95 protein-coding genes (1 of these 95 running past the window's edge) are annotated in these 115,343 nt (G+C 62.4%); 66 read left to right on the top strand and 29 right to left on the bottom strand.

Features of this window, described 5'->3' with window-relative positions; all coding sequences use genetic code 11:
• Both AC07FD_RS26440 and AC07FD_RS26435 read right to left on the bottom strand, forming a co-directional pair.
• On the bottom strand, nt 1–1,314 hold the 5' portion of the coding sequence (locus AC07FD_RS26440; RefSeq protein ID WP_478352237.1) for an FAD-linked oxidase C-terminal domain-containing protein. 183 nt of this gene lie to the left of the window's left edge; the window shows 1,314 of its 1,497 coding nt (coding positions 1–1,314); the start codon lies at nt 1,312–1,314; its stop codon lies beyond the left edge, outside the window.
• Between the two features lie 138 nt (nt 1,315–1,452).
• On the bottom strand, nt 1,453–2,775 hold the full coding sequence (locus AC07FD_RS26435; protein ID WP_478352236.1) for a DUF3422 family protein: 1,323 nt from the start codon (nt 2,773–2,775) through the stop codon (nt 1,453–1,455).
• Nucleotides 2,776–2,983: 208 nt separating this feature from the next.
• Here AC07FD_RS26435 and AC07FD_RS26430 point away from each other — a divergent pair, with 208 nt between their 5' ends.
• The 3 genes from AC07FD_RS26430 to AC07FD_RS26420 are packed head-to-tail and all read left to right on the top strand — an operon-like array spanning nt 2,984 to nt 5,770.
• Nucleotides 2,984–3,763 carry an FCD domain-containing protein gene (locus tag AC07FD_RS26430; RefSeq protein ID WP_457151378.1) on the top strand — a complete coding sequence of 260 codons (780 nt, stop codon included), beginning with the start codon at nt 2,984–2,986 and terminating at the stop codon, nt 3,761–3,763.
• Nucleotides 3,764–3,806: 43 nt separating this feature from the next.
• Entirely contained in the window at nt 3,807–4,943 is a 1,137-nt protein-coding gene (locus AC07FD_RS26425; protein ID WP_478352235.1) for an alpha-hydroxy acid oxidase, read from the top strand.
• A gap of 35 nt (nt 4,944–4,978) precedes the next feature.
• The gene (locus tag AC07FD_RS26420) at nt 4,979–5,770 is read left to right on the top strand and encodes a metallophosphoesterase (protein ID WP_478352234.1); all 792 of its coding nucleotides are present in this window, start codon (nt 4,979–4,981) and stop codon (nt 5,768–5,770) included.
• A gap of 38 nt (nt 5,771–5,808) precedes the next feature.
• Here AC07FD_RS26420 and AC07FD_RS26415 read toward each other — a convergent pair whose 3' ends face one another.
• Both AC07FD_RS26415 and AC07FD_RS26410 read right to left on the bottom strand, forming a co-directional pair.
• Nucleotides 5,809–5,940 (bottom strand): hypothetical protein, encoded by a 132-nt coding sequence (locus AC07FD_RS26415; protein WP_257784452.1) that lies wholly within the window; start codon nt 5,938–5,940, stop codon nt 5,809–5,811.
• Between the two features lie 293 nt (nt 5,941–6,233).
• A complete protein-coding gene (locus AC07FD_RS26410) occupies nt 6,234–6,932 on the bottom strand; it encodes a type 1 glutamine amidotransferase (RefSeq protein ID WP_478352233.1) in 699 nt (232 codons plus the stop codon).
• A gap of 88 nt (nt 6,933–7,020) precedes the next feature.
• On the opposite strand from AC07FD_RS26410, the gene AC07FD_RS26405 reads away from it, so the two are divergent.
• The 4 genes from AC07FD_RS26405 to AC07FD_RS26390 all read left to right on the top strand — a co-directional run bounded on the left by AC07FD_RS26405 (nt 7,021) and on the right by AC07FD_RS26390 (nt 11,206).
• On the top strand, nt 7,021–7,683 hold the full coding sequence (locus AC07FD_RS26405) for a hypothetical protein (protein WP_478352232.1): 663 nt from the start codon (nt 7,021–7,023) through the stop codon (nt 7,681–7,683).
• A gap of 31 nt (nt 7,684–7,714) precedes the next feature.
• Nucleotides 7,715–8,449 carry a 16S rRNA (uracil(1498)-N(3))-methyltransferase gene (locus AC07FD_RS26400; protein ID WP_478352231.1) on the top strand — a complete coding sequence of 245 codons (735 nt, stop codon included), beginning with the start codon at nt 7,715–7,717 and terminating at the stop codon, nt 8,447–8,449.
• Between the two features lie 245 nt (nt 8,450–8,694).
• On the top strand, nt 8,695–10,068 hold the full coding sequence (locus AC07FD_RS26395; RefSeq protein WP_478352230.1) for a glutamate--cysteine ligase: 1,374 nt from the start codon (nt 8,695–8,697) through the stop codon (nt 10,066–10,068).
• 103 nt (nt 10,069–10,171) lie between these two features.
• The gene (locus AC07FD_RS26390; protein WP_478352229.1) at nt 10,172–11,206 is read left to right on the top strand and encodes a DUF937 domain-containing protein; all 1,035 of its coding nucleotides are present in this window, start codon (nt 10,172–10,174) and stop codon (nt 11,204–11,206) included.
• 164 nt (nt 11,207–11,370) lie between these two features.
• On the opposite strand, the gene AC07FD_RS26385 is transcribed toward AC07FD_RS26390, so the two are convergent.
• The gene (locus AC07FD_RS26385; protein WP_478352228.1) at nt 11,371–11,661 is read right to left on the bottom strand and encodes a DUF1127 domain-containing protein; all 291 of its coding nucleotides are present in this window, start codon (nt 11,659–11,661) and stop codon (nt 11,371–11,373) included.
• A 177-nt stretch (nt 11,662–11,838) separates the two neighbouring features.
• Between AC07FD_RS26385 and AC07FD_RS26380 the strand changes: the two genes are divergently transcribed.
• Nucleotides 11,839–12,795: a LysR substrate-binding domain-containing protein gene (locus AC07FD_RS26380; protein ID WP_477225525.1), complete on the top strand. Its 957-nt coding sequence runs from the start codon at nt 11,839–11,841 to the stop codon at nt 12,793–12,795.
• Nucleotides 12,796–12,819: 24 nt separating this feature from the next.
• Here the strand turns inward: AC07FD_RS26380 and AC07FD_RS26375 are convergent, their stop codons facing one another.
• Nucleotides 12,820–15,030 (bottom strand): bifunctional diguanylate cyclase/phosphodiesterase, encoded by a 2,211-nt coding sequence (locus AC07FD_RS26375; RefSeq protein ID WP_478352227.1) that lies wholly within the window; start codon nt 15,028–15,030, stop codon nt 12,820–12,822.
• A gap of 119 nt (nt 15,031–15,149) precedes the next feature.
• On the opposite strand from AC07FD_RS26375, the gene xseA reads away from it, so the two are divergent.
• Both xseA and AC07FD_RS26365 read left to right on the top strand, forming a co-directional pair.
• Entirely contained in the window at nt 15,150–16,715 is a 1,566-nt protein-coding gene (gene xseA / locus AC07FD_RS26370; protein WP_478352226.1) for an exodeoxyribonuclease VII large subunit, read from the top strand.
• Nucleotides 16,716–16,719: 4 nt separating this feature from the next.
• The gene (locus AC07FD_RS26365; RefSeq protein ID WP_478352225.1) at nt 16,720–17,850 is read left to right on the top strand and encodes a DmpA family aminopeptidase; all 1,131 of its coding nucleotides are present in this window, start codon (nt 16,720–16,722) and stop codon (nt 17,848–17,850) included.
• Between the two features lie 61 nt (nt 17,851–17,911).
• Here the strand turns inward: AC07FD_RS26365 and AC07FD_RS26360 are convergent, their stop codons facing one another.
• Nucleotides 17,912–18,166 carry a hypothetical protein gene (locus tag AC07FD_RS26360; protein ID WP_478352224.1) on the bottom strand — a complete coding sequence of 85 codons (255 nt, stop codon included), beginning with the start codon at nt 18,164–18,166 and terminating at the stop codon, nt 17,912–17,914.
• A 466-nt stretch (nt 18,167–18,632) separates the two neighbouring features.
• Nucleotides 18,633–19,013 (bottom strand): lipocalin-like domain-containing protein, encoded by a 381-nt coding sequence (locus AC07FD_RS26355; RefSeq protein WP_478352223.1) that lies wholly within the window; start codon nt 19,011–19,013, stop codon nt 18,633–18,635.
• Between the two features lie 517 nt (nt 19,014–19,530).
• On the opposite strand from AC07FD_RS26355, the gene AC07FD_RS26350 reads away from it, so the two are divergent.
• Nucleotides 19,531–20,184, top strand: coding sequence for a YjbE family putative metal transport protein (locus AC07FD_RS26350; RefSeq protein WP_478352222.1), 654 nt, complete (start codon nt 19,531–19,533; stop codon nt 20,182–20,184).
• A 106-nt stretch (nt 20,185–20,290) separates the two neighbouring features.
• Here the strand turns inward: AC07FD_RS26350 and AC07FD_RS26345 are convergent, their stop codons facing one another.
• The 4 genes from AC07FD_RS26345 to uxuA form a co-directional block, all read right to left on the bottom strand.
• Nucleotides 20,291–21,316: an NADP-dependent oxidoreductase gene (locus AC07FD_RS26345; RefSeq protein WP_478352221.1), complete on the bottom strand. Its 1,026-nt coding sequence runs from the start codon at nt 21,314–21,316 to the stop codon at nt 20,291–20,293.
• 29 nt (nt 21,317–21,345) lie between these two features.
• Nucleotides 21,346–22,668, bottom strand: a complete 1,323-nt coding sequence (locus AC07FD_RS26340; protein ID WP_478352220.1) for an LLM class flavin-dependent oxidoreductase — start codon at nt 22,666–22,668, stop codon at nt 21,346–21,348.
• 399 nt (nt 22,669–23,067) lie between these two features.
• Nucleotides 23,068–24,087, bottom strand: a complete 1,020-nt coding sequence (locus tag AC07FD_RS26335; RefSeq protein WP_478352219.1) for an isopenicillin N synthase family dioxygenase — start codon at nt 24,085–24,087, stop codon at nt 23,068–23,070.
• A gap of 325 nt (nt 24,088–24,412) precedes the next feature.
• Nucleotides 24,413–25,597: a mannonate dehydratase gene (gene uxuA, locus AC07FD_RS26330; RefSeq protein ID WP_478352218.1), complete on the bottom strand. Its 1,185-nt coding sequence runs from the start codon at nt 25,595–25,597 to the stop codon at nt 24,413–24,415.
• Nucleotides 25,598–25,797: 200 nt separating this feature from the next.
• On the opposite strand from uxuA, the gene AC07FD_RS26325 reads away from it, so the two are divergent.
• Complete coding sequence (locus AC07FD_RS26325; RefSeq protein WP_478352217.1) at nt 25,798–26,583, top strand: SDR family NAD(P)-dependent oxidoreductase; 786 nt, start codon at nt 25,798–25,800, stop codon at nt 26,581–26,583.
• A 632-nt stretch (nt 26,584–27,215) separates the two neighbouring features.
• Here the strand turns inward: AC07FD_RS26325 and AC07FD_RS26320 are convergent.
• Nucleotides 27,216–28,478: a DUF763 domain-containing protein gene (locus AC07FD_RS26320; RefSeq protein WP_478352216.1), complete on the bottom strand. Its 1,263-nt coding sequence runs from the start codon at nt 28,476–28,478 to the stop codon at nt 27,216–27,218.
• Nucleotides 28,479–28,747: 269 nt separating this feature from the next.
• Between AC07FD_RS26320 and ku the strand changes: the two genes are divergently transcribed.
• From ku to AC07FD_RS26260, 12 genes are all read left to right on the top strand, one after another.
• Nucleotides 28,748–29,584 (top strand): non-homologous end joining protein Ku, encoded by an 837-nt coding sequence (ku, locus tag AC07FD_RS26315; RefSeq protein WP_478352215.1) that lies wholly within the window; start codon nt 28,748–28,750, stop codon nt 29,582–29,584.
• Between the two features lie 560 nt (nt 29,585–30,144).
• A complete protein-coding gene (locus tag AC07FD_RS26310) occupies nt 30,145–30,561 on the top strand; it encodes a hypothetical protein (RefSeq protein WP_478352214.1) in 417 nt (138 codons plus the stop codon).
• A 570-nt stretch (nt 30,562–31,131) separates the two neighbouring features.
• Nucleotides 31,132–41,340 carry a hypothetical protein gene (locus AC07FD_RS26305; RefSeq protein WP_478352213.1) on the top strand — a complete coding sequence of 3,403 codons (10,209 nt, stop codon included), beginning with the start codon at nt 31,132–31,134 and terminating at the stop codon, nt 41,338–41,340.
• 222 nt (nt 41,341–41,562) lie between these two features.
• Entirely contained in the window at nt 41,563–42,273 is a 711-nt protein-coding gene (locus AC07FD_RS26300; protein WP_478352212.1) for a hypothetical protein, read from the top strand.
• A gap of 72 nt (nt 42,274–42,345) precedes the next feature.
• The gene (locus AC07FD_RS26295; protein ID WP_478352211.1) at nt 42,346–43,041 is read left to right on the top strand and encodes a hypothetical protein; all 696 of its coding nucleotides are present in this window, start codon (nt 42,346–42,348) and stop codon (nt 43,039–43,041) included.
• 55 nt (nt 43,042–43,096) lie between these two features.
• Nucleotides 43,097–43,831: a hypothetical protein gene (locus tag AC07FD_RS26290; protein WP_478352210.1), complete on the top strand. Its 735-nt coding sequence runs from the start codon at nt 43,097–43,099 to the stop codon at nt 43,829–43,831.
• Between the two features lie 226 nt (nt 43,832–44,057).
• Nucleotides 44,058–46,163: a multicopper oxidase family protein gene (locus AC07FD_RS26285; RefSeq protein WP_478352209.1), complete on the top strand. Its 2,106-nt coding sequence runs from the start codon at nt 44,058–44,060 to the stop codon at nt 46,161–46,163.
• Entirely contained in the window at nt 46,150–48,147 is a 1,998-nt protein-coding gene (locus tag AC07FD_RS26280; protein WP_478352208.1) for a tyrosinase family protein, read from the top strand. Before AC07FD_RS26285 ends, AC07FD_RS26280 begins: the two co-directional genes overlap by 14 nt.
• A 42-nt stretch (nt 48,148–48,189) precedes the next feature.
• Complete coding sequence (locus AC07FD_RS26275) at nt 48,190–50,835, top strand: LodA/GoxA family CTQ-dependent oxidase (RefSeq protein ID WP_478352207.1); 2,646 nt, start codon at nt 48,190–48,192, stop codon at nt 50,833–50,835.
• Between the two features lie 2 nt (nt 50,836–50,837).
• Nucleotides 50,838–51,254 carry a hypothetical protein gene (locus tag AC07FD_RS26270; protein WP_478352206.1) on the top strand — a complete coding sequence of 139 codons (417 nt, stop codon included), beginning with the start codon at nt 50,838–50,840 and terminating at the stop codon, nt 51,252–51,254.
• On the top strand, nt 51,235–52,344 hold the full coding sequence (locus AC07FD_RS26265) for an NAD(P)/FAD-dependent oxidoreductase (protein WP_478352205.1): 1,110 nt from the start codon (nt 51,235–51,237) through the stop codon (nt 52,342–52,344). The genes AC07FD_RS26270 and AC07FD_RS26265 overlap by 20 nt, the downstream gene beginning before the upstream one ends.
• A gap of 202 nt (nt 52,345–52,546) precedes the next feature.
• Nucleotides 52,547–53,293, top strand: coding sequence for an SDR family NAD(P)-dependent oxidoreductase (locus tag AC07FD_RS26260; RefSeq protein WP_478352204.1), 747 nt, complete (start codon nt 52,547–52,549; stop codon nt 53,291–53,293).
• Between the two features lie 41 nt (nt 53,294–53,334).
• Here the strand turns inward: AC07FD_RS26260 and AC07FD_RS26255 are convergent, their stop codons facing one another.
• The 6 genes from AC07FD_RS26255 to AC07FD_RS26230 all read right to left on the bottom strand — a co-directional run bounded on the left by AC07FD_RS26255 (nt 53,335) and on the right by AC07FD_RS26230 (nt 58,435).
• Complete coding sequence (locus AC07FD_RS26255; RefSeq protein WP_478352203.1) at nt 53,335–53,592, bottom strand: exopolysaccharide production repressor protein; 258 nt, start codon at nt 53,590–53,592, stop codon at nt 53,335–53,337.
• 385 nt (nt 53,593–53,977) lie between these two features.
• The gene (locus AC07FD_RS26250; protein WP_477290171.1) at nt 53,978–54,517 is read right to left on the bottom strand and encodes a prepilin peptidase; all 540 of its coding nucleotides are present in this window, start codon (nt 54,515–54,517) and stop codon (nt 53,978–53,980) included.
• 1 nt (nt 54,518) lies between these two features.
• Nucleotides 54,519–55,058 carry a tetratricopeptide repeat protein gene (locus AC07FD_RS26245; protein ID WP_478352202.1) on the bottom strand — a complete coding sequence of 180 codons (540 nt, stop codon included), beginning with the start codon at nt 55,056–55,058 and terminating at the stop codon, nt 54,519–54,521.
• Nucleotides 55,059–55,112: 54 nt separating this feature from the next.
• A complete protein-coding gene (locus AC07FD_RS26240; protein WP_478352201.1) occupies nt 55,113–56,003 on the bottom strand; it encodes a type II secretion system F family protein in 891 nt (296 codons plus the stop codon).
• Between the two features lie 78 nt (nt 56,004–56,081).
• Nucleotides 56,082–56,999: a type II secretion system F family protein gene (locus AC07FD_RS26235; protein WP_478352200.1), complete on the bottom strand. Its 918-nt coding sequence runs from the start codon at nt 56,997–56,999 to the stop codon at nt 56,082–56,084.
• A 53-nt stretch (nt 57,000–57,052) separates the two neighbouring features.
• Nucleotides 57,053–58,435 carry a CpaF family protein gene (locus tag AC07FD_RS26230; protein WP_478352199.1) on the bottom strand — a complete coding sequence of 461 codons (1,383 nt, stop codon included), beginning with the start codon at nt 58,433–58,435 and terminating at the stop codon, nt 57,053–57,055.
• 516 nt (nt 58,436–58,951) lie between these two features.
• On the opposite strand from AC07FD_RS26230, the gene AC07FD_RS26225 reads away from it, so the two are divergent.
• From AC07FD_RS26225 to AC07FD_RS26180, 10 genes are all read left to right on the top strand, one after another.
• Nucleotides 58,952–59,164, top strand: a complete 213-nt coding sequence (locus AC07FD_RS26225; RefSeq protein WP_478352198.1) for a Flp family type IVb pilin — start codon at nt 58,952–58,954, stop codon at nt 59,162–59,164.
• Between the two features lie 90 nt (nt 59,165–59,254).
• Entirely contained in the window at nt 59,255–60,292 is a 1,038-nt protein-coding gene (gene cpaB / locus AC07FD_RS26220; RefSeq protein ID WP_478352197.1) for a Flp pilus assembly protein CpaB, read from the top strand.
• A gap of 55 nt (nt 60,293–60,347) precedes the next feature.
• Entirely contained in the window at nt 60,348–61,793 is a 1,446-nt protein-coding gene (locus AC07FD_RS26215) for a type II and III secretion system protein family protein (RefSeq protein WP_478352196.1), read from the top strand.
• Nucleotides 61,794–61,797: 4 nt separating this feature from the next.
• Complete coding sequence (locus AC07FD_RS26210; protein WP_478352195.1) at nt 61,798–62,076, top strand: hypothetical protein; 279 nt, start codon at nt 61,798–61,800, stop codon at nt 62,074–62,076.
• 77 nt (nt 62,077–62,153) lie between these two features.
• Nucleotides 62,154–63,680, top strand: coding sequence for a TadE/TadG family type IV pilus assembly protein (locus AC07FD_RS26205; RefSeq protein ID WP_478352194.1), 1,527 nt, complete (start codon nt 62,154–62,156; stop codon nt 63,678–63,680).
• A 5-nt stretch (nt 63,681–63,685) separates the two neighbouring features.
• Entirely contained in the window at nt 63,686–64,225 is a 540-nt protein-coding gene (locus AC07FD_RS26200) for a TadE/TadG family type IV pilus assembly protein (RefSeq protein WP_478352193.1), read from the top strand.
• Nucleotides 64,226–64,227: 2 nt separating this feature from the next.
• Entirely contained in the window at nt 64,228–64,875 is a 648-nt protein-coding gene (locus AC07FD_RS26195; RefSeq protein ID WP_478352192.1) for a TadE/TadG family type IV pilus assembly protein, read from the top strand.
• Nucleotides 64,872–66,035 (top strand): CpaE/TadZ family protein, encoded by a 1,164-nt coding sequence (locus AC07FD_RS26190; protein WP_478352191.1) that lies wholly within the window; start codon nt 64,872–64,874, stop codon nt 66,033–66,035. Before AC07FD_RS26195 ends, AC07FD_RS26190 begins: the two co-directional genes overlap by 4 nt.
• Nucleotides 66,019–66,609: a L,D-transpeptidase gene (locus tag AC07FD_RS26185; RefSeq protein WP_478352190.1), complete on the top strand. Its 591-nt coding sequence runs from the start codon at nt 66,019–66,021 to the stop codon at nt 66,607–66,609. The genes AC07FD_RS26190 and AC07FD_RS26185 overlap by 17 nt, the downstream gene beginning before the upstream one ends.
• 20 nt (nt 66,610–66,629) lie before the next feature.
• Nucleotides 66,630–67,187: a hypothetical protein gene (locus AC07FD_RS26180; protein ID WP_478352189.1), complete on the top strand. Its 558-nt coding sequence runs from the start codon at nt 66,630–66,632 to the stop codon at nt 67,185–67,187.
• A gap of 157 nt (nt 67,188–67,344) precedes the next feature.
• On the opposite strand, the gene AC07FD_RS26175 is transcribed toward AC07FD_RS26180, so the two are convergent.
• Nucleotides 67,345–67,881, bottom strand: a complete 537-nt coding sequence (locus AC07FD_RS26175) for a hypothetical protein (protein WP_478352188.1) — start codon at nt 67,879–67,881, stop codon at nt 67,345–67,347.
• A 190-nt stretch (nt 67,882–68,071) separates the two neighbouring features.
• Nucleotides 68,072–68,467, bottom strand: a complete 396-nt coding sequence (locus AC07FD_RS26170) for a hypothetical protein (RefSeq protein ID WP_477424134.1) — start codon at nt 68,465–68,467, stop codon at nt 68,072–68,074.
• Nucleotides 68,468–68,876: 409 nt separating this feature from the next.
• On the opposite strand from AC07FD_RS26170, the gene nthA reads away from it, so the two are divergent.
• From nthA to AC07FD_RS26155, 3 genes are read left to right on the top strand one after another with little or no spacing between them, the layout of a single operon-like run.
• Nucleotides 68,877–69,524 carry a nitrile hydratase subunit alpha gene (gene nthA, locus AC07FD_RS26165; RefSeq protein ID WP_478352187.1) on the top strand — a complete coding sequence of 216 codons (648 nt, stop codon included), beginning with the start codon at nt 68,877–68,879 and terminating at the stop codon, nt 69,522–69,524.
• Complete coding sequence (locus AC07FD_RS26160) at nt 69,524–70,162, top strand: SH3-like domain-containing protein (RefSeq protein WP_478352186.1); 639 nt, start codon at nt 69,524–69,526, stop codon at nt 70,160–70,162. The genes nthA and AC07FD_RS26160 overlap by 1 nt, the downstream gene beginning before the upstream one ends.
• Nucleotides 70,149–70,514 (top strand): hypothetical protein, encoded by a 366-nt coding sequence (locus tag AC07FD_RS26155; protein ID WP_478352185.1) that lies wholly within the window; start codon nt 70,149–70,151, stop codon nt 70,512–70,514. The genes AC07FD_RS26160 and AC07FD_RS26155 overlap by 14 nt, the downstream gene beginning before the upstream one ends.
• Nucleotides 70,515–70,575: 61 nt before the next feature.
• Here AC07FD_RS26155 and AC07FD_RS26150 read toward each other — a convergent pair whose 3' ends face one another.
• A complete protein-coding gene (locus AC07FD_RS26150; RefSeq protein ID WP_478352184.1) occupies nt 70,576–71,436 on the bottom strand; it encodes a DUF1194 domain-containing protein in 861 nt (286 codons plus the stop codon).
• 102 nt (nt 71,437–71,538) lie between these two features.
• On the opposite strand from AC07FD_RS26150, the gene AC07FD_RS26145 reads away from it, so the two are divergent.
• A complete protein-coding gene (locus AC07FD_RS26145) occupies nt 71,539–76,428 on the top strand; it encodes an nSTAND1 domain-containing NTPase (RefSeq protein WP_478352183.1) in 4,890 nt (1,629 codons plus the stop codon).
• Between the two features lie 306 nt (nt 76,429–76,734).
• Nucleotides 76,735–78,387, top strand: coding sequence for an alpha/beta hydrolase (locus AC07FD_RS26140; protein WP_478352182.1), 1,653 nt, complete (start codon nt 76,735–76,737; stop codon nt 78,385–78,387).
• 73 nt (nt 78,388–78,460) lie between these two features.
• Here the strand turns inward: AC07FD_RS26140 and AC07FD_RS26135 are convergent, their stop codons facing one another.
• Both AC07FD_RS26135 and AC07FD_RS26130 read right to left on the bottom strand, forming a co-directional pair.
• Nucleotides 78,461–78,766 carry a hypothetical protein gene (locus AC07FD_RS26135; protein ID WP_478352181.1) on the bottom strand — a complete coding sequence of 102 codons (306 nt, stop codon included), beginning with the start codon at nt 78,764–78,766 and terminating at the stop codon, nt 78,461–78,463.
• A gap of 105 nt (nt 78,767–78,871) precedes the next feature.
• On the bottom strand, nt 78,872–79,030 hold the full coding sequence (locus tag AC07FD_RS26130) for a hypothetical protein (RefSeq protein ID WP_478352180.1): 159 nt from the start codon (nt 79,028–79,030) through the stop codon (nt 78,872–78,874).
• 213 nt (nt 79,031–79,243) lie between these two features.
• Between AC07FD_RS26130 and AC07FD_RS26125 the strand changes: the two genes are divergently transcribed.
• Nucleotides 79,244–80,449 (top strand): M14 family metallopeptidase, encoded by a 1,206-nt coding sequence (locus tag AC07FD_RS26125; protein WP_478352179.1) that lies wholly within the window; start codon nt 79,244–79,246, stop codon nt 80,447–80,449.
• Nucleotides 80,450–80,539: 90 nt separating this feature from the next.
• Here the strand turns inward: AC07FD_RS26125 and AC07FD_RS26120 are convergent, their stop codons facing one another.
• The 4 genes from AC07FD_RS26120 to AC07FD_RS26105 all read right to left on the bottom strand — a co-directional run bounded on the left by AC07FD_RS26120 (nt 80,540) and on the right by AC07FD_RS26105 (nt 85,492).
• Nucleotides 80,540–80,734, bottom strand: a complete 195-nt coding sequence (locus AC07FD_RS26120; RefSeq protein ID WP_478352178.1) for a hypothetical protein — start codon at nt 80,732–80,734, stop codon at nt 80,540–80,542.
• 716 nt (nt 80,735–81,450) lie between these two features.
• On the bottom strand, nt 81,451–82,509 hold the full coding sequence (locus AC07FD_RS26115) for an alpha-hydroxy acid oxidase (protein WP_478352177.1): 1,059 nt from the start codon (nt 82,507–82,509) through the stop codon (nt 81,451–81,453).
• Nucleotides 82,510–83,502: 993 nt separating this feature from the next.
• Nucleotides 83,503–84,720: an NAD(P)/FAD-dependent oxidoreductase gene (locus AC07FD_RS26110; protein ID WP_478352176.1), complete on the bottom strand. Its 1,218-nt coding sequence runs from the start codon at nt 84,718–84,720 to the stop codon at nt 83,503–83,505.
• Nucleotides 84,721–84,748: 28 nt separating this feature from the next.
• Nucleotides 84,749–85,492: an HpcH/HpaI aldolase family protein gene (locus tag AC07FD_RS26105; protein ID WP_478352175.1), complete on the bottom strand. Its 744-nt coding sequence runs from the start codon at nt 85,490–85,492 to the stop codon at nt 84,749–84,751.
• A 112-nt stretch (nt 85,493–85,604) separates the two neighbouring features.
• Between AC07FD_RS26105 and AC07FD_RS26100 the strand changes: the two genes are divergently transcribed.
• The 20 genes from AC07FD_RS26100 to AC07FD_RS26005 all read left to right on the top strand — a co-directional run bounded on the left by AC07FD_RS26100 (nt 85,605) and on the right by AC07FD_RS26005 (nt 106,707).
• Nucleotides 85,605–86,495, top strand: a complete 891-nt coding sequence (locus tag AC07FD_RS26100) for a 2-hydroxy-3-oxopropionate reductase (RefSeq protein ID WP_478352174.1) — start codon at nt 85,605–85,607, stop codon at nt 86,493–86,495.
• Nucleotides 86,470–87,312: a shikimate dehydrogenase family protein gene (locus tag AC07FD_RS26095; protein ID WP_478352173.1), complete on the top strand. Its 843-nt coding sequence runs from the start codon at nt 86,470–86,472 to the stop codon at nt 87,310–87,312. Before AC07FD_RS26100 ends, AC07FD_RS26095 begins: the two co-directional genes overlap by 26 nt.
• Nucleotides 87,305–88,111, top strand: a complete 807-nt coding sequence (locus tag AC07FD_RS26090; protein WP_478352172.1) for an SDR family NAD(P)-dependent oxidoreductase — start codon at nt 87,305–87,307, stop codon at nt 88,109–88,111. Before AC07FD_RS26095 ends, AC07FD_RS26090 begins: the two co-directional genes overlap by 8 nt.
• A gap of 13 nt (nt 88,112–88,124) precedes the next feature.
• The gene (locus AC07FD_RS26085; protein WP_478352171.1) at nt 88,125–88,469 is read left to right on the top strand and encodes a RidA family protein; all 345 of its coding nucleotides are present in this window, start codon (nt 88,125–88,127) and stop codon (nt 88,467–88,469) included.
• Nucleotides 88,470–88,519: 50 nt separating this feature from the next.
• Entirely contained in the window at nt 88,520–89,308 is a 789-nt protein-coding gene (locus AC07FD_RS26080; protein WP_478352170.1) for a FadR/GntR family transcriptional regulator, read from the top strand.
• A 281-nt stretch (nt 89,309–89,589) separates the two neighbouring features.
• On the top strand, nt 89,590–90,300 hold the full coding sequence (locus AC07FD_RS26075) for an SDR family oxidoreductase (RefSeq protein WP_478352169.1): 711 nt from the start codon (nt 89,590–89,592) through the stop codon (nt 90,298–90,300).
• Nucleotides 90,301–90,309: 9 nt separating this feature from the next.
• Nucleotides 90,310–91,059, top strand: coding sequence for an SDR family NAD(P)-dependent oxidoreductase (locus tag AC07FD_RS26070; RefSeq protein ID WP_478352168.1), 750 nt, complete (start codon nt 90,310–90,312; stop codon nt 91,057–91,059).
• Between the two features lie 83 nt (nt 91,060–91,142).
• The gene (locus tag AC07FD_RS26065; RefSeq protein WP_478352167.1) at nt 91,143–92,090 is read left to right on the top strand and encodes a LysR substrate-binding domain-containing protein; all 948 of its coding nucleotides are present in this window, start codon (nt 91,143–91,145) and stop codon (nt 92,088–92,090) included.
• A gap of 85 nt (nt 92,091–92,175) precedes the next feature.
• Nucleotides 92,176–93,210 carry an amino acid ABC transporter substrate-binding protein gene (locus AC07FD_RS26060; protein WP_478352166.1) on the top strand — a complete coding sequence of 345 codons (1,035 nt, stop codon included), beginning with the start codon at nt 92,176–92,178 and terminating at the stop codon, nt 93,208–93,210.
• A 79-nt stretch (nt 93,211–93,289) separates the two neighbouring features.
• Complete coding sequence (locus tag AC07FD_RS26055; protein ID WP_478352165.1) at nt 93,290–94,453, top strand: ABC transporter permease subunit; 1,164 nt, start codon at nt 93,290–93,292, stop codon at nt 94,451–94,453.
• 3 nt (nt 94,454–94,456) lie between these two features.
• Nucleotides 94,457–95,536, top strand: a complete 1,080-nt coding sequence (locus tag AC07FD_RS26050) for an amino acid ABC transporter permease (RefSeq protein ID WP_478352164.1) — start codon at nt 94,457–94,459, stop codon at nt 95,534–95,536.
• 10 nt (nt 95,537–95,546) lie between these two features.
• Nucleotides 95,547–96,311 carry an amino acid ABC transporter ATP-binding protein gene (locus tag AC07FD_RS26045; protein ID WP_478352163.1) on the top strand — a complete coding sequence of 255 codons (765 nt, stop codon included), beginning with the start codon at nt 95,547–95,549 and terminating at the stop codon, nt 96,309–96,311.
• A 57-nt stretch (nt 96,312–96,368) separates the two neighbouring features.
• A complete protein-coding gene (locus AC07FD_RS26040) occupies nt 96,369–97,775 on the top strand; it encodes an FAD-binding oxidoreductase (RefSeq protein WP_478352162.1) in 1,407 nt (468 codons plus the stop codon).
• A 115-nt stretch (nt 97,776–97,890) separates the two neighbouring features.
• Nucleotides 97,891–99,561, top strand: a complete 1,671-nt coding sequence (locus AC07FD_RS26035) for a thiamine pyrophosphate-binding protein (RefSeq protein WP_478352161.1) — start codon at nt 97,891–97,893, stop codon at nt 99,559–99,561.
• Nucleotides 99,558–101,654 (top strand): hydantoinase/oxoprolinase family protein, encoded by a 2,097-nt coding sequence (locus AC07FD_RS26030; RefSeq protein ID WP_478352160.1) that lies wholly within the window; start codon nt 99,558–99,560, stop codon nt 101,652–101,654. The genes AC07FD_RS26035 and AC07FD_RS26030 overlap by 4 nt, the downstream gene beginning before the upstream one ends.
• Nucleotides 101,651–103,270: a hydantoinase B/oxoprolinase family protein gene (locus tag AC07FD_RS26025; RefSeq protein WP_478352159.1), complete on the top strand. Its 1,620-nt coding sequence runs from the start codon at nt 101,651–101,653 to the stop codon at nt 103,268–103,270. Before AC07FD_RS26030 ends, AC07FD_RS26025 begins: the two co-directional genes overlap by 4 nt.
• On the top strand, nt 103,267–104,469 hold the full coding sequence (locus tag AC07FD_RS26020; protein ID WP_478352158.1) for a pyridoxal phosphate-dependent aminotransferase: 1,203 nt from the start codon (nt 103,267–103,269) through the stop codon (nt 104,467–104,469). The genes AC07FD_RS26025 and AC07FD_RS26020 overlap by 4 nt, the downstream gene beginning before the upstream one ends.
• 3 nt (nt 104,470–104,472) lie before the next feature.
• Nucleotides 104,473–105,285, top strand: coding sequence for an NAD-dependent epimerase/dehydratase family protein (locus AC07FD_RS26015; protein WP_478352157.1), 813 nt, complete (start codon nt 104,473–104,475; stop codon nt 105,283–105,285).
• Between the two features lie 263 nt (nt 105,286–105,548).
• On the top strand, nt 105,549–105,779 hold the full coding sequence (locus tag AC07FD_RS26010; RefSeq protein WP_478352156.1) for a hypothetical protein: 231 nt from the start codon (nt 105,549–105,551) through the stop codon (nt 105,777–105,779).
• Between the two features lie 40 nt (nt 105,780–105,819).
• Nucleotides 105,820–106,707: an HdeD family acid-resistance protein gene (locus tag AC07FD_RS26005; RefSeq protein WP_478352155.1), complete on the top strand. Its 888-nt coding sequence runs from the start codon at nt 105,820–105,822 to the stop codon at nt 106,705–106,707.
• 225 nt (nt 106,708–106,932) lie between these two features.
• Here the strand turns inward: AC07FD_RS26005 and AC07FD_RS26000 are convergent, their stop codons facing one another.
• On the bottom strand, nt 106,933–108,111 hold the full coding sequence (locus tag AC07FD_RS26000) for an ROK family protein (protein WP_478352154.1): 1,179 nt from the start codon (nt 108,109–108,111) through the stop codon (nt 106,933–106,935).
• Between the two features lie 114 nt (nt 108,112–108,225).
• On the opposite strand from AC07FD_RS26000, the gene AC07FD_RS25995 reads away from it, so the two are divergent.
• The 6 genes from AC07FD_RS25995 (at nt 108,226) to AC07FD_RS25970 (ending at nt 115,011) form a co-directional block, all read left to right on the top strand.
• Nucleotides 108,226–109,497 carry an ABC transporter substrate-binding protein gene (locus tag AC07FD_RS25995; protein WP_478352153.1) on the top strand — a complete coding sequence of 424 codons (1,272 nt, stop codon included), beginning with the start codon at nt 108,226–108,228 and terminating at the stop codon, nt 109,495–109,497.
• Nucleotides 109,498–109,579: 82 nt separating this feature from the next.
• Nucleotides 109,580–110,464: a carbohydrate ABC transporter permease gene (locus AC07FD_RS25990; RefSeq protein WP_478352152.1), complete on the top strand. Its 885-nt coding sequence runs from the start codon at nt 109,580–109,582 to the stop codon at nt 110,462–110,464.
• Nucleotides 110,464–111,315, top strand: coding sequence for a carbohydrate ABC transporter permease (locus tag AC07FD_RS25985; protein WP_478352151.1), 852 nt, complete (start codon nt 110,464–110,466; stop codon nt 111,313–111,315). Before AC07FD_RS25990 ends, AC07FD_RS25985 begins: the two co-directional genes overlap by 1 nt.
• 49 nt (nt 111,316–111,364) lie before the next feature.
• Nucleotides 111,365–112,510 (top strand): ABC transporter ATP-binding protein, encoded by a 1,146-nt coding sequence (locus AC07FD_RS25980; RefSeq protein ID WP_478352150.1) that lies wholly within the window; start codon nt 111,365–111,367, stop codon nt 112,508–112,510.
• A gap of 27 nt (nt 112,511–112,537) precedes the next feature.
• A complete protein-coding gene (locus tag AC07FD_RS25975; protein ID WP_478352149.1) occupies nt 112,538–114,685 on the top strand; it encodes a beta-galactosidase in 2,148 nt (715 codons plus the stop codon).
• Nucleotides 114,686–114,711: 26 nt separating this feature from the next.
• A complete protein-coding gene (locus AC07FD_RS25970) occupies nt 114,712–115,011 on the top strand; it encodes a hypothetical protein (RefSeq protein ID WP_478352148.1) in 300 nt (99 codons plus the stop codon).
• The last annotated feature ends 332 nt before the right edge of the window (nt 115,012–115,343 follow it).

The following is a 115,343-nucleotide window of genomic DNA, read 5'->3' as shown; positions in this document are numbered from 1 at the left end:
GTCGCGCTTCTCGACGCCAACGCCGTGTTCGCCGGTGAGCACGCCGCCGACCTTGACGCAGAGCCGCAATATGTCGGCGCCGAAGCTTTCGGCCTTGTCGAGTTCGCCCGGCACATTGGCGTCGTAAAGGACCAGCGGATGAAGATTGCCGTCGCCGGCGTGAAAGACATTGGCGACGCCGAGACCGTATGTCTCCGACAGCTCACGCATGCCGGCGAGCACGCGCGGCAGTTCCTTGCGCGGGATGGTGCCGTCCATGCAGTAATAGTCCGGCGAGATGCGGCCGACCGCCGGAAAGGCCGCCTTGCGGCCGGCCCAGAAGCTCAACCGCTCCTGCTCCGATTGCGAGATGCGGCAGGTGGTCGAACCGTTCTTGTAGGCGATAGCTTCGACAAGGCCGATCAGGTGATCGACCTCGACGCTCGGCCCGTCGAGTTCGACGATCAGCAGCGCCTCGACATCCAGGGGATAGCCGGCATGGACGAAATCTTCCGCGGCATGGATCGCCGGCCGGTCCATCATTTCCATGCCGCCCGGAATGATGCCGGCGCCGATGATGTCGGCGACGCACTGGCCGCCCTGCTCGCTGGTCGGAAAGCCGATCAGCAGGGCGCGTGCGGTCTCCGGCTTTTTCAGGATGCGCACGGTGACTTCGGTGACGACGCCGAGCAGCCCTTCGGAGCCGGTCATGACACCGAGCAGGTCGTAACCTTCCGCATCGAGGTGACTGCCGCCGAGCCGCACCACCTCGCCATTCATCAGCACCATCTCAATGCCGAGCACATTGTTGGCGGTGAGGCCGTATTTCAGGCAGTGCACGCCGCCGGAATTTTCTGCCACATTGCCGCCGATCGAGCAGGCGATCTGGGAGGATGGATCGGGGGCGTAGTAGAAGCCCTCCTGCTCGACGGCGGTGGTGATGCCGAGATTGGTGACGCCCGGCTGGGCGACGACGACGCGGTTGGGGAAATCGATCGCCAGGATGCGGTTGAAACGGCTCATGACCAACAGCACCGCGTCTTCCAGCGGCAATGCGCCGCCAGACAGCGAGGTGCCGGAGCCGCGCGGCACGACGCGAATGTTGCGGTCGTTGCAGTATTTCAGCACGCGGGAAACCTGCGCCACCGTCTGTGGCAGCACGACGACCAGCGGCAGCTGCCGATAGGCGGTCAGGCCATCACTCTCGAAGGCCCGCATGGAATTGGCGGCGTCGACAACGCCCTCGCCCGGGACGATAATGCGCATGTCGGCGACGATCTCGTCGCGCCGGCGCATCGTGGCGTCGTCTGGTTTCGGCATGGCCAGGCCGGACATCTGCAGCCTCGTTTTGCTTGACTGGTCAAAATCTTTTACCAGTGAAGCGCGGTGGTTGCAAATCCCGCTTTGGCGGAAAGTCCAAAGTCACCGCCGGACAGGCTTCCGCAGCGGCAATGTGCCGCTGCGGGTACAGCCCTATTCGCCCGCCGGCTTGCCGGGTTCGGAATGCATCCGGCGCACGCGGCGCACGCCCCACCACACCAGCAGAATGGCGACGGGTACCGAGGCGGCGGTGACGACCTCCGGCGCGAAGGCATGGCCGAAGATCGAGGCGCCCTTGGCGACATAGCCGACGAGGCCGACCACATAATAGGAGACGGCGGCGACAGAGAGGCCTTCGACGGTCTGCTGCAGGCGCAGTTGCAGGCGGGCGCGATTGTTCATCGACGCCAGCAGGTCGCGGTTCTGCTTCTCGACCTCGACATCGACCCAGGTGCGCAGCAGCGTCGTGGCGCGGGTCAGCTTGCGCGACAGATTGGCCTGGCGCTCCTCGACCGAACGGCAGGTGCGCATGGCCGGTGCGACGCGGCGCTGCAGGAACCCACCCCAGGTGTCGTAGCCGGGCACGGCTTCTTCGTCGAGCGCCTCCAGCCGTTCGACGACGATGCCGTCATAGGCGCGGCTGGCGCCGAAACGGTAGAGGCTCGACGCGGCGTCCGCTTCCAACTCGGCGGCAAGCTCGGTCAGGTCGGCCAGCAGCGTCTGGCTGTCGCGGGTTTCGGCGACCTTCATTTCCAGCGTGGTCTGCGCCAGCCTGTCCTCGATGCGGCGCGCGCGGCCGGACAGGGTCAGCGCCAATGGCAGGCCAAGCATGGCCAGCATTCGGTAGGTTTCGATGTCGATTAGCCGTTGCGACAGCGCCCCGGTTCGCGCCGGCGTCAGGCCGCGGTCGAGCACCAGCATTCGGGTCATGCCGTCGCCATCCTGGCGGAAATCGGTGACGATGGCGGCGTTGCCGCGTTCGACCAGCGAATAGCACAGGCTGGTCGGGTCGAAGCCGGCGATCAGCCGCTCACTCGCTTGCGTCCACTTGCGGATTTCGAGCCTGATCCCCGAGATGACGGTTCCCGGCGGGGAAAACCCGTTGCCGAACGGCGAGTCCTCCAGCGCCCTGCCGCTTTCGGAGAGCGGGCCTTCCCACAGATAGGTCGAGAATTCCGTGTGCCGCTCCCAGCGCAGCGAGCCCTTGCCCCACTTCATGGCGTGGTGGCGGGCCTGGCGGTCGGGCGCGGCAATGCCCAGACGCCGCGATAGTTCGGACAGCACCGCATGGTCGACACCGGATCCGCCCTCGGTCATGAAGGCGAGTTGCACCAGGACACGCGGCTTTTCGATCAGCGGATGCGGCCGGGCATGGACCTCGCCAAGCGCACCGGGCCGGCCCTCATGCGCGGGAAAACCCATGACGCTGCCCTTGGCGCGCGGCTGGAACTCGAGATTGGACGGGTCGTCTGACACGGCTTGTCCCCCGGGGTTCTCTAGACCCTCTTACATTGCGTCCCTCTAGGGCCAATGGCCAGATGACGCAAACAGCAAAGTTTAGCTGAAGACGATATGGCGTCAGGCGTCAAAATCGACCCGCTTCGACCAATTGGATAAATAATTTGACCAGTTGGCGACGCAGGCTTTATCCTGCACGACAGCGGTTCACCTTCCAGGCATTCTGTTGAGCGACATTTTTTCCAGGATCGAGCATTCGCGCACCGCCGACGAGGTGGTGCAGCAGATCGAGAGCCTCATCCTGGAAGGCGTGCTGCGCACCGGCGACCGGTTGCCGGGCGAGCGCGAGCTCGCACGCCAGTTCGACGTGTCGCGGCCGATCCTGCGCGATGCTCTCAAGGCGCTCGAAGGGCGCGGCCTTTTGACGACCAAGGCCGGCGGCGGCACGCATGTCGCCGACATCATCGGCCAGCTGTTCACCAAGCCGGTGGCCGACCTGATCTCGATGCATCGCAAAGCGGTGGCCGACTACCTGGAATACCGCCGCGAGATCGAGGGCGTCGCGGCTGAGTATGCGGCGCGACGCGCCACGCCGGAGGATCTGGCGCTGCTCGACCGCATCATGGCGCGCATGGACGAAGCGCACCGGACCGGCGATTTCGACGACGAAGCCGAAATCGATGTCGAATTCCACCACGCGATCTGCGAGTGCGCGCACAACATCCTGCTCTTGCACACGCTGCGCTCCTGCTACCGGCTGTTGTCGGAAGGCGTGTTCCAGAACCGGCTGCTGGTGTTCACCGTGCCCGGCGCGCGCGACGCGCTGCTTGCCCAGCACCGGGCGATCCATGCCGCGGTGAAGGCCGGTGACCCTGCGGCCGCGCGGCAAGCGGCGATGGACCACATGATCTATGTCGAGCGGTCGATGGCCGAGGCCGAGCGCAGCGGCGACTGGCAACGCGTCTCGCGGCTGAGGCTCAGGCAACGTTCTGAAGGGGCCAGATGAAACCACACGCAGACGCTCCCAGGACTGATAAGCGGGGACCCTCATGAGCCAAATCCTCACAATCGCCGATCTCAAGGACCTCGCGCGCCGGCGCGTGCCAAAAATGTTCTTCGAATACGCCGATTCCGGCGCCTGGACTGAAAGCACCTACCGGGCCAACGAGGAGGATTTCGCCAAGATCAAATTCCGCCAGCGCGTGCTGGTCGACATGAGCAACCGCTCGCTGGAATCGACCATGATCGGCGAAAAGGTGACAATGCCGGTGGCGCTGGCGCCGACCGGCCTGACCGGCATGCAGCATGCCGATGGCGAGATGCTGGCGGCGCAGGCGGCCGAGGAGTTCGGCGTGCCGTTTACCCTGTCGACGATGAGCATCTGCTCGATCGAGGACGTCGCCTCGGTGACCAGGAAGCCATTCTGGTTCCAGCTCTATGTGCTGCGCGACAAGGATTTCGTGCTCGACCTGATCGACCGGGCAAAGGCGGCGAAGTGCTCGGCGCTGGTGCTGACGCTCGACCTGCAGATCCTCGGGCAACGCCACAAGGATGTCCGCAACGGACTTTCGGCGCCGCCCAGGATGACCCTGGCCAACGTCGCCGACATCGCCATTCGCCCGCGCTGGTGGATGGGCATGGCCGGCACCAAGCGCCGCACCTTCCGCAACATTGTCGGCCACGCCAAGGGCGTCGGCGACGTCGCCTCGTTGTCCTCGTGGACGACCGAGCAGTTCGATCCGCATCTGTCGTGGAAGGATGTCGCCTGGATCAAGGAACGCTGGGGCGGCAAGCTGATCCTCAAGGGCATTCTCGACAAGGAAGATGCGCTGATGGCGGCCAAGACCGGCGCCGACGCCATCATCGTCTCCAACCATGGTGGGCGGCAACTCGATGGCGCGTCGTCTTCGATCATGGCGCTGGAGGAGATTGCCGACGCGGTCGGCGACACGATCGAAGTGCACATGGATGGCGGCATCCGCTCCGGCCAGGATGTGCTGAAGGCGCTCTGCCTCGGCGCCAAGGGTACCTATATCGGCCGGCCATTTCTTTACGGCCTGGGTGCGCTCGGCAAGGAAGGAGTTACCAAGGCATTGGAAATCATCCGCAAGGAGATGGACATCACGCTGGCGCTGTGCGGAAAGCGTCTGGTCACCGACATGGGCAAGGACCAGCTCCGGCGCTAAGTCCGTGACAGCCTGACCACGGAGACCGCGCAGAGTTGGCAGAACCCGGCATCCATTTTCTCGACGCGCATGGGCCGGAAGGTGTGCGTCTTTATGCGATCGGCGACGTGCATGGCCGGCTCGACCTGCTGGCCGCCATGCATCAGCGGATCGAGGATGAGATCGAGCGGGATGCGCCTGCCGACTGGCGCGTCATCCATCTTGGCGACTATGTCGACCGTGGACCGGACTCCAAAGGCGTCATCGACTTCCTGATCGAGGCGCGAGAGCGCGATCGGCGGCATGTGATGCTGGCCGGCAACCACGACGTCGGCTTTCTCGACTTTCTCAAGAAGCCCGACCCGGAAGGGCTTTTCATCCGTTTCGGCGGCATCCAGACGGCGCTGTCCTACGGCGTGGCGATCAGTGAAGGCACCAGCATGTGGTTCGGCAAAGCCGAGGCCGCCGTGCGCAAAGGACATGAATCCCTGGTCGAGGCGGTGCCGCAAACCCATATCGATTTTTTGCGGTCGCTGCGGCTTTCGCTGACGCTCGGGGATTTCTTCTTCTGCCATGCGGGCATCAGGCCGGGTATCGCGCTGGCAAGGCAAAACCCGCAGGATCTGATGTGGATCCGCGACATCTTCCACAATTATCCGGGCCTGTTCCCGAAGATCGTGGTGCACGGGCACACGCCGGTGCCGGAAGCGGAAGTGATGGCCAACCGCGTCAATGTCGACACGCTTGCCTGGCAATCAGGCATGCTTAGCGCGCTCGTCGTCGACGGCCCGGACAAACGCATCCTGACGATCACGATCAAGGAGGCTGGGACGACGAAGGGAGCTTGAGCGCGGCGCGTCCAGGGACGCGAAAAACGCTCCGGCTTTTAGCGAAGCGAGGCGGTGACGCCGTAGCCGTCGACGGCGTTGTGGTTGTTGGCTGCGTCGGCGGAATAGATGCCGAGGCCGCACAGCACGATGGCGGACAACATGGCAAAGGACAGAAGCGCTGCTTTCACGGACGTCATCTCTTGTTGAGCTTGCTGCATCTGTGCACCAGGCGGTTACCAATGCGTTGAAACGGAGAATTCGCTTCAAAGTTTCGACGATTTCGCGCTTCTAGGCGCGTTCTGTATCGACGGTGTGTCGCGCGGGTCACACCAAAGGTTCACCGCGGTTGCACAGCCGACGCAGAGCGCGCGCCTTCTAGGATGACGGGCGGACACAAGCCAAGGATGAAAGGGGTTTTCCCCAGGCGGTTTCACCGCCGCGTGCCAATTATGTCACGCGGCAGGGCGCCGAGGGAGGACGCTCAGATCGTCGCCACCCAGGCGCGGGCGATGGCCAGGCCGGCAGCGTCGGCATCAGGCCCGTTGCGGGCCATTTCTCCCTCAAGCTTGTCAGCCCAGTCGGGATGGCGCGCGGCGATGGTCGGCGCAAATGACGTGCTCCAGTCCTGCACCATCGGCCGGTCGGCCTCGAAATGGAACTGGAAGCCGTAGACGGCACGGCCGACGCGAAACGCCTGGTTCTCGGCGACATCATTTCCGGCAAGCCGCACGGCGTTTTCAGGCAGCACGAACGTGTCGTCGTGCCACTGGAAGATCGGGAATTCTTCCGGCAACGTGCCCAGCACCGGATCGGCCTTGGCGTCCGGCGTCAGCGACACGCCGTGCCAGCCGAACTCGTTGGCTCCACCGATGCGGTTCTCGCCGCCGAAAGCGCGGGCAACGAGCTGGCTGCCGAGGCAGATGCCGAGCACGGCACGGTCCTTGTCGGCGAAATCGCGGGTCAGTTCGAGCAGAGCCGGGAAATAGGGGTAGTCGTCATCGTCCAGCGCATTCTGGCCACCGCCGAGCACCACCAAGGCATCGTGCCCGCCAGCATCATCCGGCAGGGGATCGCCCTTGTAGGGCAAACGCAGATCAAGGTCGGCGCCCGCTTCCGCCAGAGCCGCGCCTACCTGGCCAAGACCGGTATTGTCGAAGTTCTGGACCACCAGCACCCGCATCGCAAAACCCTGCTGACATGAAAATGATGCGAGGAGCGATATCATGCCGCCAGCATTGCAGCCAAGATGCGTGTTGCGGGAGAAAACTATGCCACTGCAGAACCGGGTCGATCCGTTCGGCGCCATCCACGCCGCGCCCGAGCGCGGGCTGTTCACCGGAAATCGCGGCATCATCCACGATCCCGAGACAAAGACGCTGCTGAAAAGGCGCTGGGCGCTTCCGGCCTGGATCATCTGCGTCTGCCAATTCCGCGACGTCCGGCGCGAGCCGATGGGCCGCAACCGGAAGAGCGACGACCATTTGGGTGGCAAAGCCGGTTGGACGGAGCTGTTCTTCCTCGACGAGGTGACGGCGCTGGCGGCCGGGCATCGCCCCTGCTTCTTTTGCCAGCGCGAACGGGCCAAGGATTTCGTCGGCCGCTTCGGCGAAGCCTTCGGCATTGCCGAGCCACGCGCGCCGCAGGTCGACAAGCGGCTGCACAAGGAGCGGCTGGCGTCCGGTGGCAAGCCACCGATGCTGGCCCTCGAGAACCTTGCCGGTCTTCCCGACGGCGCGATGGTTGCTGATGGCGGCAACGCCTATGCCTTGCGCGGCGGCAAGGCGCTGCGCTGGTCCTTTGCCGGATATGGCCCACCCGCTGATTTCAGCCTCATCGAAGGCAAGGTGCTTGCGCTGCTGACGCCGGCCACGACGCTCGCCGTCCTGCAGCATGGCTTTCGGCCGGTGTGGCATCCGACCGCCGAGGCTTGACGCCGGCGGGCGGCTCGCTCATTCCTCGGCGATGCGCGCCAATTACAAGATGCAACGCCTGTTCGTGTCCGACGATCTCGCGCCAGAGATCGAGTTCGATGCCGGTCAGCAGCAGAGCCACTATCTGCTGCATGTGCTGCGGCTTGGCGAAGGCGCCGAAATCCTGGTGTTCAACGGTCGTGACGGCGAGTGGTCGGCGGCCATCGCGGCGAAGACAAAAAGGGCGGTGCGGCTAAAGGTGCTGGCGCTGCAACGGCCGCAGCCGCCGCTTCCCGATCTCATCTACTGCTTTGCGCCGCTGAAGCAGGGCCGGCTCGACTATCTCGTGCAAAAGGCGGTCGAGATGGGCGCTGGTGTCCTGCAGCCGGTGATCACCCAGCACACGCAAGTGGCAAAACCTTCCATCGATCGCCTGCGCGCCAATGTCGTCGAAGCCGCCGAACAGTGCGGCATCCTGGCGGTGCCGGAGGTGCGCGAAGCGGAAAAGTTCGACCGCCTGCTGACCGGCTGGGACAGAGAGCGGCGGCTGATCTTCTGCGACGAGGACGCCTCGACCAACAATCCGCTGCCGGCTCTGCAGGCGGTCAAGGAAAAGAAGCTCGGGCTGCTGGTCGGGCCGGAGGGCGGCTTCTCCGATGACGAGCGCAAGATGCTGCGCGCCCTGCCCTTCGTCACGGCCATTCCGCTCGGACCGCGTATCCTGCGCGCCGATACGGCGGCGGTGGCAGCACTTTCGGTGATCCAGGCAACCGTCGGAGACTGGTGAGACTTCATTCCTTGCAAGGGACGGAGAGCGCAGTATCGTTCAATTCCTGTTGACCTGTGGCTCAGGATTTTTCGCTTGATCGACTACTGACATTTCGTCCATCTAGCGCCGGCGGTCGTCCGACCGTCCTACAACTCCGCGTGTCCTTTCGGACGCGCAAAGGACGCTGTAACACTTGAAGGGGCACGTGATCCTTTCCGAAAATCGAAAGCCGATTTTCGGGATTATGTGCGGAGGGCTCTATCATGGCGCGCGACACAACCGATTTCCGCCCGATCGAAGGCGTCGATGAACTCGTCGAGCATCTGGCCGAAGGCAACAAGCCGCGCGACAAGTGGCGCATCGGCACCGAGCACGAGAAATTCCCGTTCTATGTCGACGGCAACGCGCCTGTGCCCTATGGCGGCGAGCGCGGCATCCGCGCCATCCTCGAAGGCATGCAGCAGAAACTCGGCTGGGATCCGATCATCGATGACGGCCGCATCATCGGCCTGGTCGAACCCACCGGCCAGGGTGCGATTTCGCTAGAGCCGGGTGGCCAGTTCGAGCTGTCCGGCGCGCCGCTGGAGACGATCCACCAGACCTGCCGCGAGGGCAATGCGCATCTGGCACAGGTGCGCGAGATCGCCGAGCCGATGGGTATTCGCTTTCTCGGCCTTGGCGGCAGCCCGAAATGGTCGCTGGCCGAAACGCCGAAAATGCCGAAGTCGCGCTACGAGATCATGACGCGCTACATGCCAAAGGTCGGCACCAAGGGTCTCGACATGATGTACCGCACCTGCACGATCCAGGTGAACCTCGACTTCGAGAGCGAAGCCGACATGCGCCGCAAGATGCAGGTGTCGCTGAAGCTGCAGCCGCTGTCGACGGCATTGTTCGCCAATTCCCCGTTCACCGAGAGCCGGCCAAACGGATTGCAGAGCTGGCGCGGCGACATCTGGCGCGACACCGACAACCAGCGCTCGGGCCTGCTCGAATTCTGCTTCTCGCCCGATTTCGGTTTCGCCGACTATGTCGAGTGGGCGCTCGACGTGCCGATGTATTTCGTCATACGCGACGGCCACTATCACGACATGACGCACATCACCTTCCGCCAGTTCATGGCCGGCGCCGCGCGCAATGAAGTGCCGGACGGGCTGCCGACGATGGGCGACTGGGCGAACCATTTGTCGACGCTGTTCCCGGACGTGCGGCTGAAGCGTTTCCTCGAGATGCGCGGCGCCGATGGCGGGCCGTGGCGGCGCATCTGCGCGTTGCCGGCTTTCTGGGTCGGATTGCTCTATGACGAGGCAGCGCTCGACGCCGCCGAGGCACTGACCTCGAGCTGGACATATGACGAAGCGCTGGCGATGCGCAACGCGGTGCCGGAACAAGGCATTTCCGCACCCTTCCGCAACACCACGCTGCGCGAGATCGCCCGCGACGTGATGGTCATCTCACGCATGGGCCTGAAGAACCGTGGCCGCAAGAACCGCGACGGCTATGACGAGACCTCGTTCCTCAACACGCTCGATGAAGTGGTCGCACGCGGCACCACCAGCGCCGAGGAGATGCTCTCCGCCTACCACACGCGCTGGGGCGGCTCGATCGAGCCGGTTTTCATGGAATACGCCTACTAACCCAGCGAGGATCGGCGCGGCCGATTGATTGGCAAAAGCCGCTTCAATCGGCCGTCGAAACGAATTAGGCTCTCCACCCTAGGATTTCCCGGAGGAGAAGCCGATGCCTACCTTGTTCGATATGCTGGCGCAGGCCCAGAACGGCAACGGCATGCAGGCCCTTGCCCAACAATACGGGCTTTCGATGCAGCAGACCCAGGCGGCCGTCGCCGCTCTGCTGCCGGCCTTTTCGCAGGGGCTGCAGCGCAACACTGCCGATCCCTATGGGCTCGGCGCCTTCATGACGGCAATGGCAAGCGGCCAGCACGCCAAGTATTTCGAGGACGCGACCCGAGCCTTCTCGCCGCAAGGCGTCGATGAGGGCAACGGCATTTTGGGCCACCTGTTCGGCTCGAAGGACCTGTCGCGGGCCGTGGCCAGCCAGGCAGCGCAAGCCAGCGGCGTCAGCCAGCAGATCCTGCAGCAGATGCTGCCGGCGATCGCCTCGATGGTCATGGGCGGGCTGTTCAAGCAGACGACAAGCCAGTTGACAGGGGGCCAGATGCAGGCCGCCGCTGGTGGTTTTGGTGGTGGCAACAATCCGCTCGGCGAGATCATCGAGCAGATGATGCGGCAAAGCGGCATGCAAGCCCCCGCCCCACAGCCACGCCGGGCACCGCAGCCGCAGAATCCGATGGACAAGCCGCTCGGCAAGGTTTTGCAGGACGTGTTCGGCGGCGGTGCCCCGCAGCCGCAAAGCCAGCCGCAGCCGGCACCCAATCCCTATGGCGACAATCCGCTCGGCAAGGTGCTGCAGGACATGTTCGGCGGTGGGGCGCCGCAGCCGCAGCAATCGCAACCGCAGCAAACCCAGAGCCCCTATGGCGACAACCCACTGGGCAAAATCTTCGAGGAGATGCTGCGGCAAGGCGGCGGTGGCGGCTTCGGCGGGGGCGGACAGCCGGCGCCGCAAGAGCCACAGGCACCACCGCAGCGGCAGACGCCGCAGCCGCAGACCAATCCGAGCGGCCGGCCGAGGAACCCGTTCGACGACCTGTTCGGCAAGATGTTCGAGACCGGCGCCCAGCAACGTGACGAGTACCAGAAGGGCTTGGAAACGATCTTCGACCAGTTCAAGCGGGACATGGATCGGCGGTAGCACCGATCGGCACTTCAAAAGAAAGCCCGGTCCTGGGAGGACCGGGCCAGAGTGCAGGCGGGCCGGCGGGGATCCGGCAGGGAGTGGGGCCTGCATACTCGTCAGTCGCGTCGAACCCTAAAAAGGTTCACGGCAACCGATGTGATAGCAACCAATCCAGGCGATCAGGCCACCTGGCGGGCGAGATCCTCGATCGTTTCGACGCGATCGCTGGCGATTTCGCGCAAGATCTTCGTCGGATCGCGGCCAAACGGTATGTCGATGGCGACATGGAGGTCGGCGCGCGTCAGGCCGATATCGGCGAGTTCGGAATCCGACATCTCGCCAAGGCGATAGAAGGCGCGGCGGTTTTTCCAGGCGCGGTAAACGTTTGAGACGGTGTTTGCCACGCGCGTCGCAACGGCCGGACGCGAGGTGATGCGCGAGGTCTCGGTGGCGAAATCAAACGTGGTCATGTCGGTCTCCTTCAGACTCGAACGGACAAAGCCCTGCCATCGGCGCTGGCGACAGCGACCGTTTCAGCTTCGATTCACATGCCTTCATGTGGACAATCACAATTTGCCATCGACCGATTGATTAATCCAACGAATGTTTCTAATCCTAGGCATCAACACTAGTGATGGATTGGACCGATGAAAGCGCCACTCGATCTCGATCAGTTGCAGACCTTCATCTCGATTGCCGACACCGGCAGCTTTACGCGGGCGGCCGAAGAGGTGCACCGGACACAGTCGGCAGTATCGATGCAGATGCGCCGGCTGGAAGAGCGGATCGGCAAGCCGCTGTTCGAAAAGGACGGGCGTACCAACAGGCTGACCGAGGAGGGCGACAAGCTGCTCTCCTATGCGCGGCGGCTGCTCTATCTCAACCGCGAAACACTGGCCGCCTTCGACGACCGGCGGCTCGAAGGCACGATCCGCATCGGCACGCCGGACGACTATGCCGACCGTTTCCTGCCCGAGATCATGGCGCGCTTCACGCGCTCCAATCCGCGCGTCGAACTGACCGTCATCTGCGAGCCGACGCCAGGGCTGGTCGAGCATATCAAGCGCGGCAATCTCGACCTGGCGCTGGTGACGCACAACGATGTACGCGGCCAGTCGGAGGTGGTGCGGCGCGAGCCGCTGCTGTGGGTCACCTCCGCCAACCATGCGACGCACGAGCAGCAGACGCTGCCGATGGCCTTTGGCCGGCCAAATTGCATCTGGCGGCGCGCCGCCGTCGACGTGCTAGACCAGCAGAACCGCGAGTATCGCATCCTGTTCACCAGCTTCTCGGCGACCGTCATCACCGCCGCCGTACTTTCCGGCCTGGCGATCTCGGTGCTGCCGGAATGCGCGCTCAGGCCCGGCATGCGGGTGCTGGGCGAAGCCGACGGCTTCGGCGCCCTGCCCGACTGCCGCATCGGCATCATGCGCGGCCAGACGTCGCGACCGGAGATCGTCGATGCACTTGCCCGCCACATCTCGGAAAGCCTGGACAATATTTCCGTGCCGATCGGCGAAGAGACCGGGACATTCGACTTCGCCGCCCTCGCCTATGCCAAGATGAAGCGGACGAAGCCGAACCAGATCCTGCCGGGCTGGTAGGCCACATCCTCCCCGACAGGAAGGTCAACCAAGAGCCGAAGCCGACCTCCCCTCAACGGGCGACGGGCCTGCGAGGGCCAGCATCTGGGCCGGTTCCAGCGGCGGCGACAGCAGATAGCCCTGCAACTGATGGCAGCCCATGCCGACGAGCAGAGCCTTTTGTTCCTCGGTCTCGACCCCCTCCGCGGTGACCTCGACGTCGAGAGCGATGGTAAGGTCGACCAACGCCTTGACGATCGCGGTGGAATTTCGATCATTGTCGAGAAGGCGCACGAAGGAACGGTCGATCTTGAGCTTGTCGATGGCATGGCGGCGCAGGTAGTTCAGCGAAGAATAACCGGTGCCGAAATCATCGAGCGCGACCCCGATGCCCGTATGGCGCAAGGCCGCCAGTACCGTCCTGGTGGTGTCGTTGTTTTCCAAAAGCACACTTTCGGTGATCTCGAGTTGCAACCGCGACGGCGCCAGCCCGGTCTCGGCAAGGATCAACGCAACCTCGTCGGCGAACCCGGCGTCGCGCAGCTGCAGCGGCGAGACGTTGACGGCAACCCAGGGCAATTGCGTGCCGACGGCGAACCGGCAGGCCTCGGCCAGCACCCATTTGCCGAGCTCGCCGATCATGCCGCGTTCCTCGGCAATGGCGATGAACTGTTGCGGCGGCAACGCGCCATGGATCTCATGCGCCCAGCGGATCAGCGCTTCGGCGCCGGCGATCGTCCTGCCATCCGCGGCGAAAATCGGCTGATAGGCCAGTTTTATCCCGGTCCCGCCAGCAAGGGCGCTGCGGAGCTCGTTCTCGACCTTGCGCTTGTGCAGCAAGAGGTCGTCCATGTCGCCGGCGAAGATCTGATGGCGACCGCGGCCGTTCTTCTTGGCCTCGTAAAGCGCAATATCGGCCTTGCGCAGCAGATCGTCAGCATCGACTTGCGGACCCGACGCCAAGGCAATGCCGATGCTGGCGCTGACGAAGACCTGATCGTCCATCAGCCTGAACGGCTCCTGCATTTTCCGCAGCAGTCGTTCCGAAACATCCTCGGCCGCCCTGATGTCGCGAACATCGACCAGAATGAGCGCGAACTCGTCGCCGCCGAGCCGCGCCACCGTGTCGATTTCCCGGATTGTCTGCTGCAGCCTGGTTGCCGTCTGGCGCACAAGCTCGTCGCCGGCGGGATGGCCGAGCGTGTCGTTGACATGCTTGAAACGATCGATATCGAGATAAAACAGCGCTATCCTTGCCGTATCGCGCCCGGTCGTCAGCAAGGCCCGCCGCAACCTGTCCTCGAAGAGAGCCCGGTTGGGGAGGCCCGTCAGCGTATCGTGAAAGGCGAGATACTGCGCCTGCGCCTGACTGGTCTGCAGCGCCAGCGATGTCCGCCGCAGGCGCCGCAGGACAAAGATCAATGCACCCGCGGCAAACAGCACGCCGGCGACCAATGCCGGGCCCGCCTTGCGCACCAGCGTCAGACCGGGGCGCTCCTGATCCCAGCCGATGTAGCCGAGAATGACACCGCGTGAATTCATCAGCGGAATGGCGGCGGAGCTGACCGGTTGCGACAACAGCAGCAGGTGCGCGCCATCGAGCAGATATTTTTCGGCGATCTTGCCGATGACAGCGTCGTTGATGAACTCGATCGAGACATGCAGATATTCGCTGCCCGGCGCCTGGGTGACGCGGTCCGAACTCGGCACCAGCGGTGCGATGCTGAGGATCGCGGGCTTGCCCCCAAGCGACACAAGGTCCTCGGCGACCATCTTGGTCGGGCCGCCGGATGCGTTCTGTTGCGGCGGTTGAGCGATCAGCTGGCGCAGCTTTTCGATGGTGGGCCGCAAAGCAGGCTCATCCGCGCCGTAGACGGCCAGCGGCATCACCTTGCCTTCCTGCATGGCGTGGATCGGCCGATTTGCCTCGTCCAGCACATAGACACGGTTGTGACCGTAGTAGGTGTACATCCAGACGCTGATGTTCTCGACCATCCATTGCTGGTTGCCGGCCTTGGCGTTGAGGATGGAATCGTCCCAGACCGAGATACTTTCCTGCTCGCGCTCCACGGTAGCGATCTGATCCTGCAAACCGTTGGCGAAGAATATCTTTTGTCGCTCAAGCGAGGCACGATCGGTCTGCACGGCCGCGTAGAAGCCAAATCCGACGACCATGACCAGCGCAAAAGCGGCAAGCGCCAGCACGGTCAGCGTGACCTGATACGTCAATGGGCTGCGATGTCCGCTTGCGCTCATGCGTCCTTGGCCAGCTTCGTTGGATTCAACTCAATCAAAGCAGGCTTAACATCGCGTTATGACGTGTGGTCCGTCACAGGCGCCTTGACGTGGGCGTTCAACCGTTCCCCAATCGGCCAATGAGCGAGGCAGCATCCGAATCACGCACGAACGCCACCGAATACACGGTGAGCGAGATTTCCGGCGCGCTGAAGCGCACGGTCGAGGACGTGTTCGGCAATGTGCGGGTGCGTGGCGAAATATCCGGCTATCGAGGGCCGCATTCGTCCGGTCATGCCTATTTTGCGCTGAAGGACGACCGCGCGCGGCTCGATGCCGTGGTGTGGAAGGGGACGATGAGCCGGCTGAAATTCCGCCCCGAGGAGGGGATGGAGGTAATCGCCACCGGCAAGCTCACCACCTATCCCGGCAAATCCAACTACCAGATCGTCATCGACAATCTGGAGCCAGCCGGCGCCGGCGCCCTGATGGCGCTGCTGGAAGAGCGAAAGCGCCGGCTGCAGGCCGAGGGCCTGTTCGACCCCGGCCGCAAGCGGTTGCTGCCGTTCATGCCGCGCGTCATCGGCGTCGTCACCTCGCCGACAGGTTCCGTCATCCGCGACATCATTCATCGCATCAAGGACCGGTTTCCATTGCATGTGCTGGTCTGGCCGGTGCGCGTGCAGGGCGAGACGGCGGGCGCGGAAGTGACCGCCGCTGTCAATGGCTTCAACGCGCTGGCCTGGGACGGTGCCATCCAGCGCCCCGATCTGCTGATCGTGGCGCGCGGCGGCGGCAGCCTCGAAGACCTTTGGGGCTTCAACGACGAGGCGCTGGCGCGTGCCGTTGCAGCCTCCGCCATTCCGGTGATCTCGGCTGTCGGCCACGAGACCGACTGGACGCTGATCGACCTCGTCGCGGATCGCCGCGCCCCGACACCGACAGGTGCCGCCGAAATTGCGGTGCCGGTGAAGGCCGACCTCGAAGCGACGCTTGCCAGCCTTGGCGCGCGGCTCAAGGCGGCGGTCTTGCGCAATTTCGAGCGCAAGCGGCAAGCCGCCCGTGCGGCCGCCCGCGCTCTGCCCTCGCCCGATCAATTGCTGGCGCTGCCGCGCCGACGCCTAGACGAGGCGACAAGCCGCCTTGGCCGGGCGCTGTCCGTCAGCGTCGACCGCAAGCGGGCGCGGCTTCAAGGCCAAAGGCTGACGCCGGCCACGCTGTCGCGGCGCATAAATGAAGCCCGCACGCTGACCGGCCGCGACCTCGCCCGCGCGCAAGCGGCATTTTTTGCCATCGTGCGAGAGCGTCGCGCACGATTTTCGCGCACCGCGACGCGGCTTTCGCCGGCCCCGATCGCGCGGCGCCAGAAGCTGCAAGGGGACACGCTGGCAGCACTGGCGCGGCGACAGGATCGGGTGATCTCCGTCCGGCTCGAGCGCCTGCGCGGACAATTGAGCCAGGCCGATCGCCTGTTGACCACGCTTTCGCACAAGGCCGTCCTGGCGCGCGGCTTCGCCCTGGTGAAGGACGCCGATGGGGCAGTGATCAAACATGCGGCCGAAGTGGCGTCGGGAATGGCGCTTTCGCTTGAGTTCGCCGACGGCACCGCCGATGCGATTGCCACCAGCGGCACGGCAAGACCGAAAGCCGTGGCCAAGCCGGCGGCAAAGGCCAAAGAGCCCGGCAATCAGGGATCGCTGTTCTGAGATCATGACCGACAATCCGAACCATCTGGCAACGCCTTCCGGCAAGCCGCGCGCGCGGCGTTTTGGCATCGGTTTCGACGGCACACCCGGTCCGTTCAACGCGATCACCGATGTGCCGGGCGTTGCGGTCGGGTACACGACGCTGATTTCAGGCGATGGCGCGCTCGTCGTCGGCCAGGGACCGGTGCGTACCGGCGTCACCGCGATCCTGCCCCGGCCGCGCGCCGATCTTGCCACGCCGGTCTTTGCCGGCATCTTCAGCCAGAACGGCAATGGCGAACTGACCGGCTCGCACATCGTCGAGGAAACCGGCGCATTCAACTTTCCGATCACCATCACCAACACGCATTCCTGCGGTGTTTCACGCGATGGCACGCTGCGCTGGATGCAAAGCGTACTGCCGGCGGCACTCGACAGCGCCTGGGGCCTGCCGGTGGCGGCGGAGACCTTTGACGGCTTCCTCAACGACATCAACGGCCACCATTTGACATCAGAGCATGTTGCGCAGGCACTTGACGGTGCGGCCAGCGGACCGATCGAGGAAGGCAGCGTCGGCGGCGGCACCGGCATGATCACCTTCGGCTTCAAGGCCGGATCCGGGACCGCATCGCGCATCGTCGAATGGCAAGGCCGTGCCTTCACTGTCGGCGCCTTCGTGCAGTCGAATTTCGGCAAGCGGCACAATTTTACGGTTCGCGGCCTGCGCGCCGGGCCTGAGCTTACTGAGCCGGCGATCCGGCAAGGCACACCGCGTGCCGAAAAGGGCTCGATCATCGCCGTCATCGCCACCAACGCGCCATTCCTGCCGCATCAAATGAAGCGGCTGGCGCGCCGCGTGCCGCTTGGCGTCGCCATGACCGGCGGCTTCGGCTATCACAGTTCAGGCGACATCTTTGTCGCCTTCTCGACCGCCAATGCGAGCGCGGCGCTGGCACCATCCGGCCGCATCGCCAGCGCCGATTTTGTTCCCGACACCGACATCGATCCGTTTTTCGATGCGGTGATCCAGAGCGTGGAGGAATCGATCCTCAACGCCTTGGTCGCCAATGACGACATGAGCGGACGCGACGGCAATTTCGTGCCGGCGTTGCCGAAAGTGTGGCTGAAAGAGAAATTTGGCGGAGGGGATGACTGATACGAAGACGCGGGCCGAATAGCCCGCGTTCAGACGGTTACCCTTGAATTGCTCTAAGCGGCTATTCTGCGCCCTTGCTGGGGGCCTGCTGGTTCTCGTCGGCCTCGGCCGCTTCCTCGAGCCGGGAGGCAATCAGTTCTTGAATGTCGCCGACCTCTTCCTGGATATCCTCCAGAGGGATGCCGACCTCTGCCGCCTTGGCAGCGCATTCCTTGGCCAGAGTCTCGGCCTGCTTGTCGATCCTGGCCTGGGATGACTGGCAGTGGACCTTTTCGCCTATCCATCCCCGCAAGAACTCGATCGCGTGTTCACTCATACTGCTGTTCCCTGGCGGCAAAGCCGGTTGGTAATCATAAACGCCGACACCCCGCAAAGGATGCATGGTCCCATACGAACCGAGTCGTCGCCAACCGGCAAGCCGATCTTGTCCAAGGTCCACAGCGTCAAAGGAAATCGAGGGGTCAAGAGCATTCTGTTTCTGAGGGGTCGGTACCGTTGGCTGGGACCACGCCCAGCTTTGCGCCACTGTTTCTATTTGCTTTTTTCCGGTTTCCGAGCCGATTTCGTCACAATAGATGGCGCAATCCGTAACACATTTACAGTCGCTTCGGCGGCGCTGCCCTGAGGCGCGCGGGTCGAAGCCGCCGGTATATAGTGACATCCTCACGCAATGTCGACTCTGCTCGCCATCAGGTCGACTCTGCTCGCCATCAGGTAGTGTCTCAGTTTGAAATCTTGCGATGCGGTCGATGCCGAGACCTGAGAGGCAGATCGACCCAAGGTCATTTCTCTCGCACATAGGTCACTTCGTGAATAATCTCGCGCCCGTCAAACGGATTTTGGGTGGGGGGCGAGGTGTAAGTCAGCGTCTGTTCGTCGACTTTGCAGAACCGCACCTGTTCCGTGCCACTCCATGCTTCATTCCAGCTCATGTCGACATGATGGACAACGCGATCTGACTCAACCGTATAGCTGCCCGAATAGGCGAACATCGAATCGAACAACGCAATCTTCTCTTCGTCGGATGGCGGCAAACGCTGCGGCCGATTGCGATTGTTCCTAAGGATAAAGAAAATGACGCGCTCAGGTGTATAGATGACGATGCCATGAGGTTCCTGACCCAGGGCTGGCTGCCGCTCCCCGGTCGAAACATCTCTCGTCATCCAAGACGTCATCCGCCAGCTTCCAAGGAGGAGATCGAGGCGAATCGGTGAACGGCTATATCTTCGGCCATTGCCCTCACCTCCGTTATTCCTTGGCAGAGCGCTCGCTATGCCATCCGCGTGGCCCGGCTTCGGCGCAGTTGCGTCCAGCGAGGAGCGCATAAAGGCAATCCACGTCATCCGGGGATGTCTGGACGGCATATGGCATGAAGCCTCCCCCATGCTTTGCGGAAAGCATACAGGAGTTCGGCCCGGATCGCGACCAGCGAGCCTTCAAACCGAGACACCACCCGATCATGCGCATCGACAACGGCGCAGCGAATGCCGCCGCCGCGTCCAAGCCGATAATGTGCTGAAGTTTATGCCGCCATTGACGCTGCCGCAGGACGAGGTGCGGTGGCAACAGGCCACCCCTATCTTGCCGGAAGCGAAGCCCCATATGCATGGTAGGATCCACTCGTCTTGCTGAGTCCTGCCTAGGGCAAGGAAAACTGCGAACGACAGGGAAGCTTACCGGATGTCCCTTGGGATCGATCAGGCGACGATCACAGCCTATCTGGAAGTCATCACCATCAATCTCGTTCTGTCGGGCGACAATGTCGTGGTGATCGGCATGGCGGCCGCGGGCCTGGCAAAGGCGCTGCGGCAGAAGGCGATCATCGCCGGCATCGCCGCAGCGGCTGTCATCCGCATCGTCTTTGCCGTGGTGGCCGTGCAGTTGCTGGCGATCCCGGGCATCATGCTGGTCGGCGGTCTGCTGTTGTTCTGGGTCTGCTGGAACATGTTCGGGGAATTGCGATCCGCCAGCGATGCCGATGACGGGGACGGTGCAGACGCCGATCCGACCGTGGCTTCCCTTGCGGCGACACGACCGGCCAAGGCGCTGCGCACGGCAATCGTGCAGATCGTCGTTGCCGACGTTTCGATGTCGTTGGACAATGTGCTCGCCGTGGCAGGTGCTGCCAGCGACGACATGGATGCGCTTGTCTTTGGCCTCATCTTGTCGGTGGTGCTGATGGCGATCGCCTCGACCCTGGTCGCGGCGCTGCTGGCCAGGCATCGCTGGATCGGCTGGCTCGGCCTTGCGGTCATCGTCTATGTCGCAGGCAGCATGGTGCTGGATGGCGTCGAGCAGTTGAAAGCACTCGACTATTGGACGGTTCTTTCATGAACGCCGAGCTCGATGGGAGCCTCAACAATTAGAGTATCCGTGTGGGCCAAGGAATGAGCGACCATTTCTTGATTCGAAATGCCGGAAATCCTCTTGGGCAGACCCCTCAGCGACTTCCGGCGACCGGCACGATGAGCTTGCCGAAATTCTTGCCCTCGAGAAGGCCAAGGAAGGCTCGCGGCGCGTTCTCTATTCCATCCACGATATCTTCCCGGTACCGAACGCGGCCGGTTGCTATCCAGTCGGCCATGTCGCGGTAGAACGCCGGGCGCTGGTCGACGAATTCACGCTGGATGAACCCCCTGATCGCCAGGCTGCGGTGGAGCACCTGCTGCATCAGCGTCGGCAGCCGATCGATGCCGGACTCCGCGATGACATTGTATTGCGCGATCAACCCGCAGACCGGCACGCGGGCAAAATCGTTCAACAGGGGGAACACCGCATCCCAGACAGGGCCGCCGACATTTTCGAAATAGATGTCGATGCCATCAGGGCAGGCCGCCTGCAACTGCGCGGCAAAATCATCGGCACGGTGATCGACGACCGCATCGAACCCGAGCTCCTGCCGCACGAAAGCGCATTTGTCAGCGCCGCCGGCAATGCCAACGACACGCGCGCCCTTGATGCGCGCGATCTGTCCAACGGCTGACCCGACTGCGCCGCTGGCCGCCGCCACGACGACCGTCTCGCCAGGCTTTGGCTGTCCGATCGTGAGCAGGCCGGCATAGGCGGTGAAGCCCGGCATGCCGAGCACGCCGAGTGCCGTGGTGACGGGCGCCGCCGCGGGTTCGAGCTTGCGCAGCCCGACGCCATCGGACAGTGCAAAGCTCTGCCATCCCGAGTGCGACAGGACGACATCGCCTTCAGCGAAGCCGGCATGGCGGGATCTGACGACACGCGCAACGGTGCCGCCTTCCATCACGCCGTCGATCTCGACCGGCTTGGCATAGGATCTGGCGTCGTTCATCCGCCCGCGCATATAGGGATCAAGCGACAGATAGAGGATCTGCAGCAGGAGTTCGTCCTCGGCCGGCTCGACAATTTCAACTGTCTCTATCCGAAAATCGCCTGGCTTCGGCCGGCCTTGCGGTCTCGCTGCAAGCACGATGCGGGTGTTTGTCTGCGCTGACATTTACGGACGACCTCGCTGTCAAGAACACTCTACTCGAAAAACCGGTTGGGCGGCCGCTTCAGGCCAAGATTCTCGCGCAATGTCGTTCCCTCGTACTGCCGCCTGAAGATCCCCCGTCGCTGCTGTTCGGGCACGACCTTCTCGACAAAGTCGTCGAGCCCGGCGGGCAGATAGGGAAACATGATGTTGAACCCGTCGGAGCCCTCGGTGACCAGCCATTCCTCCATTTCGTCGGCGATTGTCTGAGGCGTACCGACGAAAGCAAGGCCGGAATAGCCACCCAGCCTCTGTGCAAGCTGCCTGACGGTCAGGTTCTCGTTGCGCGCCAGTTCGATGACACGCTCGCGGCCGCTCTTGCTGGCATTGGTTTCGGGGATTTCGGGCAAGGCCGCGTCCGGATCAAAACCGGATGCGTCATGCCCGATCGCGATCGACAGCGAGGCAATGCCGCTCTCGTAGTAGACGAGGCTGTCGAGCTTCGCCCGCTTGGACTGCGCATGCTCGACACTGTCACCGACGACGACAAAGGCGCCGGGCAGGATCTTGATGTCGTCGCGCGAGCGGCCGAGTTTCTCCGCACGGCTTTTGACGTCGGCGAAGAAACGTTGGCCGGCGGCGAGATCGGCATGCGCGGCGAAAATGACTTCCGCCGTTTCTGCCGCCAGTTGCCGCCCAGCCTCCGACGCGCCGGCCTGGACGATGACCGGCCAGCCCTGGATTGGCCGGGCGATGTTGAGCGGCCCGCGCACCGAGAGATGCTCGCCCTTGTGATCGAGCACACGCAATCTGGAAGGATCGAAATAGAGACCGCTTTCAGCGTCGCGGATGAAGGCATCGTCAGCGAAGCTGTCCCACAGGCCGGTCACGACATCATAGAATTCCCGTGCCCGCCGGTAGCGCTCGTCATGCCCGACATGTTCGTCGAGGCCGAAGTTGAGCGCCGCATCGGGGTTGGATGTGGTGACGATGTTCCAGCCGGCGCGGCCGCCGCTGATATGGTCCAGCGAGGCGAAGCGGCGGGCGATGTGGTAGGGCGCGTCGAACGTCGTCGATGCGGTTGCGACCAGCCCGATATGATCGGTGACGGCCGCCAGCGCCGACAGCAGCGTGAACGGCTCGAACGACGTAACCGTGTGGCTGCGCCGCAGCGCCTCGATCGGCATGTTGAGAACGGCCAGATGGTCGGCCATGAAGAAGGCGTCGAACCTCGCAGCCTCCAGGGTCTGGGCGAAGCGCTTCAGATGCGCGAAATTGAAATTGGCGTCGGGATAGGCGCCCGGATAGCGCCAGGCGCCGGTGTGCAGGCTGACGGGGCGCATGAAAGCACCAAGCCGCAATTGTTTCTGTGTCATGAAAATCGTTCCGACCGATCAATATGGTCGAGCGCCATCGCTCGAATCCTGATCTTTAGGATCGGCCGGTCCGCCCAGCCCGGGAAGGTATTCCGTTGCGCCGCGCCGGGTTTTTGCAGCAATTCCGTTTTGCGATCCAGGACCGCAGCACAAAAAATGGCCGGGCTCGAATGCGGCCCGGCCAAAAGAAGGTTCAAACCTTCAGAGGGGAACACCGCTCAGCGGAATGGGAGGAGACCGCCGAACGATTTTACCTTTTTGAGCTTATTTTCGCGACTTGGCGACGAATGACGTTCCAAAGAACACGCAAACCGGCGAAAATCTGTTCGGTATTGAGGTTTGTTTATGCATGTCGTTCTCCCATAACCGGGACCACTTTTGGGCGACATGCATTGGGCTTCACGGGCGCTCCGCTCCGGTCTGGAGAAGATCGGCATAGTGGCGGCGCGCCACGTCGGGATGCGAACGCAGACGGCTTTTCAGGACATTGGTGCCGACATCGCGGAACAACGGGTTGTCCGGGTCGCTTGCCGGTCCGCGTGCCTCGGCCGCCAGTTCCACGGGCAAATTCAGCAGCGGTATCGTCGCATCCAGCCGCGCGCTGAAGAAGAAGGGAACGGAAATCCGATCGACGCCGGCAGGCGGCGTCACGACGCGGTGAACGGTGGCGCGCAGATAGCCATTCGACGCCAGTTCGAGCAGTTCGCCAATGTTCACGACAAGCGTTCCAGGGAGCGGGTCCACATTCACCCAGCTGCCATCATATTCAACCTGCAGCCCCTTGTTGTCGTCCTGCAGCAGCAGCGTCAGGAAGCCGCCATCCTTGTGCGCGCCGACACGCTGGTCGCCATCCGTCGCGTTGCGCCCGGGGTAGCGCACGATCTTCATGCGATGATTGGGCGAGTCCCTGTAGATCGCGTCGAAGGCGTCCTCGGGCTGATCGAGCGACAGCGCGAAGGCTTTCAGCAGCCGGATCGCCACAGCTGTAGCCCTGGTCTGCCATGCCAGCAGCGCCGGCTTGAGATCGGGCAGTGCCGACGGCCATTGGTTCGGTCCTTGCAGCCGTGTCCAAGGCGCAATTCCCGGCCCTTGAGGGATAGGCTGGCGCTCGACGCCGATGTCGAGTTGTTCACGCCAGTCAGCGGCGCCCTTGGTCAGTTCACCGCCGGCGCGCGTGTAGCCGCGAAACTGCGAGGACTTGACCATTTCGATTGCCAGCTTGTCGGTCTCCGGCAAGGCGAAGAACCGGCGCGAGGCATCGAGCACTTCATCGGTCTCCGAGGCCGAAATTCCGTGACCGCTGAGATAGAAGAAGCCGACGTCGCGGGCCGCCGTGCGCAGGTCCAGGAGAAAGGTGCGATGCTCGGACGCTCCTTGTTCGAGACGGCTCAGATCGAGTACCGGCACAATTCTGGGCATGGGCAGGTTCCTTCTTTTCTCCGCCCTTGCCGAGGAGAAGTAGAAGCGACCATCGGCAAGCACTCGAGGCGTGGATCGTGCATCCAAGGTGCCACGCAGGGGCAGCCGATCAAAGCAATGGGCACCCCAATCTCGGCACCAACAGAAGAAAGTGAGCGCTGCATATAGTGGCCCGAGGGCAAAATAATATTCCCAACGGATGTTTCATGCATATTGCGACGAGACATCGATCAGAGACGTTTATGCGGACTTCCGCATGAACTGAAGACCCGGGCAGGTTGGCCGTTGCGCCCGGATCCCTTCTCAGGCCGCCTGCCTGATGACTTCAAGCCAGCCCGAACGTCTCCACGGCGCGCATGATGCCGCGCAGTTCGGCGAGGCCTTTCAGCCGGCCGATCAGCGAGTAGCCGGGATTGATCCTGGTCTTGCCGATATCGTCGGCAAGCAGGTGGCCGTGATCGGGGCGCATGGGGATGCGCCAGTCGGCGCGGCCTTCCCTGCTGCGACGCGCCTCTTCCTGCATCAGAGCGAGGATGACATGCGCCATGTCGGTGCCACCCTCGAGATGCTCGGCTTCATAGAACGAGCCATCCTCCTCGATGGTGATGTTGCGCAGATGGGCGAAATGGATGCGGTCGGCGAATTCCTTGACCATGGCGACGATGTCGTTGTCGGCGCGCGTCCCGTAGGAGCCGGTGCAGAACGTCAAGCCATTGGCCGGGCTGTCGACGGCGTTGAGGATGAAGCGGGCGTCCGCGGCGGTCGAAACGATGCGCGGCAGGCCGTAGAGCGAGAAGGGCGGATCGTCAGGATGGATGCACATGCGCACCCCCTCCTGCTCGGCCACCGGAATGATCTCGCGCAGGAACCAGGCAAGGTTGTCGCGCAATTCCTTCGGACCGATAGCATCGTAGTCCGCCAGGGCCTCGCGAAAACTGTCACGGTCGTAGCTGCGCTCGGTCGCCGGCAGGCCGGCGATCAAATTGCGCTCGATCCTGTCGATCTTCTCGTCGCTCAATTCCTTCAGCCGCGTTTCCGCCTCGGCGATGCGGGCGGCGCTGTAGCTGACCTCGGCATTCCTGCGTTTCAGCACGAACAGGTCGTAGGCCGCGAAATCGATTGCATCGAAACGCAGGGCGTAGCCCGTCGTTGGAAGCCGATAGGCCAGATCTGTGCGGGTCCAGTCGACCACGGGCATGAAATTGTAACAGACCGTTGTGATGCCGGCCTTGGCAAGGGCGCGGATCGTGTCGCGATAGTAGCCTGCGTAGCGCTCGCGCTCCGGCGCACCAATTTTGAAGGAATTGTGGACGGGAATGCTCTCGACGACCGACCAGGTCAGCCCTGCCGCCTCGATGTTCCGCTTGCGCTCCAGAATGCTCTCAAGCGGCCAGGCGCGCCCGTCATAGATGTCGTGCAGGGCCGATACGATACCCGTCGCGCCCGCCTGCCTGACATGATCGAGCGTCACCGGGTCGTTCGGGCCATACCAGCGCCAGCATTGTTCCATTACGGCTTTCCTTCTGCGAGGACGGCAACCTATTGTTGGACCGCAACGAGTGTCAAACTAAAGCGCGTTGCGTTTGAGCGGATTCAGGCGATGCGCTTTAGGTCCTTGTTTTTATGCATGTCGTTGCCCCAAAACCGGGGCCACTTTTGGGCGACATGCATTAAGAGCCACCTTGGACAGCAAATGACGGAGGACCCGCAATGAAGGATTTCGACGGCAAGGTCGCTTTTGTGACGGGTACGACCGGGATTGGCCTCGCCAGTGCCCGACGTCTTGCGGCAGGAGGTGCCGCGATCATCGCCTGTGGCATCGACCGCGCGGCCAACGCGGCGATGCAAGCGCGACTGGAAAGCTCCCGAACAGGCGTGCTGGTCATAGACGCCGACGTCTCTGTGCGGGATCAGGTTCGCGATGCGGTCGCGGCTGGCGTCGAGCGGTTCGGCGGCCTCGATATCATCGTCAATTCGGCGGCGGTCCATCCATACGGAACCGCTACCAGCACCGATTTCGAGACCTGGAACAAGGCAATGTCGGTGAATGTCGGTTCGATCTATCTGACCGCGCATTTCGGCATTCCGGAAATGATCCGGCGGGGCGGCGGCGCCATCGTCAACGTGGCCTCGGTACAGGGTCACGCTTGCCAGCAGAATGTCGCCGCCTATGCGACGACCAAGGGGGCGATCCATACGCTGACGCGCTCGCTGGCGCTCGACTACGCACGCTCCGGCATCCGCGTCAATTCCGTGAGCCCGGGCTCGATCCGCACCCCGATCCTGGAAAAAGCGGCACGCGGCGAAAACGGCACCGATGCCGATGTCGAAGCCGCCTACAAGCGCTTCGGCGAAGCTCATCCCATCGGGCGCATCGGCGAGCCGGAGGAAGTGGCGGAACTCATCGCTTTTCTCTGTTCGGCCAAAGCCGGATTCTGCACCGGCGCGGACTACAAAATCGATGGCGGCCTGACTGCCGGCATCGGCGTGAAATAGACCCATGCGGATCGGTCTTGGCCTTTACCGGGAGTCGGCGACATCTGAAGACCTCCGGCGCGACGTTGAAGTCTTCATCGCACAACTCGCAAGTTTCTTGCCACCGCGAACCTCGACCAACACCGACTTTTAGTTTTTAAACAGATTTAGCTCGGCATCTAGGCGCCTCGACCCACTGCTCTATTTCCTCATTGTCGCATTGATCAACGATGGAGGTTGGCATGGATCGGCGATTATTTCTGACTGGAATGTTAGGATTGGCGGGCGCTGCGGCCGTGGTCGCCGTAGCGCCCCGTTAGGGCGGTGGCTGGCATCCCAAGCACGGGGAACGGCATTCTCGATGAGCTGGACAAGCCGGTAGACGACCTTGTGGAGCCGGGTCCTGATGGCCAGAATGGCGTCGAACCCGTGCAGTACTATCGATGGAGGCGGCGGCGTGGATGGAGGCGGCGGCGTGGATGGCGCGTGGTTTGCCGTCGTTATTGGCGTCGAGGCCGCTGGCGCCGGAGATGTTTCCGCCAATCCTACTGGATCCGCTTCTATTGAAATCCCGTAAAACGCGAAGGCTCCGGCATCTTGCTGGAGCCTTCGCAAAGAATTTCAAAATCGAGGGACAGGGCCTTCGGCTGACTTCATTCCTCGGTGCCGGATCGAACTGCCTGTGCTTGCGGCGGTGGTTCCCATCCGAAAACACTGCGTCCGCCCAGCATGTGCGACTGGTCGAACTCGCCTGCCACGATTTCCTTCAGGCTGGGACCGGTGACATAGCGCTCGACCTGGCGTGACTGGTCGTCCAGCCGTCTCAATGCATCGAGTTCCTCGGTGCGGCTGAGCTTGGCCTTGTGAACGGCCGATTTCAGCACGCCGATCGTCTCGTCATAGACTTTCAGCGGCACCGGGAACGGGTGCCTGTCCTTGCCGCCATGCGCCAGCGAGAACCGGCCGGGATCCGAGAACCGGCATGGCGCGCCGTGCACGACCTCGGCCACCATCGCCAGCGCACGCACGGTGCGGGCACCGACGCCTGGCACCAAGAGCAGCTCCATGAAATCGGCAGGCCCGCGCTCGACGGCGGCAGCGATATTGCCGTGCAGGCGGCGCATGACGACGTCGCTTTCGCGGACGTCATGATGGGCCGGCATGATCAGATGCGGCAGCAGGGGCTGCGCGGGAGCGGGTGGCGAGCCGTGCTCCAGCAAGGCAAACTCTTTCACGATGCGATCGGGACCCAGATCCCGCAGCAGCTCCAGTTGGCCGTGACGCGAAGCATCGGCGCGCCGGTCGGTCAGATTGACGATCTCGCCCTGATTGGCGCCTTCGATCGCGGCATGCGGCTGGTCGACGAAGCTCGTCAGCCCCTCGGACAGCCAGTGGTAGCGACGCGCCACCTTGGTGTCGCCGTTCATGCCTTGTTGCACCACGACCCAGTCGCCATCGTCGGTGACGAAGAAGCCGTGAAGGTAGAGGTCGAAGCCGTCCTGGACAGCGGCGCTATCGACCTTGGCGACCAGCCGACTGGCCTTGGCCAAACCCGCCCCGTCGAAACCGACGCGCTCGCCTATCAATGTCAGTTCGTGCGGGGTCTTGCGCGAATGGGTGCCACGCCCGCCACACACATGGATACCGAGTTCGCCGGAGAGTGGAGACAGGCCGCGTTTCAGGGCGCCGACAACGCTTGTCGTAATGCCGGAAGAATGCCAGTCCATCCCCATCACCGCGCCGAAAGACTGGAACCAAAAGGGGTGAGCCAGGCGGCGCAGCAATTCAGTGCGACCATAGTGATGGATGATCGCCTCGCACATCACCGCGCCAAGGCGCGTCATGCGATCACCGAGCCATTTGGGCACGCGACCACCATGCAGTGGGAGATCAGCACTTCCAGATCGTTGCGCCAATTTCTGCCGCCCGCGTTGCTCTTTGGGTAGAGATAGGTGTTGGGCACCTGTCAGGGAAGCCTGCCGTCGCCCTTGGATTGGCGAACATCAAGCAAAAGAGCGAGACGGCTGCGGCACGTTCGATGATGAGCCTTCCAATTGACGGTCGGACAAACTTGCTGCGCGCGTCGCACCCCGCAGGCTCGTCCGGTTTTGCCGCAGAAACCGGATGCCGGCCAAACCGTAGGAACGATTTGCACGGAAACCCGTTTGCCCTGACTGGAAACAGGATGAGCAAAATGGTCGCCCCGCGTGCTGCCTGGAAGGGTTTTTTGAAGGTTGGTTCGGTGTCCTGCGGCGTGAAGATCGTCGGCGCCACCAGCGAGGCGTCGAAGGTTCATTTCAGGATATTGAACCGCAAGGACGGACTCCCGGTCAAAAGCGTCTACGCCGACGAGGACACTGGAAAGCCGGTCGACGCGGAAGACCAGGTGAAGGGCTTCGAGGTCGAAAAGGATCAGTTCCTCCAGATAGAGCCCGACGACATCAAGGCGCTCAAGCTGACGTCGCAGCATACGCTTGAGGTCGGCGAGTTCGTGTCGATTGACGAGATCGATACGCGCTATCTCGAGAAACCCTACTATCTGATTCCGGCCGACGGTGCCGCTGTGGAGGCTTATGGCGTGATCCGTGATGCCATGAAGAACAAGGGCGTCGCTGCACGATCCTGCGTCGTGCTTTATCAGCGCGGCCGCGAGGTACTGATCCAGCCCTACGGCAAAGGCCTGGTGATGACCGAGCTGCGCAATCACAATGAAATGGTCTCGCAGGAGAGCGTGTTCGATGGCTTGAAGACGCAGAAATATGATCCCGAACTGCTCGAAATCGCCGGCATGCTCATCGACAAGAAGGTGACGACTTTCGATCCTTCGAACTTCGAGGACACCTACGAGGATGCGCTGATTGCCATGATCGACGCGAAACGCAGGGGCAAGCAGCCGCGGAAGCCAGCGCCGAAGCCGAAAGAGAACGTCATCAACCTGGCCGAGGTGCTGAAAAAGAGCCTCAAACAGGAAGGGTTGGGGCCGCCTAAGAAGAGCGCCCCGCTGAAACGCAAGACCGCTTAGCACCTGTCGTCGCTGGCACGCGCCAACACGCTAGAATTGATCGAAGTGGGGAACGGCAGCCACGTGGTAGGCCGGCACGGTTGCAGCCTTCGGGGTGGCGCTGGGCCGTGCCGGCCGGTGCTGGGGCTTCGAGGGACCAGCGACGATCAAGCTACAGGCATATTAGCAATCTCGCAATTAAGCCAAATGGCCTATTCTGCGCGGATATCGCGAAGGATGCGCATGCGGTCAACTCGCCATCGCGTTCGCAAACGATCTCATTCATAGCGGCACTATAGCAATTTTCCCCAAGCCCTGGACACCGCAACGCTGCAAGTTGTGGCGGCAATGTTCCGGCGCCGACATGGGCTTCCATCGCAAAATTCCACAAGTCGGCGCTCTTGCGGCAGGCGGGCGCGACAATGGCCGGCAGGGCTGCTCTAGCAGTTTGGTTCGTTTAGCTGGAAAGGCGTAGGACGATGACGATTTCTCCGTTTCTCACCGCTCTCGGATCCGAAGGTCCCATAGCCGACCGAGCGAAAGACATGGACCTGTACGGATGGCTGATTGGAAGCTGGGAAATGGATACGGTCCACCACCTCGACGACGGCACAATCCAGAAATGGAATGGAGAATGCCATTTTGGCTGGGTGCTCGGAGGCCGCGCGATTCAGGACGTCTGGATCAGGCCCAAGCGGCCTGCGCCGTCCACGATGTATGGCACGACCTTGCGCTTCTTCGATCCTGGGATCGATGGCTGGCACATCCTATGGAACGACCCGCTCAACCAGGATCACTCGCGCCAGGTCGGGCGGGCCGAGGGCAAGGACATCGTCCAGCTCGGCAATGACTCGCGCGGTTTGAAAACCCGGTGGCGCTTCACCGAGATCACTGCCGACAGCTTCCATTGGATCGGCGAGGAAAGAGCTTCCGAGAGCGACCCCTGGCAAATCACCTATGAACATTTTGCGCGCCGGCAAAACCCCGAAGCCAGGTAGCCGTCGAAAGGAAAGGCCGTCGTTTTCCCACAAACGACGGCCCCATGCTTGCCTGCCCACTACCCCCAGACAGCATGAAGCTCCATTAGAACAGGCTAAAGTTTGCCGTCTATAAACTTTGACATAGAGGGGCGGAAAGATTTTGCCGCCCTGATTGGCGGCGATGTTCCCCAGCGAGTTTTTCGGACTAGGACAAATGACTAGCCGCCTCCTGAAGCGCGTCGCGCCGGTCCCGGCATAGCTTTGGCGGCTACGCACGCGACCGCCATCGACATAAGATGATTACACCCGTCATACTAAGTGATTGATTCTGTTGAGGTGCGTATTACTTCGACGCTCGATACCAAAACAGAACCCATTCAGGCCGATGAGTTAGCCGGGTCACCATATAGATAAAATTTATTTCATTTTGAAATCCACCAAAATATAGTCTTTTACAAATCACTTTCTTAGTCTTACAATTATACTTTATGTCTTGGTAATATAAGCGCCGCACCAAGTCCTTCCGCCCAGCTCAAAGCGGCGGCAGGAGATGGCCGGATAGCGCCGTAGAGTGCATGGGAGGTGGGGATGATCGCTTTCAAACGCGATGCGAGCGGTCTTTATCTGGCGGACCCATTAGCCGGCGCACGTGTCGCCTTTCTGTTCCAGGATAAGTCACGCGCCGACCCGACATTCGATCTGACCGCCCAGAGCTGGGTCGACCCCGGTCAGCTTGGTTACATCGCCTTCTTCGTCCCTTCGGCGACACGCGACTGGAACGCTTTCGAGATGGGCATCCGCAAAGCCTTCGCCGACAGTCCAGGAACCCAGATCGGCTGGTTTCCCGAGCCGCTCAGCATCGCGCCGATCCTGGTCTCGGTCACCGGGCAAGGCACCTCGTCGCCGACGGTGGGGGAGTCCTTCTCGCTGGCATTCCGGCAGAGCGTGACGTTCCAGGTTCAGCCCGACCTGTTCACGCTGTCCACGACGGTGCTGTTCGACGACGCCTCCAACAGCCTGCAGATCGCCAACAGCCAGCCGCCGGCGGCGCTGCTGTTGACGGCGACGCCGCCAGCCGGCGCCACGGTGACATTCCAGTCGGCCGCGCCATTCGCGAGCTTGGCGCTCAGCGGACCGCTCGCTGGTACGGCAAGCGTCGCGTTTGAACTGGCGACCACCGACCTCGTCCAGTTCGAGGCCGGCATGATGTATTTCAACCCGCCAACCGGCGGCGGGCTGGTCGGCGCCTTGAACTATCCGGTTTTCCGCGGCGTCGGTGGCTCGGCCACGCCGTTCGGCTTCAACGTCACGCTGGACGTGCTCGGCCCGCTCGACGCGACGCGCAGCTTTTTCCAGTTCACCGACCCGCTGCTCGGCTCGACTTTCGTCACCGCCGACGGCAAGCCCTTCGCCCTCAGCACCGTCAACACCGGCGATATCAGCACGGCGAGCCGTCTCGTCTTCGCCGGCCGTCCGCAACAATCGCCGAGCGAGCAGCGCTATTACTACCTGACGCCGGCTGGACAATTCGGCCTGGCGCTCGATGCCGGCGCCAACCTGGCCGCAGGCGCAAGCTCCGAAACGGCGCAGATGCTGTGCGGCGTTACCGGCACCGAGTTCGTGACTGTCACCATCGGCTCGGCACCAGACAAGCTCGAATTCGTACCGGCGCAGCCGGCCTATCGCATAGCGCCAGCGCAGGATTCGCCGACCAGCCCGGCTTTTCTCGATGCCACCGCGACGACTTCGTGGGCACAGCTCATCGTCCAGGACGGCAGCTATATCTCTCAGCCCGAGCGCGCTCCGCTCTACAATCAGCGCACCAACACGGCCACAATGCTTGCCGGCGCTGAACCCGCCTCCGGCCTCACCGTCTATGTCCTCGACGCTTTCAAGGTCGCCTCATGGAGCGCGAAAACCGCAAGCACGCCAGCCATACCGTTGGTGCCCTATGCGGGGCTCGATTTCTCGACCGACCCGAACCTCAATGCCGCCGCCTATCTCGACATGGAATCGCGGGCGCTCAACCCGAGGCGCGCCAGCGGCTTCATTCCGGCGCCGAAGCAAGGCGCGGCGGTAAACGCTGCCGCCGCCGGACCGACGACGCTGGCGATGACGCCGCAAGGCATGCTGGCCGAACTTGCCGGCGCGCCGCTGGCATGGACCGGGTTGCAGATGGCGACGAGTGCGGCCGGCATCCTGGAATTCGAAGCCATGGGTCCGTCGATCTGCAAGGCCGTGCAGCAGAACCAGATCTTCACGGTGGTCAGCGAAAACCCCTCCAACCCCGACCCGCTTGGCTCCGGGCAGGCCCTGTTCGACTTTTCAGGCGACAAACTGGAGATCGGCGACTGGACGTTCGACCTGTCGCCGGGCAAGCTCGCCGCGCCCGACGGCACGCCGCCGATCTTCATGATGAAATTCTATCCGGGCGAGACGATCGAAGCGTTGGTCGCCGACACCAGGCTGTGGTCGCAGGCCGACATCTTCAACAAAACATTCACCGCCGCCGCCACCCAGGCCTATCTGCAAAAGCTGATCACAGAGGCGAAGGCCGCGGTGTTCCCGAATGGCGGCACGCAGCCCGACACCACCTCGCTATACTGGAATTTCTACCAGACAGTAACCGACCCGACCTTCAACGGCATCCTCGCCGTAAACTGCAACATGCAGCTCGATGAATTGCCGACGGCGGTGCGCGCCGTGCTCGGCGGCATGAAGGATCCAGGCATAGCCGGCTTTCGCGTCCACCATGTCGGCATCGCCATCAACAATACCGACCCGTCGCAGGCCGTGCCGACGCTGGCGCAGAGCGCGACCTTCGCGCTGGTCGACTATGAAAAGGCGGCGAGCAAGTCGGCAGCGGCCTCCGATAGCAATATTGATATCGACATCGACTACGGCTTCGAGGTCGAATATCTGCGCGCCTTGTTCACCAATTCCGAGCTGCGCAGCTTCGCCTGCGAGGTCAATCTCACCATCAACAATCTGTTCAAGACCGGCGTCAATCTCGATGCCAACGCCGGCGATGACGCCAATGTCATCGCCATCATGGGTTCCTACCAGGCACACGGCACCAGCGGCGACGACAAGAGTTCCGGACAGGGCGTCTATTCGTTCGTCGCCCAGGGCGATTTCGTCTTCAACTTCACCGACGAGAACGGCAAGCCCAACAACAAATATCTCAAGCAGATCACGCTGACGAAACTGCAATTCTCGTTCGACGACGAAACCGCGGCGACGCCACCAAAAGCCGGCACCACCCACATCAGCGCCCATTTCGCCATCTGGGGCGACATCGAGTTCAACGAATTCCAGGTGCTCGACCTGTTTGCGTTCGAGAAGTTGGCCTTTTCCAATCTCGGCATCGACGTCGGCTTCGACCTGACGATCCCGGACAAGGGACAGCCGTCGACAAGCACGCCGTCGCTCAGCTTTTCGCCGGGTGACCTGCGGCTCGACCTCGGCGCCACCGAGAAGCGCAGCGGCGCCGACAGCCTGCTCGACCTGATCCCGTTCAAGCTCAAGTCGTTCCTCTATTCGGGCACGGCCGATCAGACGATCGAGAGCCTGAACTACTATTCGCTTGGTTCGCTTCCGGGCCTGGCGGAAAACGGCGTCACGCTGCAGGACAATTTCAACTATGCGCTGATCTTCGATCTCGATCTCGGCTCGATGGGCGGGCTGGTCGGTTCGCTTTCGGCCTTCAAATTCAGCGTCCTCATCGGCTGGCTGAGCCCCGAGGACGGCGGTGGGCTGGCCTTCGGCATCCAGCTTCCGCAAGTCGACGGCAAGCTGGAAATCAAGATCGAGGGCGTGCTGACCATCTCGATCGAACAGTTCAACCTCGAATACGCTACCGATGCCGATCCCAAGATGCTGGTGCTCGGCATGCACAATTGCTTCATCGAGATACTGGGCCAGCGCCTGCCGCCGGACGGGACGATCAGCATCGGCCTGTTCGCGCCGACCGAAGGCGCCGACCAGATTGGCTGGATCGGCGCCTACAATTTGGGCAAGGATGGCGGCGGTGGTGGTGGCGACGATGCGCAAAAGCTGCTGGCGGCGCCTGTGCCCGCCAAGGTGGGCGCTGTCAGCGATGTCTTCGAGCTCGTCTATCTCGGTGTCGGCCAGCGGGTCGGCCCGGACCCGACCAAGCCGCCCGCCAATTTCGATGCTTTCCTGAAGTTCATGCAGGGCGACTTCTGGGACGCCCTCAAGAACAAGAAATTTGCCGATATCTACCATCCCGAAGGCAAGTGGATCATCGTCACCGACTTCACGCTGCTGAAAGTGCTCGAGGTCGGCTTCGTCTTCTACGACGTGACGCCGTTCTACGCACTGCTGCTCAAGCTGACCGGCGGTGCCGGCAAGGGTGCGGAATTCGAGGTCGTCTACACCAAGATCTCCGACACGATCGGCAAATTCGCCGCAGTCTTCAGCCTGCCCGACAGCCTGCGCACCTTCCAGGTTGGCGCGGCCTCGCTGACGCTGCCGACACTGGGCGTCGACGTCTACACGAATGGCGACTGGAAGGTCGACCTCGGCTTCCCCGACGGCGACAACTGGAGCGTCTGCTTCCAGGTGCAGGCGCAGGCCGGGCCTATTCCGGTGACCGGATCGGGCGGCTTCTACATAGCCAGCCTGAGCTCGGCTACCGACCCCGACGTGTTCAAAGGCACCTACCAGAGCATCCTGGCGTTCGGCTTTGCCGCGCGGCTGGGCGTCGGCAAGGACTTCACCGCCGGGCCGCTGAAGGCGGGGGTGAGCGTCACCTTCTTCGGCATCATCCAGGGTGCGGCCGGCTATCTCATCAGCGGTGGCGGAGACCTCGCCAAAAAGCCGGACGCGCTGTCGCTGCAAGGCCAGTTCGGCATCATCGGCGAGCTCTACGGCTTGCTCGACTTCGTCATCATCAAGGCCAGCGTCAACGTCCGCCTCGAGGCCAGCATCGGCATCATCCTGGCGCTGGAACCACCCAGTGTGCCGGGCGGCGGTGGCGGCTCGATCCTGCTCTACATCGAGGCGAGCGTCAGCGTCAGCGTCACGGTGGAGATCAACCTCTTCCTCTTCTCCATTTCCATCAGCTTTAGCTTCAATGCCTCGTTCCGCTTCGAATGGCAGCTTGCCGGTTCGTCGCAACAGGCCCAGATCGAAACGTTCGCGCGACTGAAGCAGCGGCTTCTTGCGGGTGCAGCGGCGAATGTCGGGCTTTGCCCCAACCTGCCGAAGGACCTGCCTATCCTGTTCCTGCCGGAACTGACCGTGGTGTTCCCCGATGCGACCAGCAAGGGCACGCCGTGGGTCGTGACCTCGCTCGGCATACAATATGACGACAACCCGTCGCAGAACCCGACCTATGCCGATTTCAAGCCGTTCGAGGCGGTGACGACGCAGCTCGCCACCTTCGCGCTTATGCACGCGCTCAACCTGCCGGCCTACAACTCCGTGGTGCTGCTCGAATTCGATTCCAGCAGCGGCACGCCCGGGTTGAAGGACATCGACAGCGAGCCGGACGCGCTCACCGGCTGGATCGACTATCCGACCTTGCTTAGCCAGCTCGCAAATTTCTCCGCCACGCTTGCCGCACCGACCGGCAAAGCCAAGGCTTGCGTGTTCCCGATGCCGCCTTTCCTCAACATGGCGACCACCGGGCGCACCGATGGCAATGGCAACGCACAGGATCTGTCCTACCAGTTCCTGGCGCAGAACCTCGTCTCGCAGACCTATCTGCAGACGGTCGACACCTATTTCAACCAGCTGTTCGTCAACCAGACCTCGAACCCGACCTCGGTCAACGACAGCGACGGCACCACGCCGCTGTCACAGGAGATATTCCTCGATTATTTCAAGGGGTTGATCCGTGGCGCGGTGCACGAGCTGCTGGTGACGATGCAGGATGCGGGACTGACCTCGTCGCCGCTCGACAAGCTGTTCATGGCGGCGGTGGCCGCACCGACACCCGGTGCGCAAACACGCTTCCAGGGTCTCGCCGGTCAGATGTCGAGCGCATTGCGTGGCGGCGTGCGCCTGCCTTACACCGCCGGTCTCACCGTGCCGGGCGGGGCGGTGTCGACCAGCACGAACCCGCTGTTCGCGCTTCTGTGGCAGGAGTTTGCCGCCGGCGGCTTCGCCAAGAATAACAGCTACACCATCACGCTGAGCAATCCCGACAAGACGCAGGGCTGGCTTGCCGTCAACGCCTCGTTCTCACTCACCCAAGACGTCCTCAGCCCCTACCTCGCCTTCACCGAAGCGTCGATAACGGCGCCAAGCAGCCCGACACCAATCGCGCTCAGTTCGACCGGGCCGCAATCCTTTGCGCTGGAGAACGCCATCGCCTGGACGCCGCCAAGCGCGACGGCGCTCAGCCTGCGGCCATTCGCGCCCAGCCTGGAGAAATTGCAGGCAAATGAAGGAACGGCAGCGATCCCCGTCCTGGTGAAATCCCGGCAAGCGCAAGGGGCCTATCTGCCGGACGGCACGCCGCTGCCCGCCGGCGACATCACTTTCGCCACCAGCATCACGCTGACGGTCAAGCAGATTCCGGGCGCCACGCAAGGCAGCGTGCTTGCCGATGTCTATGCACTGTCCGGCGCCAGCCAGTCGGACGAGGCCCTGCTCGGCCGGATCCTCGACGATCTCAGGGGCGGTGACCGGCCGGTCGACGCGATCCAGATCCTGTTCCAGACGGCGGCGGGTGCGCCCGGCCTCGTCTCGGCAGTGGTCGATCCAAATGCCGTCTTCGCGCTGCGCACCAACACCACGACGGTGTCGCAACCGCCGCAAGGGCTGATGGCCTTCGCGCTCGGTCTGCCGGCGGGCGTATCCGTCGGCGCCAGCACCGACATCACCGCGGATGGCGGCTACGGCTTCCTGCAGATCATCCAGCAGGCGACGGTCACCAACGCGCAGGGTTACTACCTGCGCTTTGTCGACAAGACCGGCAACGCACTGCCAACGCCGCTGTTCGTCAAGGGCGTCGCGCAGGTGACGATGCTGGTGACCTACAAGGCCGGCAGCGGAACCAACCAGAGCGGCTCGCCGCTCGCCATCCAGCCCTATTACAACGCGGTCGTGCTTGCCGGCACGCAGAGCGGCCTCGTCTACTATGGTGAGACCGCAGACCCGGCCCTCGAGGCACGCTACGTCAAGGTCGCGGCCGGCACCTTCGGTGTCGAGTTGACGCGCTCCGAGAGCGTCATGCAGTTGAAGACGCCCCCCGCCCTGGTCAAGACCGGGCAGCTTGGCGCGGCGAACTCCCATTCGCGCGGCAAAGTCATCGAGGCGCTGCGTACCTCGGGCATCACCGACGACCGCGAATTGCATGAAGCACTGGTTGCGGCGGGTGACGCGAAGGCGTCGCTCAACTCGCTCTACAGTCTCGTCACCTACCAGATACAGGCGACGACAGGCTTCACGCTCAGCAATTTGTCGGCGCCGATCCAGCCGCAAAAGCCCGACCAGTCCGGCACCACCGGCACGTACCGGGTGTTCGCGCCGCTGTACAACGTCGCCACCGCCAATGCCGGCTCCGCCACGCCCGACCGCTACGCCTCGATCAACGACAAGTTCACGCTGGACTTCTTCGTCAACGACGCCTTCGGCAACCAGCTGCCGACCCCGGCCAGCTACAGCGATACCAACCTCTATTTCGATCCGATCGTGCCGGTCGACCAATGGCCGGGGATCCTGCCGACCTATGGCTTCAACGGCTCGACGCCTAACACGATCGAGATCGTCCTGACGCCGAGCCAGGCGGCCTTCAGCGGCATGTCGGCGGACCAGAAGGCGGCAGCTCTGGCCAATTTCCGCACCATCGAGGACCAGATCAGCGGCCCAGGCGTCTCGTTCTATGTCGAGACCAGTCTTGCCCTGCAAGCGGATGGCAGCAGCCTTGTCAATTTCCCGGTTGGTGCAGCAGACACAAGCAAGGTGACCGGCATGGTTGCCGACCTCGTCAACTGGCTGGCCGGGCTCAGCACCAACTTCCCCGGCGCGGTGACCATTTCGATGCCGGTCAGCGGCCCCGGCGCCCTGCCGCCGCTGTTCGAGATCGTCGTGCTGTTCGGCATCACCCGCGATGCCAATTTGATCTCGCCCTATCTGAAGGACCAGTTCGGCACGATCATGGTGCCGTCGGCGCAGAACGTCGCGACCGGATTTGTTCCGGCGACCGGCGGTGCCAGCAACATGTCGCAATTCGCCGCCGCTTTCGTCGGCGCCTTCCCGGCGCAGAAGCTCGCCATCGGCATGAACGGGGCCGATGCGTCGCCACAGCAGAAACTGTCGAGCACGGCCCAGTCCAGCACGGCACTGGCGCGCAAGCGGCTCAAGTCATTGAAGCTTGCCCATGACGGCTCCGGCGGGGCACGCGCCGGCTCGCAATCGCTGTGGGCGGCCGCGGTATCGCTGCTCGACATCTCGATCGGTGCCGCCGGTGCCGGACCGCGCTTCCTGTCGCCCAAGCCGCTCGACAATGTGCTGAACAGCGCCAGTGTTTCGATGCCGCAGCTGTCGTCCAAGCTGCCGGCGCTGCCGGCGCAACAGCTGTTCATCGACACCGACCTCGATCAGCTCAACCGCATCTTCTTCCAGGGGGTCGACGAGGTGCTGTCACCGGCCTCGGCGGCCAAGGCCTTCGAGGTCGCCCCCGACGCCTACGACGCGATGGCGCTCGGCCGCGAGGCGCTGGCGCAGAAATACGCGCAATACGAAGTGGACTGGCTGTTTGGCCCGCAATCGCCGTTCACCGGCACGACCGCAGCACTTGCCATCGCGAAGGATGTGTTCGAGCAGCAGATGCGCGCGGCGCTGATGACGGCCTATTCCGTCGACACCATCGTCCAATACGACGTGACCTGGAACCAGTCGGTCTCGGCTGCCGCCGATGGCAACATCGAGCTCTTCGGCCAGATCGAAGCCATGCTCGCCGGAAACTACAGCTGGAGCGGTCTCAGCCTGTCGGCGACGACAAACAATCCGCACGGCCTGACCGACGGCAGCCGGGTGCTGATGATATTCCAGGCCAGCTCGGGGCAGTTGCCGGCGAATGGCGTCTACGGCGTCACCGTCACCGGGGACACCACCTTCACGATCGCCACCGCCGCCAGCGGTTCGGGCGCCGGCACATTCTCCGCCACGCGCCAGAATGCCGGGCTGTCCACCGCCCATGTCGGCATCAGCAGCACGGGAGCAAGCCCCCTCACCTTCCTCTACGGCGATCCCGACGCGGCCGCTGCCGCAGTGGTGCCGTTCGATCTGCGTTTCGCCATCACCAACCTGCAGTTCTTCCTGGCGCCGGCGGGCGCACCCGACGAAGCGCGTCCATCGATCTGGCTGCAGCTCGTCGATCCCTATCCAAAGGGCGTGCCGCATGTCGGACCTGCCGGCGCGCTGACCAAAATCCCGGTCGTGTACCGTCAGTACCCGACGCCGCCGACGCTGGTCAGCCAGACCTGGTCGGGCTACACGCCAACGTCGGGTTCGGGCAATCCAATCGCCGACGGCGCCGACTGGAGCTATCTCTACACCTATCAGGCGTTCCTCGTCGCGCAGGACCAGATCAACACCGCCGTCACCTACAACACCAACCTCAGCGCGGCGCCGGACAACTCGCCTAACTCCGCCAACCCTGCCCCCAGCGCAGGCCCGCCCTACGACCTGTTCACGGCATTGGCGCGCACCTCGGCCGTCTACGGCGCGATCAGCCCGGTGCTGCGCAACCCGGCCGATCCGGCCTGGGCCGATGCGGTGGCCGCCTTCGCCACCGCCATTGGCGAGGTGACGGCGAACAAGGACTGGAATCCGAGCCTGAACATGGCCCTCGGTCAGGGTCTGGTCAGCGTCACCGACAGCTATGTCGTCACCGACACGCTGCAGCCGGACGGGACGACGCGGCAGATCGAGTTGCAGTGGCCGTCCGCGCAAGGTGAATCGAGCTTCTCCAATGTCGCGCTGACCGTCACCGCGCTCGACCCGTCGACGCTGACGCCGTACCCGAACCAGCATCCGGTCCAGCCGTCACCACCAGACGGCCTGCTGTTCGAGGTCGACAACGCCGCGCCCGGCAATTTCGGCGTGGCGCATACGATCGAGGTCGATGCACTCAACGTGCTGGCGGCCGAGAATGCGCTCGCCTCGGTGCAGATCGAGCGCAACCTGATCACGCTTGAAGCCCCGAACAACACGGCGTGGCAGGTGGCGCCGGAATTCGTCTACATGACGCCGCAGGTCAGGCCGAGCCAGCCGGTCACGCCGTTCATCGACAATGCGGCGCCGATCGATGTGGCGACGCTGCCAGGCCAGGGTTCAGGTGCTGCCTGTCCGACATCGCCGTCAAGCCTTTGCCAGCGCATCTACACGATCATGGCCGACCTTTTGGCCGACCCGGTGCACGAACAATCGCTGCTTGCGGCGCATGCGGCCGCCAACGTGACCAGCGGAACCACAAGGCGGGTCAAGGTCGCCTGCTCCTACCAGTTCCCGTTCCCCGCCGTTGCCGGCGGCGCGTTCGACAGCGCCTCGATCAGTCCGCTTGTGCCGATCGTGCTGGCGCGGTCCTTCGAGATCGACGGGCAACAGCCGGCGGAGCTCGGCGATTTCGCCGCGCTTTTCGCAGCGGCGATCGCCGGCTGGGCCTCCAAAAACAGCATCGTCTTCGGCGCCAACGCAATGCCGGCAGGCGCGAGGCTGGTCTTCGACATCACGCTTTACGCAGCACTCAGCGGCGTCAATACGCCGGTGCTGCGCTTCAGCAACCTGCAACTGAAACTGACGGACATCGACGCGAGCTGACCGCCTCAAGGCGGGCATCCGCGGCGGTGTCGCGCAGACACGATTGGAAGGAGGAGCCGTTTCGAAACCAGACCATCGGGCCCCAAGCCGGCAACAGGTTTTGGAAACATCCGATGTTGAAACAAAACGATCGAGCGACGGCACGCTTCGACTTCAAGTCCGCCGCTCTGGAATTCGCCTGCAAGAACGACAGTCCGAAACCCGCAAACCGCGAGGGAAATTATGGCAACGACCGCAAAATTCGACATTCTCGGTGCAAACGCATCTAACCCAAACTGGGATGGCTCGCCGCTGACGCTGGCCTACCGTGAAAGCGCGGCGATGCCGCAGACGACCAACGGATCGATGATCTTCGCCTATCAGAACACCGCCTCCCTCAACAATGCCGGCAAGCTGGCGCTGACCTCGGGCAGTTCGACACCGTCGTTCCTGACAGCTCCGGCGTTGCTTTCCCAGCCGAACATCCTCGTCAACAACTGGCAGGCCAACAATCTCTCCGTCACCAATGTCAGCGTCGCGACCGCGACGCCGATCTGGATCGAGGCCTTCGGTCCTGGACTGCCCGGCCAGAAGCCGGTCGCGCTGGCCATCAACACCGCGCTGACGCTCAAGCCAGGCGGCATCGCCCAGGGAACGTCGACCCCGAACTGGATGCAGCTGACCCTGGGGACGAACACAGGCCAGTTGATCGTCGTCGCCGTTGTCGGCGGTCCGCAGGATGCGTCAGGCAACAACGCCTACGCCGTCGCGCTGAACTCGCCGTCCGGCAACACCGGTCCGGGCAGCGGCACGGCGGCGCCACAAGGCTATTACGCGACGACGGGCGGCAACAACTACTCCTTCGAATTCAACTGGGGTTCCTCGGTCGTCTACGTGGCGAACATGTCGCCTTCGACGGCTTCCTCGCTGACGGCGGAACTGCTGTCTCTGTGATCGAAGCGCGGGAGCCGGAAGCGCAAGCCGCCGGCTCCCGCGACAACGCCGGTGCAAAGAGGACATCCTGACATGCACGACTTCATCGCAGCGGGCACGGTCAACGCGACCTGGAACGGCATGCCGCAGACACTGGCGGTCCGTGGCAGCGTGACCATGGCTCAGACGCCCAACGGCTCCCTCGTCGTCGGCTACTTCAACCAGTCACAGCAGAACAACGAGGGCAGGCTTACCTTCACCTCTGGCAGCAGCGCGCCAACGAACGTTCGGGTCCCGGCTCTGGCACGGATGATCAGCGTGCTGACGGCGAACTGGCAGGCCAACAACCTGACACTCACCAACACCAGCCTCAATGCCGCGACCCCCATCTTCGTGCAGGCCTTCGGCCCCGGCATCCCCGGCATGCAGCCAGGCCAGCTCGTGAGCGGCACACCTGTCCAGCTGGCGATGCGCCAGGCGGTGCAAGGGATAACGACACCGAACTGGATGCAGCTTGAATTCAGCTCGAGCACCAGCAATCAGCAGGTGGTCGCGGTGGTCGGCGGTCCGCCTGACCAGTCGGGCAACAATGCCTATGTGATTGCGCTCAACGCCCCGAGCGGCGACACCGGACCGCCGACCGGGAACACTCCGCCGGACGGATTTTACGCCACGGCGGCCGGCAACAGATACACGATGTCCTTCAGTTGGGGGGCGGCGGTAGTCTACGTGGTCAATCTCTCGCCGCAGACCGCAACGCCGGTGACGACCCTGCTGCAATCCCTGTAGACCTCCGCACCGGTCCGCCTTTCCGCCATCTTGGCTGCTCTCTGAGACGGAAGCCATGCCACCTTCGGACTTCAACATTCTGGGTCAATCCCTGGCGACGGACAATTGGGATGGCTCTCCGGTGGAGCTTGCCGTGCGCGACAGCGTGGCGATGCCGCAGACCCCCAACGGGTCGATGATCCTGGCTTTCCAGAATGCTTCCGAGATGAACAATGCCGGCAAGCTGGCGCTGACCAGCGGCAGCAGCCGGCCGCAATTCCTGCTGGCGCCGGGGCTGGCCTTGCAGCCCACCATCCTGATCAACAATTGGCAGGCCAACAATCTGAACCTCACCAATGTCAGCGTGAACACCAACACGCCAATCTGGATCGCGGCCTATGGGCCGGGCATGGGCGCGGCGCCAACGCCTTTGCCGACCACCGGCGACGCCGTCCCGGTCGCTGTCGACACCACGCTGAAAGCGGTCACGCTGCCGCAGTACATGCAGCTGGGCTTCCAGGCGAATTCGGCCGGTCTTTGCCTGTTCGCTTTCATCGGCGGCCCGCAGGACACCAAAGGCAACAATGCCTATGCGATCGCGCTGAATTCGCAGTACGGCGATACCGGGCCCGGCCACCCGACACCGGCCCCGGCCGGTTACTACGCGACGGCCGGCGGCAACAGCTACAGCTTCGAGTTCAACTGGGGAACCTCGGTGCTGTTCGTGGCCTATTTTGGCAGCGGCTCCGTCCTGAGCGGCGTCCCCAAGGTGGTGACTGCCGCCCCCACGGTGACATTGCAGACGCTGTGATCCTCGCGGTCATGGTCCGCCGCCGATCGGCACCTAAACTGATTAAAAATAGAGCAATATTGAAATGAACTGACCGTGAGTTGTATAAGCAAGTTCTTATGTGCGAAATCACAGTTTTGTTAGAAGTAAATTTAAGATTTTATGGCTTTGCAAGCTAGACAACTTTCCGGATCGGGCGCACTATGCTTACAGATCGAAGTCTATGGCCAGTATGATGGAGACCCTCATGTCGCTTGGTGGATCGATGGCGCGTGCGCGATTTCTCGCGAGTTTTCTCGCCAGCAGCCTGGGACCGATCGCGGTGCTGCCCGCGGCCGCCGAGATCCTCAATCCACCGGTGCTGCAGGATGACCGCGCTCCGATCGCTAAGCCTGCCCTGACGGAGCTCGCACCTGCTGCGCCACTGCCCGGGAACACGCTGCCGGTGCGTGGCGACCGCCTGCTCAATCTCAAGATCGAGTATATCGACAACCAGATCTACAACCCGTCCACGGGCGGCTACGACAAGGTCCATTTGCGCGGCTACACCGGCAAGGGTGTCGATCCCAAGGCTCCTTATGTCTCGCCGACGATCGAGGCAGTGCCGGGCGACACGGTGCGCGTCACCCTCGACAATCAGTTGCCGGCAGGGCCGCAGCCCGGCGACCCCGGCTGCATGCCCGGCGGCCAGATGCCCGACATCCCCCACTGCTTCAACGGCACCAATCTGCATACTCACGGGCTGTGGGTAAGCCCGTCGGGCAACAGCGACAACGTGCTGCTGTCGATCAACCCGCAAACGCAATTCACCTACGAATACAACATCCCGTCGGACCATCCTTCCGGCACGTTCTGGTATCACACCCATCGCCACGGCTCGACGGCACTGCAGGTGTCGAGCGGCATGGCCGGTGCGCTGATCATCCGCGGAAACCGCTTCCCGACCCCCACAACCCATGGCGACATCGATACGCTGATCCCGACCTCGGCGATCGCCGAGCGGGTGCTGGTGATGCAGCAGATCCAATATGCCTGCCGCGCACCGGCGGCCAAGCCCGGAGAACTCGGCCCGATCAAACAGGACATCAACGGTCACTATTTCTGCGATCCGGGCGATGTCGGCGGCATCGAGGGCTATGACCAGTTCGGGCCGGGCACATGGCCGGCATCGGGGCGCTATACCTCGCTCAATGGCAGGGTGTTCAATCCGAACGACCCCTTGAAGGCAACGCAGGGCCAGATCGAGCGCTGGCGGATGGTCCATGCCGGCGTGCGCGATACGATCAGCCTACAATTTTTCAAGGTGCTTGACGGCAAGCTCAAGCCCGGAGTGAAAACGCTGCTCAATGCCGACACCAACGCGGCGTTCATCAAGGATACGTGCAGCACCACACCCGTGCCCTATACGCTGGTCGCGGCCGACGGGCTGACGATGGCGGCAGCCCAGCCGACCAAGCTTGCAACCTTCCAGCCCGGCTATCGCTTTGACGCGCTGGTCGTCTTTCCAGACGCCGGACGCTATTGCGTGATCGACTCCTCGGCGCCCAAATCGGGCGTGGTCAACGGGCTCGATGTCGGATCGCAACTGCTCGCACTGGTCGACGTCGCGCCGGGAACGCCGGTCGACAATGTGGAAACCTACGTCAACCGCAAGCTGGTTGCCCTGGCCGAGGCCAACATGCCCGCGAATGTCAAAGCGACGGTGGTGGCCGATCTCAAGGCCGGAACGAAATTCACCAGCTTCACGCCGCATCCCGACGTCACCGACGACGAGGTGAAGGGCAACGGCACACAGGAGCTGACCTTCTTCATCGACACGACCGGGCCGAACACCAAGTTCGAAGTCGGCAACACGCTCAACACGGCCGACGTCAAGCCCTACGACCCGACCCGCATCGACCGCTCGCTGCCGCTGGGCAAGGCGCAGGAATGGACGCTGCAGTCACACTTCGTCAGCCATCCGTTCCACATCCACGTCAATCCGTTCCAGATTGTCTCGATCATCGATCCCAACGGCAAGGACGTCAGCGCGCCGGGCGCGATAGACGATGCCGGCGGTCAGCCCTACGATCCGCAATATGCCGGGCTCAAGGGCGTGTGGAAGGATACGCTGTGGATCAAGAGCCTGATCCCACAATCCCTGCCTGCCGGCTTCTCCGGCATCTACACAATCAAGGTCCGCACGCGTTACGAGCGCTACATCGGTGAGTACGTGCTGCACTGCCACATCCTCGATCATGAGGACCAAGGCATGATGCAGAACGTTGCCGTGGTGCTGCCTGATCAGGTGGGCGACATCACCCAGAGCGGCGCGATGCAGATGCAGATGGACGGCCACGATGGCCACAAATAAGGCGCAGCCAATGCCCGCCGCGCCGTTCACCTGGAGCGACGTGGAGGCGATCCTGGCCACGGCCGGCGGCACCGGGGGACCCGGCAGCCTAACGGGACTGACGCTGCCGGAGTTCCTGGCACTGCAGCTGCACGGGATGCCGCTGATCGCGCCGCTCTCGACTTCCTGTTGCGGCACCAGCGATGCCAAGGGGCGCGGCGCGCGCTCGGCGCTGATCCGGGGCTTGCGCGGGCTGCCGCCGTTCGACGGCAAGCAGTTCCCTCGCCTGCCCTGGGGCGGCACGGCGGTCGCCGATGAAGACATAGACCGGATCGAGACGTGGATCGAAGAGGGCTGCCCCGGCGCGTTGATCGGTTCGATTGCACTCGCCAGCGAGGTCAGCGTGGCGACCGAGGCGCGCGTCGAGGTCAAGGGGATTGCCGGCCCGGTCTTCAGCGCGGCGTCCGATCCGGCGGCATGGCGCTACGCCAAGGGCGAGCTGCGGCAGCGCACGGATGTCGATGTGCTGGACGAGGCGCAAAAGGAGCGGCTGCGCTATGCCTTTCGTGAGCTGTACAAGCTCAACAAATGGGTCGGCGACAAACGCAGCTACAACAATCTGGCCTTGATCCACCAGAACCACTGTCAGCATGGCTGGGAACGTTTCCTGCCGTGGCATCGCGTGTATCTTTATGAATTCGAACAGGCTTTGCAGGATTTCTGCCCCGATGTGACCATGCCGTGGTGGGATTTCCCGGCTGAGCGCTACAAACCGGAGGATCCGGCCAACGGCGCAATCCTCCCCGATGCGTTCAAGGGTTTCCTCACGGAGGCCTCGGTGCGCTTCCTGCGCGATCACGGTTTTCCGGCCAAGATCGGCACGCTGGTGGGTCAGCTGTGGGCCAATCCGACGCAGGCCTATGACGCCGTCAGCGGCGCCTGCGGCAAGGACTATGTGGAAGGGGAAAACCGCAAACGGCTGATCGACGCGCTGCTCGAGGCCAATTCGCTATGGTATCCGCTGCGCTATTCCAGCCAGTTCGGCAAAGGCACGATCAACACCGTCATCCACTATCACTATCCGGCACAGGAGGACATCGACGAGATCCTCAGCCTGCGCACCTTCCGCGACTTCGGCGGCGGCAGCCTTTATGTCGACAGCTTCGGCTTCCTGGACCAGAACCCGCACAACACCATGCACATCTGGACCGGAGGCATGAACCCCGCGTTCAAGACCAGCGCGCCGGCCGACCGCAACAGCGCGGTGCGCGTTGCCGGGCGCAAGTTCCACCAGCGCGACGACCTCTACTCCGAGCCGCAGTTCGGCGACATGTTCTCGAACCTGACCGCGTCCTACGATCCGATCTTCTGGCCGGTGCACGCCAATATCGACCGGCTCTGGTGGCGCTGGCAGCAGGACCATCCCGACGGGCTGCCCGCCGATCTCGATTCCGCACTGACGCCATGGAGCTACGCGGTGCGCGATACGCTCGATATGAACCGCTTCGGCTATGAGTATGTGCGTGGCGGATGCCTCATGCCGGTCGGGCTGACCAGTCCGGTCGGACGCTTCGTCTCGGCACCGATTGCGGTGCCCGAAGCGACCAAGAGCTTCCGCTCGGCGGAAGTGCGGCTGCACCGCGTGCCGCAGTTGCCGCGCTCCTGCTTCATCCGCGTGTTTCTCAACACGCCGGATGCCGATGCCAGCACGCCGCTCAACCTGCCGGGCTATGCCGGTTACGCGGCGATCTTCGGTCATGGCGAATGTTTTGGCGGGCCTGGGCATTGCGAGATTCCGCCAGCGGAGAACCGCAAGTTCGATCTGCGCGAGCGGAGCATGAACATGCCGCGCAACCACCGCATCGATGTGACGCGCGCGGCACGCCGGCTGATCGCGGCCGGCGCCACCAGCCTGACAGTAAGCCTGGTCGTGATCGGCGCCTCCTATGAGGAGGACCGCGAGTTGCTGCGGCTCGACGGGGTCTCGCTCAACTTTCTCGATTGAAAACACAAGACACGGCCGGCGCAGCCACCGAGGGGAAATCAAATGGCCGACCCAACAGTCTATCGCATCCACCCGGCCGTCGGCATCGCCCGGCTCGGCGACAGCCCCGAGGGTTTCTGCATCTCGCCGGAAAAGCCCGCGCAGTTGCCGATCGAATGCGACGCCAACGGCAATGCCGCGAAGGGCGATGCGCCGATCAAGCACTTCAAGGACAGCAAGGGCCGCATCAAGCGCCAGGCCGCGCGCTTCCAGATCTTCGTCTATGACGAGGCCAACCCACAGGGCAGCCCGCTGAAGATCGGCGACCATGTCGAAGGCGGCGGCAACCGCGGCAAGCTGGTCGACATCCAGTGGCGCGTTCAGCTCGCCAACAAGAAGGCGGCATGGTTCACCTTCGACGGACTGCGTGGCGAGGCGGGCTATGCCGCCGACGCGCCGCTGCGCAACGCTGGCATCACCGATCCGGTCGAACGGCAGAATCTGATCATCGACGCCGGCCCGCAAGCCGTCGACTGCACCGCGCGGCGCAAGGCGAGCTTCGGGCGGGACACCAACCCGGCCTATGCCGTCACCTTCCCGCCGACCGGGATGGTGCCAAACGACATCGACACGCTGGGCGAAATGATGACCGACGACAGCGGGCGGCTGCTGCTGCTTGGCGGACACGGCAACAGCGGCTCGTTCCTCAGCGGGTTTGGCCATCCGCGCATCGAGACCTACGCCAACAGCGACGGCTGGTTCGACGACATCTCCGACGGGCCGGTGATGGCGCGGCTGGTGATGATGGAGGAGCGCGTCCAGGCGCTGCGCTACATCGATGTCGAATATCCTGCCTGGGTGCTGGTCGGGTATCCGCGCTATGCGCCGGAAGTGCTCGACATGATCACGCTGGAGGACGTGGTCGAGGACATGTCTATCCGGGAATTTGCCTATCGCACCGACATGTACGGCACCGCGGGAACGTTTGACGCGCCGCAGAAGATCGATCCGACCGACACGGCGGCCTTGCTGCACTGGCAGGCAGGACCGGTTGAGTGGAACCCGGCCTATCGCCCCTGGTTCTGGCGCGACATCTGGCCGATCATTTTCCGCGCCGACGAATTCTCCTATTTCACCAACATCCTCCAGCAATCGAACTTCCCGCACAACCAGTCGAGCCGGGGCACGTTCGATCCCTATCGCCTGTGCGTCCCGCCACGCATCGCACCGCGTGCGCTGGCGCAAAAGGAAGGCCGCGCGAAGGACGACCATGTCGGCGGACGGCTGCTCGAGGCAGCTGTGGAACCGAGCCTGATGCTACTCGATGCAACGCAGGCGCCGGGCGCGGCTGCCGATGCCGTGGTTGGCGATGCCGCCGCCACGCTGAGGGCGGCAGCGGCGACTTTCACCGCCGCGGTCTGCCCGCCCGACGATGGCGAGACGCCACGCAGCTATGCCGCGCGCTGGCAAAAAATCTTCGCCGACAACGACACAGTGGCCGAGCCGGCCTATGCCGAGGCGCGCAGCGCCTTCGATGCTGAGATCACCGGCGTGATCGAGCGCATCGCCGTGGCCGCCGCGCCGCCGCGCAAGCGGATGCTGACGCTCGCCCGGGCCTCGTCGCGGCAGGAGCCCGGCGAACCGGATCGGACCACCGATCCGGACGAGCCGATCGAGGCCGCGCTGCGCCGGTTGGCGTTCGAATACCGTTCCGGCCAGTTGCTCGAGCGCGCGCTCGCTGCCGCAGCCAAGGATGCCACGACCGATCCCGGCCGTTCCGCGCGGCAGTATCTGTTCGATCTGCTGCGCAAGCCAGGCGAGGAGAACCTGTTCCGGCTCGACGCCAATCCAGCGACGCGGACCTATCACCTGCCGCTGATGCCGCTGCTTGCCGGCGACAATCCGATCACCAACAAGACGGTGAGCAAGTTCCTGCGGCTGACCGACACGCAACTGTTCCTGCTGCGGCAATGGGCGGTGGGCATCTTCATTGACGAGGTGGATGCAGGCTTCGCCCCCGCGATCGATCCGTGGCAGCCCTACAAGGAGTGGAACGTGCCGGGCGGACGCGGTCTCGACCAGGGTGTGCTGTCGAACGGGCTGGGCGGCGCCTTCTGCCCAGGCGGTGAGGTGACGTGGATCATCCGCAACCCGGCGATCTGGCGCGAGCCCTACCGGATCAAAGCAGACCCTGAATGGTACAGCTTTGCGCTGACCGCGGCGCAGGAGAACGCCAATCGATGGGGCGCGGGCGTCAGCGAGGAAGGCTATGTCGCCTATGCCTCCGACCCGCTGTCGCAAGGCAGCGACCTCGATGTGGGATTGCAGCCCGGCGACCTGACCAAGCTCAGTGGGCTGCCATGGCAGGCCGATTTCAACGAATGCTCCACCCAGACGATCGACGTCACCTACGAGGAATGGAACGTCCTTTATCCCGACAGCGTCGGCAACACGCTGATGGAGCGCGAGCGGCGCGTGTGGGAGACCTTATGGTGGCCGGCGCATCGGCCGATGCAAGCCTATTATCCCGTCGGAAAGGACTTTCAGTTCCGCAACTGGGCGCGGGGCATTCCGCAGACGCTTGCCGGCGATCTCAAGATGGTGACCGAATGGTCGAAGCTCGGCTTCATCGTCCGCAATCCGGCGGGCGGGCTCGATCAGCCCTCGCCCGGTATCAAATACATCTGCGTCGAAGATTCGGGAGAATGACCGTGACCAATCCGTTTGTCGGCAACTGGGCCTATCGCAGCTTCAACAACGACCCCGATCTCAGCAAGGCGGCCAACGACCTTTTGTTCGGCGAAGGCACGCTGGCCATTGCGGAGGTTTCCGTGACCGAACTTTCGGGAACGATCGGCGGGCCGGGATGGTCGCTCGATCTGCGCGGCAGCTTCGGTTACGGTTCGCCGATGCAGGTCCGCTTCCAGGGCAAGGGCGTGGTCGGCGGCGAGCAGTGGATCTACGACTATATCGGCTGGCTTGTGCCGGTTTGGCCCGATAGCACCGACCGGCTGGAAGTGCCCGCGATCGTCGGCTCGGTGGTGCGCACCATCCCGCATTCGGGCGATGGCGGCAGCACGAACCCGGCAGGGGTGGTGGCATCCTTCTATGCCGTGCGAGCAGGCTGACTTCGTCGTCATCGGCGGCGGCCCGGCGGGTGCCGCGGCAGCGCTGACGCTGCGCCGACACGCGCCCGGACGGCGCGTGGTGCTGTTCGAAGCGGGGCGGCACGAGTTGATAAAACCGGGTGAGATGTTGGCGGCGGTAGCACAGGGGCTGCTGCGCCAGCTCGGCGTTTGGACGCCGTTCCTTGCCGCGGCTTTCGTGGAGAACCGCGCGGTCGTTTCGGCATGGGCCGGCGAGGCGCTCGACGAGCGGCACAGCATATTCTCCGCCCACGGCGCCGGCTGGCAACTCGACCGGGCACGGTTCGATCGGCTTCTGGTGCAGGCGGCAGCGGCGGCAGGCGCGCAGGTGCGACTTGGGTGCGAGGTGCGTTCGGCGGTGCGTGAGGGCCAGGGCTGGCGGCTCAAGCTCGCCGATGGGGACATTATCGCCGGCGCCGTGATCTGGGCGACCGGCCGCAGCTGGCGGCTGGCGCGATCTTTCGGCGCGAAGCTTCGGGTGCACGGTCACCTCGCCGCATACACCCGCTTCTTCGACCGCGCGCCGGGCGATGGCCGCATGGTCATCGAGGCGCGCCCCGAGGGCTGGTGGTACAGCGCCGACTTGCCCGGCGGACGCCGGGTGGTGGCGTGCCTGACCGATCCTGACCTGGGCAGCGACCTGCGCGACCCGGAATCCTGGTACCGCGCATTGGCAGCAACACGGCTGATCGCACCGCTCTTGCCTCCTGGCGCGTGTGAAACCGCAACGCTGGTGAAATCGGCGGGAACGGCCACAGTCGATCCAGCCGCGGGTGAGCGCTGGGTGGCGGCGGGCGACAGCCTGTTCGCCGCCGATCCGCTATCGTCGCGCGGGATCATGCATGCGTTGCGCTCAGGTATCCTCGCCGCCTATGCCGCGTCGGACATGGTCGACGGGCGCGACGACCTCGCACGCACGCGCTACGCGATGATCGCCTCGCAGGGCTTTGCCGACTACGCCTCCGCGCTCGGCGTGCATTATGCCGCCGCCGCGCGGTGGGACACAGCCTTCTGGCAGCGGCGTCGGCCTCAACCCGAAGTGCGCGCGGCAGATTTGTATCACAATACGTAGCACATTTACGGAACTGCCCTCGCCTACACCATTGACGTCGGGCTCGGCTGCCTGAAAATGTCGATACTGCCCGCCCGCACAAAACAAGCGTCAGGCCGCCACGTTAGACGAGGGGTTTCAGCAGTGCCCTGTCGGCGATTTCCATGCCGAAACCGGGCGTGCCGTCGTGTGGCTGCATATCGATCGCCAGGGATTGAACGCAATGAACAAAATCGATCTTGAAGGACAGGTCGCCGTCGTTACCGGCGGAGCGCAAGGGCTGGGCCTGGCCTTTGCCAGGCGGATGGTCGCATCCGGCGCAAGGGTGAGCCTGTGGGACATGAACAAGGCAGGGCTGGAGGTGGCCGTTGCCGGCCTCGGGGACGCAGCCAAGGGCGTCCTGGTCGACATCACCGATGCCGAGGCAGTGCTTGCGGCGCACGCCCGCACCGAAAACGAGAGCGGGGCCGTCTCGATCCTGGTCAATTCGGCGGGGATAGCCGGGCCCAATCACACGCTCGAAGAGTATCCGCTCGATGCTTGGCGGCGCGTCATCGATATCAATCTCAACGGAACCTTTCACGTCAACCGCGCTGTCGTGCCTGCCATGAAGGCGCGAAACTACGGCCGCATTGTCAACATCGCCTCGATCGCAGGCAAGGAAGGCAATCCCAACGCTTCGGCCTACTCGGCGTCCAAGGCAGGCGTCATCGGGCTGACCAAGTCACTGGGCAAGGAGCTTGCCGGCTACGACATAGCGGTCAACTGCATCACGCCGGCTGCGGCGCGCACGCCGATCTTCGACCAGTTGAAACAGGAACATATTGACTACATGCTGGCCAAGATCCCGCGCGCGCGGTTCCTGGAAGTCGACGAGGCGGCAAGCATGGTCGCCTGGCTGGTCTCCAAAGAGAACAGCTTCACCACCGCGTCGGTATTCGATCTCTCCGGCGGCCGCGCCACCTACTGATCCCAATCCACGAGAATTCGCGCTCGGCCCTTCGTTTCGCCCTAGAAGGAGATACCGTCGTGTTTGGCGGGAGACGCTCCGTCGGGCTTCTTCTGAACCGCTCGATCGGCATCGGTTGTTTCATCGACGCGACGGAAAATCATGATGAGCACACAGGCGAAATACCCCACCTGCAGCACGACGGCACTGACGACTGTCCACGCGAACGAGACCCAAAACGAGCCCGTGACGCTGTAGATCCAGCCAAAGATGACGGCCAACGCCGCCGTTGCTCCCACCAGAAACTGTGGAAAATACATTCGCCCTCGAAAGATTCCGGGAAGCATCGACCCGGTTGTCTTTCGCCCTATCGCATGATTTCTACCCCGCACGAACAGTTCCAGTTTTTGGACATCAATGCAAGCATGAACTAATATGCCTTTGCGGCGCGCCATGACGGATCTTTGTCTGTCCAAATTGCAAACGAAACCCACACGGCGGAAAGCGTTGCTGCAACGCCCGCGTCGTCACCCCGAGGGGACCGAGCGCCGGCAAACTGGAGAGTCTGGTGAGCGCATATTTGCCGGCGCTCGGTAATCGCAGCACCGGGGGGTCATTGGGGTGTGTGGCGCTGCGACCTCTATACGTTAGCACAAGCTAATATAGAGGTATACGGCCATTTTGCTGGCTATCTAAACTCGAGGTTCAGTTAAGCTGATCGAGGATTCCAGAGTTGGTCGTCATCACCAGACTTTTGTAGATCAGGAACGCTATCGTACAGATCGCGGCCATCGAGATCGGCACTCCGAATGGCACCACGCCCTTGCGGTCCAAATGCTGGATAATGAGCCGAAAAGCGCCCGCAGGCAGCAGTAGCGGGTTTTTCACGATCACCGCGGTGGCGAGGGCGAAAACCAGAAGCAGCACTGAAAACACCGCGAGATCGCCGCCGCTTATCAGGAACGGCACCACAGCCAGCAGCTTGACATCGCCTGCACCGACCTTGCGCAGCGCCCAGAACGGGAACAGCACAACGAACAGCAAAAGCGCGGCAAGGCCGCTCAGCCCCATCTCCCACCACGATCCGGTTTGGAGCGACAGCAGCAGCAGGCCCCCCGCCCCCAGGCAGAGCAGCAACAGCACGTCGCGGTTGGCGATCTTCTGGGTGGTGAAGTCGAGCCAGCCTATTCTGGCCAACAGCGGGATCGCGAGCGCTTTCAGAAGCAGCGATTCGACCAGCAGCATGCTAGCGCTCGATATTCTGCACGCTGGATGACAGCAGCTTCAGATTGTTGGCGACAGTCGGATCTTTGGGCGCCAGTTCGTAAGCCTTGAGGAAATTGCTGCGTGCGTCCTGCAGCTTGCCGCGCAGCAGGTAGGAATAGCCGACATTGTTGTAATATTCCGCCGTCGGGCCAACCAGCTTGAGGGCTCGGGCATAGGCCCGGTCGGCGAGATCGAAGCGGTGGATCCGGTCGCTGCAGGCAGCCAACCCCATCCACGCGTTACCGTCATTGGGCGACAGTTGCGTCGCCTTGAAGAACAAGGCGCCGGCATTGCCGTAGTTTTCCGCGCGGAACTGGTTCTTGGCTTCGGCCACGGCCTGGTCCGAGGCGTGATATTCGACATCGGCGATCGTCTTCAGCCCGTCGAAAGCATCGCCAAAGGACGTTACGTCGCCTTTCGACGGCTCGTTGGTGCGAACGACACCGTCGATGGGGTCTGTCTGGCAACCGGCCAGTACTACCGTCAACAGGCAGGCTGCGACAGCGATAAGCCTCTTCATGCAGTTCCCCTCGAGGGTCCCCCGACTCACATTAGGACCAAAGCATACGCATAACTAAAAGAAAATCCCCCTCATGCGGATAATGATCGGCAACAGGACAATCATCAAGACCACCGGAAAGACGCAGATCCCGAGCGGGATCATCATCTTGACCGGAAGCGCGTTGCCCTTTTCCTCTGCCCTGAGAATTCTCTTGCCGCGCATCTCGTCGCTGTAGACCCGCAGGGCATCCGTCAGGCTGGTGCCGAGTTCTTCCGATTGGCGGAACAATATCGAAAGTGCCCTCGCCTCGTCGAGGCCCAGACGGTCGGCGAGATCCCGGAGGGCCTCACGCAACGGCTTGCCGGCGCGCAACTGCAGAGTCATGATCGAAAGCTGTATCCCCAGCCATTTGTGCGTGCCAGCCAGTTCCTGGCTCACCCGCTCCACGGCGGCCTCCAGGCTCATGCCGGCATCGGCGCAGGTGATCATCATGTCCATGAAGTCGGGAAAACCCCGGCGATAGGTTTCCTTCTTGGCATTCTCGAAACGATCCAGCGCGACACTCGGAATAACCAGACAAGCGAGGCCAAACAGCGCGGAGACCAGGAATACAAGAACCCCCGGAATTTGCGGCGGGACCACTGCAAGCAAGCCGGTATACACTCCCAGAAAGCCGACGGCGACAGCCCCTATTCGGGACAGGGTATAGAAAAGCGGCGCGCTCGCCTGGTAGAATCCGGCGCGAAAGAGCTTGGCTTCGAGAGCGTTGGGCTCGCCTCGCTCTTTCTCGACCGAGCGGAAGTAGGCATCGACCGGTCGTTGCGCTGCTATCTTGGCGAGTTGTTCCTGGCCGACCAACGACCGACGGCTGGCGATCCCTTCAGACAAAAGGTTTTGCGTGACCAGCTTGCGCGTCTGCAAGGCAGGCCGGAAAATCAGCGCGCCGAACAGGAACAGCGCCATCGCCGCCAGGAAGACAGCGATGGAAACCAGAAGGCCCAGATCCTGGGTATTTGAGAACAGGTTTATGGTCCGCTCCTGTCAGAAATCGAAATTGACCATTCGGTACATGATGAAGTCACCGAGCAGCGCCCAGAGTCCGAAGATCAGGAACGCCGGCATCAGCAGGGGACTGTTCCAAATATCCCCATAGTAGCTCGGCGCGATAACCATCAGTAGGGCAAGCATGACCACCGGAAACAGCGAAATGATCCATGCCGACATTCTGCCCTCGGCCGACAGTGCCCGGATCTTCAGGCGCAGTTTCTGTCGCTCGCGCAGCACGGATGAGAGATTGGCCAGGATTTCGGTGAGGTTGCCGCCGGTCTTGGCTTGAATTGACAGCGAAACGGACAGCAGGTGAAGGCCTTCGAACCCAACACGTTGCGAAAGTTTCCGCACGGCATTTTCAAGGCTGAGGCCGAAAGTGATTTCGTCGGAAACAATGCCGAATTCGGTGCCGAGCGGGTCGGGCATTTCGCGGGCCACGAGTGAGATGGCCACGGTAGTCGGGTGCCCGGCCCGCAATGAACGGACGATCATGTCCAATGCGTCAGGAAGCTGGGCAGCGAATTTCACGATACGCTTGTTGCGTGCGCGCCGAAGAACGAGAAGCGGCAGGGCGAATCCCACAAGCAAAAAGGCGAGGAGTCCTGCTACAGACGAAAATCCTAAGACCAATGGAAGGACCAGCGCCAGCACCAATCCCGCCAGCAGGAACATTGCGGCGAAAGCCAGCGGATTGCCGGTGATGCCCGACTGCGTGTAGAGCCGGTTCAAGGCGACCATGCCGAAGATAAAATCGCCTGTGACCGTCAACCCGCGTTCGCGCAGCAGGCCCTGCAAGGTCTGCTCTGCCGGGGCTTCCTCAGCAAGGCGCGCGAGACGCCGGTTGATCGTGCCGGCTCGGGCGCGCCGCGCGGCATAAGCCATGTAAAAGGTTTCGGCGGCAAGGATCACCGACGCAGCGGCGAGTACATAGATGAAGTAAAGCAGCGTCTGACCGGTCGGCATCACAGGGCAACCTGCGGGTTGAAGGCATCCTTGGCAAACTGGTACCCGAGCGTTGCGACTTCCTGGGCAAAGCGGGGGCGCACGCCGGTCGCTCGAAAATCGCCGATGATGATGCCGTCCGCTGTCACGTCACGACGAACGAAATGATAAATTTCCTGAAGCTGGACGACGTTGCCTTCCATGCCCGTCAGTTCCGATATGGAGATGACCCGCCTGCCACCGTCGGAAAGACGCTGCGTTTGCACGATGATGTCGATAGCGGATGCGATCTGCGCGCGGATGGAGTCATGGCTCATCGGCATGCCTGCCATGCCGACCATCTGCTCGAGCCGGGATATCGCGTCGCGCGGCGTGTTGGCATGAATTGTGGTCATCGAGCCTTCATGGCCGGTGTTCATCGCCTGCAGCATGTCGAAGGCTTCCTCGCCGCGCACCTCGCCGACGATGATGCGATCGGGCCGCATGCGCAGCGCGTTCTTCAGCAGTTCGCGCTGGCGAACCTCGCCTTTCCCTTCGACATTGGGAGGACGCGTCTCCAGCCGCCCGACATGGGGCTGCTGCAGTTGCAATTCCGCAGCGTCCTCGATGGTGATCAGGCGTTCTCTCGAGGGGATGTAGCTCGACAGGGCGTTGAGCAAGGTCGTCTTGCCGCTGCCGGTGCCTCCCGAAACCAGGATCGATTTGCGCGCCTGCACGGCAATCCGCAACAGATCGACCATCGGCGGGCGGATCGAATTGAACGCGATCAGACGCTCAAGCGAATAGGGATGCTTGGAGAATTTGCGGATCGACACCAGCGGGCCATCGACCGAGATCGGCCGCACCGCGATGTTGACGCGCGAACCGTCTGCCAGTCGGGCATCGACCATCGGCGCGGATTCGTCGACACGGCGGCCGATGGCGGAGACAATCTTGTTTATGATACGCAGCAGGTGTGCCTCGTCGCGGAACCGTATTGCGGTTTCCTCGATCACGCCACGCCGCTCGATAAAGACCCGATTGTGGGTGTTGATCAGAATGTCAGCGATGGATTCATCCTTGAGCAGCGGCTCGATCGGGCCCAGCCCGAGCATTTCATCGGCGGTGTCGCTTGTCAGTTGATCGAGCTCGCGCGCATTCAGCGGCACGTTTCGGCTGCGCACGAACTCGCGCACGATCGGACGGATCTCATTCAGGATTTCGTCCTTGGACGCTGTTTCGAGGACGGCGAGGTTGAAGCGGTCGATCAAATGGCGGTGAAGCTCGACCTTGAGGGTCAGGAAATCGGTGCCGTCTTCAGCGGCGTCCGTCACCGGAGACGGAACGCCGGGCGTCACGGCTGCGGGCACGCGCTCCAGCTGCGTCCGTGTCTCACTCTGTCCTTTTATGAAGCGGCCCAACATCTCGCCAAGTCCCCCGAAAATTCCCCTGGCTGGAAACTAAGCGTTAACCACGGAAGGCACAAGCGCCGAACCCTCCACCGAATGGACAATACTTAGGACATAGTTAAGGAACAGGAGCTCAAAAAAATCGTTTTTATTTGGCGACACGCCAGGACCCGGCAATCGACCTGTCGCTCACGGAACATGAACGATTGTAATGAGCCAGGCCAGGCCGATGCCCTCTCGTAAGCCCTTATATATAAAGGATTATGCATATCGGCTAATTTAGTGATACCGAATTCGGAGGTATGGCCAAATTGTGAATGAATGGTTAAGGGGGTTGAAATATTAATCGAATCAAGCTCTTGCAAAAACTATCCTGCCCTCCAACCAGGTATTGGAAGGTTAAGGAACTGTTAATCCCATTTGACTCTGCTTTATGGCGGGACAAGGATTGGGATGACGGGGGATGCTTGGGTATGGATTTCATCCTTGGCTCGTCTCGTCGGGTTCAAACCTCCAAAGGGAGAAATTATCATGAAGAAGCTCATGACGATGGCCCGGCAGTTCCGCGACGACGAAAACGGCGCTGCCATGGTCGAATATTCCATCCTGGTCGGCATCATCGCCGGAGCGGCGATTCTCATTATCGTCGGCATCGGACTGTGGGTGAACGGACGTTTCGGCGGCCTCTGCAACTCGATGCAGGCCAGCGGCATCGGCACCTGCGGATCGGGCGTCGGCAGCTAATCAAATGCTTCAGGCCCGGATCCATTCGATCCGGGCCTGATTCAAATCGCGGCGGGCGAATTCCCGCCCTTGGGGTTTGGGGCTTGGGCTATGCGTGGCAACACAATCATCATGATCGTACTCGCCGGCGTGTTCGGCGTGCTTGCGGTGGTTCTCATCAACATCTGGCTGGCCAGCCAGCGCAGCGCCATGGCCGAAGCGAACGGTGTCCAGGCCGATACGGTCGTCGTCGCCGCAGTGGCTCTGAAATTCGGCGATACGCTAACCGCCGACAAATTGCGTGAAATCGCATGGCCGGCGGGCGCGGTCCCGGCAGGCGCCTTCAAGACGACCAAGGAGCTCATGACCGGCGACCCCAAGCAGGCGCTCCAGTCGATCGGCGCCAATGAACCTGTCCTCGCCACCAAAATTACCGGCCCCGGCCAGCGCGCCACGCTATCGGCGGTGCTCGGCGAAGGTTTGAAGGCCGTTTCCATCAGGGTCAACGACGTGCTCGGCGTTGCCGGATTTGTGTTCCCAGGCGACCGGGTCGACGTGCTGTTGACGCGCACCCTGCGCAATCCCGACGGCGCGGACCAGAGTTTTGTCGATGTGCTTTTGCAGAGCGTGAAGGTGCTCGCCGTCGACCAGGTCGCCGACGAAAGCAAGGACAGCCCGACCGTGGTCAAGGCGGTGACGGTCGAAGTCAGCACCAAGGATGCGCAGAAGCTCACGCTCGCGGCGGGTGCGGGGCAGCTGTCGCTGGCACTTCGCCAGGCCGCGGCCAGCAACGGCGAGACGACCGAGCGCGTTACTCTTTCCGACCTGACCGGGGAAATGCCGTCAGACGTCGCCAAAAGGCAAGCCGACCTGGACAAGCAGGCTGCAGCCGACGCTGCTGCCGCGGCCGACCGTCAGCGCGCGGACGACAAGCTCGCAGGGTTGGCCAAGGCAGTCGACCGAGTGGGCAACAAGCTGGACGATCTGAGCAAGCTCAAGCCGGCTCCGGCTGTGGCATCTGCGCCGCAGGTGAAAGAAGTTGTGAAGGAAGTGGTCAAATATGTGCAGCCGGAACCACCGGCGCGCGCGACAGTCGGTGTGTTTCGAGGTATAAAGCTCGAAACATATGATGTGCCACGACAACAGTAACACCGGCATACTAGGATATCTGGAGTCCGAATCAGCCGGCGAGGGGGTAGCGTAGATGCGCGTGTTCTGGGGACCACTGGCGGCCTTCGTTCTAGCCTGTGTCTGTTCGTTGCTGTCGTTGAGCCTCGCGGCTCACGCTGCAGACCGCTTCATCGATGTGTCGAACCCCAGCGTCCACAAGATCTTCCTGCCGATGTCGCAATCGGTAACGATCCAGGTGAATGCCAATCTGGGCGACATCGTCGTCGGCGACGAGAAGATCGCCGATGCCCAGCCGATGACCGACCGCACGCTCTATGTCATCGGCAAGGGCGCCGGCACCACCACGGTCAATCTCTTCTCCACGGACAAGCACTCGCTCGGCGTCATCCAGATCGAGGTCGGCGTCGACGTCAGCGACATGGCGCAGGCCATCCGTCAGGTGGCGCCAAAGTCGCGCATCGAAGTCGGCTCGGTCAACGGCAGGGTCAGGCTCGCCGGCCATGTCAAGGACGGCGCCACGCTGGCGGCAATCATGGAAGTTGCCCAGCAATATGGCCCCGATGCCATCATCAACTCCGTCATCGTAGACGACAGCCAACAGGTCAATCTGGAAGTGCGCGTGCTGGAAGCCAAGCGCAACGCCGGCCGCGATCTCGGCGTGTCGATCAAGAGCACCAACAGCAGAGGCACGACCCGTACCGGTACCGGTGTTGCCGCCGTCGACAAGGACAATATCGTGCTCGGGCCAGGCGATATGCTCAGCGGCCTCCTATCGAACTCCAATCCGTTCGGAGCCCTGATCACGCGCGTCATCGACAACAACCTCAAGATCGATCTGATCATCGAGGCGCTGGAGTCCAAGGGCGTGGTGCGCACGCTCGCGAATCCCAACCTCACCACGCTTTCAGGCGAGCCGGCCAGCTTCAACGCCGGCGGCGAAGTCCCAATCCGCAGCATCGGCACGGATGGCCTAGTCCAGATCGATTTCAAGCAATTCGGCGTCAACCTTACGTTCACGCCGATCGTGCTCGACGACGGTAAGATCCATATGAAGCTGGCGCCGGAGGTCAGCGACCTGACCGGCTTCACAACCGCCGGCGACCCGATCTTCACCAACCGCAAACTGTCGACCGTCGTTGAGTTGCGCGACGGCCAGAGCTTCGCCGTCGGCGGACTTCTGTCCAGCAAGACGACCAAGCTCCAGGACCAGGTGCCGTGGCTCGGCCAGGTGCCGGTTATCGGGACGCTGTTTCGCAATTCGAGCAACCAGAAGGAAGAAACCGAACTCGTGGTCATCGTCACGCCGCATCTCGTGCGGCCGGTGAAGCCCGGCGAGCAACTGGCGACGCCGTTCGACAAGACGCGGCCTGCCAACGACCCGGAATTCTTCGTGCTGGGCCAGCTCGAGGTGAACAAGGACATGATCCGAAAATATGAAACAGGCGACGGCGTCACCGGCCCCTATGGCCACATGCTCGACTTCAAATCGAAGGACAAGATGATCTATGTCAAGAAATAGCCTCTTGATCCTCACCCTGTGCGCCAGCGCGCTGTCAGGCTGCGCAGCGGACTATCTGAACAACTACGATTCGGTGACCTTGGCCGCCGGCGACACGCAGAAGTTCAATTCGCTGCTGCAGACGGTCGACACGCTCAACCCGGCTTCAAAGAACACGAAGATCGAAGGTGACGGCGCGCGCGCTGCTATTGTTGGCGAGAACTACAGACATCCGCCGGCGCCGCCGGCGCCGCCGCCCATCACGGTCAATATCGGCAACTCGGGTGTGAGCACGACGCAGTGAATTGAACAGAAGGATGCGGTTTGAGTGCGCCAGGTAATGCGAGGAAACCTGGCGTCAGGGGAGCGAAGAGTAAAGCCATGTTGCGAGTCATTCGCGCGTTCTGGCGGGATCAAAGGGGTATAGCCCTCGTTCTAGTGGCCGTCATGTTGCCGGCGATCGTCGGCTTTTCGGTGTTGGTGATCGACATGAGTCGAGCCAACAATCTGCAAAACGACCTGCAGAAGGCGGCCGATGCCTTTTCGTTGGCTGGGGCTGCGGAACTTGACGGCTTTCCCGGTTCATGGGCGCGGGCCGAGCGCGCCATGGCGACGCTGGTCAGCAATGAGAGCAATTTCTCGACTTCCGGCCGGTTCCCCCTGACCTCAGGGCAACCGGGCGGCACGACGCGATGCAACAGCTTTGGAAATATTTCCTGGTGCTTCCTCAAGGCAATCCCCCCTGCGGACGGCACCCGAATAACGACGGCGAACCAGGGCACTTATCTTGCAAATTCCGACCCTGTCGTTGGCGAAGATGAGACCCGATTCATACAGGTCAAGGTCACGCCCTTGGGCTTCGGCACACTATTCCCGGTGTCGTTCCTGCCCGGCGGCACCAACAATTCGATGACCATGGGGGCGGTGTCCACCTCCGGGTTTACATCGGGCGTCTGCGACTACACCCCCGTTTTCATGTGCAACCCCTATGAGGATACAGCCCAAACCGGTGGCGTCACGCTGGAACAGGCAGCGCAAACCAGGCAATACCGTCGCCGCCAAATCATGTTGCGCGGAGACGGGTCTTACTTCCCCGGCAACTTCGCCTTCCTGGCTTCGCCGTTTGGCAACGGCGCCAACGAGCTCGAAAAGATGCTCGCCGATTCCAAGCCGCAGAATTGCTATTCGCGCGACGGCGTCGACACGGAGCCGGGACAGAATTCCGGTCCGGTGCTAAATGGCATCAACTCGCGTTTCGGTATCGACTCGTCCAACTACTCGGACGGACCTGCGGCCAATGTGCGCAAGGGTGCCATAAACTGGAATGTATTTGTCAACAACAACAAGGTCGACTACCAAACAGACCCGACCAAAGGTATCGGGCTTGAGCGCGACTCATGCCAGATCGCCGGCAACTGCACGATGATGGGCGGCCGCATGGGCGCCGGCGACTGGAACTTCGCGCGCTACTGGGCTGCCAATCACCCCTTGCGGCCCGTGCCTGCGGCTCTATCCGGCACTGGCGCCAATCTCCCGACGCGGTATGAGGTCTATCGCTACGAACTTGACCCCGACGGGAACCCCGCCACCAATGACAGCATCGTCGGCGATGCCTCTGTCGGTGGCGAACAAGGCAACCCGCCTGCTGGGGCCGGCACCCCGATCTCAATTCCTGACCGCCGGTTGCTTTACGGCGCGATCCTGGACTGCAATGCGCTCCAAGCTTCTGGCATGAAATTTACCGGCCGCTTGACGGGCATTCCGGTCAGGAGATTTGCCAGTTTTTTCATTACAGAGCCGATCAAGGACGGGAAGAACATCTTCGTGGAACTGGTCGACATCACCGGCAAGGGCGGCAACGGTACGCTCGACAACTACCTGCGTGACGAAGCCCAGCTTTACCGGTGATGGCGATGATCAGCACCCTGCTCCGCTACCTCGACAGATTTCGACGCGACCATCGTGGCACCACGCTTGTCGAGACGGCGCTGATATTGCCGTTGATGGTGCCCCTGTCGGCGGGCGTGTTCGAATTCGGCAATCTGATCCACGACAAGCTGCTGATGGAGGCCGGGCTTACGGACGGCGCCCGTTTTGCAGCGCGCTGCAACAGCCAGATGTATACCGATGCCGGGCTGGCGGCGATCAACTGCGCCGACATCGCCACCAACATAGCGGTGTTCGGCAAATGGAACGCGAATCCAGCAACGGACATTCCGCGCGTCAAAGGCTGGCTGAAAGCGAATGTGACGGTGACGATTGCCGCCCCAGCTAGCTGCCATGACGCTGTCAATGGTGCGGGCGTTACGCAATACCACTCCGCCACCGCGCAGGTCTGCATCGTCAGGGTAGCGGGAACCTATCCCTATGCCGGCATCGGCATGTTGTCGCTGCTCCGCATCGGTCCGATCACTTTGAACGGTTTTCATGAGGAGCGGTTGATCCGGTTCTGAAGATGATCAGGCGCTTCGCAAAATCGGAGGACGGCACGGCGATGGTGGAAATGGCCATCGTTTCGACGCTGCTGTTTGCGCTGACGCTTGGCTTCGTCGATTTCGGCTACGCACTCTACCAATGGAACGCCGCGACCAAGGCCGTCCAGGTCGGTGCGCGGCTGGCATCCATCTCCGACCCGATTGCATCCAATCTGACGGCTGCCGCGCCGATCGCATCGCCGGGCGCGCCGGTTGCCGCCGGCGCGTATGGACCTTTCGTCTGCACTTACACCGGAACCACAGGCGCTTGCAGCAATGGCGGCACCTTCAACGCCACCAATTTCAGCCGCATATTCCGGGGAGACACGGCTGTCACCAACAACGACGTCTGTCCGACAATCACCGCAGCCCAGGCGCCCACCATGCGGCCCGGCATGTGCCACTACTTCCCCGGCCTGCGACGCACCAATGTTGTCATCACCTATGCTGCCACAGGCCTCGGCTACCAGACCCGGCTCGGCGGCCCGGTGCCGACAATCACCGTCAACCTGCAGAACATGACCTACCAGTTCTTCTTCCTGGGCGGACTGTACGGATTCGGAACCATGACAATGCCCTCCATGCTTAGCACGGTCACGGGCGAAGATTTGAGGGCCGCTTTCCCATGAATGCCATCAACACCAAGGTTACACCGACCAAGCGAAAGCAGGTGGCCCTGTTCTCGTCGGATCCGAACTTCAAGCGCGAGGTGGCGACGCGGCTCGAGGCGCTGGCAATCTACGATGTCAGGGTTTCCGAGACGGCCGAGTTCCTCAAGGGGCCGCCCGCCGACACGCGACCCGGCATCGTCATCCTCGACCTTGCCAATGGCGAGGTGCTCAGCCAGGCGGGCATCGTCGAGGCGCGGTCCAAATGGGCAACCGTGCCGCTGATCGCAGTTTCCGGCGAATTGACGTCGGAGCAGACGCGGGTGCTGGTGCGCATGAACGCGTCCGACTGGCTGCACAAGCCGCTCGATGCGAAAGAACTGCTCAACGCGGTGACCTTCCATGACACCGGCAACCAGGGAACGAAAAGCCGGATCATCACCTTCGTCAGTGCCAGCGGCGGTGCCGGTGGGACGACACTCGCTTTGTCGGCGGCCGAATTCCTGGCCTCGAAATCGGCCGAACGCGCGGCGTCCACCTGCCTGGTCGATCTCGATTTCCAGAGCGCCAATTGCGGCGCCTATCTCAACCTGTTCAACCAGTTCGATCTTGCCGGCATCATCGGCCAGCCGGAACGGCTCGATGTCGAACTGATGGACGTCATCAAGCTGTCGCGCCCGTCCGGCCTCACCATGTATGCCTTCGAAAGGCCGCAACTGCCTTTCGAGCCGCACGGCAGCGATTTCGTGTTCCGGCTGCTGGACCTCGTCGCCTACCGTTTCGACGACATCGTCATCGACCTGCCGAACATCGAGACGCCCTGGCACAACTCCGTGCTGTCGACGAGCGATGAGATCTTCATCGTCTTCGAACTCAATGTCGCCTCGCTGCGGCAAGGCAAGCGGCTCTACAAGAAAATCCGCGAGCTGCGCGGCAATGCGGTCAACATCACGCTGGTCGCCAACAAGCACAAGCGCAAATGGTTCGGCAACCACTTCTCGCGCAGCGAGCTCGAGAAGATCTTCAAGGCGCCGCATATCAAGTCGGTCCCGCTCGACAATGCGCTGCTGACCGACGCATTGAATCGTGCGATCCTGCCTTCCGAAGTCGATGGGCGGGCGCGCTTCAACAAGGACCTGAAGCGGATGTTCAAAGAGCGGCTCGATGACGCTGCACGCTAGCTACCGGATCGCCCAGAGGTTGGCCTGCGCCAGCCTGCTGGGCGTGGTGTTGGCGCTGCCAGTCCAGGACCTCGCCCAGGCGAGATCGAGCCTTTCGGATCGGCCGCCGCTGCCGGCAATGGGCCCCAGCCTGCGCAAGACGGTTGCTTTCGCAACCACCGAGCAGCCAGGAACGATCATCATCCGCAAGAACGAGAAGGCGCTTTACCTGGTGACCCGCCAGGGCCAGGCGCTTCGCTACCAGATCAGCGTCGGACGCGACGGGTTTGGCTGGACGGGCGTCGTCCAGGTAGGGGCCAAGACCGAATGGCCGGAGTGGCGCCCGCCGCAGGAAATGCGGGCCCGCCAGCCGGAGCTGCCAAAAATGGTGCCCGCCGGGCCCTACAATCCTCTTGGCGCAAGGGCGCTCTACCTGCTTCGTGACGGTCGCGACACACTCTACCGTATACACGGCACCAATGATCCGTCCGGTGTCGGGTTCGACGGGACATCGGGATGTTTTCGGCTTACAAACACCGATGTGATCGATCTTTTCAAGCGCGTCGCGGTTGGCGCGAAGGTGGTGGTCCAATGACGATGCTCAGCGAACCGGACATGCCGGCGATCGATATCGGACAACAGGAGCAGCGCGAACAGGTCGCTATCGAGAAACCGAGCAAGATAAAGACGATCGGCATTCTCATCGCCAGCGGCGGCTTGCTGCTCACCGTGGTCAACATGGCGGCTGCGATTTATCTCTATCGCGGCATGAGCGACTTGCGTTTTGTCGAAGCGCGGCTGGAGCAGCTCGGGGCGTTCGAGCAGCGGATCGCGGCACGGCTCGATACGGTCAACAACGGCTTCCAGAGCCGGTTCGAGAAACTGGACAGCCAACTGCAAGGCAGCTTCAACGAGATCAATAGCAACGTTGCCCAGCTGGCACTGACTAGGCCGATCGCCGGCGACGAGGCCACGCCGGGTGCGGTGGAGCCGCCGGAGATGACCACCAGCACGCTGGCGGAAGCGCCCGAAGCTCTCCAAGGCGAAAGCGCGAGCGAACCCAGTATCACGCCCAGGAAGAGGGCCGCGCCGGCGTCGCCCCCTCCCCCAAGCTCCAACTACCAGCGCATCCAGCAGCCTGATGGCAAGGTCTATTACAAGAGGATCAATTAGACCTCTTAGGGCATGGATTTTGGCATGGCACAGGTGGCGAATGCCGCCCGGTCCAACTCTTTGTCTGACGCGACTCCCCAAGGGAAAGCGCTACGCGCTTTTCCCGGGAAACCGTTTCACACTTTTCCTGGAATTGTCGTAGAGATCGCGGAATTGGTTAGAGATCGCGCCGCAAGGCCAGGATGCGGACGGTCCGGGCTTCGGACCGCGCCCGCGCTTCGGCGAGGAAGACGATGTGGCAGTACGCACAGGCCGCGGTGCCCAGAAGCAGCACAAGGCTGTTCTTCAAGGTGAAATCCATCGCCAGCGAGAATGGAAGACCGCCGGGCGAGGTGAACGCAGCGATCGTGCTCGCCGTTTCCGAGTGGCTGCCGACCGCGATCATTAGCCCGGCGAAGAGCAGGGCGACGTGGTTGGTGAGAAAGAAGAAAGCCGACCTTCGGGTCTGGCACGCCATCCAGCAGACGATCGATGCGGCGGCGAGGATGGCGGCGTCGACAGCCATCGAGCCACCCAGATAGACATCGACCTGCTGCCAAAGCATCGTCGACAAAGGGCGCAGTTCAAGCCATATCCACCACGCGGTGGGGCTGGCTGGATAGGCTCCCAGCAGGAAGGCTGCCATGCGTTCCCCAGCCAGGATCGCAAGAATGAGAAACGGGAAGGCAAAAAGCAGAAGCGGTTTGCGTTTCATGTTCCCTCGCCAATCTGCCCGTGACGATAGACCGCGAAGATTGCGCAAGCCTTAACGCCTTTCGCCGCCACGAAGCGCCGGCCCGCAGCGAGGGGCCGCCCGCTCTACGGGACGTTCAGGCTCGGGCGGAGCCGCCGAGGCGAAACAGGCGCCAGGGTTAGACGGCGGCAGTCGCGGGCCTGGGAATCGATCAAAGATTGAAGACGTGCGAAGCCGTCAGCCCGGCGAGGAGCACACCCGCAAGGAGAGCGATGATCGAGGCGAGGAACCAGCGCAGTGTGACCTGATAAACCGGCTCGTCATCGTCTCGTGGGAGCAACGACCGCCACAGCGCAACGAACTGAAGGACGATGGCCAGTGCCAGTAGCAGCGTCGCCAGGATCGAGGCAAACGTCCATCCGCCCTCGACTTCGAAATTCCAGTACCGCAGGAAAAGAAGCGAAAATCCGAGCAGCACGGTGATCGCGGAGATGACACCTTGTCGGTAGCCAGCGGGCAAGGGAACTCTGCGCTCAAAACCTGTTTCCTGCTGGCGATCGATCTGGCGATCGGGATAGTCGTCCGGGCGGTTGGGCTGGTCGGTCATGCGGTTCACAATATCGCCGGCGTCGGCATCGTCAAATGGTGACGATTTTCGAGGTATCGCTCGCCATAGAAGATGCGATCTGGCCGGGCGCATCGTCTCATTCCGGAAGCACTGAGGACCTCGATCGTTTTACACGATATCAAGGGCCGATCATATCGGAGTGTCGAACTGCAATGGTGTCGCGCCTGGCGCGTGCCTAGTGGGCGCCCGGTCCGGTCGCCGCATGCAGAAGCCCCAAAGCTGCAAGACATCGGCTTCGACCTCTAAGCTGACGTAAGGTCAGAAAGTCAATGACTCGAGTGCACCGCTCCAATAAACTGGTCCTTGATGGTCGGCAGGGAGTTAGCCACGCACCCTTAAGGGCCCCCGGGCGCGGTCGAAGCAAGGATGATACTCAGGGAGATCAGCTGTGAGTTCATACGATTCCGACAAGGTTGCCAAACTTCATCGGGAATTGCACAGCCATCTTCCGCCTGAACCGGCGCTTCGCCTGAGAGCACTGGAGACGGTTCTGGTCGAGAAAGGCTTTTTGGCGGCCGACGCCGTGGACATGTGGCTCGACGACTACTCGGAAAACGTAGGTCCGATGAATGGAGCAAAGGTCATCGCGCGGGCGTGGACTGATCCCAAGTTCGCCGAACGCCTGGCGAAACATGCGGCCGAGGCGTTTTCGGAAATCGTCCCAAGCGTCAGGAAGGATTACCCCCTTGTCGCAGTGTTCAACACGCCTGAGGTTCACAACGTTGTCGTCTGCACCTTGTGTTCCTGCTATCCAGTTGGAATCTTGGGAATGTCTCCATCTTGGTACAAGTCGACCGAGTACCGGGCGCGAGTGGTCCGCGATCCGCGTGGCGTTCTCGCCGAATTCGGAACCGACCTGCCGGACAAGGTTGAGGTCACGGTGTGGGACTCGACTTCAGACCGGCGGTATATGGTGGTCCCGGAGCGTCCAGAAGGGACAGACGGCTGGACCGAAGAGGACCTCGCCGGCCTCGTGACGCGCAATGCCATGATCGGGACGATGAGGGATCTGTCGCCAAAGCAGGAGGTGGGGTGATGGATACGGTACACGACCTCGGCGGCAGGCAAGGGTTCAGGCCGATCCCGAACGTCGCAGAAGATGACTCGCCTCTGTTTTCCGATGAATGGAAGGCGCGCACATGGGCGATCGCCATGATGTCGATGAAAAAGCTGACGACGGATCGCACGGGCTGGACGCTCGATTGGTATCGCCACGTCTTGGAAAGGCTTCCCCCAGACGCCTACCTCGGCCTCGACTATTTCGAGAAGTGGATTCTGGCCATGATGGTCACGTCTGTGGATGAAGGCGTCGCGGGCGTTCAGGAGTTCTTCGATGGCAGGGCCTCAAGTCGAACCTTCGAATACGAGTCGCCCAGGCCTGCGGTCGAGGTCCCGCCCACAGGGGCAAGGTTCAAAGCTGGCGACAAGGTTGTGGCACGGCGCGACATCGCCACAATGCACACGCGGCTGACGGGGTATGTCCGCGGCCGGCCCGGGGTTGTCGACAGCGTGAACGGACCACAGCCTTTGCCCGACGAGAAAGCTGTCGGCACGATACGGCGCGAGCAGACATACGTCGTGCGGTTTCGCATGTCGGATCTTTGGCCTGAAGCCGGCGACAGCGCAGACAGCCTGCTGATCGACATGTGGGACAGCTATCTTGAGCCGGCCTGAGATCGCCCGTCGCGCGCGGCGCCATCCCGATGGCGAACCTGTCTTCTTCGAGCAATGGCACGCTCAGGTCATTGCGTTGGTCGAACTGCTCATCGCCGACGGAAAGATCGAAGCCGCGGATTGGTCTCAGACCTTGGGCGCCGAGCTTGATCGACGGGCGACCGATACAGCCATGGACCCCGACGCGATCTATTACGGGGCCTTTCTCAGCGCTCTGGAGCAGATACTGGACAGGAGCCAGTTCGCCCTACGGGCCGAGGTGGACAGACGCCAACAGGATTGGCGAAACGCCTACCTGAATACACCGCATGGCAAGCCAGTGGCCCTGGGTCCGCAAGCAGATTCAATTTGACTGTAGGCAGCGGTGCGCGTTGCTGCCCACCCTCTACAACTCGGTCACCCCGTCGCCATCGTTACCGGCCCGGCACTTGAGCGATCCCGTTGCAATCGACCGTGCGGTCTGAACGCGCGGTGTAGCTGGCGTGGATCACCTGACCCATGTTCATGGAGATTTCACGCACCAGCTTTCGACGCACTGCGGTGGCGAACATAGCGGTCTCGGTGACGCCGATTGTAAATGCGTCTGGCCCGCCAATGACGCAACGCTCGAAATAGGATTCGAGGTTGGAGCGGTCGTACATCGCAAACCCGTCGGCCCCGCCAATGCGGGGCATTGCGATAGGCAGCCCGTTGATCGTCACGCCTTCCGCGAGAAGAACCTGCCGGATGGGATCAAGGAGTGCTCCGGCATTGTTGGGTCCGTCGCCGGATACGTCAACAACCCTGCGCGGGCTGCGCAATTCACTCTTCGCGAACTGATCAATCGCGGCCGACAGTGCGCCGGAAATCGACGTTCCCCGGCCTTCAGTCAACGGCAGCGCCGCCAGCCTGTCTGCCAAAGTCAGAACATCGTCGAGGCTTTCGACAATTGTCCACGGCACAATGACTGTTTGCTGACGTGGGCCGGCCCACTCCAGATAAAGCACTGCGATCCTGCCCCGCTCTCCCGACTTGATTGCCCTCGCGATGTCCGCGTGGCGGAAGGCATCGACGTAGCCGTCGCGTTGCACTCTTTGCTCAACCTTGCTCATCGATGGCGAGACGTCCACGGCAAGGATCAATTGCAGATCGACTTCAGTCAGGTCGTCTGCGCGACGGTCGGTCGAGTAAGCCTGTGACGCCATGGCGAAGAACAGACTGAGCAGGCAGAGGCCCGTGAGCCGTGGCACCGGTCTTGCTCCGGCAGATCGAGCAATCCGCACCAAGCAGTCCATGGCGAGCCTCCCGCTGACAATGCAATTGTCGCTCCGAGGCGTCTCTTTGGTCACGAACGGCTTCCGATCATTCGCCGAAATCTGCGCTCCCCGCCGGTCTGGATGGCGATGACTCTTCGCAGCGCGAACCGTGCTAAGATCGAAGAATTGGACTGCGGCTTCGTGCGTGAGGGAACCGGCTTGAATAGCTCGCCGCCCACGACGTTCGTACTCAACGGCATTACCGCCGATCTGAGCAGCGAGACCTTGCGCGACAAGTCCAACAGGACAATCGCACTTCGCCACCAGACCTTCGCGGTGCTTCGTCACCTTCTGGAGAACGCTGATCGGGTCATCACCAAGGACGACCTGATGAAGGCAGTCTGGAACGGCATAGCCGTGACCGACGACAGCCTGGTGCAATGCATTCACGAGATCCGTGCGGCGCTCAACGATAATCGGCAGGCCGTCGTGCAGACGGTGCCGAGGCGTGGATACAGGCTGGTCCTTCCCTCAAATGCCGGACCTAGAATGGCCACCATCCTGGCTGCCGAAGTGGCCGCTGGGCGCCGCTCGACAGGCAAGGATAAGCCGATCTCTGCTGCAACTTTCCGGGCATACAGCCAGATCATCGATCGGCTGCTGGTTGAACATGCGGATGGTGTGTTCTGGAGCGCCGAAGAGAGCGTGGTCGCCGAGTTTGCCGGCCCTGTCGAGGCGATGCGGTGTGCGGGCGAGATCCAGCACGACGTCGATAAGCGGAACTGCGAAGTTCCCGAGGCAAAGCGCCTGCGTTTCCGCATCGGCGTTCACCTGGGTTACGTCGTCGCGGAGGGTGACCACCTCGCGGGCGAGGCCGTCGATGTCGCCGCTCATCTGCAAACATTGTCACGACCGGGCGGGATTTGCGTCACGGAAGCGGTCCACGCCCAGGCTCAAGACCGGCTCTCGCTGGAGTTCGTCGATCTCGGCGAGCACAAGCTGAAGAACGTCGCACGCGCCTTGCGCATCTATCGCGTCCCCCTTGCTTCTGAGGAACCGGCCAGGTCGCCATTTCGCGGTCTCGATGCCTTCGAATTCGAAGATGCCGATCTCTTCTTCGGCCGAGCGCGGGCGATTGCTGCCTGCACTGCAAGACTGGAGCACCAGGCAGCAAGCGGCACGGCATTCCTGCTCATCTACGGAATGAGTGGTTGCGGCAAGTCTTCCCTCCTCCGCGCTGGCCTGCTGCCGTCATTGACCAGGCCTGGAGCCGTGGCAGGCATAACCTTGTGGCGCCGCTGCCTGATCCGCCTCTCCGAAGGACCGGATGCATTCGCTGGGCTGGCTGCGGCACTGCTTGGCGAAGCTGCTGTGCCGGAGCTGGCCTGCGAAGTAACAGCCGCGGAGTTTGCTCGTCTCTGCAGGAGCACGCCGGATCGGGCACTGGCGATGGTCCGACAGGCACTTCGCAAGGCCGCCGGGCCGGCCCGCTCGCAGATCAGATTGCTTGTCGCCATCGATCAGCTGGAGGAGTTGTTCACGACGGAGAGGCAGCCGGCGACGCGCGAGGCCCTTGTGCGGTTCATGGCGGTGCTGGCCGCGAGCGGACTGGTCTGGGTGATAGCGGCGATCCGTTCCGACTTCTTTCACCGCTGTGGTGAGGTCCAAGGTTTCTCGGCCCTCAAGGATGGCCTCGCCAGCTACGAACTCCTGCCGCCGACTGGCGCAGAAATCGCGCAGATCATCCGCGAACCGGCGGGCGTTGCCGGGCTCCGCTTCGAGGAGAGTGCCGAGTTGGGGCGGCTGGATGATGTGCTGCAGGAGGCAGCAGCTGCCGATCCCGGATCATTGCCGCTTCTCGAGTTTGTGCTCGACGCGTTGTACGAAGCCGGCCGCGAGCGCCGAGTTCTCACCTTTGCGCATTATCGCGCGCTCGGCGGGCTCGAAGGCGCAATCGCGCGCCGCGCCGATGAAGTCGTAGACTTGCTGGCGCCCGAGATCCAGGAGGCCTTACCCGCGGTGCTGCGCGCGCTCACCACGGCAAGTCCGGGCGATGAAACGGTCACGGCACGTCCGGCCCTGTTCACAGAAGTTGCAGGAACTCCGGCGCGATCGGCCCTCGTCAGGGCCTTGATCGACGCACGGCTCCTCGTCAGCGATGAGGACGCCGGAGGACATGTCTTCGTCCGCGTTGCACATGAAGCACTGTTGAGCCGTTGGCCGCGCGCCGGTGACATTGTGAATGCAAACCGGAACTTCCTCGAGACGCGCGAACGCCTCAGGGCCGACGCCCATCGATGGCACCAGGAGAGCAGGAATAGAGAGCTTCTCCTTCCGTCCGGCAAACGTCTCGCGGAGGGCGAAGAGCTGTTGCTGTCAAGACGGGAGGAGGTCGACGATGACGTACTTGAATACATCGAGGCGTCCTTGCGTGCCCATCAGCAGAAAGAGGAGAAGGACCGCCAGGCAGAGCTAGCGCTGATCGAGGCCGCCGAAGAGGCAAAACGCGAGCGCCTGGAGCGCGAGGCCGAGCGCCGGAGCCTCGCGGCTGCCGCAGCAAACCGGCTTGCCCGCCGTACGCGCAATGCCGCGATTGTGGCGATAATGCTCGCTCTCGTGGCGGGCGCAGGCGCACTGGTCGCCTTCAGGGCGCGGGAGGAAGCAAGGTCCCAACGCGACCTGGCGCTGCGCAACCAGTCTCTTTCGCTCTCGTTTCTTTCGGAGCAGTCCACGGCGACAGGCAACACCGAGGCTGCGATCCTGTTGGCGCTCGAAGCACTGTCCTCGAAAGACCAGTCCGAGCGGCCATATCTCTTTGAAGCGGAGGCAGCTCTCTACAAGGCTCTGCTGGCGCACCACCAGATCAAAATCTTCCGGCATGCCGCCGGCGTTGCGGATGCGGCATTCAATCCGACCGGCGATCACATCGTCACCGCATCCTACGACAATACTGCAGGCGTCTGGGACATCTCCAGCGGTGCCGAAACTGCAGTTCTAAAAGGTCATGAAGGGGCCGTGGAGAGGGCCGAATTCAGCCCGGACGGGCGCCATATCCTGACGGCCGCGAGGGACGGCACTGCACGCCTCTGGAACGCCACTTCGGGAGAACAGCTGTTCATCCTGCAGCCGGTAGGTAATTATCCAACGGCAATCTTCAGCCCGAATGGCAACCAGGTCCTGACGGCGGGGGAGAACAGCGATGCAACGCTCTGGGACGCTCGGACCGGAAAGAAAGTCCTGAGTGTAAGCAGCGACGGATATGCTCGGGCTGAGTTCAGTCCGGACGGCCGCAGCTTCGTGACGGCACGCAAGCACCTTGTTTCGATCTGGAATACCGCAAATGGCGCACTGACGTGGTCAATCCAAGTGAACTCCTGGCCCTGCTGCCTGGCGTTCAGCCCGGACGGAAGCCGGATGCTGGTCGGCGCGTGGGGCCCGCTTTCACACGGCGGCTTTTCCCGCCTTTTCGATTTGTCGAAAGGAACAGAGATCGCAAAGTTGGCCGGCAACAAGAGCGACACGCAATTGGACGGGGTGATTTTCAGTCACGGGGGTCAGCGAATCGCCACGGTATCACTCGAAGGCGCTGCCCGGATTTGGGATGGAGCGTCAGGAACGCTGCATGACCTGCTCGGCCAGGAGGTTTCGGGTTTGAAGCTGGCGGATATCGGTACGGATGAACGCGATAAGGAGATGAACGGTGCTTTCACCCCGGACGACCGCTTCCTGGCGACCGCTTCGGTCAATGGGCCGATCCGCATCTGGGACGTCGAACGCGCCTCGTTGGTCACGACGATTGCCGGTCATGAATCGTTGGTCGAGCATCTGGAATTCAGCCCGGTCGACAGCAACATTCTTCTCACCGCTTCACACGATGGCACCGCTCGGCTGTGGGATGTCAACGGCGCCCTGACGACCACGCTCTCTCATGAATATCGGCCGACTTTCGCGGTCTTCAGTCCCGACAATGCCCACCTGCTGACCGGTGGGGGCGACAGCGCCGCGCATCTGTGGGATATTGTGAGCGGGCGCGAGATCATCCGGCTCGATACACATGAGATCGTTCAACACGCGACGTTCAGTCCCGATGGAAGGCGCGTCGCGACGGCATCTCTTGAGGGCCAGGTCCGAATTTGGGATGTGGCAGGGGGAAACGAGACCGCCCAGTTCCTATCACATGGCGGACTGATCCAGATCCAGTTTGGTCGCGATGGCAAATCGCTTGTTTCCGCATCGATCAACGGTACTGCGCAGCTATGGGACGCGGCGACCGGCACCGAGCTGGCCGTCGTCGACACAAGCAGCAATCTGCCGCAGGCCGTTCTCAGCCCCGACGGACGTCTGATCCTCGCGGCCAGGGAAGACAATGCGGGCCACCTCCTGAAGGCGGGCGGGGCTGAGCTTAAGGCTCTTGTGGGGCATCATGATCGCATAACGGCAGCGGCCTTCAACCCGGACGGTCAACTGGTCGCCACGGGCTCACTCGACCACACTGCCCGAATTTGGTCGACCACGGACGGAGCAAACATTGTAACGCTAGAGGGACATACCGGCGAGGTGACGGTGGTGTCCTTCAGCCCCGACGGTCAGTCGCTGCTGACGGCCTCACGCGATGGAACCATCCGGATCTGGAGCGTCGCTGGCGGACTGGAAAGGGCCGTTCTTAGGGGCCACAGCGGCGGGGTGGACAGCGCCCAGTTCAGTCCCAGTGGTTTGTACGTCGTGACCGCGTCGTCCGAAGATCGCACGGTCCGGCTATGGGCGACACAATCGGGGCGCCAGATTGCCGTCCTTGCCGGCCAGGACGAAGCGACCGTTCGACCGGGCCTTACACGCGCAGCTTTCAGTTCCGACGGCACCCAGGTCGCAATTGTTTCCGGCGAGGAAAGGGTCCGCATCGTTCGCGTCTTCCAGACACCCAAGGACCTCATTGACTTCGCCCGGCGCATCGTGCCTCGCGAACTCTCCCCTTGCGAGCGCCGAAGCTTCTTCCTTCCTGAAGACCCTGCAACTGGTACTTGTCCGGACTGATGTCGGCAACGGGTCAGATTTTACCGCCTGAGCCGGCTGCTGGAACGGGCAACTTAGCGCCGCATCTCGACTGTAGAGGCCAGCTTTGCCGTTTCCTGAAAGCTTACGTCGCAGGCGACTACGCTGGAGATCGTGGTGGCGTCGGCACGAAAGGCCGACGCTCAACCGAGTACATGTTGCGACTTGCCGGACGAGGCAACCGGAACTTTCAGCACCTGCGTCCTTCTATTAAACGCGAGAGCGAGCCATGATGCCTCTCGTATTCATCCCGAGACAATTCATCCCAAAGGGAAGCGAAACGGGCGTATGCGCAGCTGGGTGACAAGGTTCTGGCGCTCGCTTTCCGCCGGCGGCCTCGTTTTGGGCACGCTGTTCTTCGTCGCCTCACTTACTCCGACGCTCATCCCCCGCACCTACCTGACCCAAGGCGTGCTGTCCGGGGCATGTTTCGCCGTCGGATACGGCATCGGAGTCGCCTGGCGCTGGCTATGGACCTATATGGAACTGCCGGAACCGCGTGAGCGGCTTCTGCTCTCTCTCAAGATTGCTGTCGCGGCCGCTTGCGCCGTCAACGCCATACTGTTTCTGTGGTGGGCGGCGGAATGGCAGAACTCGATCCGTCGACTGATGCAGCTCGAACCCGTGACGAGCGCGCATCCGGTTGAGGTCTGTTTCATCGCGATCGCTACGTTCCTCGTGGTCATCGCGCTTGCCAGGCTCTTCAAAGGCATCTCCCGTTGGTTTTCAGAAAGGTCGGGCCGCTTCGTCCCACGCAGGGTTTCGAAGGTGATCGGTTTCGCAGTCGCAATACTGTTGTTCTGGACGATGGCAAACGGCGTACTCTTCCGCTACGCGCTGCACTTGGCCGATTCGTCCTTCGCGGCAGTTGACGCCCTCATCGAGCCGGACCGGCCGCAACCTGAATCTCCGCTCAAGACCGGCAGCTCGGCTTCCCTCGTCCGCTGGGAGGAACTTGGAAGGGCAGGACGCGAATTCATCGCGACAGGACCCACCGCCGCCGAGATACGCGCGTTCACGCACGCCGATGCGCTCGAACCTATCCGGGTCTATGTCGGGCTCGGTGCCGCCGACACGGCGGAGGAAAGGGCGCAAATCGCCCTCGATGAATTGAAACGCGTCGGCGCCTTCGAACGCTCCGTACTCGTCGTCATCACGCCCACCGGCACCGGCTGGATCGATCCCTCTGCGATGGATACGGTCGAGTATCTCCACCACGGCGACGTGGCGAGCGTGGCCCAGCAGTACTCCTACCTGTCGAGCCCGCTATCGCTGCTGCTCGAGCCGGAATACGGCTCGGAGGCTGCAAAGGCTTTGTTTGCCGCAGTCTATGGATACTGGACGACGCTCCCGCACGAGAGTCGGCCGAAACTCTATCTGCATGGCCTGAGCTTGGGAGCGATGAATTCCGAACGATCGATGGAGCTTTTCGAGATGCTTGGTGACCCTGTCCAGGGGGCTCTGTGGAGCGGTCCGCCGTTCAAGAGCAGAATCTGGCGCAGCGCGACGGAGCATCGCAATCCAGGGTCACCGGCCTGGCTGCCGCAATTCCGGGACGGGTCCTTCGTCCGTTTCATGAACCAGAATGGCGACCCCGGTCCGAGGGACGCGCCCTGGGGTCCGCTGCGCATCGTCTACCTCCAGTATGCGAGCGATCCACTGACGTTCTTCGCCTATAGCGATTTCTATCGCCGTCCGGCCTGGATGAATGCGCCGCGCGGCCCGGACGTCTCGCCGGAGCTGCGGTGGTACCCGGTCGTATCGATGCTGCAGCTCGCCCTCGACATGGCCGTATCGACCAACACGCCGATGGGCTACGGACATGTCTTTGCGCCCGAACACTACGTCAATGCGTGGCTCGCCGTGACTGACCCGCAGGGGTGGTCGGCCGACCAGATAGCGCAACTGAAGCAACATCTTGCCGCGCGCGCCAGGAAGTGATCGCTGCTTGCGACGGGCGCGATTGTTTCGCCGGTTCGAACGGCCGGCCGCGGCGGCCGGACCCGCGACGAGGTCACCGCCTGATGCGGTGCAGATCTACGACACGGCCATTGCGCGCGTTCAACCCGATTTCAAACAGTCCGGTGGCGCGGCGGGCCCGATAGGCGAAAAGGCGCCCGCGGCAATCCACTCGCCGGACGTCCCAAAAACCACGGCTGCGCAGCAGTCTCTCGCCCTCTCGGCATGTGATCGCCCGGCCATTGTTGAGGCTGGTGCCGATATTGATGTTGATCGTGACGGCATGGGCGGGCGCCGGCAGAGCCAGGGGCACGACAAGACTGAGAACGAGACCCAGGCAAGCAAACAAGGGACGAGGCATGGAACTCTCCGTGACGTTGCTTTGGTTTCCGTAGAATCAGTTCCTCGAAAAGCGTATTGTCAAGAGACTAACTTCTAGCTGGCCCGGGTCTGGATGGTCTTCGTCTCAAAAGGGGCCAAACGCGACCACCGCCACCAGCGCAACCAGGGGACCGACGCTGCTGACCATGACGATGTCGAGCGTTGTGCCGCACACGGCAAGCAACGACACCACGGCGCCATTGTGCGGCAGGCTGTCGAGCGTGCCCGAGCTGGTCACCGCCACGCGGTGCACAGCGCGGGATCAAGCCCGGAAAGGCGCAGAACTCCTCCCTTTGCCGACATGGGTTCCGCGTAGTTCCGACAAACCGGACAAATCGTGTGATACCCAACCCGGACAACTCCTGTGCTTACGGCACAGAAATCATGCAAGCTTGCGTGTAGGGCGGCATACCAGTATTTTGAAGTCGCGGGGGATTTTCTGCAAAAAGGCCCCATCATGTCGGACAAATCTGTAAAGGGCATTGATCGCCGCGACCTTATAATGGCATCCATTGCAACGGTCGGCGCCGCGGCCGCCTTGGCGGCCAACGCCGGCGCCGCGAACGCCGAGGACTCGGCGACTTCCTCGTCCGCTCCGGCAGCGGGTGCGTCATCGGCGACGATTTATGTCGGCGATGTGATCCAGGGGAAGAAAGTCGTCAGCACGCTCGACGTCAACGACCTGGAACCCGGCAAGAAGCACCTTCTGTATTTCCAGGGCGTGGAGATGCCCACCGGACAGCACTGGTATGTGTCCGTGACCGTCGCCAAGGGGGCAAAGCCGGGCAAGCGCGGCGTGCTGGTCAGTGGCGTGCATGGCGACGAGATGAGTTCCGTGCATACGATCCAGACCGTGATGAGCCAGCTCGACCCGGCGCAGATGTCGGGCACCGTGATGGCGGTCACGGACGTGTCCCGCCCGGCCATGGAAGGTATGCAGCGCAGATGGCCCAATTTCGGCAGGGGCACTGACTTGATCGATATGAATCGGGAATGGCCCGGGAACGAGAACGGTGTCACCGCGGCCAGCCGGCACGCAGGGCTCCTATTCAACCGGCTGCTCCGGCCGAACGCCGACTTCGCGATCGATTTCCATACCGGGACAACCGGATTCGATGTCGCGGCCTTCAACATTGGCGGCATGGATGTGCCCGAGATCAAGGCAATGCTGGAGCTTTACCCGGTCGGCCAGATCTTCGACAATCATGTGTATCCCAGCGTCCTGCATAACGCGTTCGTCAACGCGGGCATTCCGTCCTTTTGTCCGGAGATCGGCGCTGCACGTGTCCTGGACCTCGAGATGATCTCCCTGTTCGTGGAAGGCACGATGAACGTCCTCAAGCATCACGGCATCGTTGCCGGCCCGATGGGACGTACGGGCAAGGACGTGCACGTCTTTGTCGGCAAGAGTGCGTTCCCGATCCTGGCTACCGCCGGCGGGCTCGTCGAGCATCTGGTGAAGCTCAACGACAAGGTCGAAGCCGGACAGAAGGTGGCCATACAGCGCGATAGCTTCGGCGAAGTGGTTGCGGAGTACGCAAGCGGCGTGGCCGGAGAGATATCGGGCCTGCGCAGCGATGCAATGTCCGAGCCCGGCAATCCCTTGGTATTTATCCTTTTCAACAAGCCGGGGCCGGAGGACGTTGGGGGCTACCCCGAGTGAGTTCACCCGTGCGAGCGAACCTTTCGGATCATCGCTTGAGAACGACCGCTGCGCGCAGTTGATCCTCAAACGAGCGTGCAGCGGCGATGTTCAGCGCTGTAAGCTTGAGATCCCGATGAACGGCACGATGTGCAGATCAAGGTGCGAGCTATAGCTGTCTACCGTGGTGCGCTTCCGACCGGCTGCCTCGACGCTGGCTATCCAGAACAAGGTGCGAATCGAGGAGATCACGCCGAAGGTGAAGAAGGGGCGCTGACCGTCAACAATGCCGCACGCCTCGGCCATATCCCTACATCGTGATCGAGACATACGACAACAGGTAAAGGATCGCCATGGTCGCCGTCGCGAGTATGACCCACAAGCCCAAGCTGCTCATGCTTCCTCACTTCCCCTAGGTGAGGATTGCGCCAGTCGAGCGCAAACGCAACCCGCCCTGGGTGCGTTGTCCACTCCTTTCTCTTGGAGCACTAGCTCTAGCGGCGCGGCTCCGCCCAGCGTCGCACAAATTAGCTGGTGCTTTTCTGAAATGCCGGTGCTGCTGCCGAAGGGATAGGGAAACGCGGGGCCGCTTCCGACCCGCATTGCCAAGCGCGCCGAAGCTGGACCTAGACTAAGGGTTAGTTGCAATCCGCCGCGAGCATCCCGACCTTAGAGGGCGGACCTACCCGTCCGAGAGAATTTGCTGGAGCTTTGGGTAGAGATCATGAGAATCATAGCTCGCACCGCCACCGTGATTGCATCGATAGCTGTGGCTATCGTTCTGACCTTTATGGCAGCTAGAGGATTTGAGCTATCGACGCCAGATCCGATCGTGGCTCATACCTTCGAGAGGAACATCTGAGGGGCACGAGGCGCTATGCTAGGGCGCTCTCTGCGATGAACTCGACGCCGGCCGTTTCCAGAGCGCTCGGCGGGGCTGCTGGAACCGGCAGAGTGCTTCGTCAATCGTCTTTGAGACAGGACCACAGCCGCCATCAGAGCGCTAAGGAATAGGTCCGGCTTCACCAGATTACCGACCGGTCGATCTCGCCGATCCGCGCCCGGCCGGTAAGCGCCATTGCGACCTCGAAGTCCCGGCGAAGCAGGTTGACACAATGGGCTACGCCCTCGGCACCATCCGTTGCCAGTGCGTAGACATAGGGGCGGCCAATCATGACCGCGCTTGCCCCCAGGGCAATTGCCTTCAAAACGTCGGTGCCACGCCTCACGCCGCCGTCGAGGATGATGGGAATCCGCCCGGCCACCCGATCCGCGATGGCGGGTAGGGCGTCGATGGTCGCCGGCAGGGTGTCGAGGTTACGCGAACCGTGGTTCGAGACGACGATGGCATCGGCACCGGTTCCGATCGCCTGCTCGGCATCGTCAGGATCGAGGATGCCCTTCAGGATAAGCGGCAGGGTTGTCAGAGAACGCAGCCAGGCAATATCCGCCCAGGTCGGCATGGCGCGCCGCTGCGCAGTGCCAACTTTGAGGACGCCGGTGTTCCGGTCCTTGAAGTATGGCGTTGCGAGGCTGTCGGGAATTTTGAATCCTGCCCGGAACTGCCTGCGGCGATCGCCTGGTGTTGGCATGTCGACCGTCACACTGATCGCCTTTGCGCCCAGTGCGGCCATGCGCGATACGAGTTCGCCATTGAAACTGCTATCGCTTTGCCAATAGAGAAGGAACCAGACTGGAGACTGGGTCACCGCCATGCAATCCTCGATCGCCGCCGTCGCCGTCGTGCCCAGAGTGAACACCGCTTCCGCCACTCCGGCGCCGCGCGCCGCGGCCACCTCGCCTTCCGGATGCGCCAGCCGCTGATATGCTATTGGGGCTAGGATGATCGGATGCGGCAGACTTTGCCCGAAGAGCGTGATCCCGGTATCAAGTCTTGTCACATCGCGAAGCACGCGCGGCCTTAACCTGATGCGGCCGAATGCGGCTTCATTGTCACGCTTGGTGATTTCTTCGCCAGCACCGGCGGCAATGAACTCGTAAACCGCGTGCGGCAATAGCTCCCGCGCCGCCGGTTCAAAATCCGCCAGGCAGAGAAACCGAGTTTCGATATCAAGTGGCATGGACCAATCCGATCAGTATCTCAAAAAAGTCGGCTGCTGACCCCAAGCCGGCTCCCCAAAGGGGGGTAGCGCTTGAGGATTTGGCGTCGCCGCGCCTTTTCCCACTGAAGCAGCAGCCATTCCGGCGCACGTCTCACCAATGATCTGATCAGCCTCATGGCTTGCTCAACCTCACCCCGGCGCCGCCGCCGTTTTTGGGGATGAATTCGACGCCGGCAGCGTCTGGCACGAAGTCTGTGATCTTGATGTTGAATCCTCCCATGTCGCGTTTCATGTCGCACGGACTTGCCGATAGTCGCAGGAAACCCCTGGAAATCAACGGTAGCCAGTTGCAACATAGGTGTGACATGAAGCGGGCAAGGACGCCCCTACCCCATGCGACAAACTACTGAATTCATTGAGGAAAGTAGTGGTACCGTTGGCTGGGATCGGTCCCATAAACAAAATGTTGTTTTTATTGGTCTTTTTCTGCTCCGCACGCGAATTTGTAGCACAATATGTATCACAATAGGTATTACATCTTTTCGGAGGCTTAGGACAAAGTCGATTAACGTCTTCTCGCTTCTTGACGCACCGAAACCTTCGTCACCGAACGTTCTCACGGAATAGGTCGGCGACCCTTTTGCACAGTACGGTTCGCGATAAACGTCGAGGCGAGCAGTCGACTGCGTCAACGCATGTCCTTACGAATTGCAACCTCTCCGGCTGCGAACCACATTCTGCAAAAGTTCCATAGTGTCCTTAGTTGAACGATTGATCATTAGGTCGGCAGCGCTCGTTACTGACTCGGTTCGTACGAGGGCGCCTGTTTCGACCATCCGGTCAACCATCAGGCCTATCTGATATGGAACCTTCATCGCCATCCTATTTGCCCGAAGTGGAAATCGCAGTCGAATTATCTGCAGCTTGCCAACTCCGATAGGACGGCGAAGAGATGCCAGACGAAGCTGGTGCGGTCCCGGTGACAGATCGGAACCCAGACAGCCCCTCACCTCAAATCACTGCTTCTTCCAGGAACGGCTCGTTGCGCGGTATGCGCTCATAGCTGAATGGCGACAGATCGAGCGTCTGAAACGCGCCGTGGACAATCAATTCCGACACGGCCCGGCCCACGGCCGGCGACTGCTGAAGGCCGTGCCCGGAAAAACCGTTGGCGAACATGAAGTTGGTCACCTCCGGGTGGAAGCCGACAATGCCGTTGTGGTCGAGCATGTTGTATTCGTAGTGGCCGGTCCAACTGGTCTGGACCTTCAATGCGTCGAAGGCAGGAATGCGATGCCAAAGCGTCGGCCAAATGTAATCATCGAATTCTTCATGGTGCATCTCGAAGTCGTCGTAGTCGGCCGGTCCGTCGCCCTGCGGTGTGTTCCCGGTGAGAAAAAGCTCGCCTTCCGGGCGCACGAATGTGCCGGAAAGATCGATGACATTGGGCATCCGGCCAGGGATCGGATTGGCACTGGCGAAGACGAAGCTGTAACGCTTGTAGGGCGTGACGGGGATGGACAGGCCGGCCATGGCGGCCACCTGCTGTGCTCTCGGGCCCGCGGCGTTGACCAGTGTTCCGCAGGCGATCGCCTTACCGGTCGCGAGACGGACCGAGACGACCCGCCCATCGGCGATATCCAGCCCTGTCACGGCGTTGTCGATGTATTCGACGCCGCTGGCGCGGGCGGCCCGGCGGAAACCGTTCATCATGCCCATGGAATCGAACCAGCCCTCCTCCCGGGAACCCCAGGAACCGCCGCCGAGATCCTCGACGTTGAGCCAGGGAAAGCGCTCCTTCAGCGGGCCCGGCTTAAGGAAGACCGTATGGGCTCCGAGGCTGCGCTGCAGGTCTACGCGCTCGCGGGCCGCTTCGACGCCCTCAGGCGAGCAGCAGTAGAGATATCCATGTTCGCGAAAGCCGAGGTCGGGCGCCGGCTCGTCCTTGTAGAAGGGAGCCATCCGCTCCCGGAAGCCGCGGATGATTTCGATGCCGAACTGGCTGATCTTCACATTGATCGGATTGGAGTATTGCTGACGGATCGCGCTGGTAGACAGCGCTGTCGACGAAAACTCATAACTGGAGTCGCGTTCGACCACGAGGATCGAGGCGCCGTTGCACAAGGCCTGGCTCAGCCAGTAGGCGGTCGACGAACCAATGACCGCGCCGCCGACGATGACGATGTCGTAGGCGGTGCGCGATGGTGCTTTGTAAGGGGGGATCGCCATGGCTTTTCCTACCGCTTGAACGAAGCTATCAGCGCGTCCGAACCCCGCGCCAGCAGGCCGAGGTCGGAGCCGACCGCAACCATGGTGAAGCCGTCGGCGAGGTAGCGGTCGGCATCGGCTTTTGCCGGCGCCAGGATGCCGCTGGCCTTGCCTGCTGCGGATGCTGCCTTGCGCACGGAGGCGATCGCTCCTGGACATGAGTCGCGCCGGGACTGCCCATGGCACCCATTTTGGTTGAGAGGTCGCCGGGTCCGACGAAGAGGACGTCGACGCCGTCGACCGCGGCGATCTCGGCGGCGTTGGCGACGCCGGTTTCGTCTTCGATCTGCGCGGCGAGAAGCTGCTGGGCGCGTGCGTTGGCATGGTAGCCGGCGATGCGGCCAAAGGCATTGGCGCGGTGGCCGACGGAGAAACCGCGGAAACCGCCCGGCGCATAGGTCATAGCGGCGACGATGGCGCGGGCCTGATCCGCCGTCCGCACATTGGGGATCATCAGGCTGCGGGCTCCGATGTCCATTGCCTGCTTGATCAGATTAGGGTCGTCCGAAGGAAGCCTGACCACCGCCTCGCTGTCGAAGGCAGCCACGACCTGCAACTGCGCCATGATGCTGCGCAGATGATTGGGACTGTGTTCGCCGTCGATCAGCAGCCAGCCGGCTCCGGAGCCCGCCACGATCTCCGTGGTGAGGGCCGAAGCCAGCGAGCACCAGATACCGATGTGGGCACGGCCGGCGGTCACGGCGGCTTTTAGCGTGTTGAGGCGCTCCTGCATTTTGCGATCAAACTCCCATGGACAAAGCGACGTTCAAATTTGTATGATGTCCTATATCATATGGCCTAATCCGACTGCAAGACGCGGCGTGTGGTTCATACGGGAGTGAAGAATGAAGATCGGGTTCATCGGGCTGGGTGTCATGGGCGCACCGATGGCAAGGCATCTCACCGAGGCCGGACATGAGATCGTCACGGTCCTCAATCGCTCCCCTCTCCCGACTGGCTTGGAAGCAGCGGTCGTCGGCTCCGCCGCGGAGGTGGCACGAATGTCTGAGATCGTCGTGACCATGCTGCCCGACACTTCAGACGTGGAGCGCGTGCTGCTTTGGCCGAACGGGGTCCTGGAAGGATTGTCACCGGGCAAGCTGGTCATCGACATGAGCTCGATCAGCCCGATCGCCACGGCGGACTTCGCGGCGAAATTGCGGGCAGCGGGCGCCCGCTATCTCGATGCACCGGTCTCAGGCGGTGAGGTCGGCTCCAAGGCGGCGAGCCTCACCATCATGGTCGGCGGGCCGGCCGCCGAATTCCAACGGGCACTGCCGATCTTCCAGAGGTTGGGCAAGAACATCACCTTGATCGGCGAGCACAACGGCGCCGGACAGACCTGCAAGATCGCCAACCAGATCATCGTCGCGCTCAACATCGAGGCAGTGGCCGAAGCGCTGGTCTTCGCCAGCAAGGCCGGCTGCGACCCGGCGAAAGTGCGCGCGGCGCTGATGGGCGGCTTTGCCTCCTCGCGCGTGCTGGAAGTGCATGGCGAGCGCATGATCGCGCGGACTTTCGCGCCTGGCTTCCGTATCAAGCTGCACCAGAAGGATCTCAATCTTGCATTGGAAAGCGCCCGCGCGCTTGGCGTATCTCTGCCAGGCACGGCGATCGCGCAGCAGCTGATGAGTGCCCGTTCGGCCCGACCGGGAGGTGCCGAGGCCGACCACTCGTCCCTGGTCCAGGCGCTCGAGACCTTGAGTAATCATGAACTGTCAAACGAAAGGGAATGAACCGATGCGCGGAACCGGAAAGGCAGAAATCTTCGTCATGCTCGCCCACCCCGTGGGCCATGCGAAGAGTCCTGGCATGTTCAATGAGATTTTCGAGCAGAAAGGGCTCGACAGCCTGATGGTGCCGATGAGTTGCCGTCCGGAGGGTTTCGATACCTTCTGGGCCGGCATCACGGCGGCGGAAAACATCCGCGGCGTCATCATCTCGGTGCCCTACAAGGTCCCGGTCTATCACAAATGCGCCGCCGCGCACGACCGGGCCGCACGCGTGCAAAGCGCCAACTCGGTGCGCCGGCAAGCAGACGGAACCTGGTATGCCGATAATTTCGACGGCGTCGGCTTCATCGACGGATTGAAGGCGGGCGAGCACCAAATTGCCGGACGGAAAATCCTTCAGGTCGGCGCCGGCGGCGCCGGTGCATCCTTGACCTATTGTTTGGCCGAGGAAGGTGCGGCGGAGATCCGCCTGACCGACGTCGACAGAGATCGCGCTGAGAAGCTAGCGGCACTGGTCAGCAAGGCCTTTCCAAACTGCCGCATCGAGGTCGGAGAGCCCGATCCCTCCGGCATGGACATGGCAATCAACGCGACGCCTTCGGGGCTGAAGGCCACCGATCCGTTGCCAATGGATGTGACCAAGCTGACGCCGAAGATGACGGTGGTCGACATCATCATGGAACCGGCGGAGACGGCGCTGCTCAAGGCGGCGAAAGAGATCGGCTGCCGAATCCAGCCGGGGCGCCCGATGATGGATTTCCAGGTCGAAGCCATGTCCGCCTTTTTCGACATCGAGCGCAAGGACCGCGGCAATGGCTGAGACGCTGACCGCTGTCGTCATCGGCGGCACTTCCGGCATCGGCCGTGCCATCGCGCTGCGCTTCGCCGAGGATGGCTATCAAGTAGTCGTCGCGGGCCGGGACGGGCCACGCGGCAAGGAGGCAGCCGGCGCCAGCGAAGTAGCGGGCGCACCGCATGCCCTGTTCGTGCAGACCGATGTCAGCAATCCCGCATCGGTCGAAGCGTTGGCGGAATCTGTTGTCAGTAAGTTCGGCACGCCTCATGTAGTCGTCAACTGCGCCGGCATCCTGCAGAGCGGCAAGTATGTCCTCGACCAGGACCTCGACGAAGACGAGAAGATGTGGCGCATCAACTATCGCGGCACGCTTCTGGGCTGCCAGGTCTTCGGCCGCCTGATGTCGGCTGCCAGGCGTGGCGCCATCCTGAATGTTGGCTCACTCGCCTCTTTTGCGCCACTCTCCCTCCCCGCTTACACACCGGGAAAGCATGCGGTGCTGGCGCTAACCCAGATCCTCGCGGCCGAACTCGGCCCGCATGGGGTCCGCGTCAATGCCGTGGCGCCCGGCTACACACTTTCCGATGGGCTGAAGACCAAGATAGCCAAGGGCGAGCGCAATCCCGAGGCCATCCAGGCGACCACGGCGCTGCACCGCTTCGTCGAGCCGCGCGATGTTGCCGAGGCGGCATTGTTCCTCTGCTCGGACCGTGCGGCGTCGATAACCGGCGTCACCTTGCCTGTCGATGCCGGCTGGCTCGTGCAAGCGCCCTACGCGCAATACCTGCAGGGAAACCCCATCCGGCAGACGCCGGCTATCTGATGAGGACAATTTCGTGAGCGACATAAAGCGTTTCGACTTCGACACCCGCATCCACCATGGCGTCATCCACAACGGCACACTCTATCTCACCGGCCAGGTCGCCAAACCGGGCCAGTCTGCGGCTGACCAGATGCGCGAGGTGCTCGGCAAGATCGATGCGCTGACCAAGGCAGGCACCAACAAGACACGCATCCTGCACGTGCAGATGTGGCTGGACGATGTCAGGGATTTCGAGGAGGTCAACACTGTGTGGGACACCTGGGTGCCGAAAGAGCATGCGCCGGCGCGTTCGTCCGGCGAAGGACGCATGGCCAAGCCCGGAATGTTGGTCGAACTGATCGTCACGGCGGCGGTTTGAATGGTCCTGCTGGTTCGGGCATCATCCCGAATCTGGCGAGAGGGAGACTGATGACGAAGCGCAAGCCGCTTTCCACCGTCGTGGCGGAGAGCCTGTCCGAAAAGATCCGTTCCGGACAGCTCTCGCCTGGCGCGCAATTGCCGACCGAGGCGGAGCTTTGCACCGAATACGATGTCAGCCGCACCGTGGTGCGGGAAGCGGTGGCGCGTCTGCGTTCCGACGGCATGGTGGTGCCGCAGCAAGGGCGCGGCATGTTCGTCAGCGAAACACCGGCGCCACGCAACTTTTCGATACCGGACGAGGCTTTGAGAACCTTGCCGGAAACCATCGCTTTGCTCGAACTCAGACTGAGTGTCGAAGTGGAGTCCGCCGGGCTCTGCGCGGAACGGCGAACCGATGCGGAGGCGAACGGCATCCGTGCGCTGATGGAACAGGTCGATGCCCAGCAGGCAGATCCGGCAATCGTCCAGATCCACTACGACTATGACTTCCATCTGGCGATCGCCAAGGCGGCGCGCAATGAATTCATCCATGGTTTCCTGAGCTACCTCAGGCCGATGATCGTCCCGCGTTTCCAGCTCGGCTACGTCGTCGCTCCCGACCGCAAGGACGCCTACTACGCGCGCATCCACAGCGAGCACAGGGCAATCGTCGACGCCATCGAAAAGCAGGATGGCCGCGCAGCCCGCCAGGCCATGCGCAAGCACCTGCACAACAGTCTAGGACGCGTGCGCGCCCTGGCGAAAGCCTCGGGCATCGAAGCGACAGAGGCTGATCAGAAAGCCGCCGCGGCTTCGCTGTTCACCGATATGAAAAGGTCCTCCGCGACCAGCGGATAGAGCTGGCGCGGTTTCCATCGCAAGGCAATCGCGCGAAGCCGAATTAGCCACGCATTGCGAAAGCCATGTTTTTGCCAAATCACTCGGCTGAAGAGGTCTTCTGCGCGCTGAAGACGTTGCTTTCCCATGGTTTATGGCCTTCGCCGTTGCGTGGGCGGCGTAGAATGTTTGGAACGTGAAAAGTGCTTTCGAAAGTTTATCTTTCCTTTTTGCTGCTTTTCTTGGTTTCGCGACGCCGGCCTGCGCCGCACACTGAAAGTCAGGCAAACGGGAAAGCCCACGTGACGACAGCCTTCATCACAGGTGCGACGGGCGGCATAGGGCGTGCGATGGCGATCGCGCTCAGCGATGCCGGCTATGAGGTCTATGCGGTCGGACGCAGCAAGGCTTCGCTCAAGGAGTTGCAGGCCGAGCGGCCCGGCATCGTACCGATTGCCGTCGACATCACCGACCGCGAAGCGCTGGAATCGGTGCTGGCCGATCTCACCATCGACGTGCTGATCAACAATGCCGGCATGATGCCGCCGCTCGGCAATTTCGCCGACATGAAAATTGCCGACATCGACACCACGCTGGAAGTGAACCTGAGCGCCGCGATCCTGCTCACCCGTCTTGTCGTGCCCAAGATGCGCGAGCGCCAGTCGGGGCACATACTGTTTACCGGCTCCGTTGCGGGCCACGCGCCATTCTCCAACATTGCGGTCTATTCAGCCACCAAGGCGGCGATCTCCGGCTTTGCTGCGGCACTGCGCACCGACCTCTCCCCATCTGGTATCCGCGTCACCGAGATCGTCGCCGGACGTGTCGAGACGCAGCTCTACAAGGACATTCTCGACGCCGAGGCGCGCGCGGCCATGTACGCCGCGAAGGTGGTGCAACCCGATGATGTGGCCAGGATGGTCGTCGCGGTGCTTGCGCTCCCAGCATGGGCCGACGTTACCCGTTTCGACATCATGCCGACTTGGCCGACTTCGCCAAGCGGCACCAAATAGGAAAACAGGATGAAAGATCTTTCCGTTCTCATCGTGGGTGGTGGCGCCGGCCTCGGCGCGCTGTTGGCTGAGATGGCCGTTGACGCTGGCGCCGCGAAGATCTGCATCATCGACATCAATCAGCAGGCAGCGGAATCGGCGCTCGCACCGGCGAAGGCCAGAGGTCTGCCGACCGCCGCAGCGGCTTGCGACATCCAGGTCGGCCCGCAGTGCCATACGGCCTTCGATGCCATTGTCTCGAAGCTCGGCCGTGTCGACACAGTGATCAATTGCGCCGCGATCTATCCGCGCCGCCCGCTGCTCGAGATCAGCGACGCCGACTGGGATGCCTCCAACGGCATCAACATCAAGGGCACCTACCACATGATGGTAGCCGCCGTTCGCCACATGCAATCACAGGAGCCGAAAGCCCATGTGCGCGGCCGGATCGTCAACCTGACGTCGGTCGACGCCTTCAAGGCGCATCCGCAAAACGCCCACTATGCGGCGACGAAGGCGGCTGTGGTCAGCCTCACCCGTTCCTTCGCCCACCACGTGGCCAAGGACGGCATCCTTGTGAATTCCGTCGCGCCGGCTGGCATGGCCACCGAGAAGGCAAAGGCCCTCGGCTTCCTCGAGGAACTGGCCAAGGCAAGCCCGCTCGGCCGTGGCGCCGAACCGACCGAGATTGCCGAATGGGTGTTGATGACGGGCGGCCCCAAGAACACTTACATGACCGGCGAAAACGTAATTGTTTCAGGTGGTTACATCTACGCCTAAGAGCGGTTCTACGCAGCCGGCGGCGGCCGGAATACGACAGTGCATGATCAACGGAGCCTCAAGCGGAAGGAGCGAAATTTTCGATGACCGGCAAGCTGCGCCTTCCCTCGCTGAATGCTCTTCGCGTCTTCCACGCCGTCGCGCAGCATAAGAGCTTTCGGCAGGCGGCGGATGAACTGTTGGTCACACCGCAAGCGGTCGGCCAGCAGATCAAGCTCTTGGAAGACACGCTTCAGGTCACGCTGTTCGAGCGCAAGGGCCGATCGATCGAACTGACCGAGTCGGCCATCCTCCTCTCGCACTATGTCAAAGCCGGCTTCGACGAGTTCTCGGAAGGCGTTCGCCGCGTCACCAAATCGAACTACCGCGACCGCATCAACCTCAATGCAAGCCCCTACTTCGCCACGCATTATCTGCTGCCGCGACTTTCGCTGTTCCGGGAAATCCTGCCGGGCGCCGATCTGCGCCTGACGACGATGGTCGACCTGCCCGATTTCGGGCGTGACGATATCGATATGACGGTGCAGTGGGGTTACGGCAACTGGCCGGACTACGAGACCACGCTGCTGGTGCCGGACCCGAAGATCATCTGCTGCACGCCGGCGATCGGCGAGAAGATCAAGTCGGCGCATGACCTGACGCGGTTCACATTGCTCGACACCGTCAAGTCGAAGCGGCTGTGGCCGGACATATTGCGCCACCTTGGCGTGGAACTGACGGATGGCGACCGCAGCATCAGCTTCGACGACGCGGCAACTATGCGCCGGGCGACACTTCAAGGCATTGGTGTTGGCCTGGTCTCCGTCATCGACGCCGAGGAAGATTTCCGGGCTGGCGCCCTGGTCGCGCCGATCGGCCGCGACGCCATCGCCGATATGAGGCCGGAGGAAGTTCCGGGCTTCTACCTGGTCGTCCCGCGCGGGCATCTGCGCGTGAAGGCGGTGGCCGCCCTGCATCGCTGGCTGGCCCAGCAGGATTGGCGGAGCGACCTCAAGATCTCCTTGCCTAAACCGACCCCGCTTGCCGACTGAAGCGGCTTCGAGACCGGGCTCCGACGGCCTTCTTTCGGAGCTCCAACAACAAGAAACGGAACAACCTCAACAGTGGAGATATCAAATGAAAATGATGAAATGGGGGGCCGCTGCCATGGCCCTGGGCCTCGTGCATTTCGCGGCGCCGGCTGAAGCTGCCGGCGGCAAGACGCTCGAAGCCGTCAAGGCCCGCGGGACGCTCAATTGTACTGGCCACGACGGCTCCTATCTCGGCTTCGCCGAAGTCGACGACAAGGGCAATTGGAAGGGCATGGACATCGACCTCTGCAAGGCTGTCACCACGGCCGTGTTCGGCGATCCGTCGAAGCTGAAGGTCGTGCCGATCAGCTGGGCGCAACGCTGGCCGGCGCTCCAGTCCGGCGATGTCGATATCATCATCAAGGCTTCCGGCGGCACGCTGAGCCGCGACACCGAACTCGGCCTGCAGTTCTCCATGTCCTATTACCTCGGAACCACCAAGGTGATGGCGCACAAGGAGCTCAACCTCAAGTCGCTCAAGGACGCCGCTGGCGGCACGATCTGCATTCCGGCCGGTACCTCGCAGGAGCAGCAGGTCGCCGCCTATACGGCCAAGCTCGGCATCAAGCTCGAGCCGGTGCTGATCGAAAAGACCGAAGAGCTCGAACAGGCCTATTTCTCCGGCCGCTGCGATCTCTATGCGCAATGGGGACCGACGCTCGCCATTGCCCGTATCGCCAAGGGTAAGGTCGAGGACCATGTCATTCTGCCCGACGTGCTCGCGGTCGAGCCTGAAGTGATGATCATGCGGCAAGGCGACGACAATTGGGTCGACATTGCCAACTGGACGCTGAGCACCCTGATCTTCGCCGAAGAGGAAGGTATCACGTCGAAGAATGTCGATGAGATCAAGGCCAAGCCGACATCGCCGCAGGTGGCCAAGTTCCTCGGCGTCACGCCAGGCATGGGCAAGGGTTTGGGGCTCTCCGACGACTGGGCCTACAACGTGATCAAGAACGTCGGCAATTACGGCGAGATCTTCGATCGCGATCTCGGCAAAGACTCGCCCTACAAAATGGACCGCGAGCTCACCAACCTCTGGAACAATGGCGGCGTCCTGTTCCCGCTGGTGATCGACTGATCCCCTTCTGAACCCCTCGCTCAAGGCTCCGCCCGGCTCTCGCTGGGCGGAGCAGCGGCAATTCGGGAAAGGTCGGTCAATGGGCAGCCTGCTGAGAAATCAAAAGGTCCGCAACGCGCTGTTGCAGATCCTTTATGTCGGCTCGATCGCCGCGCTGGTGCTTGCCGGTGTCGTGATCGCGCGTCGGAATCTGGCCCAGCAAGGCATAACCTCAGGCTTCGACTTTCTGTTCAAGTCGACGGGCTGGGATGTGAATTTCTCGCTGCTGCCGGCCACGGCGAACGATCCTTACTGGTGGTACTTCCTCATCGGCATCATCAACACGCTGTTCCTGGGAACGGTCGGTCTGATGCTCGCGACGATCGTCGGCGCGATCGTTGGCCTGGCGCGCACCTCGTCGAACGAGTTGGCGAGACTGCTCGGCCGCACCTATGTCGACATCTTCCGCAACATCCCGCTGATCCTCCAGGTCTTCTTCTGGTACGCGCTCATTACGCATCTCCCCCCTCCGCGCACCGCGCATGAAGCATGGGGTTTCCTTCTCACCAGCCGCGGGCTTTATGTGCCGGTCCCGAACGTGAGCGGCACGGCATTTGCCGCGGCCATAGTGGCCGTGATCGCGGCAATCGTTCTGCCGATCTGGCTGGGCAGAACGTCCCGGCTCGACAAGCCGGTGGGCGAGCGGCTCGTCATTCAACTGGCAGGCGCCGCAGGCGCGCTCGCCTGCTCGGCCATCATCCTTGTGGCCGGTCGCCTGCCCGATGTGCCGCTGATCGATTTTCCGGCGCTACAGGGTCTCAACCTGCGCGGCGGCCTGCGCATTGGACCTGAATTTTCAGCACTTGCCATCGCCATCGCCATCTATGGCGGGTCTTACATCGCCGAGATCGTGCGCGGCGGGTTCAAGGCCGTCGGCAAAGGCCAGGTCGAAGCGGCACTTTCGCTCGGCCTGAGCTCTTGGCGGGTCTTCATTCTCGTGCGGCTTCCGCTTGCCTTGCGCGCCATGCTGCCGATTCTGGCCAACCAGTATGTCTGGCTGATGAAGGCGACCACGATGGGCATAGCGATCGGCTTCACCGACTTCTTCATGATCGTTGCGCTGGCGATCAACCATTCCGGCCAGACGCTCGAAGCGATTGGCATCCTGATGGCAGGCTTCCTGGCCATCAACCTCAGCCTGGCCGCCATGTTCAATCGCCTCAACAAGGCAATCGCCCTCAAGGGCAATCAACTGAGGGGATGAGAGATGGAGATGGTCATTGTCGCGCCCCCCGCCCCTGGTAAGCTCGAAGATCTGAGGCGACGCTTCTTTGCGACGCCGCTTCAGGCGCTGTTGTCGCTGGTCTCCCTGGCGATCATGGTCTTCCTGGGCTGGAAGCTCCTGAACTGGGCTATCTTTTCGGCCGTCTTCACCACCAGCGGCGGGCCGGAAGCTTGCCAGGCAGCAACTGGAGCGTGCTGGTCGGTCATATCAGCCAGATGGCGGATCATTCTGTTCGGCCTCTACCCCTACGAAGAGCAATGGCGTTCGGCCCTGGCCTGCGTGACAGTGGTTGTCATGACGGTCTTGAGCTGCATGCCGTCGTTCTGGACTGGCAGGCGGATCGCGCTCGTATGGGGAGCCGGAGCAGCGCTCTATTACTTCCTGATGAAAGGCGGCGTACTTGGTCTTGCCCATGTCGGCGAAGAAGCGTGGGGCGGCCTGGCGCTGACCCTGTTCATCTTCGTGACCACCTGCCTGATCGGCTTCCCGCTGGCGATCTGCCTGGCTCTGCTGCGACGGTCGGACCTGCCCTGGATATCCCGAACCACGGGCCTCATCATCGATGGGGTACGGTCGCTGCCGCTGATTTCGATCCTCTTCACCTTCGCCATAGTCCTGCCCTTCGCGCTGCCGCAATGGCTGCAGGGCGACAAACTGTACCGGGTGATCCTCGGCTCGGCCCTGTTCTTCTCCGCTTACCAGGCCGAGATCGTCAGGGGTGGCATGCAGGGCGTTCCCAGTGGACAGGAAGAGGCCGCCATGGCTCTCGGCATGAATTATTGGCAGCGCATTGGCCGCATCCTTCTGCCCCAGGCTATGCGCAACGCGCTGCCGGCAACGATCAACCAGTTCGTCATCTCCTTCAAGGAGACCTCGCTGGTGGTCATTGTCGGCTTCTTCGAGATCCTGGCGTCAGGCAATGCCGCCTACGGCACCGGGGAATGGCGGTTCGCGTATGTCGAAGTCTACGTCTTTATCGCCATGATCTATTTCGTTTTTGTCTTCAGCCTGTCCCGCTACGGCGCCTATCTCGAGCGCCGCATGTCCGTCGGCGAACGGTAAGGAGGCGCAAATGATCTCAGCTAGTTCGGGTGAGTCTGGCGGGCCTGCGGTCCGCATCGAGAACCTCGACAAATACTATGGGTCGTTCCACGCACTGCGGAACATAAACCTCTCGGTCGAGCGAGGAGAGAGGATCGTCATTTGCGGTCCCTCCGGCTCCGGCAAATCCACCATGATCCGGTGCATGAACCGGCTGGAGCAGCACAATGGCGGCCGCATCGTCGTCCTCGGCACCGAACTCAACGACGATGTCGGCAACATCGACGGGATCAGGCGCGAGGTCGGGATGGTGTTCCAGCACTTCAACCTGTTTCCACACATGACGGTGCTGGAGAACTGCACGATTGCGCCGATGCTCGTGCGCAAGCAGCCTCGCTCCGAGGCCGAAGCAACCGCCCGACGCTATCTCGAAAAGGTCCGCATCCCCGAGCAGGCGATGAAGTTTCCCGGCCAGTTGTCCGGAGGCCAGCAGCAGCGGGTCGCGATCGCGCGTGCGCTTTGCATGCAGCCGCAGATCATGCTGTTCGACGAGCCGACCTCGGCGCTCGATCCCGAAATGATTTCCGAGGTGCTGGACGTCATGGTTACGCTTGCCTCGGAGGGCATGACGATGATTTGCGTCACCCACGAGATGGGTTTCGCGCGCAGGGTCGCCGACCGGGTGATCTTCATGGATGCAGGCGAGATCGTCGAGCAGGCGCCGCCTGAGGAATTCTTCACCGCTTCGCAAAACGAGCGCACGCGGCAGTTCCTGTCGCAGGTGCTGGGTCATTGAACGGCAATTGGGAAGATGCAACGGTCCGAAACCAGCCGCATTCCCCTCAGGTGTTCAATGACTGATCCCGCAACCACGTTGCACGAGATTCTCGGGCCGAAAGGCTGGCTTTCAGGCAGCGACGCCGAGCCTTACCAGCGCGATTGGCTCGATCGTTATGGTGTCGCGCCTTTGGGTGTTGCTAGGCCCGCGAACACGTCCGAGGTAGCGGCTGTCGTCAAGGCATGCCGGGAGGCCGGCCTGATGGTGGTGCCGCAAGGCGGAAACACCGGTCTTTGCGGCGGGGCGGTGGCCGAACAGTCGAACGCGGTGATCGTCTCGCTTTCGCGCATGGCGGCGATCGGGAAGCCGGATCTGGACAGCGGATCGATCGCCGTCGAGGCCGGCGTCGTGCTTGCCGCGCTGCACGAGGCGCTGGAGCCGCACGGCCTGACGTTTCCAATGCATCTTGGTGCCGAAGGCAGCGCCAGGATCGGCGGCCTGATCGGCACCAACGCCGGCGGCAGCCAGGCCTTTCGCTACGGCATGATGCAGGATCTCGTGCTCGGCCTCGAAGTCGTGACCCCGGACGGCGCGATATGGGACGGGCTGCGCGCGGTGCAGAAGGACAATGCCGGCTACCAGCTGCGCAAGCTGTTCTGCGGCGCGGAAGGCACGCTCGGCGTCGTGACGCGCGCAATCCTGCGGCTGTACCCCAGGCCTCGGCAGCAGGCGAGCGCCCTCTTAGTCATGCCCGATTTCGCCGCCGCCGTTTCGTTCGGTGCCTTCCTGCGCGGCGAGGCTAGCGAATTCCTGACCGGCCTCGAATTCTTCAGCGATGTCGGCCTGGAGCTCGCCCTCAAACACCTGCCCGATCTGGCCTATCAGTTGGAGACAAGGGGAGACGTCTATCTACTCGTCGAGCTGGCTTCCGGCTCGACCCGTGTTCCCCTGGACGAAATCCTCAATTCGGCACTGGAATGGGGAATGGAGCAAGGTCTAGTCCTGGATGGTGCGCTGGCGACATCGGGGGCACATCGGGCGCAGTTCTGGCGGTTGCGCGAAGAGCAGCCGGAAGGGCAGCGTCTGGAAGGCGAGCAGTTGAAGCACGACATCTCGGTGCCGCCAGGCGCCATCGCCCGCTTCATCGAGGTAGGAGCAAAGGTCTGCGGCGACATTCTTCCCCGTGTCCGGATCAACCCGTTCGGGCATCTCGGTGACGGCAACATCCACTACAATCTGTCGCCGCCGGAGGGCCGTGCCGATTTTGACGCCAAGGCCGGGCAGTTTGCCGAGACCCTGTCCTCGCTCGCCACCGGGATGGGCGGCAGTTTCGCGGCTGAGCATGGGCTTGGCCGAGCCAAGATCGCCTTGGCAGAACGCAATCGCGGTTCTGTGGAGCGGGAGCTCATGGCGCGGCTGAAGAGCGCGTTTGATCCGCTGGGCGTGATGAACCCCGGCGTTCTGCTGCGATCTGCCAAGTAAAGAAAAACTTTCGAATAGCCGGCATTTCTTGATTTCGCCTCGATCCGGCAGCGTGCACGTATAAATCCGCAGGGCAGGCTCGGTCCGCTTGCCGCCAGGGTAAGGATGTCCAAGCATGATCCGCAATGGCGGTCACCTTCTTGTCGAGTGCCTGATCGCCCTTGGCGCGACCAAGAGCTTCGGCGTGCCCGGCGAGAGCTATCTGGCCGTGCTGGACGCGCTGCACGACACGCAGGGAAAGCTTGACTATGTGCTGTGCCGCAACGAAGGCGGCGCGGCGTTCATGGCCTCGGCCTATGGCAAGCTGACGGGCACGCCCGGCATCTGCTTAGTGACGCGCGGCCCGGGCGTCACCAATGCCAGCATCGGCGTCCACACGGCCATGCAGGACAGTTCACCGATGATCCTGTTCGTCGGTCAGGTCGGCACTGACATGAAGGGGCGCGAGGCCTTCCAGGAGATCGACTACCGCGCGGTGTTCGGGACCGTCGCCAAATGGGCCGTCGAGATCGACGACGTTGCGCGCCTGCCCGAGATCGTCGCGCGGGCCTGGACCACCGCCTCGACCGGACGGCCCGGCCCCGTCGTGGTCGCGCTGCCGGAGGACATGCTGACCACCTTGACCGCGGCCGCTCCGCTCAGCGGACCTGCAGCGATTTTCGAGCCGGCGCCGGCCGCGGATGCGATCGCTTCGGCGCAGAAGCTGCTGGCGGCGGCCAAGCGGCCGGTCTTGCTCATGGGCGGCGCCAACTGGACGGCGGAGGGACGTGCCGCCCTGCAGGCCTTCGCCGAGACCTCCGATATCCCCGTGGTGGCGGCCTTCCGCTATCAGGATCAGTTCGACAACCATTCGCCGGCCTTCGTCGGCGAGGCCGGAGTCGGCATGGTGGCGCATGTCAAAAACCTGATCCGCGATGCTGACGTGATCCTGGCTATCAACGTTCGCTTCGGCGAGATGACCACGGATGGCTACACGCTTTTGTCGGTGCCGCAGCCGCGCCAGAAGCTGATCCACGTCCACGGCTCCGACCGCGAGATCGGCAAGATCTATGTGCCGGCCATCGGCATCCATGCGGGACCGAACGCCTTCGCCACGACGCTGACACCAGTCAAGGGCGATTGGGCAGAGTGGCGCGCGGCGGCGCGCAAGGGCTACGAAGGGACATTCGCGGCACCCGTCCAGCCCAGCCCGGTGGACATGGTGGCGGTCAGCGCCTGGCTGCGCGAAAACCTGCCCGCGGACGTCATCCTCACCAACGGCGCCGGCAATTTCACGGTGTGGCCGAACAAGTTCTTCAAGTTCGGGCCACGGGCGCGACTGCTTGCCCCGCAGTCCGGCGCGATGGGCTACGGCTTGCCCGCGGCAATCGCCGCGAAGGTCGCATTCCCCGAGCGCACAGTTGTCTGTTTTGCTGGCGACGGCGATTTCCAGATGAATTGCCAGGAATTGGGAACCGCCATGCAGGCGGGCGCGCAGCCGATCGTGCTGATCCTCAACAACGGCATCTACGGCACCATCCGCGCGCACCAGGAACGCCACTATCCGGCGCGCGTCTCGGGAACCTCGCTTAAGAACCCGGACTTCGTGGCTTTGGCAAAGGCCTATGGCTTCCACGCCGAACGGGTCGAGGCGACGCAGGATTTTGCGGCGGCGTTCGACCGGGCGCAGAAATCCACCACCGGTGCAGTTCTCGACATCGCCATCTCAGCCGAAGCGCTCACGCCTCGCCAAACCCTTTCCCAGATGCGCGACGCCGCGCTCGCTTCCCAAAAGGCCAACGCATGACCCCAAGGACTGACGACATTCGTCTCGGCGCGGACATTGGCGGCACCTTCACCGACATCGCCCTCGACCTGCATGGCACGATGTTCACAAGTAAGGTGCTGACCAATTATGCAGCGCCTGAACAGGCGATTCTTGACGGCATTGCCATCGTCACGCGCGATGCCGGGATATCGCCGGCCGAGATCGGCATCATCATCCACGGCACGACGCTGGCGACCAACGCCCTCATCGAGCGCCGCGGCGCGAGGACGGCACTGATCACGACCGAAGGGTTTCGCGACGTCATCGAGATGCGCACGGAAAACCGCTTCGAGCAGTATGATTTGAACCTGCAACTGCCGACGCCGCTGATTCCGCGCGAGGACCGTTTTACGGTCAAGGGCCGCATCGGCGCCGAGGGGCAAGAACTGCAGCCGCTCGACGAAGCAGCACTCAAAGACATTGCCGCACGGATCGCCGCCGGCGGCTTCGGCTCGGTGGCGATCGGCTTCATTCATTCCTACGCCAATTCCGCACACGAACGCCGGGCGCGCGAAATCCTCTCCCGCAAGCTGACCGTTCCGATTTCGATCAGCTCGGAAGTCTCGCCGCAGATGCGGGAATTCGAGCGCTTCAACACGGTCTGCGCCAACGCCTATGTGCGGCCGCAAATGGCTGACTATCTCGCCCGTCTGCAGATACGCCTCAAGGACATGGGCGCCGAGTGCCCGGTCTTCATGATCCATTCGGGCGGCGGCCTGATCTCGGTGGAAACCGCTTCGGAATTCCCCGTGCGGCTGGTCGAATCCGGGCCGGCCGGCGGCGCCATCTTCGCCGCCGACATCGCCAGGCGTTTTGGGCAGGAAAAAGTCGTCTCCTATGACATGGGCGGCACCACAGCCAAGATCTGCCTCATCGAGGATTTTGCGCCACGCACCGCCAGGACATTCGAAGTGGCGCGCACCTATCGCTTCAGCAAGGGCTCCGGCATGCCGATCTCTATCCCTGTCATCGAGATGATCGAGATCGGCGCGGGCGGTGGCTCCATCGCCTGGGTCGACGCCATGGGCCGCATCCAGACCGGACCCGAAAGTGCCGGATCGGAGCCGGGCCCGGCCTGTTATGGCCGTGGCGGCAAACGCCCGGCGATCACCGACGCCGACCTCGTGCTTGGCAAGCTCGATCCCGACAATTTCGCCGGCGGCGCAATCAAACTCGACACATCCGCATCCGAACAGGCCATCCTGTGCGAAGTCGGTGAGCGCCTGTCGCTCGATGCGATGTCGACGGCATTCGGCATCTGCGAGGTGGTGGACGAGAACATGGCCAATGCCGCCCGTGTCCATGCCGTCGAGAGCGGCAAGAACATTTCAGACAACATGATGATCGCCTTCGGCGGCGCGGCTCCCCTGCACGCCGCACGGCTTTGCGAAAAGCTCGGCATCGACCAATGCCTGGTTCCCCAGGGCGCGGGTGTGGGATCGGCGATCGGCTTTCTCAAGGCGCCGTTCGGCTACGAGGCCCTGGCGTCGAAGATCACCCGCCTGTCGCAGTTCAAGCCGGCCGAGGTCAACGCCTTGCTCAGCGATCTCAAGGCCAGTGCCGAGAGCTTCGTGCGGGCCGGCGCCAGCGGCGAGATCGTCTGCGAAATCACCGCCTTCATGCGCTACGCCGGTCAGGGTTGGGAAATCCCCGTACCGCTGCCGGACGAGCCGTTCGGCGATGATGCGGTCACCACGCTGAAGGACCTGTTCCAGGCGAACTACCAGCGCTTCTTCGGCCGCGCCATCGACGGTCTCGGCGGACTGGAGATCGAGGTTGTCACCTGGTCGGTCAAGGCAACCGACATTCGGCCCGCCGCCGTCAGGCACGAACTCACGACCGCAAAACGGACCAAAGAACCGGCCAAGAAACGCCCGGTGTTTGATCCGGCCAGCGGCGAATCCCGCATCTATGGCATCGTCGAGCGGGCAGCGCTCTGCGCCGGCGATCATGTGCCGGGGCCGGCCGTCATCGTCGAACGCGAAACCTCGACTGTAGTCACCACAAGTTTCGATGCCGTCGTCCAGAGCGACGGCGCTCTCCTTCTGATCCGCAAAGGCAGCCAGGCATGAGCGACATCAAGGAAATCCGCATGCAGGTCATGTGGAACCGGTTGATCTCGGTGGTCGAGGAGCAGGCCCTCACCTTGCTGCGCACCGCATTCTCGACCTCTGTGCGCGAATCCGGCGATCTGTCTGCGGGCGTCTTCGATCCGCGCGGCCAGATGCTGGCGCAAGCGGTGACCGGCACGCCCGGCCATGTCAACACGATGGCCGAGGCCGTGCTGCATTTCATGAACGAAATCCCGCGCGACAACATGTTCGAGGGCGACACCTACGTCACCAACGATCCCTGGCAAGGCACCGGCCATTTGCACGACATCACCATGGTGTCGCCGTCGTTCCTCGATGGCGAACTCGTCGCATTCTTTGCCTGCACGGCCCATGTGGTCGACGTCGGCGGGCGCGGCTTCGGCGCCGACGCCAAGTCGGTCTTCGAGGAAGGCATCCAGCTGCCGATCATGAAGTTCGCGGAAAAAGGCAAGGTCAATCTCGACCTGGTCAGGATCCTGCGCGCCAATGTGCGTGAGCCCAATCAGGTCGTCGGCGACTTCTATTCGCTGGCCGCCTGCAATGAAGTCGGCCATCGGCGTCTGGTCGACATGATGAAGGAGATCGGCCTGACCTCGCTGGACGGGCTTGGCGACTTCATCTTCTCGCGCACCCGCGACGCCATGGTCGAACGCATCGCAAACCTGCCGAAGGGAAGCTGGTCAAACGAGCTCATGACCGACGGCTATGACGCACCGGTGAAGCTTGCCGCGACCGTCGCGGTTCGCGATGCCGGTATCGAAGTCGATTTCACAGGCACAGACCCGATGAGCCGGTGGGGCATCAACTGCCCGATCATCTACAGCAAGGCCTATGCCTGCTACGCGCTGAAATGCGTCGTGGCGCCTGACATTCCCAACAATGCCGCGTCGCTGGCCTTCTTCACCGTGTCGTCGCCGGTCAACATCCTCAATGCCGTGCGCCCTGCCCCGGTAGCGCTGCGGCATATTTTCGGCCACATGGTGCCCGACCTCGTGCTCGGTGCGCTCGCCCAGGCGCTGCCCGGAAAGATCCTCGCCCAGGGCGCCGGCGCGCTGTGGAACATCCACATCTCGGCGCGGCCGGTTCCCGGCGGCTCCGGCAGGAATGCCGAAGTGCTGATGTTCAACTCCGGCGGCATGGGCGCGCGCCCTGGCCTCGACGGATTGTCGGCTACCGCATTTCCCTCGGGCGTTCATACCATGCCGATCGAGGCAACGGAGCACACGGGACCAATCGTCATCTGGCGCAAGGAACTGCGCCCGGATTCCGGCGGCGACGGTGAGTTCCGCGGCGGCCTTGGGCAGATCCTCGAGATCGCGGCAACGGACGGCCACGAGTTCGACTTCTCCGCCATGTTCGACCGCGTCAATCATCCCGCCGCCGGCCGCAATGGCGGCAAGGCCGGCGTCGCCGGTGTGGTCAAGCTTGACGATGGCACAATGATGCGACCGAAGGGCTGGCAGCATGTTCCGGCCGGACGCCGCTTGATCCTCGAATTGCCCGGCGGCGGCGGTTATGGCGACCCGTCGAAGCGCAGCGCCGACGCCCGCGCCAACGACCACTCCAAGGGCTACATATCGGAGAACGACAAATGAGCTACATCGCCTCCCGCCTGTCGGCAGTAAAACCTTCGGCTTCGATGGCAGCGTCGCAAGCCGCCAAGGCGTTGCGCGCCAAGGGCGTCGACGTAATCGATCTCGGCTTGGGCGAACCGGATTTCCCGACGCCTGGCCACATCGTCGATGCCGCCCATGTCGCAGCCAAGACGGGACAGACGCTTTACACAGGAGCCGCCGGCACAGCGGAAGTGCGCGAAGCGGTGGCGCAAAAATTCCGGCGTGAGAACGGGCTCGACTATACGGCTGAAGACATCGTCGTGGCCAATGGCGCCAAGCAGATCATCTTCAATGCGCTGATGGCGACGCTAGAGACTGGCGACGAGGTGATCCTGCCGGCACCCTATTTCGTCTCGTATCCCGAAATGGTGAAGCTGCTCGGTGGCACGCCAGTCGTCGTCGAGTGTCCGGAGACATCGGGATTCCGGCTGACGCCGGAGCTGCTTGAAAAGGCCATCACGCCACGGACGAAATGGCTGTTCCTCAACATGCCGGGCAATCCATCGGGCGCCGTCTACTCGGAGTCGGATTTGGTGGCGCTCGGAACCCTATTGGCAACGCATCCGCAGGTTCTCGTCCTCTCCGACGAGATTTACGAACACATCCTCTTCGATGGCCGTGAATTCGTTTCCTTCGGCAAGGCCTGCCCGGGACTCCGGGATCGTACCCTGATCGTCAACGGCGTCTCGAAGTCCTACGCGATGACCGGCTGGCGGGTCGGCTATGCGGCCGGGCCGGCGCCGCTGACGAAGGCGATGGCGACTATCCAGAGTCAGTCTTGTACCTCCGTCTGTTCGATCGCGCAGGCCGCGACGGTTGCCGCACTCAGCGGCCCGCAAGACGAGGTGGCACGTTTCCGGCAAGCCTTCGAGGCGCGCCGCGACCTCGTCGTCAACGGCATCAGGCGCATCAATGGCCTGACGCTGTCACCGCCCGACGGCGCCTTCTACGCCTATATCGGTTGCGGCAGCCTGATCGGCCACAAGACCCCTGGGGGCGTCGTGCTGCAAGACGACACGGCGGTGGCGAATTATCTCCTCAACGAAGGCCGCGTGGCGTCGGTTCCAGGCGCTGCTTTTGGACTTTCACCCTATTTCCGTATTTCGACCGCGACTGGCGAAGACGTGCTGACCGAAGCGATTGCGCGCATCAACGCCGCCGTCGCGCAAGTGGAGTAGACCATGCCGCATTATGAACGCATCCTGATCACCGGCGCCGCGGGCCGCCTCGGCTCGGAGTTGCGAAAGGGCCTGGTGCCGCTGGCCAAGACGATCCGGCTGGCGGGGCGCGAACCGTTTGGTCAGCTTGCTCCCCACGAGGAAGAAGCGGTCTTCGACCTCGCCGACATGGAGGCGACAATCGCCGCCACCAAGGACTGCGACGCGATCGTGCATTTCGGCGGCGCGCCGCTGGAATGCGAATGGCAGAAGATTCTGGATTCCAGCATCCGCGGCTCCTACCACATCTATGAAGGCGCCAGGAAACACGGTGTGAAGCGCGTCATCTACGCCTCCTCAGTGCATGCCATCGGCTATCACGAGATCGAGGCGCATATCGGCGTCGACGCGCCTGTGCGCCCGGACAGCCTCTATGGCGTGTCGAAGAACTTCGTCGAGAGTCTGAGCCGGCTCTACTGGGACAAGTTCGGCATCGAGACGGCGTGCCTGCGCATTTTCTCGTCCTTCCCCGAACCGGCGGACCGCCGCATGCTGTGGTCGTATCTCTCCTTCGCCGATTGCGTGCGACTGGTCGAGGCGGCGCTGACCGCGCCGCGCGTCGGCCACACGATCTCCTACGGCATTTCCGACAACAAACTGAAGATGGTCGACAACAGTGGCGCAAACCATCTGGGCTTCATCCCGCAGGACAGTGCCGAGCCATTCCGTGCCGCCGTCGAAGCGAAAACACCCGTACCCGACCCGACCAGGCCATCCGTGAAATATCTTGGCGGCTGGTTCTGCGAGCTCGGCCACCCGGACGATAGGCCAGTATAACGTTTTACGACAGCGAGAGTAACATGTGGCTTAACCACACCAACTGGCGTCACAGAGCGCGCTTCGCATGCACGAAATCACTCAGGCTGATACCAGCAATACCTGGTCCGAACCCAAAGCCGCGAACGGATTGCCGTCCAATGGCAAGCTCTCTCAGGAGACTTGGGACAAGCTAGTGGCAACCTCCGCCAGCCCGGTGCTGAGGTGACGCGCCAGGATCTGCGCGGGCCCTTCACCAAGCGCATTCCGGTCGCATGGAGAGGATGGCCCGTCTACCGAGGCTCGGCTATCGCAACTCGACGGAGAAGCTGGCGGAGCGCTTTCATATCAGCGAACAGTTGCTCAGAAGGCTCAATCCGGGCATCGGCTTCAGGAAGGCCGGCACAATGTTAGTAGTGCCAGATGTTGGCCGGGATGGTCCTCCCGCCGCCGTCGCGAGCGTTGAGAATGCGCGCCTCACTGGCCCCTTTTTCAGAATCATGATCAACTGGTGAGGCGCTTCGGAACCTTTCCCTCGCGATGCACTTCCTGTGCATGTCCCAGAAGATTGAACTGCCAATCCTGCAAGAGAACAGCCCCGACCGGGAAATCAACTGTGAGGTCGCTTTAGAGCCCGCGTTCGAGGAATTGGCCGCAGCGTCACAAGCCCGCGGATGGATAGCCCAAGAAACGGCGGCAACTCTCCTGAGAATCGCAAAGGCGCATGCGGACCGGCTTGAGGCTATCGTAGATACAGACGGATTTTGGAGGCGTACCAGCTCGATTTCGTTGGATGCTGCCGCAGAGGTCTTTCGCGACGCAATGCGGCAGACTGTCAAGCGGTACTCACTTTGGTATCTGGTAGAGGGCGTGCTGCTGGTCGCGGCCGGAATTTTAGCCGTGATCTTTCCTATGATCTCGTCGGTTGCTGTGGTGGTCCTGCTCGGGTGGCTGCTGATCATCAGCGGAGCCCTGCAAGGCATAAGCCTAGTCGGTGCGGGCCACGTGCCTCATTTCTGGTTGCAACTCATCTCTGTCATCCTTGCTGTGATGATTGGTCTCCTTTTTCTGCGCCATCCTGGAAACGGCCTGCTAACTATCACCTTGCTGCTGATCGTCTTCTTCATGATTGAGGGCATCTCGAAGGTAGTTTTCGCCCTCACCATCCGTCCCTTTCCCAACTGGGGCTGGGTCTCGGGGAGTGGGCTGATTGGGATTCTTCTTTCTCTGATCCTGTGGATCAGGATCCCCCTGACGGCCGTGTGGCTGATTGGACTGCTGTTGGGGATAGAGCTGATTAGCGTGGGCGCGGCGACTGCTCAGCGCGGCTGCCAGCGTTGGAAACGAGACGATGGCGCACCCGACACGATTCGAACGTGTTGCTTGCGACGAGAAAGGCGTCGCGACCGGCCGCGCCAAGCGTGTACGGCAAGCAGTCGGTGATCGATCACGAAGAAACAGGGCGAAGGGTGCTTGGTCGGCGATGATAGAGGAGCCATGAGTTTCGCCACCTCGCGGTGAAGAAATGAAGTTTCGACTGATCTGCAGACACTTCATCGCGACAAGAGACGTGTGCTGGTATTCATCGATCAGGGCTTCACGGAACCGGCGTTCAGTCGCCGGCACGATCACTGCTGATAGTGCAAAAAGGTCGAGACACTCTCTGGACTACACCACGCCGGCGATTTCTCCCGGCCTGCTTTCGAAATCGAAAAGTCTCTGTGTTGCAAGAGCGGCGGCGCCCCGTGCCCAGGAATCGTCCGCCCAGTCCGGCGTGATCGGCGGTGGCGCCCACATGGCATGGCGCCGCAGCGCCTCGCGCATTGGTTCGAAGAGATAGTCACCGAAGCTGACGGCTTCACCGCCGCCGACGATCACTTCCGGATCGATGATGTTGCAGAAGCTACCCAGAAACCTGCCGATGCCTTCGCCCGCTTCGCGCAGCATATCCACGGCTGTCTGGTCGCCGGCCTGGGCCGCGTCGAGCATGTCGTGGCGGCTCACCTCGGCTGACAGGCCCTTTGCTTCTCTCCACCGCTTGACCAGGGCCGGCTCCGAGAAAAAGGTCTGCAGGCAGCCGCGCCGGCCGCACTCGCATAGCGGCCCGTTCGGATCGTAGATGGAGTGGCCCATCTTGCCCGCCGCGCCGCTCGCGCCGTGATGGACGGAGCCGTCGATCACCACCGCGCAGCTGATGCCGGCACCGATAGCCAGCGCACCGACGGTGCGGCGATGCCGGCCGAGGCCGAACAATTGCTGCGCCAGCGCGAAGGCATTGGTGTCGTCGTCGGCCCAGACCGGGACGTTGACGAGTTCGGCGAGCATGGCCGCGATCGGCACGTCGGTCCAGTTGAACCGGTGGCTGAGCCGGCAGACGCCATTGTCGATGACCCCGGGTACCGCGATGCCGATGCCGCTGAGCTGCGCACCTGATGGTGCGTCGCGATCCGCGAGCAATTGCTTGACGGCCAAGGCACAGGCTTGCGCCGTGCTTTGCGGCGACTGATCTGGCACAGCCACCCGCCTGGAGACAAGCGGGGTCGTGGCAAGATCGGTCAGCACGCAATCGATGGCGCCGACCATCAGCTTCAGCCCGACGACGAGACGGCCCGCATAATTGATGTCGATCGGGATGGGGCGCCGGCCCGGCGCCCCGAGACTGGCTTCTCCCTCGACCAGGATGTTCTCATTCAAAAGGTCGGTGACGACGAACGTCACCGCCGCCGGGCTCAGGCCCGTGACCGCAGCGATCTCGGCGCGGCTGATTGCCCCTTCCCGTCGCAGCAGGTTCAGGATCAGCCGCCGATTGATCGCCCGCGACGTCTGCTGGTCACCCTTGAGCTTCATTCCGGCCTCATTATTAATTTTGTAAATTAAGTATTGACCTGTTTCATCTGCATACGCTACCGTGTGCCTTGGTTCAATTGGAATCCGGCTGTTCTCAGGGAGGAGATAAAGGCCATGGCAATCGACGTTACAGCCCTGTCCACGACACGGCGCCGTTTCCTGAAGGGCACGGGTGCAGCTCTCGCCGCCTCCGCCGCTGGAGGGCTTTGCCTGCCGGCACTGGCGCAGTCGCGCGAAATCACCATCATTTCCAATCTCAGCAATGTCGGGCAGCGCGAGATTCTGCAACGGCTCGCTACCGAATATGAGGCGAAGTCCGGCGCCAAGATCGTCATCAACAACATGGACCATGAGGCGCACAAGACGGCAATCCGCAGCTACCTCGTCGTCGGCGCCCCCGACATCTGCTTCTGGTTTTCCGGCAACCGCATGAAGGCCTTCGTCACCAAGGGGCTGTTCGACGACATCTCTGATCTGTTCGCCAAGGAGAACTACAAGAGCGTGCTCGGCGCCACGACAAATGCGGTCACTGTCGGCGAGAAGCAATATGGCTTGCCGATGGGCGGCCTTCTCTGGGGCCTGTTCTACCGCAAGGATGTTTTTGCCGAACACAATTGGACGGCGCCGAAGACCTGGAGCGATTTTCTTGCCTTCGGCGACGCCGCGAAATCCGCCAGCATGATCCCGATGAGCATGGGCACCAAGGAACTCTGGCCGGCGGGCGGCTGGTTCGACCATATGAACCTGCGCATCAATGGTCTCGACAAGCACATCGCCCTGATGGAGGGCAAGGTCCAGTATACCGATCCGATGCTGACGCCGGTCTTCGACAAATGGAACGATCTGATCAAGGCGGGTTTCTTTTCGCCGAACCACAGTTCCTTCGGCTGGGAGCAGGCCGGCGCCGCGTTGGCGCAGAAGAAGGCCGCAATGATGGACCTCGGCGGCTTCGTCCGATCCGCCTTTCCGGACGCCGACATGCCGCAGCTCGCCTACGCGCCATTTCCCGAAATCGTCCCCGGTGTCGCCCGGTACGAGGATTTCTCGGTCAACTCCATTCATATCCCCGCCAATGCCAAGAACAAGCAAGGCGCACGTGACTTCCTCGCCTATTTCTACAAGCCGGAGAATCTGGCGGCTTTTCTCGCTGCCGAGGGAGCCATCCCGCCGCGCAACGACTGCCCGCCCAGCAAGGATCCGCTGGTCAATGCCGCCGTCGAGGAACTGAAGAAAGTGGTCGGGACATCGCAATATTACGATCGCGACACCGATCCGGACATGGCCCAGGAAGGCATGACCGGGCTTCAGGAATTCATGGTCAAGCCCGAACGGCGTGACCAGATTCTCGAGCGGCTCGAAAAGACGCGCAAGAGAATTTTCAGCTAGTCCTCCCGGACCTGACGGGACGCTGCCCATGTCCAGGCGGCTCCCGTCTCTTTTCCGATGAATTCCTGTTGGATGAATTCCCATGCCCCGCTTCTGGCGTCGCAATCGTCACTGGTTGACACCGGTCTTGTTCCTGCTGCCGGGCCTCATCCTGTTCAGCGCGGTGATCCTCGCTGCCTCGGTCGAGACGATCTGGATTTCGCTGCATGACTGGGACGGCATCGGCGCTAAGACCTGGGTCGGCTTCGCCAACTATGTCGAACTGTCTGACGACCCGCAGTTCTACGTCTCGCTCAAGAACAATGTCATCTGGCTCATGATGTTCATGCTGGCGCCACCGATCGGGCTCGCACTCGCCCTGATCGTCAACCAGCAGATCCGCGGCATGCGCATCCTGAAGTCGCTGTTCTTCGTCCCGCTGGTGCTGGCGACGGTGACCGTCGGCGTCGTTTTCGGCTGGGTTTACGACCCCAACTATGGCTTGCTGCAACTGATCTTCGGCACGTTCGGCGCCACCGCGCCGGCGCTGCTCTCCGACGAGAATTTCGTCACCTTTGCCGTTGCCGGCGCCGGCCTCTGGCCGCAGATCGCCTTCTGCATGGTGCTGTTTCTGGCGGGACTGAACAACCTCAACGACGACCTGATCGGCGCCGGGCGCGTCGATGGCGCGCGCGGCTGGCGCATGCTGCGCCACGTCATCCTGCCGCAACTGTCGCAGGTTGGCTTCATCGCCATCGCGGTGACGGTGATCGGTGCGCTACGCTCCTTCGACATGATCGCGGTGATGACCAGCGGCGGCCCTTATGGCTCTTCAACGGTGCTCGCCTACCAGATGTACGAGGAATCGATCTTTTCCTACCGCTTCGGCTATGGCGCGGCGATCGCCACGGTTCTCTTCGTCATCATGATCGCCTTCATCGCCTGGTACCTTCACGGCCTCATCAAGGCCGAGCGGAGCAACGCCTGATGTACCCGCGCCCGATTCCCGAAGACGCCAAGATCAAACGCGCGCTCTATGTCGGCGGCGTGACGCTCGTCGTCATCCTCTGGCTGTTGCCGCTGCTTGCCGTCATGCTAACGTCGATCCGCTCGAATGAGGAGCTAATGGCCGGCAACTACTGGGGTTGGCCACAGAAATTCAGCCTAATCGAGAACTACACCGCGGTGTTCGAGCAGACCGCGATGCTGCGGTTCTTCCTCAACAGCCTGCTGATCACCATCCCCTCGGTCATCGGTGTCCTGATCCTGTCGACATTGACCGGCTTCGTGCTCTCCCGCTATCCGTTCCGCGGGTCCAATCTCGTCTTTGCGCTGTTTGTCGGCGGCAATTTCCTGCCGGCGCAGATCATGATGATCCCGGTGCGCGACCTGATGGTGAGGCTCGGCCTATACGACACCGTCTACGCGCTGATCGTGTTCCACATCGCCTTCCAGACCGGCTTCGCGACGCTGTTCATGCGCAACTTCATCGCGGTCCTGCCCGGCGAATTGTTCCAGGCGGCGCGCGCCGAGGGCGCATCACCTCTCCAGATCTTGCGCCACGTCGTGATTCCCCTGGTGAAGCCCGCACTGGCGGCACTCGCCATCCTCACCTTCACCTTCGTCTGGAACGACTATTTCTGGGCGATCGTTCTGACCCAGAGCGACGCGGTCAAACCCGTCACCGCCGGCTTGAACAATCTGCGCGGCGAGTGGACCTCTGCCTGGAACATCGTTTCGGCGGCCACGATCTTCGTCGCGCTGCCGCCGATCGTCATGTTCTTCATGATGCAGAAGCATTTCATCACCGGCCTCACCATGGGAGCGGTCAAGGGATGATGTCTCGAGCCCCCCGGCATATCCGGCAAACACGGAAAGGCGCCTCGCTATGAGCAGCGTGGAACTGCGCAAGGTCGACAAGCACTATGCCGGCTACCACGCCCTGAAGACGATCGACCTGAAGATCGAAAAGGGCGAGTTCGTCGTCATGGTCGGGCCTTCGGGCTGCGGCAAGTCCACCTTGCTGAAGACCATCGCCGGGCTTGAGACCATCAATTCCGGCCAGATCGTCATCAACGGACGCGACGTGACCCGGGAAGGGCCTGGCGACCGCGGCATCGCCATGGTGTTCCAGTCCTATGCGCTCTACCCGCATATGACCGTGGCCGAGAACATGGGCTTCGGCTTGCGCATGGCCAACCGGCCGAAGGCTGAGATCGACGCCGCCGTCAGGCGCGCCGCACAGATCCTCCGCCTCGAAGAGCAGCTCGATAAGCGCCCGAAACAACTCTCGGGCGGCCAGCGCCAGCGCGTCGCCATCGGCCGCGCCATCACCCGCTCGCCCGAGGTGTTCCTGTTCGACGAACCGCTGTCGAACCTCGACGCCGCATTGCGCACCCAGATGCGGGTGGAACTGTCGAGCCTTCACGCCCAGCTCGGCTCCACCATGATCTACGTCACCCATGACCAGGTCGAGGCGATGACCATGGCGGACCGGATCGTGGTCCTGAACAAGGGGCAGATCGAGCAGGTCGGCTCCCCGCTCGAACTCTATGCCAATCCTGCAAACCTCTTCGTCGCCGGCTTCCTCGGCGCGCCGCGCATGAACTTCATCGAAGCGAAGGTGGAAACCATCGGCACGGCCGGCGTCACCTTGGCGGCCGCTGGCATGCCGGCACTGACCATGGATGGCATCGATGTGACCGGCCTTGCCGCCGGCGGCGCCGTGACCATCGGCATCCGGCCGGAAATTCTGCGTGTCGTCGAACAGGCAGGCGCCGGCATGGCGTCCTTCCCCGGCCAGGTGCGGCTGGTCGAGCATCTGGGACGGGAAACGGTTCTGTATCTCGACGCCGCTCCTCTGCAGACGACCAATTCGGACAGCGGCACCGGTAATTTCACGCTGCAACTCAACAAGGTTTCTCCGGTCAATGTCGGGGCCGAATTGAAGATCGGCTTCGACATCGGCGACGCCTACCTCTTCGGACCCGACGGCCGCACGCTGACGCCACGAAAACCTGTCGCCTCGACCTGATCCCTTCAATCCGAGAGTTTTATCAGCATGCAACGCAAGACGCCCGCCCCGCTGTCCGTATGGCGACCGCTCAGCCTCGACCGCTTTCTGCTCGGGGCGCCGCACTATCCCGAACATGTCGATGAAAGCTGCTGGCGGCGCGACGCCGAGCGTATGGCCGCCGCCGCCGTCAACACGGTACGGATGGGCGAGTTCGCCTGGCATATTTTCGAGCCCCGTGAAGGCAAGTTCGACTTCGGCCTGTTCGACCGCGCGATCGATGCTCTCGGCGAAGCTGGGATCGACACGATCATGTGCACGCCGACCGCGACCCCTCCCCGCTGGCTGACAACCAATTATCCCGAGGTGCTGCGCGTCGACATCAACGGCCGGCCGTCGTGCCACGGGTCCCGTCAGCATGCCGATACCACGAGCCCCGTGTTCCGTGCCCACAGCCGCCGCATCACCCGCGCCATGGCCGAGCATTACCGAGACAATCCGCGTGTCATTGGCTGGCAGACCGACAATGAGCTCAACACCACCGTGTCGGAGTCGTTTGCGCCGTCGACGCGGCTGGAGTTCCAGAAATACCTGCAACACAGCTACGCCACGATCGATGCGCTGAACTTTGCCTGGGGCGGAAACTTCTGGGCGACGGCCTACGATGATTTTTTCCAGATCGAACTGCCACGCCCACTGATGCCGTCATATCCGAGCCCCGGACATGTGCAGGACTACCATCGCTTCCTGGCTGCGGCGACGGCAGCTTTTCAACACGACCAGGTCGAGATCCTGCGTTCCACCAATCAGGACTGGTTCATCTTTCACAATCTCGGCCAGCTCGCCGACATCGACTTCCGCGGTCAGTTTGGACAGGACCTCGATTTCATCGGTTTCGACATCTATCCGATGCTCTATGACGAGATGCGCCGCACCGGCGGTCATGCCGCGACGCAGGCCCTGCATCTCGACGTCTGCCGCGCTTACTCCGGCAACTTCATCGTACCGGAGCAGGCCTCGGGTTTCGGCAGCCAGCCTGGGTTTTCGACGATGACGCCGGAACCCGGCGAAATGCGCCGCATGGCCATGACGTCGGTGGCGCGCGGCGCCGACGGCATCATGTTCTTCCGCTGGCGTCCGGCGCATTTCGGCGCCGAGATCTACTGGATGGGCGTCATCGATCACGACGATGTACCGCGCCGCCGCTACGACGAGGCGAGCCGCTTTTTCCGCGAGATCACTGCCATTAAGGACCAGATCCTTGGCACGGTCGTGCGCATGGATCTCGGCATCGCCGGCGCCGACTTCGACAACCAGGAAGCCCACAGGACTTATGCAATCGGCCTGCCGAGCCCACTCGAGGATGCCACGCTGCTGCATCGCCACTGCTACCGCGCCGGCATCGCCTGCGGCTTCATCCATCCGGAGGACGATCTCTCCAGGCTCAAGGCGCTCTACGTTCCGCACTGGGTGATGTGGAAGGATCAATGGAACGACGCCGTCGAAGCCTTCGTTCGGAACGGTGGCACGTTGATCCTGTCGGCGATGAGCGGAACAAGGGATGAGAACAACCACATCATTCGCGAGCAGGCGCCCGGCAATGCTCTGGCTGCGTTGAGCGGCGTCAGGGTCACCGAGTTCGGGCGCGTCGTTCCCGAGGGCGGCAATGGCCTCTTTCCGTTGTTCCGGCAGGCCGCCATGGGCGCCTATGTGCCGCCATCGCCGCTGCCGTCCTCGTCGGCGGAGCGGAAATATCAATTCACCCTTGGCAACAGGCAGTTCGAGGCCGCACATCTCTATGAGCTGCTCGAGGTCGCACCGGACACCGAGGTGCTGGGCGTCTGGTCGAACCGGTTTTGCGCCGGGCAGCCGGCGATCACCTCCCGCCAGCTCGGCCAGGGTCGCGTCGTCTATCTCGGCACCTATCTGACGCCGGAATTTGCCGAAACGATCGCCGATGTCGTGCTGGCCAAGGCGGGCGTGGTACCTTTGCTTCCCGAACTGCCCGCCGGAGTGGAGGTGTCGATCCGCGAGGCCGACGACCGCCAGCTGATGTTCGTTCAGAACACGCGGGAGCTTCCCGTCACGGTACTAAACGTTCCGCCGGGCATCGACCTGCTAACTGGCGATCCCATCGCAGGCGCTATGCAACTCGAAGCCTACGGCTCCGCGGTCATTTTGCTACCTCGAGAGTAGAGGACTTCGTAGGATCGAAAATCGCCTTGGTCCGCCTGTTCGGCATCAGCATCGACCATTCGACGATCCATCGCTGGGTTGTCCACTTTTCACCCAACTTGCCGAAATTTGCGACACACATCCAGATTGTCGTGACGGTTCTGCACAATAGTCTCCGTTGTGCGCTCGAATGGTTTCAAACCATCCCGTTTGCACATCCCGCTCAGGCCGGCGCGTATTCGTTGGCCTCGAACAGGTGGTGGTGGACACGCGCGTTTCAGTTTTCGAACGAGGTCATCTGCCATTGCCGGCGCATCCGGTCCGAACCGATCGCGGAGCTTCACTAGGTCGAGCGACTGGCTATGGTTGCAAGGCGCGTAATGGCAAAACGCCGTCACCGTCATCTTCGCGTCGATCAGCGATTGAAACGTCCAGCCCTTTGCCATCCGGCTGATATAGCCTTCAATCTTCCTCTCGAAAATCCTGGAGCAATGCGTGCGTGCTTAGCGTTCGGTCCCACGCGCGCTAGTCGACCTCGATAATCCGACTTGGCTTCTTGGCTGCCGGTTGACGACGTTTGACCGGAGCCGTCTTTTCGATAGATGCTTCCACAGAAAGGCGCTGCTCGCGCAGTCGCGCCGTCTTGGCATCTCTCGCTAGACGCTCAGCCTCGATCGTC

It is taken from the genome of Mesorhizobium waitakense, from assembly GCF_056431085.1.
The sequence above is the reverse complement of the archived record's forward strand: the minus strand, read 5'-3'. Positions and strand labels throughout refer to the sequence as shown.

Coding starts and splice junctions, on each gene's coding strand:
- AC07FD_RS26425 (WP_478352235.1), top strand. CDS start 3,807: ATGAGCCAAATCCTCACAATCGCCGATCTCAAGGACCTCGCGCGCCGG.
- AC07FD_RS26410 (WP_478352233.1), bottom strand. CDS start 6,932: ATGCGGGTGCTGGTGGTCCAGAACTTCGACAATACCGGTCTTGGCCAG.
- AC07FD_RS26405 (WP_478352232.1), top strand. CDS start 7,021: ATGCCACTGCAGAACCGGGTCGATCCGTTCGGCGCCATCCACGCCGCG.
- AC07FD_RS26400 (WP_478352231.1), top strand. CDS start 7,715: ATGCGCGCCAATTACAAGATGCAACGCCTGTTCGTGTCCGACGATCTC.
- AC07FD_RS26395 (WP_478352230.1), top strand. CDS start 8,695: ATGGCGCGCGACACAACCGATTTCCGCCCGATCGAAGGCGTCGATGAA.
- AC07FD_RS26390 (WP_478352229.1), top strand. CDS start 10,172: ATGCCTACCTTGTTCGATATGCTGGCGCAGGCCCAGAACGGCAACGGC.
- AC07FD_RS26385 (WP_478352228.1), bottom strand. CDS start 11,661: ATGACCACGTTTGATTTCGCCACCGAGACCTCGCGCATCACCTCGCGT.
- AC07FD_RS26380 (WP_477225525.1), top strand. CDS start 11,839: ATGAAAGCGCCACTCGATCTCGATCAGTTGCAGACCTTCATCTCGATT.
- AC07FD_RS26375 (WP_478352227.1), bottom strand. CDS start 15,030: ATGAGCGCAAGCGGACATCGCAGCCCATTGACGTATCAGGTCACGCTG.
- xseA (WP_478352226.1), top strand. CDS start 15,150: ATGAGCGAGGCAGCATCCGAATCACGCACGAACGCCACCGAATACACG.
- AC07FD_RS26365 (WP_478352225.1), top strand. CDS start 16,720: ATGACCGACAATCCGAACCATCTGGCAACGCCTTCCGGCAAGCCGCGC.
- AC07FD_RS26360 (WP_478352224.1), bottom strand. CDS start 18,166: ATGAGTGAACACGCGATCGAGTTCTTGCGGGGATGGATAGGCGAAAAG.
- AC07FD_RS26355 (WP_478352223.1), bottom strand. CDS start 19,013: ATGACGAGAGATGTTTCGACCGGGGAGCGGCAGCCAGCCCTGGGTCAG.
- AC07FD_RS26350 (WP_478352222.1), top strand. CDS start 19,531: ATGTCCCTTGGGATCGATCAGGCGACGATCACAGCCTATCTGGAAGTC.
- AC07FD_RS26345 (WP_478352221.1), bottom strand. CDS start 21,316: ATGTCAGCGCAGACAAACACCCGCATCGTGCTTGCAGCGAGACCGCAA.
- AC07FD_RS26340 (WP_478352220.1), bottom strand. CDS start 22,668: ATGACACAGAAACAATTGCGGCTTGGTGCTTTCATGCGCCCCGTCAGC.
- AC07FD_RS26335 (WP_478352219.1), bottom strand. CDS start 24,087: ATGCCCAGAATTGTGCCGGTACTCGATCTGAGCCGTCTCGAACAAGGA.
- uxuA (WP_478352218.1), bottom strand. CDS start 25,597: ATGGAACAATGCTGGCGCTGGTATGGCCCGAACGACCCGGTGACGCTC.
- AC07FD_RS26325 (WP_478352217.1), top strand. CDS start 25,798: ATGAAGGATTTCGACGGCAAGGTCGCTTTTGTGACGGGTACGACCGGG.
- ku (WP_478352215.1), top strand. CDS start 28,748: ATGAGCAAAATGGTCGCCCCGCGTGCTGCCTGGAAGGGTTTTTTGAAG.
- AC07FD_RS26310 (WP_478352214.1), top strand. CDS start 30,145: ATGGATACGGTCCACCACCTCGACGACGGCACAATCCAGAAATGGAAT.
- AC07FD_RS26305 (WP_478352213.1), top strand. CDS start 31,132: ATGATCGCTTTCAAACGCGATGCGAGCGGTCTTTATCTGGCGGACCCA.
- AC07FD_RS26300 (WP_478352212.1), top strand. CDS start 41,563: ATGGCAACGACCGCAAAATTCGACATTCTCGGTGCAAACGCATCTAAC.
- AC07FD_RS26295 (WP_478352211.1), top strand. CDS start 42,346: ATGCACGACTTCATCGCAGCGGGCACGGTCAACGCGACCTGGAACGGC.
- AC07FD_RS26290 (WP_478352210.1), top strand. CDS start 43,097: ATGCCACCTTCGGACTTCAACATTCTGGGTCAATCCCTGGCGACGGAC.
- AC07FD_RS26285 (WP_478352209.1), top strand. CDS start 44,058: ATGTCGCTTGGTGGATCGATGGCGCGTGCGCGATTTCTCGCGAGTTTT.
- AC07FD_RS26280 (WP_478352208.1), top strand. CDS start 46,150: ATGGCCACAAATAAGGCGCAGCCAATGCCCGCCGCGCCGTTCACCTGG.
- AC07FD_RS26275 (WP_478352207.1), top strand. CDS start 48,190: ATGGCCGACCCAACAGTCTATCGCATCCACCCGGCCGTCGGCATCGCC.
- AC07FD_RS26265 (WP_478352205.1), top strand. CDS start 51,235: ATGCCGTGCGAGCAGGCTGACTTCGTCGTCATCGGCGGCGGCCCGGCG.
- AC07FD_RS26260 (WP_478352204.1), top strand. CDS start 52,547: ATGAACAAAATCGATCTTGAAGGACAGGTCGCCGTCGTTACCGGCGGA.
- AC07FD_RS26255 (WP_478352203.1), bottom strand. CDS start 53,592: ATGTATTTTCCACAGTTTCTGGTGGGAGCAACGGCGGCGTTGGCCGTC.
- AC07FD_RS26250 (WP_477290171.1), bottom strand. CDS start 54,517: ATGCTGCTGGTCGAATCGCTGCTTCTGAAAGCGCTCGCGATCCCGCTG.
- AC07FD_RS26245 (WP_478352202.1), bottom strand. CDS start 55,058: ATGAAGAGGCTTATCGCTGTCGCAGCCTGCCTGTTGACGGTAGTACTG.
- AC07FD_RS26240 (WP_478352201.1), bottom strand. CDS start 56,003: ATGGCGCTGTTCCTGTTCGGCGCGCTGATTTTCCGGCCTGCCTTGCAG.
- AC07FD_RS26230 (WP_478352199.1), bottom strand. CDS start 58,435: ATGTTGGGCCGCTTCATAAAAGGACAGAGTGAGACACGGACGCAGCTG.
- AC07FD_RS26225 (WP_478352198.1), top strand. CDS start 58,952: ATGAAGAAGCTCATGACGATGGCCCGGCAGTTCCGCGACGACGAAAAC.
- cpaB (WP_478352197.1), top strand. CDS start 59,255: ATGCGTGGCAACACAATCATCATGATCGTACTCGCCGGCGTGTTCGGC.
- AC07FD_RS26215 (WP_478352196.1), top strand. CDS start 60,348: ATGCGCGTGTTCTGGGGACCACTGGCGGCCTTCGTTCTAGCCTGTGTC.
- AC07FD_RS26205 (WP_478352194.1), top strand. CDS start 62,154: ATGTTGCGAGTCATTCGCGCGTTCTGGCGGGATCAAAGGGGTATAGCC.
- AC07FD_RS26200 (WP_478352193.1), top strand. CDS start 63,686: ATGATCAGCACCCTGCTCCGCTACCTCGACAGATTTCGACGCGACCAT.
- AC07FD_RS26195 (WP_478352192.1), top strand. CDS start 64,228: ATGATCAGGCGCTTCGCAAAATCGGAGGACGGCACGGCGATGGTGGAA.
- AC07FD_RS26190 (WP_478352191.1), top strand. CDS start 64,872: ATGAATGCCATCAACACCAAGGTTACACCGACCAAGCGAAAGCAGGTG.
- AC07FD_RS26185 (WP_478352190.1), top strand. CDS start 66,019: ATGACGCTGCACGCTAGCTACCGGATCGCCCAGAGGTTGGCCTGCGCC.
- AC07FD_RS26180 (WP_478352189.1), top strand. CDS start 66,630: ATGCCGGCGATCGATATCGGACAACAGGAGCAGCGCGAACAGGTCGCT.
- AC07FD_RS26175 (WP_478352188.1), bottom strand. CDS start 67,881: ATGAAACGCAAACCGCTTCTGCTTTTTGCCTTCCCGTTTCTCATTCTT.
- AC07FD_RS26170 (WP_477424134.1), bottom strand. CDS start 68,467: ATGACCGACCAGCCCAACCGCCCGGACGACTATCCCGATCGCCAGATC.
- AC07FD_RS26160 (WP_478352186.1), top strand. CDS start 69,524: ATGGATACGGTACACGACCTCGGCGGCAGGCAAGGGTTCAGGCCGATC.
- AC07FD_RS26150 (WP_478352184.1), bottom strand. CDS start 71,436: ATGGACTGCTTGGTGCGGATTGCTCGATCTGCCGGAGCAAGACCGGTG.
- AC07FD_RS26145 (WP_478352183.1), top strand. CDS start 71,539: ATGGCGATGACTCTTCGCAGCGCGAACCGTGCTAAGATCGAAGAATTG.
- AC07FD_RS26140 (WP_478352182.1), top strand. CDS start 76,735: ATGCGCAGCTGGGTGACAAGGTTCTGGCGCTCGCTTTCCGCCGGCGGC.
- AC07FD_RS26135 (WP_478352181.1), bottom strand. CDS start 78,766: ATGCCTCGTCCCTTGTTTGCTTGCCTGGGTCTCGTTCTCAGTCTTGTC.
- AC07FD_RS26125 (WP_478352179.1), top strand. CDS start 79,244: ATGTCGGACAAATCTGTAAAGGGCATTGATCGCCGCGACCTTATAATG.
- AC07FD_RS26120 (WP_478352178.1), bottom strand. CDS start 80,734: ATGGCCGAGGCGTGCGGCATTGTTGACGGTCAGCGCCCCTTCTTCACC.
- AC07FD_RS26115 (WP_478352177.1), bottom strand. CDS start 82,509: ATGCCACTTGATATCGAAACTCGGTTTCTCTGCCTGGCGGATTTTGAA.
- AC07FD_RS26110 (WP_478352176.1), bottom strand. CDS start 84,720: ATGGCGATCCCCCCTTACAAAGCACCATCGCGCACCGCCTACGACATC.
- AC07FD_RS26105 (WP_478352175.1), bottom strand. CDS start 85,492: ATGCAGGAGCGCCTCAACACGCTAAAAGCCGCCGTGACCGCCGGCCGT.
- AC07FD_RS26100 (WP_478352174.1), top strand. CDS start 85,605: ATGAAGATCGGGTTCATCGGGCTGGGTGTCATGGGCGCACCGATGGCA.
- AC07FD_RS26095 (WP_478352173.1), top strand. CDS start 86,470: ATGAACTGTCAAACGAAAGGGAATGAACCGATGCGCGGAACCGGAAAG.
- AC07FD_RS26090 (WP_478352172.1), top strand. CDS start 87,305: ATGGCTGAGACGCTGACCGCTGTCGTCATCGGCGGCACTTCCGGCATC.
- AC07FD_RS26080 (WP_478352170.1), top strand. CDS start 88,520: ATGACGAAGCGCAAGCCGCTTTCCACCGTCGTGGCGGAGAGCCTGTCC.
- AC07FD_RS26070 (WP_478352168.1), top strand. CDS start 90,310: ATGAAAGATCTTTCCGTTCTCATCGTGGGTGGTGGCGCCGGCCTCGGC.
- AC07FD_RS26065 (WP_478352167.1), top strand. CDS start 91,143: ATGACCGGCAAGCTGCGCCTTCCCTCGCTGAATGCTCTTCGCGTCTTC.
- AC07FD_RS26060 (WP_478352166.1), top strand. CDS start 92,176: ATGAAAATGATGAAATGGGGGGCCGCTGCCATGGCCCTGGGCCTCGTG.
- AC07FD_RS26055 (WP_478352165.1), top strand. CDS start 93,290: ATGGGCAGCCTGCTGAGAAATCAAAAGGTCCGCAACGCGCTGTTGCAG.
- AC07FD_RS26050 (WP_478352164.1), top strand. CDS start 94,457: ATGGAGATGGTCATTGTCGCGCCCCCCGCCCCTGGTAAGCTCGAAGAT.
- AC07FD_RS26045 (WP_478352163.1), top strand. CDS start 95,547: ATGATCTCAGCTAGTTCGGGTGAGTCTGGCGGGCCTGCGGTCCGCATC.
- AC07FD_RS26040 (WP_478352162.1), top strand. CDS start 96,369: ATGACTGATCCCGCAACCACGTTGCACGAGATTCTCGGGCCGAAAGGC.
- AC07FD_RS26035 (WP_478352161.1), top strand. CDS start 97,891: ATGATCCGCAATGGCGGTCACCTTCTTGTCGAGTGCCTGATCGCCCTT.
- AC07FD_RS26030 (WP_478352160.1), top strand. CDS start 99,558: ATGACCCCAAGGACTGACGACATTCGTCTCGGCGCGGACATTGGCGGC.
- AC07FD_RS26025 (WP_478352159.1), top strand. CDS start 101,651: ATGAGCGACATCAAGGAAATCCGCATGCAGGTCATGTGGAACCGGTTG.
- AC07FD_RS26020 (WP_478352158.1), top strand. CDS start 103,267: ATGAGCTACATCGCCTCCCGCCTGTCGGCAGTAAAACCTTCGGCTTCG.
- AC07FD_RS26015 (WP_478352157.1), top strand. CDS start 104,473: ATGCCGCATTATGAACGCATCCTGATCACCGGCGCCGCGGGCCGCCTC.
- AC07FD_RS26010 (WP_478352156.1), top strand. CDS start 105,549: ATGGCCCGTCTACCGAGGCTCGGCTATCGCAACTCGACGGAGAAGCTG.
- AC07FD_RS26005 (WP_478352155.1), top strand. CDS start 105,820: ATGTCCCAGAAGATTGAACTGCCAATCCTGCAAGAGAACAGCCCCGAC.
- AC07FD_RS26000 (WP_478352154.1), bottom strand. CDS start 108,111: ATGAAGCTCAAGGGTGACCAGCAGACGTCGCGGGCGATCAATCGGCGG.
- AC07FD_RS25995 (WP_478352153.1), top strand. CDS start 108,226: ATGGCAATCGACGTTACAGCCCTGTCCACGACACGGCGCCGTTTCCTG.
- AC07FD_RS25990 (WP_478352152.1), top strand. CDS start 109,580: ATGCCCCGCTTCTGGCGTCGCAATCGTCACTGGTTGACACCGGTCTTG.
- AC07FD_RS25985 (WP_478352151.1), top strand. CDS start 110,464: ATGTACCCGCGCCCGATTCCCGAAGACGCCAAGATCAAACGCGCGCTC.
- AC07FD_RS25980 (WP_478352150.1), top strand. CDS start 111,365: ATGAGCAGCGTGGAACTGCGCAAGGTCGACAAGCACTATGCCGGCTAC.
- AC07FD_RS25975 (WP_478352149.1), top strand. CDS start 112,538: ATGCAACGCAAGACGCCCGCCCCGCTGTCCGTATGGCGACCGCTCAGC.